General features: G+C 66.2%; 106 protein-coding genes and 2 riboswitches (1 of these 108 running past the window's edge). Of the genes, 61 read left to right on the plus strand and 45 right to left on the minus strand.

Annotation, left to right across the window (positions count from 1 at the left end; genetic code table 11):
• On the plus strand, window positions 1-1,487 hold a 1,487-nt coding region (locus tag ABW18_RS13375), incomplete at its 5' end, for an HNH endonuclease signature motif containing protein (protein WP_049699497.1).
• Between the two features lie 160 nt (window positions 1,488-1,647).
• Here ABW18_RS13375 and ABW18_RS13380 read toward each other — a convergent pair.
• Window positions 1,648-2,673 (minus strand): glycine betaine ABC transporter substrate-binding protein, encoded by a 1,026-nt coding sequence (locus ABW18_RS13380; protein WP_049699498.1) that lies wholly within the window; start codon window positions 2,671-2,673, stop codon window positions 1,648-1,650.
• Between the two features lie 13 nt (window positions 2,674-2,686).
• On the opposite strand from ABW18_RS13380, the gene ABW18_RS13385 reads away from it, so the two are divergent.
• A complete protein-coding gene (locus ABW18_RS13385; RefSeq protein WP_049699499.1) occupies window positions 2,687-3,757 on the plus strand; it encodes a magnesium and cobalt transport protein CorA in 1,071 nt (356 codons plus the stop codon).
• A gap of 48 nt (window positions 3,758-3,805) precedes the next feature.
• Here the strand turns inward: ABW18_RS13385 and ABW18_RS13390 are convergent, their stop codons facing one another.
• Together ABW18_RS13390 and ABW18_RS13395 are read right to left on the minus strand one after the other, a co-directional pair.
• Window positions 3,806-4,381, minus strand: a complete 576-nt coding sequence (locus ABW18_RS13390; protein ID WP_200903264.1) for a suppressor of fused domain protein — start codon at window positions 4,379-4,381, stop codon at window positions 3,806-3,808.
• Between the two features lie 24 nt (window positions 4,382-4,405).
• The gene (locus tag ABW18_RS13395; RefSeq protein WP_049699501.1) at window positions 4,406-4,693 is read right to left on the minus strand and encodes an FmdB family zinc ribbon protein; all 288 of its coding nucleotides are present in this window, start codon (window positions 4,691-4,693) and stop codon (window positions 4,406-4,408) included.
• 75 nt (window positions 4,694-4,768) lie between these two features.
• Between ABW18_RS13395 and fmdA the strand changes: the two genes are divergently transcribed.
• Genes fmdA through ABW18_RS13410 form a run of 3 tightly spaced genes read left to right on the plus strand, consistent with a single transcriptional unit; the run spans window position 4,769 to window position 7,600 of the window.
• Complete coding sequence (gene fmdA / locus ABW18_RS13400) at window positions 4,769-6,022, plus strand: formamidase (RefSeq protein ID WP_049699502.1); 1,254 nt, start codon at window positions 4,769-4,771, stop codon at window positions 6,020-6,022.
• Between the two features lie 44 nt (window positions 6,023-6,066).
• On the plus strand, window positions 6,067-6,753 hold the full coding sequence (locus tag ABW18_RS13405) for a metallophosphoesterase family protein (RefSeq protein ID WP_049699503.1): 687 nt from the start codon (window positions 6,067-6,069) through the stop codon (window positions 6,751-6,753).
• A complete protein-coding gene (locus ABW18_RS13410) occupies window positions 6,743-7,600 on the plus strand; it encodes a ParB N-terminal domain-containing protein (RefSeq protein ID WP_049699504.1) in 858 nt (285 codons plus the stop codon). Before ABW18_RS13405 ends, ABW18_RS13410 begins: the two co-directional genes overlap by 11 nt.
• 31 nt (window positions 7,601-7,631) lie before the next feature.
• Here the strand turns inward: ABW18_RS13410 and ABW18_RS13415 are convergent, their stop codons facing one another.
• The 5 genes from ABW18_RS13415 to ABW18_RS13435 form a co-directional block, all read right to left on the minus strand.
• Window positions 7,632-8,807, minus strand: a complete 1,176-nt coding sequence (locus tag ABW18_RS13415; protein ID WP_049699505.1) for an ABC transporter ATP-binding protein — start codon at window positions 8,805-8,807, stop codon at window positions 7,632-7,634.
• A gap of 5 nt (window positions 8,808-8,812) precedes the next feature.
• A complete protein-coding gene (locus ABW18_RS13420) occupies window positions 8,813-9,643 on the minus strand; it encodes a carbohydrate ABC transporter permease (RefSeq protein ID WP_049699506.1) in 831 nt (276 codons plus the stop codon).
• 6 nt (window positions 9,644-9,649) lie between these two features.
• Window positions 9,650-10,960, minus strand: a complete 1,311-nt coding sequence (locus ABW18_RS13425) for a carbohydrate ABC transporter permease (protein ID WP_083444402.1) — start codon at window positions 10,958-10,960, stop codon at window positions 9,650-9,652.
• The gene (locus ABW18_RS13430) at window positions 10,957-12,375 is read right to left on the minus strand and encodes an extracellular solute-binding protein (protein WP_049699507.1); all 1,419 of its coding nucleotides are present in this window, start codon (window positions 12,373-12,375) and stop codon (window positions 10,957-10,959) included. The genes ABW18_RS13425 and ABW18_RS13430 overlap by 4 nt, the downstream gene beginning before the upstream one ends.
• Window positions 12,376-12,742: 367 nt before the next feature.
• Entirely contained in the window at window positions 12,743-13,231 is a 489-nt protein-coding gene (locus ABW18_RS13435) for a YflT domain-containing protein (RefSeq protein ID WP_049699508.1), read from the minus strand.
• Between the two features lie 35 nt (window positions 13,232-13,266).
• Between ABW18_RS13435 and ABW18_RS13440 the strand changes: the two genes are divergently transcribed.
• From ABW18_RS13440 to ABW18_RS13455, 4 genes are all read left to right on the plus strand, one after another.
• Window positions 13,267-14,598, plus strand: coding sequence for a magnesium transporter MgtE N-terminal domain-containing protein (locus ABW18_RS13440; RefSeq protein WP_049699509.1), 1,332 nt, complete (start codon window positions 13,267-13,269; stop codon window positions 14,596-14,598).
• Window positions 14,595-15,137, plus strand: coding sequence for a DUF1003 domain-containing protein (locus ABW18_RS13445; RefSeq protein WP_049699510.1), 543 nt, complete (start codon window positions 14,595-14,597; stop codon window positions 15,135-15,137). The genes ABW18_RS13440 and ABW18_RS13445 overlap by 4 nt, the downstream gene beginning before the upstream one ends.
• A 335-nt stretch (window positions 15,138-15,472) precedes the next feature.
• Window positions 15,473-16,585, plus strand: a complete 1,113-nt coding sequence (locus tag ABW18_RS13450; protein ID WP_200903265.1) for a lytic transglycosylase domain-containing protein — start codon at window positions 15,473-15,475, stop codon at window positions 16,583-16,585.
• A 105-nt stretch (window positions 16,586-16,690) separates the two neighbouring features.
• Entirely contained in the window at window positions 16,691-17,836 is a 1,146-nt protein-coding gene (locus tag ABW18_RS13455; protein WP_049699512.1) for an Mrp/NBP35 family ATP-binding protein, read from the plus strand.
• Window positions 17,837-17,878: 42 nt separating this feature from the next.
• On the opposite strand, the gene tatB is transcribed toward ABW18_RS13455, so the two are convergent.
• From tatB to sigE, 4 genes are all read right to left on the minus strand, one after another.
• Window positions 17,879-18,364 carry a Sec-independent protein translocase protein TatB gene (tatB, locus tag ABW18_RS13460; RefSeq protein WP_049699513.1) on the minus strand — a complete coding sequence of 162 codons (486 nt, stop codon included), beginning with the start codon at window positions 18,362-18,364 and terminating at the stop codon, window positions 17,879-17,881.
• An 84-nt stretch (window positions 18,365-18,448) separates the two neighbouring features.
• Entirely contained in the window at window positions 18,449-20,032 is a 1,584-nt protein-coding gene (locus tag ABW18_RS13465) for a trypsin-like peptidase domain-containing protein (RefSeq protein ID WP_049699514.1), read from the minus strand.
• A 17-nt stretch (window positions 20,033-20,049) separates the two neighbouring features.
• Window positions 20,050-20,844 carry a hypothetical protein gene (locus ABW18_RS23500; protein WP_414652022.1) on the minus strand — a complete coding sequence of 265 codons (795 nt, stop codon included), beginning with the start codon at window positions 20,842-20,844 and terminating at the stop codon, window positions 20,050-20,052.
• Window positions 20,845-20,996: 152 nt separating this feature from the next.
• Entirely contained in the window at window positions 20,997-21,635 is a 639-nt protein-coding gene (gene sigE / locus ABW18_RS13475; protein WP_049699515.1) for an RNA polymerase sigma factor SigE, read from the minus strand.
• Between the two features lie 357 nt (window positions 21,636-21,992).
• On the opposite strand from sigE, the gene ABW18_RS13480 reads away from it, so the two are divergent.
• Window positions 21,993-22,649, plus strand: coding sequence for an O-methyltransferase (locus ABW18_RS13480; protein WP_049699516.1), 657 nt, complete (start codon window positions 21,993-21,995; stop codon window positions 22,647-22,649).
• 6 nt (window positions 22,650-22,655) lie between these two features.
• Here the strand turns inward: ABW18_RS13480 and manB are convergent, their stop codons facing one another.
• The 3 genes from manB to rfbD form a co-directional block, all read right to left on the minus strand.
• Window positions 22,656-23,726 carry a mannose-1-phosphate guanylyltransferase gene (gene manB, locus ABW18_RS13485; protein ID WP_231894289.1) on the minus strand — a complete coding sequence of 357 codons (1,071 nt, stop codon included), beginning with the start codon at window positions 23,724-23,726 and terminating at the stop codon, window positions 22,656-22,658.
• Between the two features lie 59 nt (window positions 23,727-23,785).
• Window positions 23,786-24,691, minus strand: coding sequence for a glycosyltransferase family 2 protein (locus tag ABW18_RS13490; protein ID WP_200903266.1), 906 nt, complete (start codon window positions 24,689-24,691; stop codon window positions 23,786-23,788).
• Window positions 24,692-24,772: 81 nt separating this feature from the next.
• Window positions 24,773-25,762 carry a dTDP-4-dehydrorhamnose reductase gene (rfbD, locus tag ABW18_RS13495; RefSeq protein ID WP_083444403.1) on the minus strand — a complete coding sequence of 330 codons (990 nt, stop codon included), beginning with the start codon at window positions 25,760-25,762 and terminating at the stop codon, window positions 24,773-24,775.
• A 193-nt stretch (window positions 25,763-25,955) separates the two neighbouring features.
• On the opposite strand from rfbD, the gene ABW18_RS22465 reads away from it, so the two are divergent.
• The 5 genes from ABW18_RS22465 (at window position 25,956) to ABW18_RS13515 (ending at window position 30,095) form a co-directional block, all read left to right on the plus strand.
• Window positions 25,956-26,303 (plus strand): hypothetical protein, encoded by a 348-nt coding sequence (locus ABW18_RS22465; protein ID WP_083444404.1) that lies wholly within the window; start codon window positions 25,956-25,958, stop codon window positions 26,301-26,303.
• Window positions 26,300-28,036 (plus strand): LCP family protein, encoded by a 1,737-nt coding sequence (locus ABW18_RS13500; RefSeq protein WP_235434382.1) that lies wholly within the window; start codon window positions 26,300-26,302, stop codon window positions 28,034-28,036. The genes ABW18_RS22465 and ABW18_RS13500 overlap by 4 nt, the downstream gene beginning before the upstream one ends.
• Window positions 28,036-28,746: a TIGR03089 family protein gene (locus tag ABW18_RS13505; RefSeq protein WP_049699520.1), complete on the plus strand. Its 711-nt coding sequence runs from the start codon at window positions 28,036-28,038 to the stop codon at window positions 28,744-28,746. The genes ABW18_RS13500 and ABW18_RS13505 overlap by 1 nt, the downstream gene beginning before the upstream one ends.
• Window positions 28,747-28,821: 75 nt before the next feature.
• The gene (locus tag ABW18_RS13510) at window positions 28,822-29,244 is read left to right on the plus strand and encodes a PNPOx family protein (RefSeq protein WP_049699521.1); all 423 of its coding nucleotides are present in this window, start codon (window positions 28,822-28,824) and stop codon (window positions 29,242-29,244) included.
• A complete protein-coding gene (locus ABW18_RS13515) occupies window positions 29,241-30,095 on the plus strand; it encodes a dienelactone hydrolase family protein (RefSeq protein WP_049699522.1) in 855 nt (284 codons plus the stop codon). The genes ABW18_RS13510 and ABW18_RS13515 overlap by 4 nt, the downstream gene beginning before the upstream one ends.
• 45 nt (window positions 30,096-30,140) lie before the next feature.
• On the opposite strand, the gene purE is transcribed toward ABW18_RS13515, so the two are convergent.
• The 5 genes from purE to ABW18_RS13540 all read right to left on the minus strand — a co-directional run bounded on the left by purE (window position 30,141) and on the right by ABW18_RS13540 (window position 34,852).
• Complete coding sequence (gene purE / locus ABW18_RS13520) at window positions 30,141-30,665, minus strand: 5-(carboxyamino)imidazole ribonucleotide mutase (protein WP_268760676.1); 525 nt, start codon at window positions 30,663-30,665, stop codon at window positions 30,141-30,143.
• A gap of 203 nt (window positions 30,666-30,868) precedes the next feature.
• Window positions 30,869-32,050 (minus strand): 5-(carboxyamino)imidazole ribonucleotide synthase, encoded by a 1,182-nt coding sequence (locus ABW18_RS13525; protein WP_049699783.1) that lies wholly within the window; start codon window positions 32,048-32,050, stop codon window positions 30,869-30,871.
• 179 nt (window positions 32,051-32,229) lie between these two features.
• Window positions 32,230-33,567, minus strand: coding sequence for a sensor histidine kinase (locus ABW18_RS13530; protein ID WP_049699523.1), 1,338 nt, complete (start codon window positions 33,565-33,567; stop codon window positions 32,230-32,232).
• Window positions 33,568-33,581: 14 nt separating this feature from the next.
• The gene (locus ABW18_RS13535; protein ID WP_049699524.1) at window positions 33,582-34,256 is read right to left on the minus strand and encodes a response regulator transcription factor; all 675 of its coding nucleotides are present in this window, start codon (window positions 34,254-34,256) and stop codon (window positions 33,582-33,584) included.
• Entirely contained in the window at window positions 34,253-34,852 is a 600-nt protein-coding gene (locus ABW18_RS13540; protein WP_049699784.1) for a PH domain-containing protein, read from the minus strand. The genes ABW18_RS13535 and ABW18_RS13540 overlap by 4 nt, the downstream gene beginning before the upstream one ends.
• 108 nt (window positions 34,853-34,960) lie before the next feature.
• Between ABW18_RS13540 and ABW18_RS13545 the strand changes: the two genes are divergently transcribed.
• Window positions 34,961-35,641 (plus strand): DUF6069 family protein, encoded by a 681-nt coding sequence (locus ABW18_RS13545; protein WP_049699525.1) that lies wholly within the window; start codon window positions 34,961-34,963, stop codon window positions 35,639-35,641.
• A gap of 29 nt (window positions 35,642-35,670) precedes the next feature.
• Here the strand turns inward: ABW18_RS13545 and ABW18_RS13550 are convergent, their stop codons facing one another.
• Window positions 35,671-36,516 (minus strand): biotin--[acetyl-CoA-carboxylase] ligase, encoded by an 846-nt coding sequence (locus ABW18_RS13550; protein WP_414652023.1) that lies wholly within the window; start codon window positions 36,514-36,516, stop codon window positions 35,671-35,673.
• A gap of 130 nt (window positions 36,517-36,646) precedes the next feature.
• Here ABW18_RS13550 and ABW18_RS13555 point away from each other — a divergent pair, with 130 nt between their 5' ends.
• From ABW18_RS13555 to ABW18_RS13595, 9 genes are all read left to right on the plus strand, one after another.
• On the plus strand, window positions 36,647-38,275 hold the full coding sequence (locus ABW18_RS13555) for an acyl-CoA carboxylase subunit beta (RefSeq protein ID WP_049699526.1): 1,629 nt from the start codon (window positions 36,647-36,649) through the stop codon (window positions 38,273-38,275).
• The gene (locus tag ABW18_RS13560) at window positions 38,272-38,517 is read left to right on the plus strand and encodes an acyl-CoA carboxylase subunit epsilon (protein WP_049699527.1); all 246 of its coding nucleotides are present in this window, start codon (window positions 38,272-38,274) and stop codon (window positions 38,515-38,517) included. Before ABW18_RS13555 ends, ABW18_RS13560 begins: the two co-directional genes overlap by 4 nt.
• Window positions 38,518-38,530: 13 nt before the next feature.
• Entirely contained in the window at window positions 38,531-39,241 is a 711-nt protein-coding gene (locus tag ABW18_RS13565; protein WP_083444405.1) for a Maf family protein, read from the plus strand.
• Window positions 39,242-39,415: 174 nt separating this feature from the next.
• The gene (locus tag ABW18_RS13570) at window positions 39,416-40,306 is read left to right on the plus strand and encodes a sulfurtransferase (protein WP_049699787.1); all 891 of its coding nucleotides are present in this window, start codon (window positions 39,416-39,418) and stop codon (window positions 40,304-40,306) included.
• A 9-nt stretch (window positions 40,307-40,315) separates the two neighbouring features.
• The gene (locus tag ABW18_RS13575; protein WP_049699528.1) at window positions 40,316-40,747 is read left to right on the plus strand and encodes a SufE family protein; all 432 of its coding nucleotides are present in this window, start codon (window positions 40,316-40,318) and stop codon (window positions 40,745-40,747) included.
• Window positions 40,744-42,240 carry a condensation domain-containing protein gene (locus ABW18_RS13580; protein ID WP_049699529.1) on the plus strand — a complete coding sequence of 499 codons (1,497 nt, stop codon included), beginning with the start codon at window positions 40,744-40,746 and terminating at the stop codon, window positions 42,238-42,240. Before ABW18_RS13575 ends, ABW18_RS13580 begins: the two co-directional genes overlap by 4 nt.
• 262 nt (window positions 42,241-42,502) lie before the next feature.
• Window positions 42,503-44,332: an acetyl/propionyl/methylcrotonyl-CoA carboxylase subunit alpha gene (locus ABW18_RS13585; RefSeq protein ID WP_200903267.1), complete on the plus strand. Its 1,830-nt coding sequence runs from the start codon at window positions 42,503-42,505 to the stop codon at window positions 44,330-44,332.
• Between the two features lie 49 nt (window positions 44,333-44,381).
• Window positions 44,382-44,732 (plus strand): GNAT family N-acetyltransferase, encoded by a 351-nt coding sequence (locus ABW18_RS13590; protein ID WP_049699530.1) that lies wholly within the window; start codon window positions 44,382-44,384, stop codon window positions 44,730-44,732.
• A gap of 79 nt (window positions 44,733-44,811) precedes the next feature.
• The gene (locus ABW18_RS13595; protein ID WP_049699531.1) at window positions 44,812-45,681 is read left to right on the plus strand and encodes a 3-hydroxyacyl-CoA dehydrogenase; all 870 of its coding nucleotides are present in this window, start codon (window positions 44,812-44,814) and stop codon (window positions 45,679-45,681) included.
• Between the two features lie 19 nt (window positions 45,682-45,700).
• On the opposite strand, the gene ABW18_RS13600 is transcribed toward ABW18_RS13595, so the two are convergent.
• Entirely contained in the window at window positions 45,701-46,288 is a 588-nt protein-coding gene (locus ABW18_RS13600) for a nucleotidyltransferase family protein (RefSeq protein ID WP_235434383.1), read from the minus strand.
• 174 nt (window positions 46,289-46,462) lie between these two features.
• On the opposite strand from ABW18_RS13600, the gene ABW18_RS13605 reads away from it, so the two are divergent.
• From ABW18_RS13605 to uraH, 3 genes are read left to right on the plus strand one after another with little or no spacing between them, the layout of a single operon-like run.
• Window positions 46,463-48,448, plus strand: coding sequence for a solute carrier family 23 protein (locus tag ABW18_RS13605; RefSeq protein ID WP_049699790.1), 1,986 nt, complete (start codon window positions 46,463-46,465; stop codon window positions 48,446-48,448).
• Window positions 48,449-48,457: 9 nt separating this feature from the next.
• On the plus strand, window positions 48,458-48,979 hold the full coding sequence (gene uraD / locus ABW18_RS13610) for a 2-oxo-4-hydroxy-4-carboxy-5-ureidoimidazoline decarboxylase (RefSeq protein WP_049699532.1): 522 nt from the start codon (window positions 48,458-48,460) through the stop codon (window positions 48,977-48,979).
• Between the two features lie 10 nt (window positions 48,980-48,989).
• Complete coding sequence (gene uraH / locus ABW18_RS13615) at window positions 48,990-49,316, plus strand: hydroxyisourate hydrolase (protein ID WP_049699533.1); 327 nt, start codon at window positions 48,990-48,992, stop codon at window positions 49,314-49,316.
• Between the two features lie 3 nt (window positions 49,317-49,319).
• On the opposite strand, the gene ABW18_RS13620 is transcribed toward uraH, so the two are convergent.
• On the minus strand, window positions 49,320-50,183 hold the full coding sequence (locus ABW18_RS13620) for an SDR family oxidoreductase (RefSeq protein ID WP_049699534.1): 864 nt from the start codon (window positions 50,181-50,183) through the stop codon (window positions 49,320-49,322).
• 165 nt (window positions 50,184-50,348) lie between these two features.
• Window positions 50,349-50,539: riboswitch (cobalamin riboswitch) on the plus strand.
• Window positions 50,540-50,681: 142 nt separating this feature from the next.
• On the opposite strand from ABW18_RS13620, the gene metE reads away from it, so the two are divergent.
• Together metE and ABW18_RS13630 are read left to right on the plus strand one after the other, a co-directional pair.
• Complete coding sequence (gene metE, locus ABW18_RS13625) at window positions 50,682-53,006, plus strand: 5-methyltetrahydropteroyltriglutamate--homocysteine S-methyltransferase (protein ID WP_049699535.1); 2,325 nt, start codon at window positions 50,682-50,684, stop codon at window positions 53,004-53,006.
• A gap of 71 nt (window positions 53,007-53,077) precedes the next feature.
• Window positions 53,078-53,710, plus strand: a complete 633-nt coding sequence (locus ABW18_RS13630) for a nucleoside/nucleotide kinase family protein (RefSeq protein ID WP_049699536.1) — start codon at window positions 53,078-53,080, stop codon at window positions 53,708-53,710.
• A gap of 54 nt (window positions 53,711-53,764) precedes the next feature.
• Here ABW18_RS13630 and ABW18_RS13635 read toward each other — a convergent pair whose 3' ends face one another.
• The 4 genes from ABW18_RS13635 to prpD all read right to left on the minus strand — a co-directional run bounded on the left by ABW18_RS13635 (window position 53,765) and on the right by prpD (window position 60,856).
• The gene (locus ABW18_RS13635; RefSeq protein ID WP_049699537.1) at window positions 53,765-57,154 is read right to left on the minus strand and encodes a pyruvate carboxylase; all 3,390 of its coding nucleotides are present in this window, start codon (window positions 57,152-57,154) and stop codon (window positions 53,765-53,767) included.
• A gap of 116 nt (window positions 57,155-57,270) precedes the next feature.
• Window positions 57,271-58,401, minus strand: coding sequence for a bifunctional 2-methylcitrate synthase/citrate synthase (locus tag ABW18_RS13640; protein WP_049699538.1), 1,131 nt, complete (start codon window positions 58,399-58,401; stop codon window positions 57,271-57,273).
• Window positions 58,398-59,345, minus strand: coding sequence for a methylisocitrate lyase (gene prpB, locus ABW18_RS13645; RefSeq protein WP_049699539.1), 948 nt, complete (start codon window positions 59,343-59,345; stop codon window positions 58,398-58,400). Before prpB ends, ABW18_RS13640 begins: the two co-directional genes overlap by 4 nt.
• The gene (gene prpD / locus ABW18_RS13650) at window positions 59,345-60,856 is read right to left on the minus strand and encodes a 2-methylcitrate dehydratase PrpD (RefSeq protein WP_049699540.1); all 1,512 of its coding nucleotides are present in this window, start codon (window positions 60,854-60,856) and stop codon (window positions 59,345-59,347) included. The genes prpB and prpD overlap by 1 nt, the downstream gene beginning before the upstream one ends.
• Before the next feature lie 118 nt (window positions 60,857-60,974).
• Here prpD and ABW18_RS13655 point away from each other — a divergent pair, with 118 nt between their 5' ends.
• A complete protein-coding gene (locus tag ABW18_RS13655) occupies window positions 60,975-62,426 on the plus strand; it encodes a short-chain fatty acyl-CoA regulator family protein (RefSeq protein WP_049699541.1) in 1,452 nt (483 codons plus the stop codon).
• Window positions 62,427-62,511: 85 nt separating this feature from the next.
• The gene (locus ABW18_RS13660) at window positions 62,512-63,117 is read left to right on the plus strand and encodes a L,D-transpeptidase (RefSeq protein ID WP_049699542.1); all 606 of its coding nucleotides are present in this window, start codon (window positions 62,512-62,514) and stop codon (window positions 63,115-63,117) included.
• A gap of 39 nt (window positions 63,118-63,156) precedes the next feature.
• Here ABW18_RS13660 and ABW18_RS13665 read toward each other — a convergent pair whose 3' ends face one another.
• Together ABW18_RS13665 and ABW18_RS23180 are read right to left on the minus strand one after the other, a co-directional pair.
• Window positions 63,157-64,410: a nucleobase:cation symporter-2 family protein gene (locus tag ABW18_RS13665; protein WP_235434398.1), complete on the minus strand. Its 1,254-nt coding sequence runs from the start codon at window positions 64,408-64,410 to the stop codon at window positions 63,157-63,159.
• 12 nt (window positions 64,411-64,422) lie between these two features.
• The gene (locus ABW18_RS23180; RefSeq protein ID WP_235434384.1) at window positions 64,423-64,635 is read right to left on the minus strand and encodes a hypothetical protein; all 213 of its coding nucleotides are present in this window, start codon (window positions 64,633-64,635) and stop codon (window positions 64,423-64,425) included.
• A 349-nt stretch (window positions 64,636-64,984) separates the two neighbouring features.
• Between ABW18_RS23180 and ABW18_RS13670 the strand changes: the two genes are divergently transcribed.
• From ABW18_RS13670 to madC, 8 genes are all read left to right on the plus strand, one after another.
• Complete coding sequence (locus ABW18_RS13670; RefSeq protein ID WP_049699543.1) at window positions 64,985-66,364, plus strand: 8-oxoguanine deaminase; 1,380 nt, start codon at window positions 64,985-64,987, stop codon at window positions 66,362-66,364.
• 28 nt (window positions 66,365-66,392) lie between these two features.
• Window positions 66,393-67,223, plus strand: coding sequence for an FAD binding domain-containing protein (locus ABW18_RS13675; RefSeq protein ID WP_049699544.1), 831 nt, complete (start codon window positions 66,393-66,395; stop codon window positions 67,221-67,223).
• Window positions 67,220-70,093, plus strand: coding sequence for a molybdopterin-dependent oxidoreductase (locus ABW18_RS13680; protein WP_049699545.1), 2,874 nt, complete (start codon window positions 67,220-67,222; stop codon window positions 70,091-70,093). Before ABW18_RS13675 ends, ABW18_RS13680 begins: the two co-directional genes overlap by 4 nt.
• Window positions 70,094-70,260: 167 nt before the next feature.
• Complete coding sequence (locus tag ABW18_RS13685; protein ID WP_049699546.1) at window positions 70,261-71,538, plus strand: Nramp family divalent metal transporter; 1,278 nt, start codon at window positions 70,261-70,263, stop codon at window positions 71,536-71,538.
• Window positions 71,539-71,860: 322 nt separating this feature from the next.
• Complete coding sequence (locus tag ABW18_RS13690) at window positions 71,861-72,571, plus strand: MgtC/SapB family protein (protein WP_197494465.1); 711 nt, start codon at window positions 71,861-71,863, stop codon at window positions 72,569-72,571.
• A gap of 154 nt (window positions 72,572-72,725) precedes the next feature.
• Window positions 72,726-73,997, plus strand: a complete 1,272-nt coding sequence (mdo, locus tag ABW18_RS13695) for an NDMA-dependent methanol dehydrogenase (RefSeq protein WP_049699548.1) — start codon at window positions 72,726-72,728, stop codon at window positions 73,995-73,997.
• 143 nt (window positions 73,998-74,140) lie between these two features.
• Window positions 74,141-75,238, plus strand: a complete 1,098-nt coding sequence (locus ABW18_RS13700; protein ID WP_049699549.1) for a MadB family AAA-type ATPase — start codon at window positions 74,141-74,143, stop codon at window positions 75,236-75,238.
• Window positions 75,239-75,251: 13 nt separating this feature from the next.
• On the plus strand, window positions 75,252-76,784 hold the full coding sequence (madC, locus tag ABW18_RS13705) for a MadC family VWA domain-containing protein (protein ID WP_049699791.1): 1,533 nt from the start codon (window positions 75,252-75,254) through the stop codon (window positions 76,782-76,784).
• A gap of 44 nt (window positions 76,785-76,828) precedes the next feature.
• Here the strand turns inward: madC and ABW18_RS13710 are convergent, their stop codons facing one another.
• Complete coding sequence (locus tag ABW18_RS13710; RefSeq protein WP_049699550.1) at window positions 76,829-78,052, minus strand: acyl-CoA dehydrogenase family protein; 1,224 nt, start codon at window positions 78,050-78,052, stop codon at window positions 76,829-76,831.
• 130 nt (window positions 78,053-78,182) lie between these two features.
• Here ABW18_RS13710 and ABW18_RS13715 point away from each other — a divergent pair, with 130 nt between their 5' ends.
• Window positions 78,183-78,857, plus strand: a complete 675-nt coding sequence (locus tag ABW18_RS13715) for a (2Fe-2S)-binding protein (protein WP_049699551.1) — start codon at window positions 78,183-78,185, stop codon at window positions 78,855-78,857.
• A gap of 87 nt (window positions 78,858-78,944) precedes the next feature.
• Here ABW18_RS13715 and ABW18_RS13720 read toward each other — a convergent pair whose 3' ends face one another.
• Together ABW18_RS13720 and ABW18_RS13725 are read right to left on the minus strand one after the other, a co-directional pair.
• Window positions 78,945-79,760, minus strand: a complete 816-nt coding sequence (locus ABW18_RS13720) for a CbtA family protein (protein ID WP_049699552.1) — start codon at window positions 79,758-79,760, stop codon at window positions 78,945-78,947.
• A gap of 24 nt (window positions 79,761-79,784) precedes the next feature.
• Window positions 79,785-80,012, minus strand: a complete 228-nt coding sequence (locus ABW18_RS13725; RefSeq protein ID WP_005207836.1) for a CbtB domain-containing protein — start codon at window positions 80,010-80,012, stop codon at window positions 79,785-79,787.
• Between the two features lie 23 nt (window positions 80,013-80,035).
• Window positions 80,036-80,190, minus strand: a riboswitch (cobalamin riboswitch).
• A 53-nt stretch (window positions 80,191-80,243) separates the two neighbouring features.
• Between ABW18_RS13725 and ABW18_RS13730 the strand changes: the two genes are divergently transcribed.
• Together ABW18_RS13730 and ABW18_RS13735 are read left to right on the plus strand one after the other, a co-directional pair.
• Window positions 80,244-84,911, plus strand: a complete 4,668-nt coding sequence (locus tag ABW18_RS13730) for an ATP-dependent helicase (RefSeq protein ID WP_049699553.1) — start codon at window positions 80,244-80,246, stop codon at window positions 84,909-84,911.
• On the plus strand, window positions 84,904-85,716 hold the full coding sequence (locus ABW18_RS13735; RefSeq protein WP_049699554.1) for a DNA-formamidopyrimidine glycosylase family protein: 813 nt from the start codon (window positions 84,904-84,906) through the stop codon (window positions 85,714-85,716). The genes ABW18_RS13730 and ABW18_RS13735 overlap by 8 nt, the downstream gene beginning before the upstream one ends.
• A 47-nt stretch (window positions 85,717-85,763) precedes the next feature.
• On the opposite strand, the gene ABW18_RS13740 is transcribed toward ABW18_RS13735, so the two are convergent.
• The 5 genes from ABW18_RS13740 to ABW18_RS13760 form a co-directional block, all read right to left on the minus strand.
• Complete coding sequence (locus ABW18_RS13740; RefSeq protein ID WP_049699555.1) at window positions 85,764-86,186, minus strand: pyridoxamine 5'-phosphate oxidase family protein; 423 nt, start codon at window positions 86,184-86,186, stop codon at window positions 85,764-85,766.
• A gap of 85 nt (window positions 86,187-86,271) precedes the next feature.
• Window positions 86,272-88,014 carry a glycerol-3-phosphate dehydrogenase/oxidase gene (locus tag ABW18_RS13745; protein WP_049699556.1) on the minus strand — a complete coding sequence of 581 codons (1,743 nt, stop codon included), beginning with the start codon at window positions 88,012-88,014 and terminating at the stop codon, window positions 86,272-86,274.
• 63 nt (window positions 88,015-88,077) lie between these two features.
• Window positions 88,078-88,524 (minus strand): hypothetical protein, encoded by a 447-nt coding sequence (locus ABW18_RS13750; RefSeq protein ID WP_049699557.1) that lies wholly within the window; start codon window positions 88,522-88,524, stop codon window positions 88,078-88,080.
• On the minus strand, window positions 88,521-89,915 hold the full coding sequence (locus ABW18_RS13755; protein ID WP_049699558.1) for a hypothetical protein: 1,395 nt from the start codon (window positions 89,913-89,915) through the stop codon (window positions 88,521-88,523). Before ABW18_RS13755 ends, ABW18_RS13750 begins: the two co-directional genes overlap by 4 nt.
• Window positions 89,916-90,034: 119 nt before the next feature.
• Complete coding sequence (locus ABW18_RS13760; protein ID WP_049699559.1) at window positions 90,035-91,438, minus strand: NAD(P)H-quinone dehydrogenase; 1,404 nt, start codon at window positions 91,436-91,438, stop codon at window positions 90,035-90,037.
• Window positions 91,439-91,604: 166 nt separating this feature from the next.
• Here ABW18_RS13760 and ABW18_RS13765 point away from each other — a divergent pair, with 166 nt between their 5' ends.
• The gene (locus tag ABW18_RS13765) at window positions 91,605-92,087 is read left to right on the plus strand and encodes a gamma-glutamylcyclotransferase family protein (protein WP_049699792.1); all 483 of its coding nucleotides are present in this window, start codon (window positions 91,605-91,607) and stop codon (window positions 92,085-92,087) included.
• Window positions 92,088-92,124: 37 nt separating this feature from the next.
• Here ABW18_RS13765 and ABW18_RS13770 read toward each other — a convergent pair whose 3' ends face one another.
• Together ABW18_RS13770 and ABW18_RS13775 are read right to left on the minus strand one after the other, a co-directional pair.
• A complete protein-coding gene (locus ABW18_RS13770) occupies window positions 92,125-93,291 on the minus strand; it encodes an amidohydrolase (protein WP_049699560.1) in 1,167 nt (388 codons plus the stop codon).
• Window positions 93,288-94,001: an enoyl-CoA hydratase/isomerase family protein gene (locus ABW18_RS13775; RefSeq protein WP_049699561.1), complete on the minus strand. Its 714-nt coding sequence runs from the start codon at window positions 93,999-94,001 to the stop codon at window positions 93,288-93,290. Before ABW18_RS13775 ends, ABW18_RS13770 begins: the two co-directional genes overlap by 4 nt.
• Window positions 94,002-94,059: 58 nt before the next feature.
• Here ABW18_RS13775 and ABW18_RS13780 point away from each other — a divergent pair, with 58 nt between their 5' ends.
• Genes ABW18_RS13780 through ABW18_RS13795 form a run of 4 tightly spaced genes read left to right on the plus strand, consistent with a single transcriptional unit; the run spans window position 94,060 to window position 98,138 of the window.
• Window positions 94,060-94,872: a purine-nucleoside phosphorylase gene (locus ABW18_RS13780; RefSeq protein ID WP_049699562.1), complete on the plus strand. Its 813-nt coding sequence runs from the start codon at window positions 94,060-94,062 to the stop codon at window positions 94,870-94,872.
• Complete coding sequence (locus ABW18_RS13785; protein WP_152930093.1) at window positions 94,869-96,581, plus strand: phospho-sugar mutase; 1,713 nt, start codon at window positions 94,869-94,871, stop codon at window positions 96,579-96,581. The genes ABW18_RS13780 and ABW18_RS13785 overlap by 4 nt, the downstream gene beginning before the upstream one ends.
• A gap of 48 nt (window positions 96,582-96,629) precedes the next feature.
• Complete coding sequence (locus ABW18_RS13790) at window positions 96,630-97,283, plus strand: hypothetical protein (RefSeq protein ID WP_049699794.1); 654 nt, start codon at window positions 96,630-96,632, stop codon at window positions 97,281-97,283.
• A 60-nt stretch (window positions 97,284-97,343) separates the two neighbouring features.
• Window positions 97,344-98,138 carry an ABC transporter ATP-binding protein gene (locus tag ABW18_RS13795; protein WP_049699563.1) on the plus strand — a complete coding sequence of 265 codons (795 nt, stop codon included), beginning with the start codon at window positions 97,344-97,346 and terminating at the stop codon, window positions 98,136-98,138.
• 51 nt (window positions 98,139-98,189) lie between these two features.
• On the opposite strand, the gene upp is transcribed toward ABW18_RS13795, so the two are convergent.
• Window positions 98,190-98,813, minus strand: coding sequence for a uracil phosphoribosyltransferase (upp, locus tag ABW18_RS13800; protein WP_049699795.1), 624 nt, complete (start codon window positions 98,811-98,813; stop codon window positions 98,190-98,192).
• Window positions 98,814-98,918: 105 nt separating this feature from the next.
• On the opposite strand from upp, the gene ABW18_RS13805 reads away from it, so the two are divergent.
• From ABW18_RS13805 to ABW18_RS13815, 3 genes are read left to right on the plus strand one after another with little or no spacing between them, the layout of a single operon-like run.
• Window positions 98,919-99,257, plus strand: coding sequence for a type VII secretion target (locus tag ABW18_RS13805; RefSeq protein WP_049699564.1), 339 nt, complete (start codon window positions 98,919-98,921; stop codon window positions 99,255-99,257).
• Complete coding sequence (locus tag ABW18_RS13810) at window positions 99,254-100,204, plus strand: C40 family peptidase (protein WP_049699565.1); 951 nt, start codon at window positions 99,254-99,256, stop codon at window positions 100,202-100,204. The genes ABW18_RS13805 and ABW18_RS13810 overlap by 4 nt, the downstream gene beginning before the upstream one ends.
• Before the next feature lie 57 nt (window positions 100,205-100,261).
• Entirely contained in the window at window positions 100,262-101,563 is a 1,302-nt protein-coding gene (locus ABW18_RS13815) for a hypothetical protein (protein ID WP_049699566.1), read from the plus strand.
• A gap of 68 nt (window positions 101,564-101,631) precedes the next feature.
• Here the strand turns inward: ABW18_RS13815 and ABW18_RS13820 are convergent, their stop codons facing one another.
• Genes ABW18_RS13820 through ABW18_RS13830 form a run of 3 tightly spaced genes read right to left on the minus strand, consistent with a single transcriptional unit; the run spans window position 101,632 to window position 104,556 of the window.
• Window positions 101,632-102,846, minus strand: coding sequence for an adenosine deaminase (locus ABW18_RS13820; RefSeq protein WP_414652054.1), 1,215 nt, complete (start codon window positions 102,844-102,846; stop codon window positions 101,632-101,634).
• Entirely contained in the window at window positions 102,846-104,153 is a 1,308-nt protein-coding gene (locus tag ABW18_RS13825) for a thymidine phosphorylase (RefSeq protein WP_049699567.1), read from the minus strand. The genes ABW18_RS13820 and ABW18_RS13825 overlap by 1 nt, the downstream gene beginning before the upstream one ends.
• A gap of 1 nt (window position 104,154) precedes the next feature.
• A complete protein-coding gene (locus tag ABW18_RS13830; RefSeq protein WP_083444406.1) occupies window positions 104,155-104,556 on the minus strand; it encodes a cytidine deaminase in 402 nt (133 codons plus the stop codon).
• A gap of 220 nt (window positions 104,557-104,776) precedes the next feature.
• Here ABW18_RS13830 and sdhC point away from each other — a divergent pair, with 220 nt between their 5' ends.
• From sdhC to ABW18_RS13870, 8 genes are all read left to right on the plus strand, one after another.
• Window positions 104,777-105,184 (plus strand): succinate dehydrogenase, cytochrome b556 subunit, encoded by a 408-nt coding sequence (gene sdhC / locus ABW18_RS13835; RefSeq protein WP_082937859.1) that lies wholly within the window; start codon window positions 104,777-104,779, stop codon window positions 105,182-105,184.
• Window positions 105,185-105,196: 12 nt separating this feature from the next.
• Window positions 105,197-105,655, plus strand: coding sequence for a succinate dehydrogenase hydrophobic membrane anchor subunit (locus tag ABW18_RS13840; protein ID WP_049699570.1), 459 nt, complete (start codon window positions 105,197-105,199; stop codon window positions 105,653-105,655).
• A gap of 14 nt (window positions 105,656-105,669) precedes the next feature.
• Window positions 105,670-107,430 carry a succinate dehydrogenase flavoprotein subunit gene (gene sdhA, locus ABW18_RS13845; RefSeq protein WP_049699571.1) on the plus strand — a complete coding sequence of 587 codons (1,761 nt, stop codon included), beginning with the start codon at window positions 105,670-105,672 and terminating at the stop codon, window positions 107,428-107,430.
• The gene (locus ABW18_RS13850; protein WP_049699572.1) at window positions 107,430-108,212 is read left to right on the plus strand and encodes a succinate dehydrogenase iron-sulfur subunit; all 783 of its coding nucleotides are present in this window, start codon (window positions 107,430-107,432) and stop codon (window positions 108,210-108,212) included. The genes sdhA and ABW18_RS13850 overlap by 1 nt, the downstream gene beginning before the upstream one ends.
• 186 nt (window positions 108,213-108,398) lie before the next feature.
• Window positions 108,399-108,818 (plus strand): hypothetical protein, encoded by a 420-nt coding sequence (locus ABW18_RS13855; RefSeq protein ID WP_049699573.1) that lies wholly within the window; start codon window positions 108,399-108,401, stop codon window positions 108,816-108,818.
• 728 nt (window positions 108,819-109,546) lie between these two features.
• Window positions 109,547-111,052, plus strand: coding sequence for an APC family permease (locus ABW18_RS13860; RefSeq protein WP_200903268.1), 1,506 nt, complete (start codon window positions 109,547-109,549; stop codon window positions 111,050-111,052).
• On the plus strand, window positions 111,042-111,989 hold the full coding sequence (locus tag ABW18_RS13865) for a universal stress protein (RefSeq protein WP_049699575.1): 948 nt from the start codon (window positions 111,042-111,044) through the stop codon (window positions 111,987-111,989). Before ABW18_RS13860 ends, ABW18_RS13865 begins: the two co-directional genes overlap by 11 nt.
• Window positions 111,986-112,714 carry a type 1 glutamine amidotransferase gene (locus tag ABW18_RS13870; protein WP_049699576.1) on the plus strand — a complete coding sequence of 243 codons (729 nt, stop codon included), beginning with the start codon at window positions 111,986-111,988 and terminating at the stop codon, window positions 112,712-112,714. The genes ABW18_RS13865 and ABW18_RS13870 overlap by 4 nt, the downstream gene beginning before the upstream one ends.
• A 5-nt stretch (window positions 112,715-112,719) precedes the next feature.
• Here ABW18_RS13870 and ABW18_RS13875 read toward each other — a convergent pair whose 3' ends face one another.
• Window positions 112,720-113,337: a TetR/AcrR family transcriptional regulator gene (locus tag ABW18_RS13875; protein ID WP_049699577.1), complete on the minus strand. Its 618-nt coding sequence runs from the start codon at window positions 113,335-113,337 to the stop codon at window positions 112,720-112,722.
• Window positions 113,338-113,390: 53 nt separating this feature from the next.
• Here ABW18_RS13875 and ABW18_RS13880 point away from each other — a divergent pair, with 53 nt between their 5' ends.
• Window positions 113,391-113,837 (plus strand): PaaI family thioesterase, encoded by a 447-nt coding sequence (locus ABW18_RS13880; RefSeq protein ID WP_049699578.1) that lies wholly within the window; start codon window positions 113,391-113,393, stop codon window positions 113,835-113,837.
• A gap of 70 nt (window positions 113,838-113,907) precedes the next feature.
• A complete protein-coding gene (locus ABW18_RS13885) occupies window positions 113,908-114,828 on the plus strand; it encodes an NAD-dependent epimerase/dehydratase family protein (protein ID WP_049699579.1) in 921 nt (306 codons plus the stop codon).
• Between the two features lie 18 nt (window positions 114,829-114,846).
• Here the strand turns inward: ABW18_RS13885 and ABW18_RS13890 are convergent, their stop codons facing one another.
• A protein-coding gene (locus ABW18_RS13890; protein WP_049699580.1) for an NAD(P)/FAD-dependent oxidoreductase crosses the window boundary here: on the minus strand, window positions 114,847-115,343 show its 3' portion. The gene runs 925 nt beyond the window's last position; only the last 497 of its 1,422 coding nucleotides appear in the window; the start codon falls outside the window, past its right edge; the stop codon is at window positions 114,847-114,849.

Consider the following 115,343-nt stretch of genomic DNA (forward strand, 5'->3'; position numbering starts at 1 on the left):
CTCGGGTGATCGCCGCGACCGGCTCGTTCACCACGATCTGCGGTGACCGACTACCACCTGCATGCCCCACGTTGGCCGGCTACGTGGCCGAGGGTCGCGTCGCCGGCACACACGTCCGTGCGGTGCTCGAGGTGCTCGAAGCGATCCCCGGTGAAGTGTCGGCCGAGACAAAAGCCGCCGCCGAAGCACAGATGGCCGGCTACGCGGTCCAATTCACCCCCGCCGAGATCACCAACCTCGGGTCACGGCTACTCGCCCATCTGGATCCTGACGGGACACTCACCAACCCGAAGGACCGCAAACGCCGACGCCGCCTGTGGGTGAACCGGCAGAACGCACAGTTGATGTCGCGGTTGACCGCCGATCTCGATCCGATCGCCCGCGCACGGCTCGACACGGTGTTGGATGCGTGGGCCAAACCCGGCATGAACAACCCGGACGACCCGGAGTCGCCTGTCGGTCCGATCACCACCGCGAACGCCGAACAGGTCGCGGCGGCTGCGCTGCGTGATGAACGCTCACCCGCGCAACGCAACCACGACGCCTTCTCCGCCCTACTCGGCCAGGTGTTGGAATCCGGCATGCTCGGCAACACCCATCGTGGATTGCCGATCCAGGTCATCGTCACCACCAGCCTGCGAGAACTCGAAGAGCAGGCAGGGATCGCACAGACCACGTCCGGAACACTCCTGCCGATCGGTGATGTGATCGAGATGGCCGCCTCGACCGGAGCGAGCCAGTATTTGGCGGTGTTCGGTGACCACACCAGCATCCCGCTCTACCTGGGGCGGTCGAAGCGGATCGCGTCACTCGGACAACGACTCGCCTCATTCGCCTCACCCGGCGGGAAAATGTGTTCCGCCCCCGGCTGCAACCAACCTGCGAGCAGGGTGCAGATGCATCACGCCGCGAAAGACTGGGCAGACGGCGGCTTGACTGATATCGACCAGTTGGTGCCCGCCTGTGATGTGCACAACCGGCGGGTCGGCACGAAGCCCGGCCAGTTCACCACCCGGATGATCACCGAAGGCCCCGATACCGGGCGGGTCGCGTGGCGATTGAACGCCAAGCCAGGTATGCCGGAGAATCCCGAACGCATCAACCGGATCGCCGACGTCAAAGCCGACTTCCGCGACTACCTCGCCGCAGAACACACCAACAACGAGGCCGCCGCCGCGGCACGCACGACCGGTACCGGAATCGCCACAGACACAGCCGTCACCGCGATTGTGCCTCCGCCCTTAGTGTCCAACCCGCCCGCCGGGCGGGTCGAGCTCACTCTGGTGGGTGCGATGCCCTCCGGCGATACTCTGCGCCTCAGCTCGCGGGTCGACATCGGGTGGAACCTACCGCCACTCGAACTTGACCCCGAGCCACCCAACGACCCAGACGCGCCAACAGGTCCCGCCCCACCAGGCGGCCCCAACCGCATCGGCGGCGTCGACCCACCCGGAGGCGTCGACCCACCGTTGTCCGACGCCGCCTGACCAACGGTCACCTGACCGACGCGCCAACCCCTAGCCTTGGTGAACCGTCGAATCAGGTTGTGCTGCAACCCGTCTACACCCCGGTGGCGGGGCAGACGTGGTTGGGCAACGTGGTTGGGGCGACGTGGTTGGGGCGACGAAGCCTCCTGCCCCGCTCCAACTAGAGGCCGTGCTCGCCGAGCCACCCGATCGCGAGGTCGCGTGGTTCGGCGCCCGCGTCTGCGCGTCGTGCCAGTTCGGCCAGGTCGGCGGTGGTGATCTCCCCCGCGACACGATTGATCTGCTTGACCTCGCTGCGGGTCAGCGCGGCGGTCCGGTACACCGGAACGAGATTCTGCGCGCGCGGACCGCTCTGCGGAGACGGGGACTGAGACTGAGACTGAGGTGAAGTCGCCGGGTTGGAGGGGGTCGACGGCTGTCCCGCGTCGTCCTGCGTCGGCGCGGGGACTCTGAGCGCCTGGATCTGTGGCGCCGCGGGGTCGAGAGCGACCGCGGCGTCGAGTGCCGTCACCACGCCGACAGCCTGCGCCGTCCCCACTCGTGCGATCACCTCGCGGGCCGATCCGACCGACTCCACCGCACCGAAGCGGCAACCCTGCGCTGCGAACGCAGCCATATCCGCGGGTTCCGGACGTCCGACGACAACGACGGGTAGCCCCTCGGGCAGTCGCCCACACTCCGATAGATCGGTGACATTGCTCGACTGCGCCAGCGACGTCGCGACAAAGACCTGCGGCGTCGCACTCACGGGTGTCGCATCACCCACCGAAACACCTTGGGGCAGAGAGCGATTGAGCTCGTCGTAGACGTCGTCCGACGACGTGACGGTCGCCTTCGGCGCCAGCGAGGTGAGTAGTTCGCCACTGAACGCGGGAAACAGGTCGACCCGCGCGCGATCCATCTCGTCGAGCAATGCGGTGTCGTCGCCGCGGATCAAGTCATCTGCAACAGGTGCGCCGACGTCGCGCAATGCTCCCGCGTAGATCTCGGCCATCACCCGCAGCGCGGGGTCGTCGGCCGAGCCGAGATGCAACAGCCGACTCGACGACGCGGAGTCACGCGACGAATCCGAACATCCCGCGAGCACCCCGGTGACAACCATCGCGACCGCAATGACGACAGCGGTGGCCCACACACGATTCCGCACGGCTCTCACGGTATAACGATGCCCCTGCACGAGTAGCATCCACCTCGTGCCAATGCCCAACCTCCGCCCAGGTGCACGGAACGCGCGTGGGGCGCGTCCGCTCCCCCGGATTCCGGTCCCCGTCGCACGGGCGGTCGTCGACTGCGCGGTCTATGTCGACGGAATCAGACAGCCGGGGCGCATCACCTACGCTGACGCATTCGCGCAGGTACGCGAGACCGGCAAGGGGTTCGTGTGGCTCGGACTCGCCGCGCCCGACGACGAACAGATGACCGGCGTCGGCGAGGTGTTCGGCCTGCACGAGCTGGTCGTCGAGGACGCGGTGCACGCCCACCAACGTCCCAAGCTCGAGGTCTACGACGACACGCAGTTCCTCGTGCTCCGCACGGTCAAGTACGTCGAGCACGAGTCGATGGAGAAGGCCAGCGAGGTCGTCGAAACCGGCGAGATCATGGTCTTCGCCGGCCGCGACTTCGTCATCACCGTTCGCCACGGCGACCACACCCATCTACACAATCTGCGTCGACGACTCGAAGCCCGACCAGAACGCCTCGTGCTCGGACCGACCGCCGTGCTGCACGCCATCGCCGACAAGGTCGTCGACTCCTACCTCGCCGTCTCCGAGCGGATGGAAGACGACGTGGTGTCGATCGAGAGCACGGTCTTCTCCCGACAGCAGCGCTGGCTCAACATCGAACCGGTATATCTGCTCCGTCGCGAGGTTCTCGAACTGCGCCGAGCGGTCACACCGCTGGCAGGCCCGCTGTCACGGCTGGCGTCGGACAACACGTTGGTGCCCAAAGAGATTCGACGCCAGTTCCGCGATGTGTCCGACCACCTCAGCACCGTGATCGAGCATGTCGTCGAATACGACGAGGTCCTCAGTTCGCTACTCGACGCCGCCGCGACGAAGGTGAGCATCCAGCAGAACAGCGACATGCGCAAGATCTCGGCATGGGTGGCGATCGCCGCGGTACCGACGATGGTCGCTGGACTGTACGGAATGAACTTCGACATCCTGCCCGGCATGCACGACCGGCAGGGCTTCGGCATTCTCTGCCTGACGATGTTCCTCATCTGCGGCGCCCTGTGGGCGACGTTCCGGCGAAGTCACTGGCTGTAAGCGCCGCCCCCGGCTGCCTAGACGGAAGGGCCGCCTCGATTCACCGGGTCACATGCTGGCAGGCGAACGCCTCGCGTCGGCGATGTCGATGCTCGCCTCTGCCCACGCCTCGCGAAGGGCGTCGGCTCCCTTGAGGCGCACCCACGCGGCTTCGTTCGCCGTGATCGGGATAGCGCGCAGGAACCGCACCGGTTCCATCGGGTCGGGAAGCACCACCTCGCCGAGTTCGTCGGCAGCGGTCAATAGTGCGGTGAACGGCGCACCATCCCAGAGGGGCTCGCCGAGATCGACGAGTGCGTCCGGTGCGAGGATGAGCCCCTCGACCGCCGGCGCTGCGGCGACGGTTGCCAATCGTCGGTGCAGCCCCGGCATCGCAACCCCCGTGTGCATCCGCACCACGAGCTCGACGCGCGGACCGCGCAGCGGGTCGGCATGAATGTCACTGGGGTCGGTCATCGGATGACGAGCGCACCCGACGGTCACGAACACCACGTCGTCGTCGAGTGCGAATCGTTCGACGTCGATGGGCTCGACACCCAGGAAGGTCACAGACGCCCGCTGCGGCTCGACGCCGAGTTCGGAGACGACGTATTCGTGCACGGTGTCGGTGACGGAAGGACTCACGACACTCAACGGTAGCCGGGCGGTTCAGGGACGCGGTAGCCGCCGGTGCAGCGGGTTGGTGGTCACCGGCGTCGACCGTCGAGGCGAACCGGGCACCGATGACACCACCGTCGGCGCGTCGGCGGTCGCGCGCGTCGCGTCGTGTGCCCGCATGGCAGCACTGTCGCCGACGCCGAGCCTCGCTGCGGTGACGATTCGTCGAGCGCGCTCCGAACAGACCGGACACTCCACGTCGTCGGGGACAGTGAGCATCGAGTGCACCTGTTCGACGTCATCGCATGCCTGCCGGCACCGGAAGACGTAGGTTGGCATGTGCAGACCATAGCGCGACCTGTGCGTCGCGGAATCTCGAAAGGCACTGCACCGTCGCGCCACCAGGAGGCTGTCATGCCGGAGTTGCTCTTCTCGTTGGACTCATCGAAGCCGTTCACCGCGCAGCAGATCGTCGGCCACAACCGGTGGCATCCCGACATTCCGCCTGCGGTGACGGTGAAACCGGGCGACACCTTTCGGGCGCACTGCCGCGAGTGGTTCGACGGCGCGATCCACAACGACGATTCGGCCAACGACATCCTCAACGCGCCGCTGAACAACGTGCACACACTCTCCGGACCGTTCGCGATTGAGGGCGCACAACCCGGCGACCTGCTGATCGTCGACATTCTCGACGTCGGTCCCATCCCCCAGGAGGATTCGGGTCCGCTCGCAGGCCAGGGCTGGGGCTACACCGGCATCTTCGCCAAGCTCAACGGCGGAGGGTTTCTCACCGAGCAGTTCCCCGACGCATACAAAGCGATCTGGGATTTCGCCGGGCAGAGTGCGACGAGTCGCCATGTGCCGCATGTGAAGTACACCGGAATCGTGCACCCGGGATTGATGGGCACGGCCCCGAGCCCGCAGTTGTTGGCAACCTGGAACGCGCGAGAGGGCGCGCTGATCGCCACCGACCCCGAACGTGTTCCGCCACTGGCACTTCCACCCGAACCAAGCGGCGCCATCCTCGGATCACTGAGCGGCGCGGAGTTCGATCGAGTCGCCGCAGAGGCTGCACGGACGGCACCGCCCCGCGAGAACGGCGGCAATCAGGACATCAAGAATCTCACCAAGGGCAGTCGCGTCTTCTATCCCGTCTTCGTGCCGGGCGCCAACCTGTCGTTCGGCGATCTCCACTTCTCGCAGGGCGACGGCGAGATCACCTTCTGCGGGGCCATCGAAATGGGCGGCTTCATCGATCTGCACGTCGACCTGATCAAGGGCGGCATGGAGACCTACGGCGTCACCGAGAACGCAATCTTCATGCCCGGCAACACCGATCCGCAGTACTCGGAGTGGATCGCCTTCTCGGGTACGTCGGTGACGCTCGACGGCGAGCAGCGCTACCTCGACTCCGACCTCGCCTACCAACGGGCATGTCTGCACGCGATCGAGTACCTGACGAAGTTCGGATACAGCCCCGAGCAGGCGTATCTACTTCTCGGTTCCGCGCCGATCGAGGGGCGACTGTCCGGGGTCGTCGACATTCCCAATTCCTGTGCGACCGTGTACATTCCGACTGCGATTTTCGACTTTCCGGTCGCGCCTTCCAAAGACGGGCCGGTCCGGATCGACCCGGGGATCGGCGCCCCGCACGCCAGCTTCTAGGAGCTCGGCACCGTGCGCCGCGCTCCGGGCTTACGCTGACTCACATGGTGAGTGTTCTTGCTGTCGCCGACGAAGTGGTCGACTCTCTCGTTCTCGGCATCGGCGTTCAGGGTCGTCCCGACCTGATCGTCGCAGCGGGCGACCTCCCGTTCGAGTATGTCGACGGACTCATGGCGACCTATGACGTTCCCGCCGTATATGTGCCGGGAAATCACGACCCGGACCTGCGCGGCTATCGGCAATCGCGCACCGGATGGCTGCGCGCCGGACTGCCCGCAGCAGACCCCGGACCGCTCGGCGCCCTCAACGCCGACGGACGGACCGTCGAGGCTGCCGGGCTGCGCATCAGCGGCCTCGGCGGCTCAATTCGCTACAACGACGGCCCCAACCAGTACACCGAGCCTCAACAGCGGTGGCGCAGCTGGAGAGTTCGCGTCGGTGCACACCTGACGCGGCGTCGGCCCGACATCTTCTTGACGCATAGCCCGGCGCAGGGCGTCGGCGACGGAGACGATCCGGCGCACAGGGGTTTCGCCTGCTTTCACCCGCTCGTCGACGATCTCGAGCCGACGCTACTGGTTCACGGACACGTACATCCCTACGGCGGACACCCGACAGACAAGGCGATCGGCACGCACACCACATCGGTCAACGTCGTCGGATACTGCCAGTTCGACATCGATCCCGGGCACCGCGACTTCACGATCGTGAGGCGACGATATGGCGCGTGACACCGGATTTCCCGACGCCGACGCCGAGAACGACTTCGCGCGCATGCGGCGCCAGGCCGAACTAGCCCGTCTCACGCACTGGTTCACCCGCCAACCCGCCGACGTCAACACGATCCTGCCGTTCGACGAAGTGGTGCGCGCACTGGGCAGAACCGGCGAGACCAACCTGGGCCTGCAGCAGGTCAACGTGCGCGACATCGTCGGAAGTGTCGACCGCACAAAGGATTTCGACAAGTACTTTCGCCCGACGTCATCACGCATCCGGCAACGTTGGCAACGTCTTGCCGCCGCGCAACGTCGGGGCGAGTCGGTGCCACCGGTCTTGCTGTACAAGATCGGATCGATGTACTTCGTGATCGACGGCCATCATCGTGTCTCGATCGCGATCGCCCGCCATCTCGAGACGATCGACGCCTACGTCACCGAGATCCACACGCGCATCACACCAGACGGAATCAACGCGCCGTCCGACCTCGTGCTCAAAGACCACCGTCGACTCTTTCTCGCACGCGTTCCCCTCGCGGGCGCGCAGGCGGATGCCGTGCGCCTGTCCGACCCGTTCTCTTACGCAGAACTGGCAGAAGCCGTCGAGGCGTGGGGTTTTCGGCTCAGCCAGGAAGTCGGAGAGTTCCTGAGCAGGCCCGAGGTCGCGCGCCGGTGGTTCGGCGAAGAGTTTCTACCGGTGGTCCGCATGGCACGCCGCGCCGAGGTTCGGCCCGACATCACCGACGACGCCGAGCTCTACATGTGGGTCGCGGGCGAACGCTATCGCCTTGTGCGCAGGCACATCTGGGACGACGAGATCATCGAGGAGCTCCGCGAGCAGTCGCAGCGCCGCCGGCGGTAGTGGTCTCGACAGGCTCGACCAGCGGGGGCGATCACCTGCGGCGCAGGCTCACTCCCGACTGCTGGTCGAACACGGCGATCTTGTCGGTGTCGAACACCAACTCGGCGCGCGAGTTCTTGGTCACCGCAGACTCCGGCGAGAGCCTGGCGACCATCTCACCGGTGCCGAGGTCTGAGCCCGAATCCGCTGCCAGTTCGGCCAGGGCGTCGTTGGCCGCGCGGCCGGAATCGATGGTGAAGTAGGCGTACTTGTCCGAACCCATCGATTCGAGAACATCGATGTCGGCGGTGAACGTCGTGCCACGCGCCTTCACGGCCGGGTCGATGAGCGAAGCGTCTTCGATCTGCTCGGGCCGGATACCGATCAGCACCTCGCCGTTGCTGCCTTCCTTCTTCGCCTCGGCCGCAATCGCATCGTGGTCGTCGAGAACCAATCGTCCCAGCGGAGTATCGATCGCGTCGGCACTCAGGGTGCCCGGCAAGAAGTTCATCGACGGCGACCCGATGAATCCTGCGACGAACACGTTGACCGGGTTGTTGTAGAGCTCGTTGGGGGCTCCGACCTGCTGGACGTATCCGTTGCGCATCACCACCACGCGATCACCGAGGGTCATCGCCTCGGTCTGATCGTGCGTGACGTAGACGGTCGTCGTACTCAGCCGCGTCTGCAGGCGTGAGATCTCGGTGCGCATCTGAACGCGAAGTTTGGCGTCGAGATTCGACAGCGGCTCGTCCATGAGAAATGCCTTGGGCGACCGCACGATCGCGCGCCCCATGGCGACGCGTTGGCGCTGGCCGCCGGACAGATTCGACGGCTTGCGGTCGAGGTACTGAGTCAGATCGAGGATCTTGGCGGCCTCGTCGACCTTCTTGTTGACCTCGTCCTTGGGCAGCTTCGCCAGGGTGAGCGGGAATGCGATGTTCTGTCGGACCGTCATGTGCGGGTAGAGCGCGTAGCTCTGAAAGACCATGGCGATGTCGCGGTCCTTGGGCGACTTGTCGTTGACCCGCTCTCCACCGATGTACAGGTCGCCGCTGCTGATGTCCTCGAGACCCGCGATCATGTTGAGGGTCGTCGACTTTCCGCAGCCCGACGGCCCCACGAGGATGATGAACTCGCCGTCGGCGATCGTGAGAGTGAAGTCGTGAACGGCGACAGTGCCGTCCGCGTATTTCTTGCTGACGTTGTCGAGCACGATCTCTGCCATGGGGACTATCCCTTCACCGCGCCGGAGGTCAAGCCGGCGACGATTCGACGTTGGAAGAAGAGCACAAAGATGATGATGGGGATGGTGATGACGACCGCCGCAGCTGCGATGGAGCCGGTCGGCTCCTCGAATTGCGAACTGCCCGTGAAGTTCGCGATCGCGACGGGAGCGGTGATCGCCCGCTCGGTCGAGGTCAACGACAGTGCGAGGAGCAGGTCGTTCCAGGCGAAGATGAACACCAGGATCGCCGCGGTCACAACACCGGGCGCAGCGAGCGGCGCGATGACCTTACGGAACGCCTGAAATGGCGTGGCGCCGTCCATCTTTGCCGCTTTCTCCAACTCCCACGGGATCTCCCGGAAGAAGGCCGACAGCGTGTAGATGGCCAGCGGCAGAGCAAACGTGATGTACGGAAGGATCAGGCCGAGCCAGGTGTCGAAGAGTCCGATGCTGCGCTCGATGTTGAACAGCGGTGTGACCAGCGAGATCTGGGGGAACATCGCAATCAACAGCGCAGCGCCGACGAGTAGCTTCTTGCCGGGAAAGTCCAGGCGCGCAACCGCATAGGCGGCCATCGTGCCGATCGCGACGGCGATCAGAGTGGTGATGAGACCGATACCGAGCGAGTTACGCAGCGCAGAGGTGAACGCACTCGTCTGGAAGATCCCCGAGTAGTTCTCCAGGGTCCACTGCGTCGGGATGAATTTGCCGTCGGTCACGCTGCTCGCCGGCTTGAACGACAGGCTGATGATCCACAGCAGCGGAATGATCGCGTAGAGCACGACCAGGATGTCGGCGATCAGCCAGCCGACCCGAGATTTGGCGGTGCGATTCATGGCGTCCTACCTCCCCTCGTTGTCGGAACCGGGCGCGGCTGTGCCGAAACCCTTGATGAAGATGAAGGCGATGATCGCGACACAGATGAAGATGAGTATCGAAATCGCTGATCCCACACCCAGATTGAACGCCTTGAACAGGTTGTCGTAGCCGAGCATCGAGACCGAGTACGTGTTGTTGTTGCCTGCCGTCAACACATAGATGTTGTCGAAGATGCGGAACGCATCGAGCGTACGGAACAGCAGCGCGACCAGGATCGCGGGCTTCATCATCGGAATGATGATGCGCCGCAGGCGGGTCCATGCGCCCGCGCCGTCGACCTCAGCGGCCTTGAGTAGTTCGTCGGGCACCAACGCGAGACCGGCGAGCAGCAGCAGCGCCATGAACGGAGTGGTCTTCCAGACCTCGGCGAGCACGATGATTGCCAGTGACGGCCACTGCTGCGTCAGCGGCGCACTACCGTCTGGCAGGAGGTTGGCGAGGTAACCGGTTCCGGGTGTCCACGCGTAGTACCACGAGAACGCGGCCGCAACCGTCACGATGCCGTACGGGATCAGCACGACGGTTCGGATCACACCGCGCCCGAAGATGGTGCGGTGCATCACGATCGCGATCGCCATGCCGAGCACCAACTCGATGACGACCGAGACCACCGTGATGCCGAGCGTGACGAAGAAGGCCGTCCACCAGTAGTTGGAACTGAGCACCGTGCCGTAGTTGCTGAACCACGTGAACTCGCGCTCGCCCGGCGCAGACAGGCTGGACTTGTTGAGCGACAACCAGAATGCGTAGACGATCGGATACGCCGTGACCACCAGCATGAGGATCACGGCCGGAGCGATCAACCAATACGCCAGCCGACGTTCCTGCTTCTTGCCCTCGCTCACCTCGCCGGATCGCTTCGTGCGCTTCGACGACGTCGCCGGCCGCTCCAGAGTCGCCGTTGACGTCCCGCCTCCCGACCGTGTGGCATCCGAGCGCGCGGCCGCCCCGACCACGGTCGCTTGCGCGGCGGTGGGCGTCAGCGGCGCCGACTTCTCCAAGGACGGGGTCTCGGAAGACGGAGTCTCGGAGGACGGGGTGCTCGACGTCGGCGCGGCGTGCTCGGGTGCGCTTCCGGTGGGTTGACCGAGACGTTCCGGCGGCGTCCACGCGTCCGAATGCACTGTGCGACCGTACGATCCGGGCCCGTGCCCCGATCCGGACCCCTGCGCCGCCGACGATCCCCCGGTGTCGTCGCCGTCGCCGGGCATCGCGTGCCTGCCCCTGCGCTCCTCGGCCGGGTCGTTGCCCGTGCCGTCGTTACCGGATGTCATGGGATGAGTCCCTCCCCGTCGATCGCCTTTTGTACCTGCTCGGCAAGCTGGTCGACCAGAGTCTCGGGGTCCCACGAGCCAACCGGAGAGAGCTTGGCCTGCAGCAGCGTCGAGATCGCTTGGTAGTCAGGTGATTTCGGACGTAGTGCCGCATGCTCGGGTTCGAGCTGGAGTTTGATGTCGTCAGCCATCGGATACGCCGCACGGAAATCGGGATCGCTGTAGAGCGACGAGATGACCGGCGGGGTGCCCGCGTCGATCGAATAGAACTTCTGCGCCCGCGCGTTCGTCAGACACATCGCCGCCTCGAACGCCAGGTCCTTCTGCTGCGAGGTGTTCGCCACCGCGATATTCAACCCGCCGACCGTGCTCTTGGCCGGAATTCCCTCCGTCACACCGGGATAGGGAGCGAAATCGAACTTCTGCCGTACCGCGCGAGTCACCGGCGCCAGTTGTTCGTCTGTCGGGGTGTTGTCCTTGTCGGCGAACAGACCGGCATACTGCTGCATGTCGGTCAGGAACGGCACGCTGCCCGAGGCGGCGTTCTCTCGCATCGAGGAGAGCACGAACGGCCAGTTGACCTGGTAGATCGCCTTTCCCGTCTCCATGCCCAGACGCGAACTGGTCTCGTCGCCGTTGGTCAACGAGGGATCGTGTCCCGGCGCGGTCGCGACGGCCTTGAGCACGCTGAGCGCCTTCACCGTGGCGGCGCGGTGTTCCGGGGTGTCGTTGAGCGTCACCTTGTTCGGATCGTTGGGGTCGACCACCTCGCCGCCTGCGCTCGCGAGGACCGAGTTGAACCACACCATCAGGCCCTCGTACTGCTTGCCCTGCACCATGATGTAGCTCGGCCCGCCCTTGGCGAGGCTGCGGGTCGCGTCGGCCACCATGCCGTCCCACGTCTTGGCAGGCTGCCCCTTGTCGAGGGTGTCGCGCAGAACATCCTTGCGGTACCAGAGCAATTGGGTGTTGGTCCAGATCGGGATCGCGTAAAGCCGTTCCGCGTCATCGCTCTTCGTCTTCCACTTGGCGGTCTCGAGCGGACCACCCAGTGTTCGACCCTCCACCTCACCCGCGATGCTCTCGGGCACCGGTGTGAGCCATCCGGCGTCGGCGAACTCCGCGGTCCACACGACGTCCATACCCATCAGGTCGAGACTCTTGTCGTTGCCCGAAAGTCGTCGCGCCAACTGCAGACGCTGGTCGTCGGCCGCCTTGGGCAAGGCCGTCGTCACGATCCGGTATTTGCCACCGGATTCCTGAGAACACTTGTCGCCCATGGATTTGATCGAACCGGCGCCGTCGGCGGGCGGATACAGATTCAGGACTCCCGGCTCATGCCCGGAACCGCATGCCGACACGATCGGGAGCACCGTGATCAGTGCCGCCGCTGCGACGGCCGCCTTCACCGACATTCGTCGTGATCGACCCCGCCCCGATGCCCTGCCGGCCACGTCTGCGGCCCTGCGACGCCGGACTACAACGCCTGTATCCCTGTTGCTCGAATCCGTAGTGCTCGAATCCGTAGTGCTCGAATCCGTGTTGCCCGAATCGGTGTTGCCCGAATCCCTGTCGCGATCGCCGCTACCGGCTTGGTCACCGTCGCTCCGCACGCAGCCTCCTCGATGTCGCACGCAGCACAACGCGCGTCACCGCGCGCCATGGCGTTGGTGGCTACGCTAGTCCGGCGCGGTAGTGACAAGCAACACATTCGGCGCGACCGTGCCAATGTTCTTCGCGCGCGCCGGTTCTACGCACGCGCCAATGGCATCGGTGTACGGCTCAGGGATTGAGGCGGGCGAGCATGTCGCGGGCCTTCTCGGCGCTCTTGGGGTCGCAGAGCACGTCGTAGCGTCCCGCGACGAGTTGCATCGTCGACGCGAAGTCACGCTGACCGCGAGTGGCCGCGTACGGGATCGTCGTCGAGATGACGCCGAAGACAATGCCGCCGACGAGACCGAACAGAATGGGCACCAATGCGTTGCCGCTGACGACGAGCGAGACCAGCAGTCCGAAGAAGAGTCCGAGCCACGCTCCCGAGACCACACCGCCGCCGATCACCTTGCCCCAGGTGAGTCGGCCGATGACACGCTCGACCTGCATGAGGTCGACGCCGACGATCGTCACGTCCTGAACGGTGAAGTTCTCGTCGGAGAGATAGTCGACAGCACGTTGTGCCTCAGCGTAAGTCGAGTACGAGCCGATCGGCCATCCTTTGGGCGGCGTCGGGAGACCCGGCGTCTGCCGACCGGAACTCATCGGGTTGGTCATGTCATGTCCTCCACTCGGCCACTACCCTTACCCACATGGCGTCGGTGAGCAAGGTCTTCGTGGCCAGATTAGTCGGATTGGCGGTCCTTGGTCCCGACGGTGAATCGATCGGCCGTGTCCGCGACGCCGTGATCGCCGTTCGACTCCCAGGACAGCAGCCTCGCGTGCTCGGCCTCGCCGTCGAATTGGCCACGCGCCGACGGATCTTCGTTCCCATGCTGCGGGTCACGTCCATCGATCCCACCGCGGTGACCCTCAACACCGGAACCGTGAGCCTGCGACGACTGCACCTGCGTCCGGGCGAAGCCCTCGCGATCGGACAGATCCTGGACTCACGGGTGCGGATCGACGATCCCGATCACGAGGACCTCAAGGGCATCGACATGATCGTCGTCGACCTCGGGATCGAGCGGACACGTACTCGCGACTGGGTGGTCTCCCGTGTCGCGGCACGTCCGGCACGGCGCGGACTTCGGCGCGGCGAAACCATTGTCGTGGAGTGGAATCGGGTCCAGGGGCTCACCGCAAGCGCACTAGAACTACCCGGACAGGGTGTGGCACAGGCACTTTCCCAGTTCGAGGGGATGCGAGCCGCCGACGTCGCGAATGCTCTGCGCGAGCTGCCGCCGAAACGTCGAGACGAGATCGCCGAGGCCCTCGACGACGAGCGGCTCGCCGACGTGCTGCAGGAACTACCGCCGGACGATCAAACCGAAGTGCTCACACACCTCGGCGTCGAACGTGCCGCCGATGTGCTCGAGGCCATGGACCCCGACGACGCGGCCGACCTCCTCGGCGAACTGTCGGACACCGAGGCGGAGTCACTGCTCGAACGAATGGACCCCGAGGAATCGGCGCCTGTGCGACGACTGCTGACCCACTCCCCGGACACCGCGGGCGGTCTCATGACCTCGGAGCCGCTGATCGTCACCGCCTCGACGACTATCGCCGAGGCGCTCGCACGCGTGCGCGACCCCGATGTCACCCCAGCAGCCGCCAGCATGATCTTCGTCGTGCGTCCGCCGACTGCGACGCCAACCGGACGCTATCTCGGATGTGTCCACCTGCAGGCGCTGCTGCGCGAGCCACCTGCGAACATCGTCGGTGGCATCCTCGACACGGATCTGCAATCGTTGCATCCCGACGATTCACTCGAGACGGTCACGCGCTACTTCGCGACCTACAACCTCGTGTGTGGCCCGGTGGTCGACGACGAGAACCACCTCCTCGGTGCGGTCAGCGTCGACGACCTCCTCGACGAGATGCTCCCGCGTGACTGGCGTGAGAATGAACCCGAGGACAACGAACCAGAGTCGGAGACGGCAGGTGCCGCAAGCGGCAACGGCACAGCAGGAGCGAGTGAATGACGAGCGAGCAGAGCACGCGCCGCCTCGACACCCCGCGCGTGAACCGACGGCCGTCGTTCCACGTCGACAGCGACCTGATCGGCATATACGCCGAGCGGATCGCGCGGTTCCTCGGTACCGGCCGCTACCTGGCGATTCAGACGGTGATCGTCATCGTGTGGATCATCATCAATCTGAGCTGGGTCGCGCTGCGCTTCGACCCGTACCCGTTCATCCTGCTCAACCTGGCGTTCTCGACGCAGGCCGCCTACGCCGCTCCCCTGATCCTCCTGGCCCAGAACCGGCAGGAGAACCGCGACCGCGTCGCGCTCGATGAGGATCGTGCCCGTGCCGCGCAGACCAAGGCCGACACGGAGTTCCTCGCGCGAGAGCTCGCCGCGGTCCGCCTCGCCGTCGGCGATACCGTCACCCGCGACTACCTGCGAAAAGAACTCGACGACATGCTCGACGACCTCACCGACCGACTCGTCGCCCGGCTCGAGGGACTCGACGGTTCGGCAGACACCGAGAAGTCGCGGCGCCACCACCCCGAGCGTTAGCACCGCGACGCACGTGACTTCGGCGCACACAACTTCGGCGCACATAACGTCAACGCACGTAACTTCACGGACAGATCACGCGATGACTTTCACATGGTGAACTTTTGTGAAGGTTCCGCACTCGGACACTCGACCCATATGTATGGTGGGTCACAGCCGGAGTGCCGTCGGACATCAACCGATGGTGACGCCCGGCGTTTGTTTCCGGGGTGGACCCTCCTGCATGTGCACCGGCACGGTGAGACGGGCGCCAACGGACTGTGTGGAGGCAATGGAGTGTCGATGACGGGTCAGACTCGACTGTTGGGTGTGAGCGATCTCGGGAAGGTCCGAGATTGAGAGCGCCACACCCTTTTCGACGTCGTCGCGGGCCCAAGCGCACCCGACTCCCGGGGAGAGCTCTCGCCGTCGGCGCGGGCGGTGTCCTCGTCGGTGTGATGGTGCTCGGAGCCGCCACGTCGAGTGCCCAGGGCGGGGTTCGGGTCGCGGTGCGCGCCGAGCCCGCGAAGCCGACGGTCCTCGCGGCGGTCGCACCCGCCGAACCGGTTGCGCTGCTGGGATTCGCACCCCCGCCGACCGTCTCGGCCAGCGCAGCAGCCGCTGCGGCGACCGCAACCGCCCCGCAGTATCGTCTCGCCGCTGATCTGCCATCGGGCCCGCTGGGAATTCCCGGCGTCGTCCTGCAGGCGTACAAACTGGCCGCGAACCGCATCGGTACCGAGGAACCACAGTGCAAGCTCCCGTGGTTCCTGCTTGCCGGCATCGGCAGGATCGAGTCGAATCACGCGAGCAACGGGTCCGTCGACCAGTACGGAAACACCATCAATCCCATCGAGGGGCCTGTGCTCGACGGCTCCCTCGCCGGTAACGAGGTGATTCGCCACCAGGGCGGTTATGCACGCGCGATGGGACCAATGCAGTTCATTCCCGGCACGTGGGCCGCGTGGGGAGCCGACGGTAACGGCGACGGCAAGGCCGACCCGAACAACATCTTCGACTCCACCTACTCTGCCGGCCGCTACCTGTGCTCGGGATTCACCGACATCATGACCGACAAGAACAAGGTCGCAGCGGTGTACCGGTACAACCACTCGATGGATTACGTGACCAACGTCCTCGCCTGGGCCGGGGCGTATGCGACCGGCGTGATGCCGACCAACCCCATTCCCGAACCGAAGCGGCCGTCTTCGTCGTCTTCGTCGTCGAGTTCCAAGCCGTCGAAGCCACCCAAGCCCGGCGCGCCGAGTGCGCCCGGCTCATCGTCGGATTCGTCGACGCCATCGACACCGACGACCCCCACGCAGCAGTGCCTGGGTGCGATCTGCCTGCCCCCGGGCATCACGATCCCCGGCCAGCCCGCACCCAAGCCCGCACCGAAGCAGAACGCGCCGCGCAATCCCGGACCAGCGACGACGAGCACGCCGGCGCTCAAGGTCGTGCCGCAATAGGCTCGCGGTCGCAGTCGCGTCGTCGGAGAGACCGTGTGATCGTCATGCCGTGGGGCACCCCACCCGTTCTCTACCTGCGCTGATCGCGGCGCTAAGCTAGCGGAGATGACTACCGGAGTCCAGCCAACCGAATCCGCGATCCGCTCCGCGCTGAGCAAGGTCAACGATCCCGAGATCGGCAAGCCGATCACCGACCTGGGAATGCTCAAGTCGGTGCAGATCAACGACGACTCGAGCGTCGATGTCACCATCTACCTCACGACGTCGGGTTGTCCGATGCGCACCGAGATCTCGGGCCGGGTGGAGAAGGCCGTAGCCGACGTCCCCGGCGTCGGCACGATCCGCGTCGATCTCGACGTGATGGACGACGAACAGCGCACCGAGCTACGCAAGAAGCTCCGCGGCGACAAGGCAGAGCCGGTCATTCCGTTCGCGCAACCCGGTTCGCTGACCAGGGTGTATGCCGTCGCGTCCGGCAAGGGCGGCGTCGGAAAGTCGTCGGTGACGGTGAATCTGGCGACGGCCCTCGCGCAACGCGGACTGTCCGTTGGCGTACTCGACGCAGACATCTACGGCCATTCTGTGCCGCGCATGCTCGGCAGCGACGCCAAGCCGACGCAGGTCGAGAAGATGATCATGCCGCCGATCAGCCACGACGTGAGGTTCATCTCGATCGGGCAATTCACCGACGGCAATACCCCGGTCACCTGGCGCGGACCGATGCTGCACCGCGCGCTTCAGCAGTTCCTCGCCGACGTCTACTGGGGAGATCTCGACGTGCTCCTCCTCGACCTGCCACCGGGGACCGGCGACGTCGCCATCTCGATCGCACAGCTCATCCCGGGCGCGGAGATCCTCGTGGTGACCACCCCGCAGCAGGCCGCTGCCGAGGTCGCCGAACGCGCGGGTGCGATCGCGCTGCAGACAAGGCAGAAGATCCTCGGCGTCGTCGAGAACATGTCGTGGCTCGAACTGCCCGACGGTACGCGCATGGAGCCGTTCGGCTCCGGAGGCGGCGAGAAGGTCGCCGAGCGGTTGACCCGGGCCGTCGGGTCGAGCGTCGACTTGCTCGGCCAGGTGCCGCTGGAGACCGCGCTGCGCGAGGGCGGCGATTCCGGTGAGCCCGTTGTGCTCTCGGCTCCCGACTCAGCATCTGGGCGTGCGCTACGCGCGATCGCCGACAAGCTCGCGGTTCGTCGACGTGGCCTCGCGGGCATGAGCCTCGGCATCGACACAACGCGTCACGGCTGACACGTCTGTCCTCCAGGCCCGACGGTCAGCCGGGGTGGACAGTCAGGTGGCGTCCCAGTCGGCCACATCGTGCCGACGCGAACTCTGCTCTGATGTCCTCTGCTCTGATGTCCTCTGCTCTGATGTCGACGCACTCGTATTCGAACTCGCGCGCTGACCCTCCTTGGTCATCGGCACGGGCGCGGAGACCGGCTTGATCGGCGGGGTCTGTGAGTCACGCTCGACGGTGTTCGACGACGGTCCGCTGGTGAAGATCGACGAGTCGCCGTCGAAGAGATGCTTGGTGATCATCGACTGTGGGGTGAGTCCGCGTAGCTCGTTCAGTTGCGAGAGCGGCTTACGCAGCTCGTCGAATTCGGGGCCGAAGTCGTTTTTCAACTGATCGGTGGCACCCGTCGCGTACTCGCGCGCCTTGCGCAGCGACTGCATGCTCCACGACACGGCCCCGGGGAGCCGCTCCGGGCCGAGAATGACCAGCGCAGCGACGAGCAGCACGAGGATCTCACCCCAACCGATGCTGCTGAACATGACACTTCCCTACTCTGAAACCGATCTACGACGCTAATCGCTGGCCAACCGATCTACGCCAGTCGCTGGGTGGCCGAACCCGCGCTAGTCGCTGGCTGTGGTGATCGAACCGTTGAATGTTCGACCGTCCCGCCAGTAGGTGAACGGCACCCGCTCACCGATCTTCGTCGTGCGCACCGCAACCGTCAATTCGTCGGCGCTTTCGATGCTGCGGCCGTTGAAGGAGGTGATGACGTCGTTCTCCCTGACGCCCGCCTGTGCCGCCGGCCCGTCGGCGACGACGTTGCGCACGCCCGCGCCGAGTACTCGGTCATTGCGGACAGAGCTTGCGCTCACGCCGATCTGCGGATGGTTGACTTTGCCGTCGCGGATCAGTGACTGGGCGATGGGGATGGCCTGGCTGATGGGAATGGCGAAGCCGAGACCTATCGAGCCGCCGGCACCGGAGGCGATTGCCGTGTTGATCCCGACCACCGCCGCCGACTCGTCGACGAGCGGACCACCCGAGTTGCCGGGGTTGATCGCCGCATCGGTCTGGATCGCGTCGATCACGGCATCGGTGTCCGACTCGGCGTCGGGTGGCAGCGGGACCGCGCGGTGCGTCGCGCTGACGATCCCGCTGGTGACAGTGCGGTCGAGGCCCAGCGGCGAACCGAATGCGATGACCTCTTCACCGATCTGCAGATCGTCGGAGTTGCCGATCTTCGCAACCGTCAGGTTCGCCACGTTGTCGACCTTGAGCACAGCGAGGTCGGTGTGGATGTCGCGGCCGACGATGCGGGCGGGCACTCGGTTGCGATCGGAGAAGACGACCTCGAGCTTGGCGCTGCGGTCGTTCGCCGCCATCGAGATCACGTGGTTGTTGGTGAGGATGTAACCGTCTGCGTCGATCACGAAACCCGAACCGGTGCCGTAGGCGCTCGCTGTCCGCACATCGACCGACACCACCGATTTCTCGACGGCCTTGGCGACGCGCGCGACGGCCGATTTCGGTTCTCCCCCGCCATCTCCGCCGTCGCCCGTCGAGAGTTTCACCGTGTTGCTGTTCAGCGGTGACGCGACCTCTGCGGTGTAGCGGCCGATCAATCCGCCGACCAACCCGATCAGCAATGCCAGGACGGCGAGGGTGGCCAGGGCATACCACGTCACCCTCTTACCGAAGAGCAGATCCTTGACGCCCAGCTTCGGACCGGCGACCGTCGGGTCTATCGCAGACTCGTCGACGAGCGCAGGCGCGTCGAGGGAGGCGATGCTCTCCGGGTCGCGCCACGGGTCCGGGGGCGCGGGCTCGTCGGTCGGGACGCCGTACGCGGCGAGTGGATCGCGCTGGAGTGTCTCGTCGGAACCCTCCGGCCTGCCGAATGCCTCGGCGAGCACCGCGTCGGGTGGCGCGATCTGCGGAGCGGGCCTCGACGACGACGGAGTGCTCGCGAACGAACCACGCACGCCTGCGGGGCGGCCGAACACCTGAGCGGTAGCCGGCGACACCGGGACGTGTCGCTGCTGGCCGCGGGAAGCGCCGTCGCCGGGTGGCGTCTCGGCAGGAGGTGTCGCACCTCCCGTTGCAGCGGCGTTCTCACGGCTGAAGGGTGAATCGTCCGGCTGCGAACGGCACTGACCGCCGTCAGATCCGCCGGCGTCGGTCTCGTCGATGTCGTCTGCTCCCACGCGTTCGTTTCCGGTGCTCAGCGTCCGCGCCAGCGGTTGCGGCGCCCACGGTCGGGCTCACCGCGGACCGCGTCGGTTGGCGCAGTGGCGGGACGCGATGCCTCGTGCCCGAAGTCGGTGTGCCCGTAGTCGGTCTGTGTGTTCACCGGCGGCAAGCCCGACGCAGCGAGCGGTCCGGGCGTGGCAAAAGGTCCGTGGAACCGTCCGTCCGGAAACGGACTGGAGTGAAAGGCGTCGCGACGAGAGGGATTCGGACCAACCGGGCCGTCAGAACGACCCTGTTCGCGACGGTCGCGCACACCGGTCATGTCGATCTCGCGCGTGGGAATCTGGCTCAACTGACCGAGCAGGTCAGCGGGCATCGCCACCGTCCCGGAGTCGCGCAGCCGCGTGCGGGCGTCGAGTTGAGCGTCGACGGCATCCATACATTCACGGCACAGCGCGAGGTGGTGCGTGGCCCGCACATGTGCGGTCATGCCGAGCTCACCGTCGACGAATGCTGCGACGGCCTCGGACGCGAGATGCTCGGTCGAAGCGAATCGACGCGGGCGGGGACGTCGGAAAGCGGGGTTGGGCGCGAACGAGGACGTCGCGGGTGACCACGTGGCGGGGTTCCACGGAGAACGCCTACGGCCCCGTAGATCGGGCGATGCAGCCACACCATCGGCGTGCCCTGCGGTGTCGACATGCGATGCTCCCTCAGCGGGCGGACCGTCGGCGAGCGCGCCACTACCGGGCGGGCTGTTGTCGACGTGAGCTCGTTTGTCGGCGTCCGCTGCGGAATCTCGTCGATCCCGTCGGCCGTCCATCATGTGTGGTTCACCCCTCTTCACAGGTCGGTCTCCGCGAGCGAACCGGTCGGGTCCGTGACGCGGAGGGCGCTGCGTGCCCGTGCCGGCAACACAGCCTATCCGAATCCCAAACGGCACGACGGTGCCCGGGGTTCCCGAATCGGGTGAAAACGTCAGTTTCCGACGGCTACCGAACGCCGATTGTCGTGGCCGCGAGCTGCGAGGTAATCCCGGATCGTCTGCCGTCCGCGGTGGATACGACTACGCACCGTGCCGAGCTTGACGCCCAGCGTCGCGGCGATCTCCTCGTAGGAAAGTCCCTCGATGTCGCAGAGGACGACTGCGGCGCGGAAATCGGGGGTCAGCGAGTCGAGCGCAGCCTGGAGGTCGGGGTCGAGATTGGCGTCGGCGTAGATCTGCTGAGGATCGGGAGTGTCGCCGGGAACACGGTCGTACTCCTCTGGCAGGGCCTCCATGCGGATCTTGTTGCGACGACGGACCATGTCGAGGAACAGATTGGTGGTGATGCGGTGCAGCCACCCCTCGAACGTTCCCGGCCGATAATTCGACAGCGAGCGGAACACCCTGATGAAGGTCTCCTGCGTCAGATCCTCGGCGTCGTGCTGATTGCCGGAGAGACGGTAGGCGAGCCGGTAGACGCGGTCAGCGTGCTCACGGACCAGCTCGTCCCACGTCGGCATCAAGAACTCATCGCCGGTTGCGTCGAAGCCCGCCGTCCCCGAGGGGATGACGTCGATCGTCTCGACCGCCGTGTTCAACTCTGCGGTGGTGGATGCCTGGGGATCAGTCATCGCGGGTGGCCGGTTCCCTTCTTTTGCTGTCGAGCGGCTCGAGTCCGATTCGACACGAATTCGCTATCTTGAACACCTGCGCATCGACGGCTATTCCGACCACCGCGCCCGTGCTGTTGTCTCACCCTCTCCCATCGCGGTGTGGTCGCAGTGTGAGGCGGCTGAGGTTTCACTGAGTAAGTCTTCGCTGAGGACGCTTTGCCGAGCATGTCTGCACTGCAGAGCACGTCTTCACTGAAGTACGTCGGAGCCCGCGACGATTCGGATGGGTCGGGTTTACGACTCGTCGACCTCCGTCAACACCCGAATCGGGCGTGCCACTGACATGGCGGGCCGTGTCCGGCCTAATCTCATGGAATGACCGATGCACCCACCGGTACCGATGCCGCGGCCGCGGCCCTGATCGACTACGCCGAATCGGCGATCGTCGAAGACGATGCGCTGGCCGCCGCGAGGGCACGCGCAGACGAATTGGGGACCGAACCAGTCAGCCCGGCAGTGGGTGCACTGCTGGCGTTGCTCGCCCGCTCGTGCGACGCACACGCCATTGCCGAGATCGGCACCGGCACCGGGGTGAGTGGCCTCTGGCTTCTCAACGGAATGTCGGGCGACGGGGTCCTCACCACCATCGACCCCGAACCCGAACACCACCGCGCCGCACGCGCGTCGTTCGCAGGCGCCGACATCCCGCCCGGCAGGACCCGGCTGATCAACGGCACGCCGCGAGAGGTATTGCCGCGACTGTCCGACGGCTCCTACGACCTCGTGTTCATCGACGGTCCGCTGATAGACCTCCCGACGTTCGTCGACGAGGCCGTCCGGATGCTGCGCCCGGGCGGCGTGGTCGTGGTGCACAACGCCACAGCGTCGGGGGCGGTCGGCGACCCGACACGCACGGACCCGGTGACGAGCGCGGCACGGTCCGCCGCGCTGCGCATCGCCGACGACGATCAGTTGCTGCCCGTGGTGGTTCCCCTCGGGGGTGGAGTACTCGCAGCGGCGAAAGCCCGCTGAGCGCGCTCAGACGTCGGTGGAGAAGCGCACGCCGCCGTCGGGTAGTTGAACACCCGGCCATACGCGCGCGCCGCGCAGCAGTTCACACCGTGCGCCGACCTCTGCGCCGTCGCCGATGACGGTGTCGCGGATGAGCGCACGCGGGCCGATACGCGCACCCTTTCCGACGATGCTGCGCTCCACGACGGCACCCGCTTCGACGACCGAGCCGTCGAACAACACCGCGCCGTCGAGTCGAGCACGTGGGCCGACCTCACAGCCGCGACCCACGACGGTTCCGCCGACGAGGACGGCACCGGGAGCAACGCCCGCACCCTCGTGGACCAGCGATTCGCCGTGACGGTCACCGAGGGCAGGCGAGGGCGCGATACCGCGCACGAGGTCGGCCGAGCCACGCACGAAATCCTCCGGCGTGCCCATGTCACGCCAGTAGGTGTTGTCGACGTAGGCCTGGACGCGCTTGCCGTCGGCGAGCAGGCTCGGGAACACCTCGCGCTCCACCGACACCTCACGGCCCGCCGGGATCTGCTCGATGACCCCGCGACGGAACACGTAGGTGCCCGCGTTGATCTGATCGGTTGGCGGGTCCTGGGTCTTCTCCAGGAACGCCGTGACCCTGCCGTTGTCATCGGTGGGCACGGAGCCGTACGCACGCGGATCACCGACGCGCACGAGATGCAGCGTGACGTCGGCCTCGGTGCGCTGATGTGTCGCGACGACCTGGCTGATGTCGGTTCCGCTGAGCACATCGCCGTTGAACACCACGATGTCCTCGGCGGTGAGCAGATCGAGCACGTTGCGGATACCGCCGCCGGTGCCCAGCGGCTCGTCCTCGGTCACGTAGCGAAGGTTCAGATCGAGCTTCGAGCCATCGCCGTAGTACTCCGAGAACACACTCGCCTTGAAGGACGTGCTGAGCACGACGTCGGTGATCCCTGCTGCGCGGATTCGCGACAACATATGTGTGAGGAAGGGCAACCCGGCAACGGGCAGCATCGGCTTGGGCGCCGACAACGTCAGCGGGCGCAACCGTGTGCCCTTACCACCGACGAGGATCACCGCCTGGGTCTTCGACATGTCGACGTCAGCGCTGGGCGCCGACGTCGAGGTGGCCGTGCTCGGAACGGTAAATCCGGTCACTGGTCGTGTCCTCTCGAGTGGGTCGAACCATCATCATCAACGATCATGTCGCGCCCCGCAGCGCGGACCGCCAGGCGCGAACGAAGCGCGAGGCCGAGCCTCAGCGCGAGGCGCAGCGGTGCGCGCAGCAGTCCCGGATTGCGGTCAGCCTGGAACATGTACGCGCTGCGGTGGTGCGCCGGCAGCATCGCGCCGGGGTCACGACCTGCGCTGTGGCCCTTCGTGTGAGTGACCTCGGCGCCCGGCACGTAGAGGTTGAGCCATCCGGCTTTGCCGAGTCGGTCTCCGAGGTCGACGTCCTCCATGTACATGAAGTACCGCTCGTCGAAGCCGCCGATCGCCTCGAAGGCCTCGCGGCGCACCAGCAGGCATGATCCCGACAGCCAGCCGACGGGTCGCTCGCTGGGGGCGACGTCGTCGGCGCGGTAGGCCGCAGTCCACGGGTTCGACTTCCACACGGTCCCCAGCAGTGCGTGCCCCGTTCCCGACACCAGGCTCGGGACACTGCGTGCCGACGGGTAGACCGAACCGTCCGGTTCGTAGATCAGGGGCCCCAAAGCCCCTGCCCGCGGCCAGCGCGCGGCGGCCGCGACCAATTCGTCGATCGCACCGGGCGACCACTCGACGTCCGGGTTGGCGATCACGATGAAATCGACGTCGGTGCCGAGCTCGGCGACCGCCCTGTTGATGCCTCCGCCGTAGCCGATGTTGCCGCCGGTGTGCACCAGCGTGACGTTGTCGTGGTCGCGTGCCGCGGCCTCGGGTGCGCCGTCGCCGGAGCCGTTGTCGGCAATGATGACGCGCGGTACAGCTGAGGTCGCGTGGTCGAGACTCTTCAAGAAGGTCTCCACGTGGCCGCCGGACCAATAGGTCACCGTCACGACACCGATGGCAGAAGTCACCCGGTCAGGGTAACCAACCACCGACCGGATCCCCGACGTCCCTCCCGCGTATGTCACGCGTCCGTGGGGATCGGCGATACCTCATTCGTTCCGAACGTCGGGTTCCGCGATCGCCGCACCCAGCGCATCCCGCCAGCCCCGCAGCGGGGTCAGCCCTGCGTCGGCCCACGCCGACGCGTCGAGGACCGAATAGGCGGGCCGCGGCGCGGGTCGGGGGAACTCGTCCGTCGTCACGGGCGATACCCGGGACGGATCGGCACCCACCCCCTCGAAGACGGCCTGCGCGACGTCGAACCACGTCGCTGCGCCCGAGTTGGTGGCGTGCAGGACGGCCCCGGTCACGGCGTCGTCGCCGACACGTGATGCCAACTCCCACACTCCGTCGGCCAGGTCTCGCGCATAGGTCGGTGAGCCGGTCTGGTCGTCGACGACGGTGATCGTGTCGCGGGACGCCTCGAGGCGGCGCATCGTGCCGACGAAGTCGGGGCTTTCGCGACCTCCCGTGTACACCCAGGCGGTTCGGACGATGGTGGCGGTCGGATCGGCGGCCCGCGCGGCACGCTCGCCCTCGAGTTTCGTTGCGCCGTAGACGGTTTCGGGAGCGAGGTCGTCCTCGACCATCGTCGCTTCATATGGCGTGGTCCGCGGCGCGGGCCGGGCCTCACCTTCGCGTGGGCTGCCCGCGGCAGCTCCGCCGAAGACGTAGTCGGTGGAGATGTGGATCAACCACGCGCCGCCTCGGGCTGTCTGCGTCGCCAGATTCGCCGGCCCGCTCGCATTGACCGCCGCGGCCCGCTCGCGATCGGACTCCGCGGCGTCGACGTTGGTGTAGGCCGCGCAGTTGACCACGACGTCTCCCGCTGCGAGGTCGGCGAATGCCCGGGCGACCGACTCGGCGTCGGAGATGTCGACGTCGCGCGAAGTCAGGGCGCGAACGTGGCTGGGCTTGTGCTCGGAATCGAGCAGCGCTGTGCCGAGCTGGCCGCCTGCCCCCACGATCCACACCGTGCATTCCTTCGCTGCGATATCGCTGTTCGATGGTTCCGTATCGACGTCGTCGCCCCTGTGCATGGCCTCATCGTGCCGCACGAATCGTGGTCACGCGCACGTGACCCGACACACGAGGTGTTGATCGTCACGTCGGCAGGGTGACGGGCGACGAGATCGCGTCGGCGTTGCAACCGCGATATTGCGCGCCACTTCAGTAGCCTGACGTCAGTACAACAACTTCAGCAACGTCAACCTCTTGAATAACGGCATTCACATGCGTCCCGCGGGGAACGGGACGCGATCCCCCGAGGAGCCGAACGCCGGATTCGACGATCGCAAAGGACCTGACCACTCGTGGAGTCACGACCCGAAGGCGCGCGTCGGCGGCCAAGCGGCCCTCGACGCCCAACCTCGGACGCGCACGACGAGTCCCGGGCGGCCCATCCCCGACGCCCAGCCCAGGACGCGCACGACGAGCAACGCGCCCCCCGGCCCACACGGCCCCGCCCCGAAGGGGCGACACCGGACCGGCGAGAGGGCACCGGAAATCCGCGACGACGACACCCAGGCAAGCAGGGACGCACCGGCCAGCAAGAACGTCAGCGAACAGAGCGGCGGGTGAACCCCGACGCGCCTCGCCGCCCGGGTCCCGACGGTCAACGCCCACGCACACCGCAACCGCCTCGACGAAATCGGCCCGACGCCCGCCAACGCCCGGCCTCCCAGTCGCCCGACGACACCGGCGCGCCCGCGAAGCCCGGCGTCACTCGTCGTCCGCGCCAGCGTCGCTCCGGAGAGATCCACACCAAGGGTGCTGCGGCCACCACGAGCGCGAGCACACGGGAGCAGAAGCCGCAGGGCCACGACGACCAGGGCCAGAATCCACCCCCGCCTGCCCGCGGCGCGCTCGCGGCGGTCGGCGGATTCGGACGCAAAGCCTGGGGCCGCGGACTGATCGCGCTGGTCTCGGTCGCTGTGCTCGTCTGCACCGGATACGCGTGGAGCAGCGTCAACGGACTGACGTCGAAGATCACTCAGCTCGGCGGCCTCGACCTCGGCGGGGGCGACGACGGCGCCACCGACATCCTGCTGGTCGGCACTGATTCGCGCACCGACGCCAAGGGCAACCCGCTCTCGTCCGAGGAGCTCAAGTGGCTTCGCGCAGGTGACGACATCTCCACCAACACCGACACCATCCTGCTCATTCGCATTCCCAACGACGGATCGTCGGCCACGGCTATCTCGATTCCACGCGACTCGTACGTGTCGGTTCCCGGTATCGGGTTGTCGAAGATCAACGCCGCGTACGGCACCACCCGCGAAGGCGCGCGCAAGCGCGCGGTCGAAGCGGGCAAGCCGGAAGAGGATGCCGAGCGCGAGGGCACACTCGCCGGCCGCAAGGCACTCATCGACACGGTTGCCGACCTCACCGGCGTCAAGGTCGACCACTACGCCGAGGTCGGCCTGCTCGGGTTCGCCCTGTTGACCAAGGCGGTCGGCGGCGTCGAGGTATGCCTCAAAGACGCTGTGAACGAACCACTTTCGGGAGCACGATTCAAAGCCGGACGCCAAACCCTCAACGGCCCACAGGCATTGAGCTTCGTCCGGCAACGCCACGAGCTGCCCCGCGGCGATCTCGACCGCATCACGCGCCAGCAGGTCTACATGGCGTCGCTGACGCAGAAGATCCTGTCGGCGCACACCCTCACCGATCCGTCGAAGCTGAACGAACTCGAGGACGCCGTATCGCGTTCGGTAGTGATCGACGACGACTGGAACGTCGTGCAATTCGCCGAGCAACTCAAGGATCTCAGCGGCGGGCGCGTCAAGTTCGCGACGATTCCCGTGCTCGACGAACAGGGGTGGAGCGAAGACGGACAGCAGAGCGTCGTGACGGTCGACCCCAACGCCGTGCACACCTTCACCAGTAATCTGCTCAACGACGGCGCGTCCAAGTCGCAGTCACGACGCGGCGACTACACCGTCGACGTCGACAACGCGGGCACCATCGACGGACTGGCGAGCAATGTCTCGAACATCCTGACCAACAAGGGATTCCAGGCAGGCAAGACCAGCAGCACCCCAGCCGACATCAAGGACTCGGTGATCTACGCACACAGCGCCGACAACCCGGGGGCGCAGTTGCTCGCGAAGGATTTGCGTGCGGTACGTGTCGAGGCGCAGCCGGACCTCGACGAGCATCACCTGAAGTTGGTGCTCACCAACACCTTTGCCGGTCCGGGATCGATCAACGACGTCGGAGCACAGACCGACAACACGCCTGCCAGCCAACGGGTGGGCAACAATGCCCCACCGATCACGGCGGGCACCGACGGACCGGTGTGTGTGAACTGATGGCCGACGACACGCTGACCACCTCCCTGCTCGCACGCATCGACGACTGGGCTCGACCTCTGCTCACCTACTACGACGATCACACCGGCGAACGCACCGAGCTGTCGGGGGCGACGCTGGGCAACTGGGCGGCGAAGACTGCCAACTATCTCGTCGTCGAACTCGGTCTCGCACCCGGCGACGACGTCGTCGTCGACCTGCCCGAACACTGGCAGAGCGCCGCGATCCTGTTGGGCGCGTGGTGGGCCGGGGCGCATGTGCATGTCACCACCGAGGTCGACGCCCCGCGGGTCGCGTTCACCAGCGCTGGAGGAATCGACGAGCACCCCGACGCCGAAGAACTCGTCGTCGCCTCGCTCGATCCGTTCGCACTCGGCGTCGCCGACCTTCCACCGGGGGTCACCGACTATGCGTCGGCGGTCCGCGTGCACGGCGATCAGTACTCGCCGCCTCGATATTCGGGTCCTGCGCTCGACGGCACCCCCGCGAGCGACGTCCTCGACACCGCATCGACTCAAGCGTCCGCCGAGGGGGTCTCCGCACCCAGCCGGGTGCTGTCGACACGTGAATGGCGCACGGGTGCAGGCATTCTGAGTAGTCTCATCGCGCCGTTGAGCGTCGGCGCCAGTCTCGTGTGGGTCTCCCCGACCCCCGATACCGACCTCGCGGCGCGTGCGGCGTCCGAGCGCGCCGACGTCGTTCTCGACTGACGACGCCACCCGTCGAGGTGAACACTTGTTCCGGAGTGGTTCACGGCGGGCGCCTCATACGGCAGAGTGGGCCGTATGCAGTTACCCGCCTGGTTGGCCCGCGCCAACAAGAAGATCACCAATCCGCTGCAACGACGCTGGGCGCCCTATCTGGCGCCGTGGGCGATGGTCCATCACGTCGGACGCAAGAGTGGGCGGATCTACTCGATCCCGGTGCTCGCGTGGGTCAACGAGACGGGTGACGAGAAGAAGATCTACATCATCCTGACCTACGGGCGCGACACCGACTGGGTACGCAACACACTCGCCGCGGGCTCGGCCGGAATCACTCGAAAAGGCAAGCAGTACAAGCTGATCCGGCCCACCATCATTCCCGCCGACTCACCCGACCTTCCGCTCGTCGCCGGTCTCGCAGGCCGCGCGTTCGAGTGGGCACTCCAGGGCACCCTCGTCGCTCCTGATGGCCGCGAGGCGAAACCGTCAGGCACGTCGCGGTGACCCGACACGCCGCCGACGACCCGCTCTCCGACTTCGACGTACGGATCGCAACCCACCACGGCACCCCTCGCCGCGTCTACAGCATCGGCGAGGGGCCCGCCGTGATCGTCATCGCCGAGATGCCAGGCATCAGTCCCGCCGTCGCCGACTTCGCCAGACGCGTCGCGGCTATCGGAGCAACCGCGGTCATGCCGTCGATCTACGGCGTCGACGGCCAGGACCCGTCGCCGTCGAGTCTCGGGGTTGTCGGGGCCGCGACGAACATGCTCGGCACGATGGGGCGCGCCTGTATCAGCAGGGATTTCACGATTTTGGCGACGGGCAGGACCTCACCTGCCGTCGAATGGATGCGGGCACTGGCCGCCGAGGAACACCAGCGCTGCGGCGGTCCGGGTGTCGGCGCGATCGGCATGTGCTTCACCGGTGGCTTCGCCCTGGCGATGGCCACCGACGATCGCATCCTCGCACCGGTCCTGGCTCAACCGTCGCTGCCGTTCGCGGTCAGCCCTCGTCGTGCACGATCCCTCGACATCTCCGACGACGACCTCGCAACGGTCGTCGGGCGGTGCGCGCGCGGACTCGACGTCATGGGCGTGCGATTCGAGGGTGATCGGATGTCGCCACCGTCGCGCTTCCAGTTCTTGCGCGAAGTCCTCGGCGACGCGTTCCTCGCGATCGAGCTGCCCGATTCGGCGGCCAATCCCGAATCACCGTTGCCGACACCGCATTCCGCGCTCACCAACGATCTCATCGTCGTGCCGGGCGAACCGACACACGACGCCCTGGTAGCCGTGCTCGACTTCTTCGCCCAGCGACTCGGGATCACCAAGCCGGTCACGGGCGATCAGTAGCGGACGATCAGTGGCCGCTGATCAGTAGTTCGTCAGCCCAGCTGCTCAGTCGCCGCCGAGCAACCGCTGACGCAGGGCTGCGTCCTTGTCGAGCACGAGTTGTTCGAGTCCGCGCTGGAAGGACTCCATCCGGGCCCGCAACACCGGGTCGGATGAACCGAGGATGCGTACGGCGAGCAGCCCTGCGTTGCGCGCGCCACCCACCGACACGGTTGCCACCGGCACTCCGGCGGGCATCTGCACGATGGACAGCAGGGAGTCCATGCCGTCGAGGTAGCGCAGCGGTACCGGCACACCGATAACCGGCAGCGGGGTGGCGGCGGCGACCATGCCCGGGAGATGTGCCGCGCCTCCCGCGCCCGCGATGATGACCTCGATGCCCTCGCCCGCAGCCGACTTCGCGTAGTCGAGCATGCGCTGCGGGGTGCGATGCGCCGACACGACACCGACCTCGAACGGGACGTCGAACTCCGCGAGCGCTTCGGCCGCGGCCTCCATCGTCGGCCAGTCGGAGTCGCTGCCCATGATCAGTCCGACGCGGGCCCGGCTACGGATCGGCGGCGACGCCACCTCGGGTTCAAAAGCGGTGCCGGCTTCACTACCGGTGCCGGCTTCAAAAGCGGTGCCGGCTTCAAAAGCGGTGCCCGCCTCGGTAGTCCCGACCTCCGTCGTATCGGTCTCGGTTGTCCCGGGCTCGGTTGTCCCGGCCTCGGTTGTTGCAGCCTCGGTCGTGTCTGTCTCGTCGTCCACCAGGTCGCCTGTCGTCTCGTCGTTCATGAATGCGGGTCCCAACCGTCCGTCCACTCGGCGTCGGACATCCAGTGCGCCGCGCGTTCTGCACGCTCGCGGACGGCTGCGACGTCTTCTCCCGGCTTCCCCACGATGTTGACATGCCCGATCTTCCGATCGGGGCGTTCTCCCTTTCCGTACAGATGAATTCGCGCGTCGGGCATGCGCGCCATCAAATGGTGCGTGCGCTCGTCCATCGACATCTCCGGCGCCTGCGCAGCACCGAGGATGTTGGCCATCACGGTCACCTCGGCGCGCGGGGCGGTGTCGCCGAGCGGGTAGTCGAGAACAGCCCGGAGGTGCTGTTCGAACTGCGAGGTCACCGCACCGTCCATCGTCCAGTGACCGCTGTTGTGCGGTCTCATCGCGAGCTCGTTGACCAGTAGCTCGCCGTCGGTGGTCTCGAACAGTTCCATCGCCATCACGCCGACGACGCCGAGCTCCGACGCCAGCCGCAGAGACATCTCCTGTGCACGTTCGGCGGTCTCGGCACTCAGTTCCGGTGCGGGCGCGATGACCACAGCGCACTGTCCCCGACGCTGCACGGTCTCGACCACCGGCCACGCGCCCCCCTGGCCGAACGGCGAACGAGCGATCATCGCCGACAGTTCGCGGCGCATCTGCACCTTTTCCTCGGCGATGAGGTCGACGCCGGCATTGAACTGCTCATCGAACACCGCGAGAGCGTCGGGTCCGTTGTCGACGATCCACACGCCACGTCCGTCGTACCCGCCGCGAACCGCCTTCAACACGATGTTCCATCCGTGCCGTTCACCGAATTCGACGAGCCGACCGCGAGCCAGCCCGAGGTCGCCCGCGAGATCGGCGAAATCCGGTACCGGCAGGCCGAGTTCGCTCAGCTTCACCCGCATTGCTCGCTTGTCCTGCGCGAACACCAGCGCGGCCGACGGTGGCCGCACGGCGACGCCCTCGGCCTCCAGTGCACGCAGGTGCTCGAGGGGCACACCCTCGTGATCGAACGTGAGCGCCACCGCACCGGCGGCGGCGCGTCGTAGGTCGTCGAGGTCATCGTGCGAACCGATCACGACGTCGGCGCTGACCTGGGCAGCGGGATCAGTCGCACTCGCGGCGAGCACGCGTAGACACTCGCCGAGGGCGATCGAGGCCTGGTGGGTCATCCTGGCGAGCTGACCACCACCGATCATCGTCACGGTCGGCAAGACGTCGCGTTCGGGAATCGCGCGGGCGGCCGCGTCAGGCGGCGCCGCGGCGTTTGCGCCGGTATCTGAATCTCGGGCAGTCACGCGATACATCGTGGCACGGTCGGCGTTGCCGCCGCTTAGTGGCATGGTCGTCGATGCGTGGTCAGCGAAACCTGCCCACGTCACCGATGAGGAACACGGTCACGTCGCGATCCCACCCGCGTCGCCGCATTCGCGTCCTTCGGAGCGTCGTCGTCACGGTCGGTCGCCGCGGGCACGACAATCGCGAACACCGGCGGCCTCCGCGACGTGAGTTCGAGGCGTCCGCCGTCGGCCTCGACGAGTGCACGGGCGAGGGAGAGCCCGACACCGTTGCCCGCGCCACCAGAGAATCCCCGACGGAAGATGTCGGTGGCCACGTCGTCGGCGACGCCGGTTCCCTCGTCGGCCACGGTGATACGCAGCATGTCGCCCTTGAGGTCGCTGACGGAGATCCGACACTCGCCGCTGCCGTGCTGCAGCGCGTTGTCGACGAGCACGCTGACCGCCTCACGCAGCCGACCCGGACCGGCGCTACGCGCGACAGCGTCACCGGAGAACGACACACTCAAGGTGCGCCCTTCAGCGGTGAAGGCCGAGTCGAAGTCACTGACAAGCGTCATGATCAGCGACGACACGTCGACACTGCCCGGCTGCGCGGGCTCGTCCCGTGATGCCGCTACGAGTTCGTCGAGTTCCGCGGCGAGCCGATCGACCTGTCCGAGTGCGGCTTCGGCCTCACTCACGACCGCCGGATCGTCGTGGAGCGAGAGTTCGTCGAGTCGCAGTTGGATGGCGGTGAGGCGCGATCGAATCTGATGCGAGACGTCGCCGACGATCTCGCCCTCACGCTCGAGCCGCAACGCGATCTCGGCGTTCGCGTCGCCCAGCGCACGCGAGACGCGGTCGAGTTCGTCGATGCCATAGGTCTTCCATCGCGACCGGAAGTCGCCGCGAGCCATCGCCTCCGAACGGTCGGCGAGATCGATGAGAGGGTCGGCGATGCGCCCGGCCGTCACCGCGGCTGTGACGGTGCCCGCAGCCATCGATCCCGCGACCACGAGGCAGACGATGCCGACGGCGGCGAGTTGGTCGTTACGGACGGTGTCCATCGGGATCTCGAGGATCAACGTGCCCGCGGCACCAAGGCCGATCGAATCAGACATCGTCGCATCGGTGATGTCGGCACCGATCGACGTGGAGGCCGGTTTGCCGTTGACGTCCTGATAGCGCAGGGTGAGCCTGCCGTCCTCGGGAAGCATGAGTCGGATCGACTCGGAATCGATGACCGCATTGTTGAGATGCTCGCCCATCTCCGCCTGACGGATGATCTGATCGGAGATCGTCTTCAGCCGCGAATCCATCAACTGGTGCGCACTGTCGGCGACCCACCACCATGCGATGACGCTGAGTGGGATTCCCAATAGTCCGCCGACCGCCATGAGCATGGCGATCATCGTGTAGAGAATTCGACGGCGCACTGGAAAGTCTCTCCCTAGGCGTCGAACCGAAAGCCGACGCCGCGCACCGTGACGATGTGCCGCGGTCGATCGTGGCGGTCGTCGCCGATCTTTCGACGCAACCACGAGATGTGCATGTCGAGTGTCTTCGACGAGCGCAGGTCCGCAGACCCCCACACCTCGGTCAGGATCTCGTCGCGCGACACCACCTCGCCGGCCCGCTCCATGAGGAAGCGCAGCAGGTCGAACTCGCGGTTCGCCAGCACGAGATCGTCGCCGTTGACGAGGACCCGCCGCCCCCGCGCGTCGAGTTGGATGTCGCCGCCGGTGAGGACGACGTCGACCGTCTGCCGTCGCCTCAGTAGTGCGCGCACCCGCGCGAGCAGTTCGGCCAACCGGAAGGGTTTGCCCACGTAGTCGTCGGCGCCGGCGTCGAGTCCGACGACGAAGTCGACCTCGTCGGTGCGCGCGGTCAGCATCAGCACCGCGAGTTCCGGACGTTCGACGCGCACGCGCCGACACACCTCCAGTCCGTCGATCTCGGGAAGCCCGAGGTCGAGGATGAGCAACTCGTAGCGTTGATCGCGAGCCTGCTCGAGTGCTGCCGATCCCGTCCCGACGACGTCGCATCCGTAGCCCTCACGGGCGAGCGCACGCGCCAGGGGTTCGGCAATCGCCGCGTCGTCTTCTGCCAGCAATACGTCTGTCATCGCCTGTCGACCTCCACGCGGCGAGAGTACGCGGAGTCGCCGTCGTGTCCCCGGCCCTCGTCTCGGTCGGCCGAGTCATAGCGGTCGTCGAAGCCGTCGTCGCGTTCGTCGAGCACCTCGTGGTAGAGCAGCGAATGCACCCGCTCGACCTGCGGCACGTCGTCGAACAGCAGCGGTTCGTCGGACGCGGACTCGATGATCAGGGTGCCGGTACGCATCATGCGGTCGAGGAGGCCGTGGCGGAATTCGACGGTGTTGATTCGTCGGATCGGAATGTCGATGCCCGAACGGGTGAGCACTCCCCTGCGGAAGATCACGCGACGGTCGGTGAGCACGAAGTGAGTCGATTTCCATGCGATGAGCGGACGGACGAAGAACCAGGCGGCCGCAGCGCCCCAGCCCACGGCGACAACGATGTTGAGAATCAGCGCGAGCGTCGAATTGATGGTCGACGCCGCGATCGCGCCCGCCGCGAGGCCTGCGAGCCCGGTGCACACGACGAAGACCGAAAACGGGCCGATCAGGCACTTCCAATGCGGGTGGTGATGCACCACGACGCGCTCACCACTCGCGAGGTTGTCCCTGGGAAACGACATGAATCTCAGCATATCCGCAGATGAACGGGCGGTCGGTCAACCCGACCCGGCGCCTGTCCCCCGCTCGGTAGACTGCGTGCACACGACGCGCAACAGGTCAGGAGAATCATGAGCTACCGCGACCCCCGCGACCCCAGGGATCAAGACCCGAGGGACCAGGGAACGGCGCGCTACGAGGCCGGCTACTCGCCGCAGTCGCGTGCCTACAGCCAGCCGACCGATCGATACCAGCAGCAGTACGGCGACGGACAGTACGGGGACCAGCAGTATCGGGACCCCCGCGACAACCCCGCCCAGTACAACGCAGCCCAGTCCGACCCGAGATACGCCGGCTCGGCGTCGTACGGCAAGCAGCGCAAGCAGCGTCAACGGCCGAGCATCAACGCGGGTCTCTACGCAGGCGGCGTCGTGATGACGGGCGTCGTGACGGGTCTCGCCGCCTGGCTGGTGGCGTGGATCATCCGGGCCATCGCCCAACGCGTCAACGAGGCAGGCAACCTGGGCGTCTGGAATCCACTCGCCCAGGACGAATACTGGTTCGCGATCACCGGATTCTTGTGCGCACTCGCGGGTGGCGCCCTCTGGTACGTCCTCTACCTGACGACACCTTCGCCCAACCAGTTCTACCGCTGGATCGTCGGCCTGCTGATTGCCGCCGCGGTGATCATCCCGCTTGTGCTGTCAGCGCAGATATCCACCGGGATCGGTACGGCGGTGGTCCATCTCGTCATCGGCCTGCCGGTTCTGTCGCTGATCCCCGCCATGGGCGAGAAGAGCATTCAACGCTGAACCCCGGACAGGCGCCAAGCGCGTCGAGGTCAGTCCTGCGCGGGACGCAGGTGCAGCACGTCTCCCGCCGCGGCGGTGAAACTCTGGCCGTCGTCCGTGCGCACCACGATCCGGCCCTGCTCGTCGACATCGTCGGCGACCCCTTCGACGGTGCGCTCCCCCGGCAACGAGAGCCGGACGCGACGCCCGAGTGTGTCGCAGCGATCCCGATAGCGTCGCGCCACCTCGGCGACGTCGTCGGGCCACGGCGCGTCGGCCAGTGCCCGCAAGTACTCCGCGACCAGTGCGGCGACGTCGACCGGGGCTCCGCTTTCCACCTGCAAGCTGGTGGCCGTCGGCACCGGAAGCTCGTCGGCGGTCATACCGGTGTTGATGCCGATCCCGACGATCACCACGCCGCCCGTCGGCGCGGGGATGTACTCGGCGAGGATGCCCGCCACCTTCTTTCCGTCGACGAGGACGTCGTTCGGCCATTTGAGTGTGGGACGTACGCCGGTCGCCGCCTCGATGGCCGACGCCGCGGCCACCCCGGTCGCCAACGACAACCAGCCCAGTTGCTCGGTCTGATCGCCCGCGTCGAGCGCCACCGAGATGGCCACCTGTCCTCCCGCGGGAGCCGACCACACCCGTGCGTGCCTGCCGCGTCCCGATGTCTGGTCGGTGGTGATGCGCACCGTTCCGACGATCCCCGGCTCTACCGCACGCGCAGCGAGGTCTGCGTTGGTCGACCCGGTCGACTCGACGACCTCGATCGTCGATCCCACACCGCTGCCGGGCGAACCGAAGCGCTCGACGATGGCCGCTCGCAGCGCGTCGGCGTCGAGAGGTGATCGGGGATTCGGTGATGTCTGCTCGTCGCTCACGACTACCGACATTAGTCACCCGGCCTGCGTCGTCGTGGCTCACTCGGCCACCTCGACGTGTCACCGATCACGAGAAAGGTGAGGCGTTCTCATATTGGGGTGGTTGACGCGGGCTACCGAGCGCTCGATAGCATCGGCTGTTATGACCTCTGCGCCGCAGCAGCCCGACGCTGCTCCAGACATCCACACCACCGCGGGCAAACTCGCCGACCTGCGCGAGCGCCTCGACGAAACGTTGCATCCCGTCGGCGAGGCCGCGATCGAGAAGATCCACGCCAAGGGCAGACTCACGGCTCGCGAGCGCATCACCCACCTCCTCGACGAGGGGTCGTTCGTCGAACTCGACGCACTCGCACGTCACCGCAGCACCAATTTCGGCCTCGCAGAGCGTCGACCTGTCGGCGACGGTGTCGTGACCGGCTACGGCACGGTCGACGGCCGCGAGGTCTGTGTGTTCAGCCAGGACGTGACCGTCTTCGGCGGCAGCCTCGGCGAGGTCTACGGCGAGAAGATCGTCAAGGTCATGGACCTCGCGATCAAGACCGGCCGCCCACTCATCGGCATCAACGAGGGCGCGGGCGCCCGAATCCAGGAGGGCGTGGTCTCCCTCGGTCTCTACGCCGACATCTTCTACCGCAATGTGCGCGCTTCCGGCGTGATCCCCCAGATCTCGCTGATCATGGGCCCTGCCGCGGGTGGCCATGTCTACTCCCCGGCCCTCACCGACTTCGTCGTGATGGTCGACCAGCAGAGCCAGATGTTCATCACCGGTCCCGACGTCATCAAGACCGTCACCGGCGAGGACGTGACGATGGAGGCGCTCGGCGGCGCCAACACCCACATGACCAAGTCGGGTGTCGCCCACTACGTGGGCTCCGACGAGGAGGACGCACTCGACTACGTCCGCGACCTGCTCGCGTACCTGCCGAGCAATAACCGTGCCGATCCGCCGCGGCTGCCCGTCGACGAGCCCGCCGCCGGTTCGATCGAGGACACCCTCACCGACGAGGACCTCGAGCTCGACACGCTCATCCCCGACTCACCGAACCAGCCCTACGACATGCACGAGGTCATCCGACGCATCCTCGACGACGACGAGTTCCTCGAGGTTCAGGCCGATTACGCGACCAACATCCTCGTCGGATTCGGCCGGGTCGACGGACGCAGCGTCGGCATCGTCGCCAACCAGCCGACCCAGTTCGCCGGCTGCCTCGACATCAACGCATCGGAGAAGGCAGCGCGTTTCGTGCGCACCTGCGACGCGTTCAACGTCCCGATCGTGACCCTCGTCGACGTTCCGGGATTCCTGCCCGGCACCGACCAGGAATACAACGGCATCATCCGCCGCGGGGCCAAGCTGCTGTACGCCTACGGCGAGGCGACCGTCGGCAAGATCACCGTCATCACCCGCAAGGCCTATGGCGGCGCGTATGACGTCATGGGTTCCAAGCACATGGGCGCCGACGTCAACCTCGCGTGGCCGACCGCCCAGATCGCCGTGATGGGCGCGTCCGGAGCCGTCGGATTCGTTTATCGCGCGCGACTCAAGGAGGCCGCGGCCAACGGCGAGGATGTCGACGCACTGCGCCTCCAACTGCAGGAAGAGTACGAGGACACGCTGGTCAACCCCTACGTCGCCGCAGAGCGCGGCTACGTCGACGCGGTCATCCCGCCGAGCCACACGCGCGGCCAGATCGCGACCGCGCTCAAGCTCCTCGAGCGCAAGGTCGTCAACGTACCGCCCAAGAAGCATGGGAACATTCCGCTGTGAGCTCACCTGACGACAACACGCCCGCCGACGCGGACGCCGGACAGCAGTCGGCCCGCCCCGTGTTGCGTGTGGTGAAGGGCAATCCGACCGACGAGGACGTCGCGGTTCTGGTGGCATTGCTCGCCACCGGTGGCGGTGGCGCTCCGGAACCGGAAAGCACGGAGCCGCGCAACGACTGGGGCCGCCCGATCGACCGCCTCCGTCCCGTGTGGGGTTCGGCGTCGTCGTTCCTGCGTTTCTGACGGGTAGGCCGACGTGTCCAGCGGGGAGTCCGACGTGACAGGGGCCGATCGACGCTACGAGGTGATCCTCGGCTCGGCGTCGCCCGCGCGCCTGACGGTGCTGCGTAATGCGGGTCTCGACCCGAGAGTCGTCGTAGCCGACGTCGACGAGGACCACCTCCTCGGAACCATGGCGGCCGAGAATCCGGGCGACGCCGTGACGCGCCTCGCGCAGGCGAAGGCCGACTCGGTGATCGCAACCCTGTTGAACGAACGCGTCGACCACGCCGCATCCTCCGACGCGCAGACCCTCCCCGACCTCGTCGTGCTCACCTGCGATTCGATGCTCCTGTATCGAGGCACGCTGACGGGTAAACCACACTCGGCGCAGGTGGCGATCGAGCAGTGGAAGCGAGTGCGCGGCGACGAAGCCCAGCTCCTGACGGGCCACTGCGTGGCACACATCCGCGGACTCGACGTGGTGGGGCGTTCGGCGGAGTCCGCGTCGACGGTGGTCCGGTTCGCCTCCGTCGACGACGACGAGATCGAGGCTTATGTGTCGACGGGCGAACCGCTCGAGGTCGCTGGTGCGTTCACGCTCGACGGTCGTGGTGGGTGGTTCATCGCGGGCATCGAGGGCGATCCGTCGTCGGTGATCGGCATCGGACTCCCGACCGTTCGACACCTCTTGCGCCGCTTGGACATCCCCGTCACGTCCCTGTGGTCCCCCACCTCGACTGCGTAAGACCCGCGGCAAAGGTAATACCCGACACGACCACCCCGACGTGTCTAGGTGGTCACAGAACAACCGGTGAACCGCGCCCGCCCAACCGTGCGGGCGCATCGATGTCGACTAGGCTGAATTTCGCCGTCCTGCGCCGCCTGCGCCGTGGCCCGATCCGAGCTGGAGAATCTCACCGTGACTGTGGAAACCGATCCGAACCCGGCATTCGCCGGTTACGCGCACCCAGAGCGTCTGGTCACCACGCAGTGGCTATCCGCGCACCTGGGGGCCAAGGGTCTCAAGATCATCGAGTCCGACGAAGACGTCCTGCTCTACGACATCGGTCACATCCCGACCGCACAGAAGGTCGACTGGCACCTGCACCTGAACGATCACGTGGTGCGCGACTACATCGACGGCGAGCAGTTCGCAGAGTTGATGCGCAGCAAGGGAATCGAGCGCGACGACACCATCGTCATCTACGGCGACAAGAGCAACTGGTGGGCCGCATACGCACTGTGGGTCTTCACGTTGTTCGGGCACGAGGACGTTCGCCTGCTCGACGGCGGCCGCGACGCATGGATGTCGGAGGATCGCGACACCTCCTTCGACGTACCCGAGTACCCGCGCTCCGACTACCCCGTCGTCGAGCGCGACGATTCGTTGATCCGCGCCTTCGAGTCGGACGTACGCGCCTCGCTCGGTACCGAGCCGCTGGTCGACGTGCGTTCGCCGCAGGAGTACACCGGTGAGCGCACCCACATGCCCGACTACCCCGAAGAGGGCGCGCTGCGCGGTGGCCACATCCCGACGGCGATCTCGATCCCGTGGGCAAAGGCGGCACGCGCCGACAGTCGCTTCCGCTCACGCGCCGAACTCGACGAGATCTATGGCGACCTCGACCCCGAAACCCCGACCATCGCGTACTGCCGCATCGGCGAACGGTCGAGCCACACCTGGTTCGTGCTGACCCATCTACTCGGGTTCACACACGTGCGCAACTATGACGGGTCGTGGACCGAGTGGGGCAACGCTGTGCGCGTCCCCATCGCGGTCGGCGAAGAGCCCGGCGACGCACCCGCATAGGACACCCCGATGGGCACACTCCCCGCATCCCTCGCCGAGATCGTCGACGACTTTGCCGCGCTTGGCGATTCGGACAAGGTGACACTCCTCCTCGAGTTCGCGGGCGAACTCCCCGCGCTCCCCGACGACCTCGCGACCGAGGCGATGGAACCGGTACCGGAGTGCCAATCTCCGGTGTTCCTGTCGGTCGACGCGGCCGACGCCGACGCCGTGAGGCTCTATTTCAGCGCCCCACCCGAGGCCCCGACGACGCGCGGTTTCGCGTCGATCCTCGCCCAGGGCCTCGACGGCGAATCCGCCGACGCGATCCTCGCAGTGCCTGCCGACTTCTACCACGACCTCGGACTCGACGCCGCGGTCAGTCCGCTGCGCCTTCGCGGTATGGCCGGGATGCTCGGCCGGGTGAAGAACCAGGTGCGCAGTCAGACCGGTCGTCAGTGAAGTTCATCCAGATCCTCGAGGAGCCGATCGAACCGGGTGGCCTCGTCGAGTGGGTTCCGTCGGTTCCCGGCGGCCTCGGGGGTTGGCTCGACGACACACGGCTGACCTCCCACAACCACGAGCAGCATCTGCGCGACGCATTCGACTATCGCGTGCGCACCCGCAAGGAGGGCGGTCGCGAGTCGTGGCTCGGCCTGTCGATCAACTTCGACGAGCCGCTGTCGATTCCGGCAATCCGTGCAGCGTTGTCGCAGTGGATCGATCGCCACGAGGTGCTGCGCAGCCACGTCATCATCAAGGCCGACGGTCTACACCGGTTGAGCACGCCGGAGGGAACCGTTCAGCTGAAGATGGGCCGGATCGGCTGGTACACCGAGTCCGGTCCGCTACTCGAACAGATCGCGGGCGCCTTCGACCGCGCGACCGCACCGATGCAGTGGCCCGCCTACATGTTCGCGACGGTTGGCCGCGAATCGTCGTTCACGCTGCTGTTCGCCGCCGACCACTCGTTGGTCGACGGCTACTCGCTGATCATGGCCCAGCACGAGCTGATCACCCTCTACCGAGCCGCGCGCGACCGCACCGACGCGGCGCTGCCGGAGGTCGGCAGCTACGTCGACTTCAGCGCTCAGGAGCGACGACTCGCCGACCAGGCCGGAGCCGATCACCCCAGCGTGTCCACCTGGACGTCGTTTCTGAAGGCGGGCGCGGGCGACATGCCGCCGTTCCAGGTCCCGGGAGCGAACACCGCCGTCGCCGAGCCGCCCGATCCCGCTGTCGATGTCCCGCAGGAGTCGCTGTCGGGTGTCATCGTCGACGACGAGGCCGCCAACCGCTTCACCGCGGTGTGTTCCGAGGCGGGCGGCACTCTCACCGCAGGGATCCTCGCCGCGTTCGCGATCGTCCATCACCGCCGCACCGACGATCGAGAGTTCCGCTGCGTCCTGCCGCGGCACACACGAAACGAGCAGCGATGGCTCACCGCACTCGGGTGGTTCGTCGCCGTCGCCCCGTTCTGCCTCGACATGTCGGATTCGCCCACCTTCGACCAAGCGGTGGCCCGCGCAACCGACGAACTCAAACGCGCACGTCAGGGAGCATCGCTACCCTTCCTGCGCGTCGCCGACCTCATCGGCTACCGAGGTGAACCGCAGTTCGTCATCTCGTTCATCGACACTCGCTACGCTCCGGGGGCCGCCGAGGCGGACAGCGGTCGCGCCACGGTGATCAGAAGCCACAGTTACGCCCGCAACGAGGTCTTCATCTGGATCAACCGCACACCGTCGGGCATGCGTTTCTCGGCACGATTTCCCCAGGAGAGCCCTGCCGGCGACGTCGTCGGCCCCACTCTGGTCGCCGACCCAGAAGCACGCGCCGGAACGCCACCCGGTGAGATCATCCCCAACGAGGGACCGGTGCACGCCTACCTGCACGATTTCGCCGCATTCGTCCGGTCCGTCGGTGACGCAAGCACATTCAGTCCCACAGTGTGACCCCGAGCGCAACCGAACGATTGCTCGGTGGGCTAGGGTAAACCGCGGAACCCACCCGATAGACTCGAGTGGTTGACGTCGCCCAGGTGACACCCTCCAGGTGAGTGCACAGTCCACGTGACAACACCGCACAGGCGTGACACCGGTACGACGAAGCCGCACGAACAACAAACGAGTGGCGAGACGAGGGGGACGTCGCATACCGGCGGCAGTACCCCGTGAAGACAGCTCAGCACAGAGCCAGGCCCAGGAGATCAAGCAAGTGCCCAGTGAACAAGCGCCCAACTCCACGATCAGCTCCAGCTCGACGATCAACAAGGTCCTGATCGCCAATCGAGGAGAGATCGCGGTCCGCGTCATCCGCGCCGCGCGCGACGCCGGAATCCCCAGCGTCGCGGTCTACGCGGAACCTGATGCCAACGCCAAGTTCGTGAAGCTCGCCGACGAGGCCTTCGCCCTCGGCGGCCAGACCTCCGCAGAGTCGTACCTGGTCTTCGACAAGATCCTCGACGCCGCGGCGAAGTCGGGCGCCAACGCCATCCACCCCGGCTACGGATTCCTGTCCGAGAACGCCGACTTCGCCCAGGCAGTTCTCGACGCCGGCCTCATCTGGATCGGACCGTCGCCGCAGTCGATCCGCGACCTCGGCGACAAGGTCACCGCACGCCACATCGCGCTGAAGGCCGACGCCCCGATGGCTCCGGGCACCAAGGACCCGGTCAAGAACGCCGACGAGGTCGTCGAGTTCGCCAAGGAGTACGGCGTACCGGTCGCGATCAAGGCGGCGTTCGGCGGTGGCGGCCGCGGCATGAAGGTGGCCTACACCATCGAGGAGATCCCCGAGCTGTTCGAGTCGGCCACCCGTGAGGCCATCTCCGCATTCGGCCGCGGTGAGTGCTTCGTCGAGCGCTACCTCGACAAGGCGCGCCACGTCGAGGCGCAGGTCATCGCCGATCAGCACGGCAACGTGATCGTCGCCGGCACCCGCGACTGCTCGCTGCAGCGTCGCTTCCAGAAGCTTGTCGAGGAAGCACCCGCGCCGTTCCTCACCGACGAACAGCGCAATCGCATCCACTCGTCGGCGAAGGCCATCTGCCGCGAGGCGGGTTACTACGGTGCGGGCACCGTCGAGTTCCTCGTCGGCAACGACGGCCTGGTCTCGTTCCTCGAGGTCAACACCCGCCTACAGGTCGAGCACCCGGTCACCGAGGAGACGTCGGGTATCGACCTCGTCCGCCAGCAGTTCCGCATCGCCAACGGCGAGAAGCTCGAGTTCTCCGAAGATCCCGCACCGCGCGGACACTCCATCGAGTTCCGGATCAACGGCGAGGATCCGGGGCGCAACTTCCTCCCCGCTCCCGGACCGATCACCGTCTACAAGGAGCCGTCCGGCCCGGGTGTGCGCGTCGACTCGGGCGTCGAGCAGGGCGACGTCATCGGCGGACAGTTCGATTCGATGCTCGCCAAGCTCATCGTCACCGGCGAGAACCGCGAGCAGGCACTCGAGCGCGCCCGCCGCGCCCTCGACGAGTTCGAGGTCGAGGGACTCGCAACGGTCCTCCCCTTCGACCGTCACATCGTCACCAACCCCGCGTTCGTCGGCCATACCGATGAGAACGGCGTCGAGACATTCGACGTCTACACCAAGTGGATCGAGACCGACTGGGACAACCCGATCGAGCCCTACACCGGTGGCGCAGCCATCGAAGAGGACGATTCGGCGCCGCGTCAGAACGTGGTCGTCGAGGTCGGTGGCCGTCGCGTCGAGGTCTCGCTGCCCGGCGATCTCGCGCTCGGCGGAGGGTCGTCGAGCAACGGCGTCGTCCGCAAGAAGCCCAAGCCGCGCACACGCACCAAGGGTGCCGGTGCAGCCGCTTCGGGCGACTCGGTTGCCGCGCCCATGCAGGGCACCGTCGTCAAGATCGCCGTCGAGGAAGGCCAGGAGGTCTCCGCAGGTGACCTCGTCGTGGTGCTCGAGGCGATGAAGATGGAGAACCCGGTGACCGCGCACAAGGACGGTGTCGTGACCGGCCTCGCCATCGAGGCGGGCGCGGCCGTCACCCAGGGCACCGTGCTGCTCGAGATCAAGTAGCCGCCCACACCTACCCGATCGGGCCCGACTCATTTTCCGAGGAATTCCGATGGAACCGATCGAGATCAACGCGGGCGCCTGGTACCTACGCGGAGTCCGCGACGACGAGCGGATCTCCGACGCGGCAGCTTTACGCGACCTGGGCGTCGACGATCCCGAAGCCTATGTGCGGCAAGTAGATTCGGAGTGGTCCGACGAGTCGTCGTTCACCTGGGCGGTCTGCGAGCCGACGACGGGCGAGCTCGTGGCGACCGTGTCGGTCATTCTCGACGACGATCGCGCGAGGCTCGTCGGAGATACCCGCGACGGCTACGACGACGCGCTCGCTTCCGCGTATCCGGTCGTGGCCCGCTTCGCCACGGGAGCACTCGGCGTCAAGGTGTCCGACCCGCAGACGTGACGAGCATCAACTCCTCGTCGATGCACGCGCGAGTACGTTGAGTTGTAGGGAAGTAACGACCTACAGGAGATGGTTCACGATGGCAGAGTTCTCCACAGTTGCAGTGCTCGGTGCGGGCGTCCTCGGTTCCCAGATCGCATTCCAGACCGCGTACAAGGGATTCGACGTCACGTCCTACGACATCAATCAGCAGGCGCTCGACGCCGCGTCGAAGCGATACGACGAACTCGTCGAGACCTACAAGCGTGAGGTTCCCGGCGCCGCCGACGGCGCGGCGGAGGAAGCGCGCAAGCGCATCACCCTTACCGACGACCTCGCGAAAGCCGCTCAGGCCCAACTGATCATCGAAGCGGTGCCCGAAGTCCTCGAGCTCAAGCAGGACACCTACCGCAAGCTCAACGAACTGGCGCCGAAGGACACGATCTTCGCGACCAACTCGTCGTCGCTGCTACCGAGCGATCTCGAGTCGTCGACGGGTCGGCCCGACAAGTTCCTCGCGCTGCACTTCGCCAACCGGGTCTGGCAGTTCAACACCGCCGAGATCATGGGCACCAAGGACACCGACCCGGCGGTCTACGCCAAGGTGGTGAAGTTCGCCGACGAGATCGGCATGGTGCCCATTCAGATCCACAAGGAGAAGGCCGGGTACGTTCTCAATTCGCTGCTGATCCCGTTCCTCAACGCGGCACTCGAACTCGCCGCGGGCGGCTACGCCGATCCCAAGGATGTCGACAACACCTGGCGCATCGCCACCGGATCGCCGCTGGGACCGTTCCAGATCTACGACGTCGTCGGACTGATGACGCCGTACAACATCTTGATGAATGGCGATCAGGGCAACCGACACCTCGGCGCGTGGCTCAAACAGAACTACATCGACAAGGGCAAGCTCGGGATGGCCAGCGGCGAGGGGTTCTACACCTATCCCAAGCAGGAGCAACCCGCCTGAGATCGATGACGGCCCGGCGCTACGGCTCGTCGATGTCACGACCCGACGCCAGGTCCGCACAATCGACGGTTTCGACGTGCGCGCGCAGATATGCCGCGGCGCCGACATCGCCGTTCATCGAATCCATGACGGCCACAAGGTGGTCGGCTCCGAGATAGACCGGATGCCCCGGGGCGCCCCGATACGTCGCGCGCACCACGGCATCGCGTCGACGCCCCGACTGCCCGATGACGCGCGCAACCACCTCGCCGCCGACATCCGGCGTGTCAACAACATGTAAAACCACGCCGGCGACATTGTTCTTCTCAGTCGCCCACGTGAGTGCTGCGCGCACACTCGCCGACAGCCCATCGGCCCAGTCGCCGACGCGGATCGTCGCGGCACCGTCGGGGGCCTCCACGACCGCTGCGCCCATCGTCACGGCCACGTCGTCGCACCCGCCAACGGTCAGCGCCGATACCGCGTTCGCCAGCCACTCCCCTTGCGCTGCAAGTATTTTCGGTTTGCCGTAACGACGCCCCGCGCCCGCGGCGAGCACAACACCGACCACCGGATCGCCGCCGAAAAACTCGGGACGGTCCGCCGCGTCGGGACGTGCGATGTTCACGGGAGCCGATCGTAGTCGCGTGTCGGAGATCTCCGTTTTAACGTCGCGGAAACGTGCGCTTTCCGATGCGCGAGAAGTCGCGCGCGGGTCCACTATCTATCTGCTGACGCGCATCCCTTCGCCGTCGGCGCCACATTCGTGTGCGCGGAACACCACCATCCGTTGGAGGCGATCATGACAACCGAGGCGACGCCCGCGTCCCCGCCGGCGAAGAAGCGCAAGCGCGTGCACCCCGTCGATCAGGTGCCGCCACCCGGCAAACTCGTCGCGCTCGGTGCACAGCATGTCGTCGCGTTCTATGCGGGCGCGGTGCTCGTGCCGCTGCTGATCGCCCGCGCGATCAAACTCGACTCCGACGCACTGACGATGCTCATCACGGCCGACCTCTTCACCTGCGGAATCGCATCGCTGCTGCAGTCAGTCGGTATCTGGAAGATCGGCGTGCGTCTGCCGCTACTTCAGGGCATCACGTTCGCAACCCTCGCCCCGGTCATCCAGATCGCCAATCAACACGGCGGCGGTCGTGTCGGACTACAGACCGTCTACGGCGCGGTGATCGCCGCCGGTGTGTTCACCTTCCTCATCGCACCGTTCTTCGCGAAACTGATCCGCTTCCTGCCACCGGTGGTGACCGGCACACTGATCACGATCATCGGCGTGTGCCTGATCCCGGTCGGTGCGGGTGACGCCGTGACCAACCCGGCGGAGCATCTGCACGACAACGCCAACTGGAAGTGGGTCTGCTACACGCTCGGCACCATTCTGCTGATCGTGCTGATGCAGCGCTTCTTCCGCGGTTTCATGGCCACGATCGCTGTGCTCCTCGGTTTGGTCGTCGGCACCTTCGTCGCCTGGCTGTGCGGCGACGCCACGTTCAGTTCGGTCGGCGAGGCAGCATGGCTCGGCTTCACACCGCCGTTCGCCTTCGGCGCACCGAGGTGGGATCTCGTCGCCATCGTGTCGATGATCGTCGTCCTGCTGGTGGTCGCCGTGGAATCGACCGGATCGATCTTCGCCACGGGCGAGATCGTCGGCAAGCGCATCAAGAAGGAGGACGTCGCGGCGGGCGTGCGCGCCGACGGCGTCGCCACCATCTTCGGCGGCATCTTCAACTCGTTCCCGTACACGGCATTCTCCGAGAATGTCGGTCTGGTGCGCCTGACCGGAGTCAAGAGCCGCTGGGTTGTCGCATGTGCAGGCGTCATCATGATCATCCTGGGCTGCCTACCCAAGCTCGCGAAGATCGTCGAGTCGATTCCCGCCCCGGTGCTCGGTGGCGCCGCGCTCATCATGTTCGCGACGGTGGCCATCGTGGGTATTCAGACGCTCACCTCGGTCGACTTCACCGATCACCGCAACCTCATCATCGCGGCGACCTCGTTGGCAGTTGCGCTCTACGTGCAGTTCTCGCAGTCGTCGAGCCCGACCACCGTGATCGAGAAGGGCGGCGCTCACGTCGATGTACCCGCCCTCCCCGGCGTCGACCAATCGATGCCCAACATGATCCTGCAGATACCGTTCTCGACGGGTATCACCATGGGCGCTATCACCGCAATCCTGTTGAACCTCTTGTTCTTCCACATCGGACGACGCGGCCCGGCGGTCGCAGGCCGCGGTGCGATCACGCTCGACGCGGTCAACAAGATGAGCTTCGTCGAGTTCAACGAGACGTTCGGCGGCCTCGTGCAGAACGTCGACTGGGTGGTCGAACGCGCTTACGAGCAGCGTCCGTTCGAGGACGTGCACGATCTGCGCAGCGCCTTCCAAGAAGCCATGTTGACCGGTAGCGACGAGGAACAACTCCAGCTCATTCAGGCCTTCCCCGACCTCGGAGCCGAAGACGAAACCGGAGAGTTGACCGCGGTCGATCACAAGGGGTTGTCACACCTGGAGGAGACCGAGCACGAGAACGTCGTCGACCTCGCGAAAGCCTACAAGGAACACTTCGGGTTCCCGCTCGTCATCGACGCGCAGGAGGCCGAGCGTTACGACCGCGTGCTGCGCAACGGCTGGGCACGCATGGACAACTCCGAGACGTCGGAGAAGTCGTTCGCGCTCATCGAGATCGCGAAGATCGCCAACCACCGCTTCGACGATCTGGTGGCCGACGCCAACCCGCTGACGTCGGCTCGGTTCAGCCGTCAACCGGAACTCTCGTAGGCTGACCGCGTGCGACGAGTCGATTGGCGTGGCCTCCCGAGCTTCAACGAGCTGTCCGAACTGCGTGCGATCAGCACACTGTACGAATGCTGTAGCTCGTCGATCTGGGCGTTACGTGTGGCCAAGGCGCGGCCCTTCGTCGACGACGAAGCGCTCCTCGAGTACGCCGATCTGATTCTCGCCGAACTGACCGAGTCCGACCTCGACGAGGCGCTGTCCGGGCATCCCCGCATCGGAGACCGCCCCGACAACGCCTCGTCGAGCAGAGAGCAGTCCGGGGTCACCGGCGCCGACCCCGAGGTACTCGCAGAGCTCAAACAGCTCAACAAGGAGTACGACGAGAAGTTCGGACACGTCTACCTCGTGTTCGCCAACGGACGTCCCGCAGAAGAACTGCTCGCGATCCTCAAGGAGCGCATCCGCAACGACGCGCCGACCGAACGACGTGTCATGCGCATGGAGCTCGCGAAGATCAATCGCAGTCGGCTGCAACGGATGTTGACTCCCGCCATCGAGTTCGTCGACGACTAGGCTGACCCCTATGACCGGTCTGTCCACCCACGTACTCGACGCCACCAGTGGTGCGCCCGCCGTCGGAATGTCGATCACACTGCGAGATGTCGACGGCGAGCGCCTCGCGTCGGGAACCACCGACAGCGACGGCCGCATCTCACAGGTCAACGTCGACCCGCTCGCCCCGGGCACCTACCACCTCGTGTTCGCGACGGCGGATTGGTTCGGCGCCAACGGAATTGTCGGCTTCTACCCGCAGATCGACATCTGCTTCACCGTCGACGACCCCAACCGGCACTATCACGTACCGGTGCTGCTGAGTCCCTACTCGTATTCGACGTACCGCGGGAGCTGACGCTCACGCGTCCCGGGTGACCGGAGTGTAGGGCGAGATGTCGTATGCGGTCTGAACCAGCTCGGCACGCTTGCCGTCGTTGAGCGTCCGGTCCCACTGCGCCGAGACCTGTGACTTGATGTCGTCAACGGTGTGGGCGGGCAGCACGTGTCGGTAGTCGGTGTCGGCACCGGTGAGCACGTCGAGGGTGACCTCGATGACTTCCTCCGGGTCGAACTGCTCATGCGGGAACGAGAGCTTCTCGTAATCGAAGAGCCGGGTTGACGGATCGTCTTCCCACGACTTCCACGCCTCGAACATCGTGTCGTTGAAGCCGGTCAGGAATGGGCCGGGGTTGATCGTCGCCACCGTGATCCCGTACTCGCTGAGCTCTTGATCGAGCGCGTCGGCAAACGCTTCGACCGCGTGCTTCGACCCGGCGTAGGCACCGGTGAACGGGTCGACGGTGAGGCCGGCCACCGACGACATGAACACGATCTTGCCCCCGCCCTTGGCGACCATGGCCTTCGCGATCGGCTGGGTCAGCAGAATCGGTCCGAAGACGTTGACCTCGAACTGCCTCCGGATATTCGCGGCGGGAATGTCCACCGACGACCCGCCCTCGGAGATTCCCGCGTTGTTCAGCAGTACGTCGACGTCCCACTGGGCCGCTTTGTCGCGATCTCCTTCGTCGGTGACATCGAGCTTCTCCACGCGCAGGTCGACGCCGCGTTCCTTCGCCTCGGCGCGCAGGACATTGACCTGCGCGATGATCTCGACGCCTGCGATGACGTCGTGGCCCTGCTCCGCGAGGCGCAGTGCGACCTCCTTGCCGAAGCCGCTGCCTGCACCGGTGATGAGATACGTGGTGTTCGTTTGATCAGTCACCTATCTGGTTCGGAACCGTTGGGTTCGCGGATTCATGGCGATGGTCGTCTACTAGGTCACAACGGTGAGGCTGACGACAAAAAGGCTGCGCTATGCTGCAACGGCAGCTGGTTCGCCCGCCGGGAATTGTGATGGAGCCCCTCCGTCCCGCGCGCGGCGTCGAATCCGGCCACCGTAATCGGCGGTCGGGTGAGAGGGAATCCGGTGAGAATCCGGAACTGTCCCGCAGCGGTATGTCGGAACGACCGCCGTCACCAAGCACTGGGCACGAGCCCGGGAAGCGACGGCCACTAGGAATCTCACCTCGTGTGAGCCCGCCGACGAGTCCGAAGACCTGCCTCCTGTACCGGTCGCGCCGCGACCGGTGGCTCGCCGCCTCGTGGACCGGGCGCAGGTCGATCAGCGTGTCGTGGTGTCTTCTGCACACCACCCGGGGCTTGTCGACTCTCCCTGCATGGCGGTGAACCGTCCACGTCGAATGCAGGAGTTCACGAACTCATGTCCATCAATTCAGCAGACACCACTGTCTCCACGACGGCGTCCGATCAGGTTGGCAGGCCGTTCACCGCCACCGTGCCCGGCACTCCGCGGATCGGCCCGCGCCGCGAACTCAAGCGGGCCATCGAAGGCTACTGGGCGGGCCGCGTCAGCGCCGCCGAGCTCGAGCAGACCGCAGCCGGACTGCGCCGCGACACCGTAGAACAGTTGGCCGCAGCCGGTTTCGACTCGATCCCGGTCAACACCTTCTCGTACTACGACCAGGTACTCGACACCGCGGTCCTCCTCGGTGCACTCCCCCGCCGGTTCGACGGCATCGCCGATCCACTCGACCGATACTTCGCCGCGGCACGTGGCACCGCGGACATCGCTCCACTGGAGATGACCAAGTGGTTCGACACCAACTACCACTATCTGGTCCCCGAAATCGGCGGCGACACCACGTTCGGACTGCACCCCGACAAGGTTCTCGGCGAGATCGCCGAAGCCCGGGCGCGCGGCGTCGACGCCCGACCCGTCATCATCGGGCCGATCACCTTCCTGGCACTCGCCAAGGCCGTCGACGGCGCGCCCGCGCCACTGACGAGGATTGACGATCTGCTCGGTGTGTATGAGCAGCTATTCGCACAGCTCGCGCAGGCCGGAGTCGCGTGGGTCCAGATCGACGAGCCGGTTCTCGTCACCGACTATGCCGAAGACCTTCCCGCACTGGCCAATTCGGTGTACTTGAGGCTCGGTGCCGTCACCGAGCGTCCTGCGCTCTTCGTCAACACCTACTTCGGTGACCCCGGTGCGTCTCTCGCCGCCCTGGCGCGTACACCGGTCGAAGCCATCGGCGTCGACCTTGTCGAGGGCTCGGTCGACTCGGTCGTCGTGGTCCCAGAACTCGCCGACAAGCTGCTGGTCGCAGGCGTCGTCGACGGTCGCAACATCTGGCGCACCGACCTCGACAAGGCGCTCGCCACCCTCGGCACCTTGTTGGGATCGGCACGCGCGCTTGCTGTTTCGACGTCATGCTCGACGCTGCACGTGCCCTACACGCTCGACGCCGAGGACGAACTCGACGACAACCTGCGAGGCTGGCTGGCATTCGCCGCGCAGAAGTATGACGAGGTCGGGGTTCTCGCCCGCGCACTGCGCAACGGTCGGGAGTCGGAGCGGGAGGCCTTCGAGGCGTCCGCCGCGGCGCTGGCCACCCGCACAAGCGATCCGCGGCCGCATGTCCCGGCGGTGCGTGCTCGCCTGGCGGCCGTCACAGACACCGACATCACGCGGATGCCTGCTGCAGAGCGCATCGCGGCACAGAATTCACAGCTCGGACTTCCTCCGCTGCCGACCACCACGATCGGCTCCTACCCGCAGACCTCGGCGATCCGACTTGCTCGTGCCGCGCTGCGTTCGGGCGAGATCGACGAGTCGGAGTACGAGCGACGGATGCGCGCCGAGATCGCCGATGTGGTTGCGCTGCAGGAGAAACTCGGACTCGACGTACTGGTTCACGGCGAGCCCGAGCGCAACGACATGGTCCAGTACTTCGCCGAACAACTCGACGGCTTCTTCGCCACCGCCAACGGGTGGGTCCAGTCGTACGGAACCCGGTGCGTCCGGCCGCCGATCCTCTACGGCGACGTCGTCCGCACGCAGCCGATGACCGTCGACTGGATCACCTTCGCGCAGTCGCTGACCAACAAGCCGGTCAAGGGAATGCTGACCGGTCCGGTCACGATCCTCGCCTGGTCGTTCGTCCGTGACGACCAGCCGCTCTCGGAGTCGGCCGATCAGATCGCGTTGGCTATCCGCGACGAGACCGTCGACCTCGAGAAGGCCGGAATCACCATCATCCAGGTCGACGAGCCCGCACTGCGTGAGCTCCTTCCGTTGCGAGATGCGGACAAGCAGCGCTACCTCGACTGGGCGGTGCGCGCGTTCCGCTTATCCACCTCGGGTGTCGCCGACTCGTCGCAGATCCACACCCACCTCTGCTACTCGGAGTTCGGTGAGGTCATCGGCGCGATCGCCGACCTCGACGCCGACGTCACGTCGATCGAGGCGGCCCGCTCTGCGATGGAGATCCTCGACGATCTCAACGCCGTCGGATTCTCGAACGGCGTCGGCCCCGGCGTCTACGACATCCACTCGCCACGGGTACCGGGCACGGCGGAGATCGAACGGTCACTGCGCGCAGCGTTGAAGGCGGTTGGCCCGCAACGACTCTGGGTCAACCCCGACTGCGGACTCAAGACCCGCACACCCGGCGAGGTGATCGCGTCGCTGACCAACCTGGTCACCGCCGCGACGACTGTGCGGGCTGACGTCGAGGTCTGATACTGGCCGGGAGTCGACGGGATGAGTCCATCTCGTCGATTCCCTGTCGATCGTCTCGTATCGTTTCAGTCATGATCATCGACGCGCTGGTCGGAGAGATCATCGACCTCGCGAACACCCGCTCCCGCGTGGTCGTCGGATTCACCGGCCCACCGGGAGCGGGTAAGACGACGGTCGCGCGTCGGGCGACACTCGAACTCGCCGACCGCCTCGGCGACGCTCACATCGGGTACCTCCCCATGGATGGCTTCCATCTCGCGACGCCGATGTTGCACCTACTCCACCGAACCGAACGGCGCGGGGCCCAGGACACCTTCGACGTCGACGGATTCGTTTCGACACTCCGCAGGGCCGCCACGCCGGACACCGAGGTCTACGCACCAGATTTCGACCACAACCTCGGCGAACCGATCGCAGCAGCCGCCCTGATCCCCGCACCGGCGAGAATCGTTGTGGTCGAGGGCAACTACCTCGGATTCGACGGCGCGTGGGCCCCTGTCCGTCGACTCATCGACCGCATGTGGTTCGTCGACCTACCCGACGCCATCCGACATGAACGCCTCCTGGCCCGGCACGTGGCCACCGGGCGGACCGTCGACGATGCTCTCGAGTGGATCAGGCGCGTCGACGACCCGAACGCCGCGCAGATCAGGGCGACCCGGGCACACTCCGACGCCGAGCTCGACGCCACCACGATCGACTGACCGCCGGGGCTCGAGCTGCACGGCCGCGTGGGGCGCTGCCGAACCCGCGCGGCCTCAGCCGATTTCGATCAGCAGGTCGCCGGGCGCGACTTGCTGCACGGACGTCACCGCGACCCGGGCGACCTTGCCGCCGACCGGCGCGGTGATGGTCGCCTCCATCTTCATGGCCTCGATCGTGCCGATCGCCGCGCCCGCTGCGATCTCGTCGCCGACGTTCACCGACAGCGACACGACGCCCGCGAACGGTGCGCCCACGTGGTTCGGGTTCGCCCGATCGGCACGCTCGGCGGCGGCGACCTTGGAGTCGACGGACCTATCTCGCACTGCTACCGGCCGCAACTGTCCGTTGAGCACACACATCACCGTGCGCATGCCCTTCTCGTCGGGTTCGCTGATCGCCTCGAGGCCGATCAGCAATTCGACGCCCGGCTCGAGTTCCACTCGGTGCTCGTCGCCGTAGCGCAGTCCGTAGAAGAACTGATTGGCCGACAGCCTCGACGTATCCCCGTAGGTTTCCTGATGCTCCTCGAATTCCCTTGTCGGACCGGGGAACAACAGCCTGTTGAGGGTTTCCTGCCGCGGTCTGCCCGCTGTGTCGAGTGCGGTGTCGTCGGCCGCACTGAGTTCTTCGACGGGGCGCGGCGCCGTACGACCGGCGAGTGCACGGGTACGCAACGGTTCCGGCCACCCACCCGCGGGCTCGCCCAGTTCGCCACGGAGAAAACCTATGACGGAGTCGGGGATGTCGTAGGAACCGGGGTTGGCGGCAAAGTCAGCGGGCGCGATGCCCTGCCCGACGAGGGCGAGAGCAAGGTCGCCGACGACCTTCGACGACGGCGTCACCTTGATCAGACGCCCCAGCATCGCATCGGCGGCAGCGTAGGCCTCTTCGACGGCCTCGAAGCGGTTACCGAGCCCCAACGCGATGGCCTGCTGACGCAGATTCGACAACTGGCCGCCCGGGATCTCGTGCGAGTAGACGCGCCCGGTCGGTGCGGGAACACCGGACTCGAAGGGGGCGTAGACCTTTCGCACCGCTTCCCAGTACGGTTCCAGGTCGCAGACCGCCTTGAGGTCCAGCCCGGTGTCGCGTTCGGTGTGCGCAAACGCCGCGACGATCGCCGACAGTGGCGGCTGACTCGTCGTGCCGGCCAAGGGTGCCGACGCGCCGTCGACTGCGTCTGCCCCCGCGTTGACGGCCGCGAGGTACGTCGCCAACTGCCCACCAGGGGTGTCGTGGGTGTGGACGTGGATCGGCAGATCGAACTCGCTTCGCAACGCACGGACCAGCTTGTCGGCCGCAGGTGCACGCAGCAGACCCGCCATGTCCTTGATGGCCAGCACATGCGCGCCTGCGTCGACGATCTCCTCCGCCAGGCGCAGGTAGTAGTCGAGCGTGTAGAGCTTCTCGTCGGGGTTCGCGAGGTCGCCCGTGTAGCTCATCGCGACCTCGGCGACCGCGCGATCGGTCTCCAGTACCGCGTCGATGGCAGGTCGCATCTGTTCGATGTTGTTGAGCGCGTCGAAGATTCGGAAGATGTCGATGCCCACGTCCGTCGCCTCGGCGACGAATGCCGTCGTCACCTTCTGCGGGTACGGCGTGTAGCCGACGGTGTTGGCACCGCGAAGCAGCATCTGCAGGCAGATGTTGGGTATCTCTTCACGCAACTGCGCCAACCGATCCCACGGATCTTCCTTCAGGAACCGCAGCGCGACGTCGTAGGTGGCACCGCCCCAACACTCGACGGACAGCAACTGCGGGGTCGTCGCCGCGACATACGGTGCGACGGCGAGCATTCCGCTCGTCCGTACGCGCGTCGCGAGCAGCGACTGATGGGCGTCGCGGAACGTCGTGTCGGTGACACCGACCGCCGCGCGCTCACGAAGGTCACGCGCAAAACCGCTGGGCCCCAAGGTCAACAGTCGCTGCCGCGAGCCGTCGGGTGGTGCGAGTAGTTGCGCACGGTCGAGGGCAGGAAGCTTGTCGCGCGGGTACACCGTGCTCGGACGTTCCCCATGCGGCTTGTTGACCGTCACGTCCGCGAGATACGAGAGGATGCGCGTGCCGCGGTCTGCCGATCCACGCGAATTCAACAACCACGGGCGGTCTTCGATGAACGACGTCGTCACGTGTCCCGCAGCGAAGTCGGCGTCGTCGAGCACCGCCTGCAGGAACGGAATATTGGTGGCCACACCGCGAATGCGGAACTCCGCCAAGGCACGTCGTGCGCGCCGCACCGCGGTGTCGAAGTCGCGACCCCGGCAGGTCAGCTTGACCAGCATCGAGTCGAAATGGCCGCTGATCTCTCCGCCGAGGACCGCACCGCCGTCGAGTCGGATGCCGGCACCCCCCGGCGTGCGGTAGGCGGTGATACGCCCGACGTCCGGACGGAAACCATCCGACGGATCCTCGGTGGTGATACGGCACTGTAGTGCTGCTCCACGGATGGCGATCGAGTCCTGACTCAACCCCAGGTCGTCGAGCGACTGCCCCGACGCCACCCGCAACTGCGCACCGACAAGGTCGACGTCGGTGATCTCCTCGGTCACCGTGTGCTCCACCTGAATGCGCGGATTCATTTCGATGAAGACGTGCCGTCCCTGTTCGTCGACCAGGAATTCAACGGTCCCGGCGCACGAGTAGCCGATCTGCTTGGCGAACGCGACGGCGTCGGCGCAAATCCGCTCACGCAGTTGCGGATCGAGATTCGGCGCCGGTGCCAATTCGACGACCTTCTGGTGCCGACGCTGCACGCTGCAGTCACGCTCGAAGAGGTGAATGACGTTGCCCTGCGTGTCGGCCAGGATCTGCACCTCGATGTGGCGCGGATTGATCACGGCCTGCTCGAGAAACACCGTCGGGTCGCCGAACGCGGTATCGGCCTCGCGCGACGCCGCCGAAATGGCTTCGGCGAGATCCTCGCGCTTTGCGACGCGACGCATACCGCGGCCACCGCCACCGGCGACCGCCTTGACGAACAATGGGAACTGCATGTCGGCGGATGCCGCGACCAACTCGTCGACGTCGGCCGACGGCTCCGAGGACGCCAGGACCGGCAGACCGGCAGCCTTCGCCGCAGCGACAGCCTCAGCCTTGTTGCCGGTCAACTCGAGTACGTGCGCGGGCGGTCCGACGAACGTGATGCCGTGCTCGGCACACGCCGCCGCCAAGCCCGCGTTCTCCGACAGGAAGCCGTAGCCGGGATACACCGCATCTGCACCCGAATGCAGTGCGGCGCCAATGATCTCGTCGACGGACAGATACGCACGGACCGGATGTCCCGGTACGCCGATCTGGTACGACTCGTCGGCCTTCAGTCGGTGCAGCGAATTGCGGTCCTCGTACGGGAACACCGCGACGGTTCCTGCCCCGAGCTCGTATGCCGCACGAAAGGCACGGATCGCGATCTCTCCACGATTTGCGACCAGGACTTTCTCAAACATCTCGGGACACAACTTTCGTTCGTCGAATACACGTTGCCCGGGCAGGCACCCACAGGACAGGCACCGCCGTCGTCGTCGACCTTATCTGCAAGTGAGGGTGATACCTCACTTTTGTCTCAAAGTGTGAGAGAGCGCTGCGAGGGCCCCGTGTAGCTGCTCAACGGACGGATCAGCGAGTTCGACGCTGCCTGTTCCATGATGTGCGCAGTCCACCCCGTGATGCGGCTCATCACGAAAATCGGCGTGAACGATCCGATGTCGAAGCCCATCAGGTGATACGCGGGTCCGGTCGGGAAGTCGAGATTCGGTTTGATGCCCGTGCGCTCGTCCATCAGCCGCTCGAGTTCGGTGTAGATGCGCAGCCACCGGTCCTCGCCGAGCTGCTCGGAGACCTCGACGAGAGCCGCACGCATCGTCGGCACCCGCGAATCACCGTTCTTGTAGACGCGATGGCCGAACCCCATCACCTTGTCCTTGTTCTCGAGCTTGTGCTCGAGCCAGGCGACCGCCCGTTCTGGGCGGTCGATTTCGATCATGTCGTACATGACCGCCTCGTTGGCGCCGCCGTGCAGCGATCCCTTCAGCGCTCCGATCGCCGCCGTCACCGCGCTGTAGATGTCCGACTGAGTCGACGTCACCACCCGGGCCGCGAAGGTCGATGCGTTGAAACTGTGCTCGGCGTAGAGCACCATCGACTTCTCGAACGCCGAGACGACCACCGGATCGGGAACCTCGCCGAAACACATGGCCAGAAAGTTCTCCGCGTAGCCGAGTCCATGGTGCGGGGCGATCGGGTCGAGTCCGCGTCGTCGACGCATGTCCGCCGCGACGATGGTCGGCAGGATCGAGAACATCCGCAGCGCCTTGTCGTAGTTCGCGGTGGGCGCCGCATTGTCCTCGTCCGGGTCCTCGGTGCCGAGGTAGCTGATGACCGTGCGAACGACATCCATCGGGTGGCAGTTCTCCGGAATACGGGCGAGGACGGCCTGCGTCGACCGGTCGAGTCGACGACTCGCCCGCTCCCGCTGCGTAAACGCGGCGAGTTGGGCGTCGGTGGGCAACTCGCCGTGCCACAGCAGGTACGCGACCTGTTCGAAGCTGCAGCGCGCGGCGAGATCCTGTACGGGATAGCCCCGGTAGGTCAACGAATTCGTCTCGGGCACAACCTTCGAGATCGCAGTGGTGTCGACGACGACCCCTGCAAGACCCTTGTGAATAGCAGGTTGGCCAACTGGCGGCGCGCTCATGGATGTACCTCCGGCGTGGAATTCAGGGTGAAGTTGAACAGTTCGGAATCGAAGTCGTTGTAGTCCGCGTAGCGCAGCAACTCGTAGAGCCTGCTCCGGTGCTGCATGCCGTCGAGGAGCCCCGATTGTGTTCCGGTAGAGGCGATCTCCCGAAGTCCGGACTCGACGGCACCCATCGCGATGCGTAGCGTCGTCACCGGATAGATGACCGCGTTGTAGCCGACGTCCCCCAGCTGTTTCGCAGTGAGCAGGTCGGATTTGCCGAACTCCGTCATATTGGCCAGGAGCGGAACGTCAACGGCCGCACGGAATCTCTCGAACTCCGAGGCGTCACGCAATGCCTCCGTGAAGATGAGGTCGGCGCCGGCATCGGCATACGCCTTGGCGCGGTCGATCGCGGCGTCGAGACCCTCGACGGCACGCGCGTCCGTCCGCGCGCAGATCACGAAGTTGTCGTCGCGTCGTGCCGTGACCGCTGCCGCAAGCCTTGCGAGCATCTCACCGACGGGAACGACGTCCTTGCCGTCGAGATGACCGCACCGCTTGGGATTGACCTGATCCTCGAAATGACAGCCGGACAACCCCGCGTCTTCGAGGGTGGCAACGGTCCGCGCCGCACTCATGGGTTCACCGAATCCGGTGTCGGCGTCGACAAGTGACGGCAGGTTGGTTGCGTGGGCGATCTGCCCGCCGCGAGCGGCGACCTCACTCAGCGTCGTGAGCCCGATGTCGGGGAGCCCGATATCGGCCGAGAGCACAGCGCCGGATACGTACACGCCCTCGAACCCGACGTCGGCTATGAGCTTGGCCACCAGCGGCGAGAATGCGCCGGGCCAACGCTGCAGACTTCCCGACGCCAGGCCCGCCCGCAGCGCGATCCGCTTGTCGGCGGCAGGTACGGATGACGAGAACAGCCCCGCCACAGCGCTTTCCGATGAGGTCATCAGAAGATCCCCGTCCCGATGGTCGGCGCCTTGTCGAGCACGACGGACAGCACCGTCGGATTGAGAGCACCGAGGCTTCCCTCCTCGAGCGACGCGAGACCGGCTGCCGCATCAAGGAATCGACGCTGTTCGGCCGCATCGATCACGCCGTCTGCCATGGTGGAGAACTTGGCCTCGTATTGCTCCCGAGCGAATGGGCGGGCACCGAGCGGATGTGCGTCCGCAACAGCCAGTTCGTCTGTGATGACCTCACCGTTGCGCAGCGTCACAACCGCTTTCGCGCCGAACGCCTTCTCCCCCGGATCGGTGGAGTGGTAGCGGCGGGTCCACTCGGGATCCTCGACCGTCGAGATCTTGCGCCACAGCTCGACGGTGTCGGGACGATTCGCACGTTCGGGCGCATACGACGCCTCGTGGTGCCAGAAACCGTCCTGCAGTGCGACGGCGAAGATGTAGGGCACCGAGTGGTCGAGCGTCTCGCGACTGGCCGACGGATCGAACTTCTGGGGATCACCGGAGCCCGTGCCGATCACGACGTGGGTGTGGTGGCTGGTGTGCAGCACGATCGATTCGATCTCGGCGAGATCGGTGATCCGCTCACGCATCCGACGCGCGAGGTCGATCGGCGCCTGACTCTGATACTCGGCCGAGTGCTCCTTGGTGTAGCTGTCGAGGATCGCCCGCTTGGCCTCGCCCGGACCGGGAAGCGGTATCTCGTAGACCTTCTCGGGGCCTCCGAGTAGCCACGCGATCACGCCGTCCTCGCCCTCCCAGATCGGAGCGGGCGCCCCCTCACCTCGCATCGCACGGTCGACCGCTTCGATCGCGATCTTGCCCGCGTGAGCCGGCGCGTATGCCTTCCAACTGGAGATGAGCCCCTTCCGCGACTGCCGCGTCGCGGTTGTCAGGTGCAGGGCTTGGCCGACGGCCTGGTAGATCGTCTCGACGTCGAGGCGCAACATGGTTCCCAGCCCCGCGGCGACGGAGGGACCGAGGTGCGCAACGTGGTCGATCTTGTGCTCGTGCAAACACATTCCGCGCGTCAGATCGATCTGGATCTCGTAGGCGGTGGCGATGCCTCGGATCAGATCTGCACCCCCGGCGCCGACGTGCTGCGCCACCGCGACCAGTGGCGGGATGTTGTCTCCCGGGTGCGAGTACTCGGCAGCGAGGAAGGTGTCGTGGAAGTCGAGTTCACGCACGGCAACCCCGTTGGCCCACGCCGCCCACTCCGGGGAGTACGCGCCGGCGACACCGAACACCGCTGCGCCGCGACCGCCCTGCCCGCGCGGGTGCGCGAGCGCCTGTGATCGCGCAGTCGTCACCGGCCGACGAATCACCGATGCGGCGCTGACCGCCGCGTTGTCGATGATCCGATTGATCACCATCTCGGCTGTCTCGATCGGCACCTCGACAGGGTCGACGGCGACCTCGGCGATCTTCTGAGCGAGATGCTCCGACTGCTCGAAGTCGGAGGCACTGCGGTGGGTCCGCACGTTGTGAATGATCATGTTCGCACCGTACGCATCTCGTTCCGCTCCACATAAGTCCTGGCGAATGCGTATTTTTGTGGATGACTACCCGCAAATTTGCGAATGTTGTGAACACATGACGAGCTAGGCTCTGCACATGGCACACCCCTCTGCCGCGACGCCCGGGAGACTTCTCGTTGGAGCTCGCCTACGCAGGCTCCGCGACGAGCAGGGACTCTCCCAGGCCGCACTCGCACGTCGAATCGACAAATCGACCAGCTACGTCAATCAGCTCGAGAACGACCAGCGCCCGATCACCGTCGGCGTACTTCTCGCACTCACCCGCGAGTTCGACCTCAACGCCGACTACTTCGCGGCCGACACCGACGCGCGCCTGGTCGCCGACCTGGCCGACGCACTTGCCACCGCACCCGACGGCGGCGATGTCACGCGCGCGCAGATCACCGAGCTCGTCTCCCGAATGCCCGACGTCGGCCGCACGATCGCCGCTCTCCACAGGCGTCTCGTAGCCGCCGAATCCGAGCTCGACACATACCGGGGCCAGGCAGCCAACGGCGGAGCGTCGTCGACTCCGATGCCGTTCGAGGAGGTCCGCGACTTCTTCTACGACCGCAAGAACTACATCGACGTCCTCGACCGGGCAGCCGAGGACATGTTCGATCAGCATGGCCTGCGCGTCGGAGGACTCGACCTGCAATTGGCGACGCTGCTGTCACGCGAACACGGCGTCTCCGTGTCGATCAGCCGTGACACCGACCCCGTCGCCGCCGCGCGCCGCCCCAAACGCGTCTTCGATCCCACTCGGCGCGTCGTCCAGCTCGCGGGTCGACTCACCTCCGGGCAGCGCGCGTTCCAACTGGCCACCCAGTTGGCGTTGATCACGCAGAGCGATGTGATCGACGCGGTGATCGCCGACGCCGTCGAACTGAGCGATGAGTCCAGGTCTGTAGCCCGAATCGGACTCGCGAACTACTTCGCGGGAGCATTGTTGTTGCCGTACAAACACTTTCGCGATGCTGCGGAGGAAGCACGCTACGACATCGAACTGCTCTGCGTCGGCTTCGACGTCGGCTTCGAGACCGTGTGTCATCGGCTGTCGACGCTCCAGCGCCCCGGACATCGCGGTGTCCCGTTCATCTTCGTCCGGACCGATCGCGCGGGAAACATCTCCAAGCGACAATCCGCCACCGCATTTCACTTTTCGCGGGCGGGAGGGAGTTGCCCGCTCTGGGTCGTACACGACGCATTCGCCTCGCCGGGGCGAGTTGTCACCCAAGTCTCGCAGATGCCCGACGGCCGGTCGTATTTCTGGCTCGCTCGGAGCACCGACGAGGGGTTGGGCTACCTCACACAGCACAAATCCTTCGCCATCGGATTGGGTTGCGATCTCGCACACGCCGACCGTCTCGTCTACTCCACCGGCATCGACCTCGCCGACGACCGTCGTACCGTACCGATCGGCGCCGGATGCAAGGTGTGCCCGCGACCTGCCTGCCCGCAGCGGGCGTTCCCGCAGGTCGGCAGGCCCATCGACGTCGACGTCACTGTCAGTGACTCCGTCCCGTATCGCCCGGCCCGCACAGGGTAGGTGAGCTCGTGAGCGACAGGGCGTCGTCGTTCTGTCCGTCACGCATGCGTCGGCGCGTATCCGGTCTGCGGTAACGTCGGGCGAAATGATATCGGTTACCAAGAAGCGCAGCCGTGCTCTCACGGCTCGGTCACTCGTACTCGGGTACGCGTGGCCGGCTCTTGCTGCCCTCGCCGTCTTGGCTGTCACCATAGCGGTGGTCGTAGGTCTCACACTGCAGTCGTCCCCGGCCGCCGACTCCGCGGCCGCGACGACTGCCGCACGTCCGGTCGCTGCCCCGATCATCCCCAAGCCCTCCTGCCCCGAGAAGTCCGAAGGAAAGGCCATCGTCGTCGGACTCGCGTCGCAACACATGGTCCTATGCCTTGACGGGCAACCGGTTTCCGACATCGCGGTGACCACCGGCAGCGTCGACCGCGGTGTAGGCACACCGCTGGGAACCTGGCGTATCGAAAGCCATGACGTCGATCGCACGCTGAGCGGTCCCGGGTACACGGTGTTCGTGCACTACTGGTTGCACCTGTTCGGCGACATCGGATTCCACGACTCACCCTGGCAGAAGTTTCCCTACGGCGACACGACGGCCTACAAGACCCGGGGCTCCGAAGGCTGTATTCACGTGCCCGGCAACGAGATCAAGCACCTCTACGACTGGGCGGGCGACGGCACGCCTGTCACGATCACCGCCTGAGTCTCATACCGACTCAGGCAGTGATCGTGACCCGGCCGCTCAGGCGACGTCGTCGCTGTTGACCTTCTCTGCGCCGTCGTGACGCCGCATCGTGAACAGCAGATTCAACGCGATGGCCACGAAGATGCCCACCGCAGCGCCACTGGAAAGCAGTTGTTTGGCCGCCGTCGGGAATTGACTGTAGAAGCCGTTGATCGTGATCGGCAGCAGGGCCACGCCGATCGCCGCAGCCGTGATGATCACGTTGGAGTTCTGGCTGTAGTCGACACGCCCGAGGATGCGGATACCGACCACCGCGATGGTTCCGAACATCACCACTGCTGCGGCCCCGAGGACGGGCCGCGGGATCGCCGCCACGACCTCACCGACGACGGGAAAGAACGCGAGGCACATCAGCATCGCGCCGGTCAGCGCTGTCACGTAGCGGCTGAACATCCTCGTGATGGTCAGAATGCCGACATTCTGCGCGAAGGTGACGTACATGAACGACTGGAACACGCCACCGCCCAGCGCGGTGACCACGCCGTCGGCACGCACGGCCGCTGCCAGGCGATCGCGCGAGACCTTCTGTCCCACCACTTCCCCGACGGCATTGACCTGTCCGGCAAGTTCGACGATGAGCACGATCTGAATCAGGGCCAGCGAGCAGATCGCCAGCAGGTCGAAACGCGGCACACCGAAATGCAAGAGGTCGGGGAACGAGAACGCGGCACCCTCACCGATGCCCGAACCGTCGAACATCCCCGTGAGCGCGGCGACAACGACGCCGACGATCATGCCGATCAACACCGAGATCGGTCGAAGCGCGCGCGGCAACAGGCAGTAGCAGAGCACGATGGCCAGCGCTGTTGCAGCGGCCACGCCGATCTTGGCCGGAGAAGCGAACCCGGGTTCGTCGGGATCGGAACCGACGATCATCTTTCCGCCCGCTGGTATCAACTGGATACCGATAAGCAGGATGGTCGTCCCGATGACGACCGGCGGAAAGAACCGCATGAGCTTGCTGACCAGCGGCGCAATGGCGATCGTCGCAAGGCCGACGACGAGCACCGAACCGTACATCGTCTGCAGTCCCTCACCCTGGCCGATGATCAGCATCGGCGCGATGCCGGTATACGACGCACCGATCACCATCGGCAGCTTCACGCCGACCTTCCAGATGCCCAGCGACTGCAGTAGCGTGCCGAAACCGCACAACAGCAGGTCTGCGGTGACGAGGTAGACGAGATCTGCCCGCGAGAGATCGAGCGCTGCCGACACCACGACGGGCACCGTCACCGTGCTCGCATACATCACGAGCAGATGCTAGAGCGCGAACACGACGAGCGGACCAGGTGAGGGAACCTTGTTCACCGGGTCGGTAGCGTTGTCCGACGCAGCGTCGGGGTGGGTCGAGTCGTGCGGCTCGACACGCTGTGCGGACTGGTCGACGATGATCTGATCGGTCGTCGCGGTGGGGTCGAAGTTCTTGCGGACGATCCTCTCGCGGACGCGGGAGACTGCGGTGGGGTTGCTCATGGCCTGTTCCTGTTTCAACCGGCGCCGAGTGTTCGGCTCTTACACGGCTCCGGTCGCGACCGATTCATCGGAGGAACTGCGCTGTACCCGATCGATCACGGTGGAAATCCGTGAGATCGCACGCGCTTTTCGAAAGCGAAGGAACCGGACTCCGGTTCCCGCGACGCAGTACAGGTCGGGACCCCTACTACGTGCAATCCATCTTGCGAGTACAAGTAAAACGGGATCGTGTTACGGCCGATTCACGTCGCGTAACAACAGCGTTAACGTGCCGGGTGGGCGGGTATACCCGCAACGATTGCGCACACCCCGACATGCCGCACCGGCTTGATCGTCGTAGCGTGTCGCTGTGCCCTCAGCAACCCTCATCGAGAATGCCTCCGTGGTGACAGTCGACCCGGATCGTCGGGAATTGACGCGCGCATCGGTACTCATCGAGGGCACCACGATCACAGCGATCATCGAGACGGACGCCCCGGCGGTGCCGTTGCCTGACGACGTTCTCCGCATCGACGGCACCGGCTGCGTGCTCACGCCCGGGCTCGTGAACACCCATCACCACCTCTATCAGTGGATCACCCGTGGCCTCGCCGCCGATCACACGCTCTTCCAATGGCTGACGACGCTGTACCCGATCTGGGCGGGTATCGACGAGCAGGCGGTGCACACGGCGGCGCTCGGCGGCCTGTCGACACTCGCGTTGTCCGGCTGCACGACGACGACCGACCACCACTACGTCTTCCCGCGTGAGGGCGGCGACCTGCTCGGCGCCGAAATCGGTGCAGCCCAGGCCGTCGGCGTGCGCTTCCACCCGACGCGCGGTTCGATGGACCTGTCCGAGAAGGACGGCGGCCTGCCGCCGGACACCGTGGTGCAGAGCATCGACGAAATCCTCACCGCCAGCTCCGATGCCGTTGCGCGCTGGCATGATCCGGCACCCGCCTCGATGCTGCGCATCGCGCTCGCACCGTGCTCACCGTTCTCGGTGACCACCGACCTGCTCCGCGAATCCGCCGTGCTGGCACGAGAACTCGGCGTCCGACTGCATACCCACCTCGCCGAATCGGTCGACGAGAACACCTACTGCGACGAGCATTTCGGTTGCACACCACTGGAATACATGGAATCCGTCGGTTGGACCGGCGACGACGTGTGGTTCGCCCACGGCATCGAGTTCGCCGACGACGAGATCGCCCGGCTCGCGGCGACGTCGACCGGCGTCGCCCACTGCCCCACCTCCAACGCCCGCCTCGGCAACCACATCTGCCGCACTCGCGACCTCGTCGACGCCGGGGTTCCCGTGGGATTGGGCGTCGACGGCGCGGCGTCGAACGAATCGGCGCGCCTCCTTGAAGAGGCACACCAGGCCGTGCTGATGGCCCGCACACGGGGAGGCCCCACCGCACTCACCACACGGACGGCGATCGAGCTCGCGACCATCGGTGGTGCTCAAGTATTGGGCCGTGCCAACGAGATCGGCTCCATCGAGGTCGGGAAGCTCGCCGATCTCGTCCTCTGGGACCTCACCACGCTCGCGCACGCCGACATCGACGACCCGGTGGCAGCACTGGTTCTCGGTGCCATCCCGCCGATCAAGGCATCGTGGGTCAACGGCACACAGATCGTCGCCGACGCCGAGCTGCTCACCGTCGACACGACGACCGTCGCGGCCGACTGCGCACACGAGCATCGCCGACTGCTGGACAAAGCACGCGGGGCCCTCACATGACACCCGCTATGGCACGCAGGGGACTGTGATGGATCTGCACACGATCTCGACCTACCGCTACGCCTACAGCCGCGACGACCTCACCCTGGCGGAAGGCGAACGCATCGTCGCGGGCGGCACGTGGTTCTTCTCCGAACCGCAGGTGACCTCGAGCGGGGTGGTCGACATCAGCCGCATCGACTGGGAGCCCTTCGAGGAACTACCCGACGGTGGCCTGCGGATCGCGGCGACAGCCACCATCGCGCAACTCGCCGAACTGCCCGCCAAGCCGGGTTGGCGGGCACACCCGCTGCTCTTCCAGTGCGCGACAGCACTTCTGGCCTCCTTCAAGATCTGGAACGTCGCCACCGTCGGCGGCAACATCTGCCGTTCGTTCGCGGCCGCATCGATGGTGTCACTGGCAGCGGGACTCGACGGTCGCGTATTGATCTGGCGCCCCGATGGCACCGATTACAGCGTCGACGTCGCCGATTTCGTCACCGGCAACGGAACCAACACCCTGGGCGAGGGAGAAGTGTTGCGCGCCATCGACATCCCCGGATACGCACTGCGCGGCCGAACCGGTTTCAGAAAGATCGCCCTGGCAGAGCTCGGGCGCTCCGGGGTGGTGGTGACCGGACGCCGCGACGAGGACGACACCGTCGTCGTCGGGATCACCGCGGCGACGCTGTGGCCTACCGTGCTGCGCTACAACGGATTACCCGACGCCGAGCGTCTGCGCGCCGATATCTGGTCGGCAGACGGCTACTACACCGACCCGCTCGGTGCCGCCGATTGGCGGCGCGGAGTCAGCGCGGTCCTGGCCGAACAGATCCGTGGCGAACTAGAACGGGACGCCGAAGGAGTTGGTGCACCGTGAAGTTCGAGATCAACGGCGAATCGGTCGACGCGACTCCCGCCGCCGGCCAGTGCCTGCGCACGTTCCTGCGCGACCAAGCCCACTTCGAAGTCAAGAAGGGCTGCGATGCGGGCGACTGCGGCGCGTGCTCGGTGTTGGTCGACGACACGCCGGTGCACTCGTGCATCTTTCCGGCCCAGCGCATCGAAGGGCGTTCGGTCACAACGGTCTCGGGCCTCGGTACCCCCGACGACCTCCACCCCATGCAGCAGGCCTTCGTCGACAACTTCGGCTTCCAGTGCGGTTTCTGCACCGCCGGAATGATCGTCACGGCGTCAACGCTCGACGCCGACACCGTCCACGACACCGACGAGCTACAGCGCAAGATGAAGGGAAACCTCTGCCGCTGCACGGGATATCGCGCGATCCGCCAGGCGATCCGTCGAGGCGTCGACACCGCGTCGCCGGCCGAGCAACCCGCTGGACGAGCAGACTCCTCCGCCGGTCGAGCAGACGCGAGAACCGCGTCCCCCGCTGGTCGAGCAGACGCGAGAACCGCGTCCCCCGCTGGTCGAGCAGACGCGAGGAACGAGCGTCGTGTCGAGACCACCTCCCCCGCGATCGGCACGTCGCTCACGCCGCCCGCCGGCCGCCGGGTTGTCACCGGAACCGAGCCGTACACCTTCGACGTCACAGTGCCCGGGACCCGCTATCTCCGGGTCCTCACTTCGCCACACCCGCACGCCCGGATCGTCTCGATCGACACGTCCGCGGCGCAGTCACTGCCCGGCGTCGCGCTCGTCCTCACCCACGAGAACGTCAGTACGCGAAGGTTTTCCACCGCGAGGCACGAGTCGCGCGCCGACGATCCCGACGACACGCTCGTCCTCGACTCCGTGGTGCGGTTCGTCGGGCAGCGGGTGGCGGCGGTGGTCGCCGACACCGCCGGAATCGCCGAGGAAGCGTGCCGACTGATCGTTGTCGAATACGAGCCCCTCCCGGGCGTCTTCGATCCCGAGGAAGCACGACGCCCCGGAGCTCCGCTGGTTCATCCCGAACGCACTCCCGAGGACCGCGTGTTCGAGGCCGAGCGCAACGTCATCTCCTCGTTCCACGAGGGATTCGGTGGCGACGTCGACGCGACGCTCGCAGCGTCGACCATCACCGTCGGCGGAACCTGGCATACCGCACGAATTTCCCACGCGCAGTTGGAGACCCACGGCTCCATCGGCTGGCTCGACGACGACGGTCGACTGGTGATCCGCACCAGCACGCAGGTGCCCTTCCTGGTCCGTGACGAGCTCGCTCTGTTGCTCGACCTCCCCGCAGATCGCATCCGCGTGTTCAGCGCCCGCGTCGGCGGTGGATTCGGCGGCAAGCAGGAACTGCTCACCGAGGATCTGGTGGCAATCGCGGTGTTACGCACCGGAATGCCCGTTGCCTACGAGATGTCGCGGACCGACGAGATGACCCGCACCACCTATCGCCATCCCTTCCGTGTCGCAGTCGATCTCGGCGCCGACGCCGACGGTCGCCTGCGTGCGATGAAGGTCGACGTCCTCTCCGACACCGGCGCATACGGCAATCACTCCATGGGCGTCATGTTCCACGCGTGCGCCGAATCGGTCTCGGTGTACAACTGCCCGGTCAAACGGATCGACGCCGAGGTGGTCTACACCAACAACCCGCCGTCGGGTGCATTCCGTGGCTACGGTTTGGGGCAGGTGATCCTGGCCGTCGAATCCGCCATGGATGAACTCGCGATTGCGCTCGACATCGATCCGTTCGAGCTACGTCGACTCAACGCGGTCCGCGACGGCGATCCGCTTCTCATCGCACACCCCGAACCCGAGGACGACCTGATCTACGGGAGCTACGGGCTCGACCAGTGCCTCGACCTCGCCCAGACGGCGCTACGCCGCGGCAACGATGTCGCTGCGCCAGAAGGTGATTCGTGGCGCGTCGGCGAAGGCATGGCCATTGCCGCCATCGCCACAATGGCGCCCCGTGGCCACTTCTCTACCGTGACCGTCGGTGTCGACACCGACGGTCGCTACCACGTCGGTGTGGGCACGGCAGAGTTCGGCAACGGCACGACGACGGTGCTCACCCAGATCGTCACCGAGGCGATGGGCACCGTTCCGTCACGAATCGTGTTGGCGCACGGCGACACCGACGCAGCGGTCTACGACACCGGCGCCTTCGCGTCGGCAGGCATCACGGTCGCGGGAAAGGCGACCTACGGCGCAGCACTCGCGCTGCGTACGGTGCTGCTCGACGCGGCGTCGTCGATCACCGCAACGGCACCCGATGCCATCCGGTTGGTCCCCGACGGCGCACTCGTCGGTGAACGACTGGTGAGCTTCGCCGAGCTCATCGACACCGTCGACCCTGCGCACCGCGTGGGCGACCGCGTGGTCGCCACCGGTTCCGAGAGTGGCGCGCTGCGCTCGATTGCGTTCAACGTGCACGCTTTTCGTGTCGCCGTCGACACCGTGACCGGCAGCGTGCGCATCCTGCAGTCCGTCCAGTCGGCCGACGCCGGCACGGTGATGAACCCGCAGCAGTGTCGCGGTCAGGTGGAAGGCGGTGTGGCGCAGGCGATCGGATCGTCGCTGTACGAGGAGATCATGCTCGACGGGAAGGGGGTAGCGCTGACCCCCGTGTTCCGTACCTACCGGGTGCCCCAGATGGCGGATGTCCCCGAGACCGAGGTCTACTTCGCCGACACCGCCGACGAACTCGGCCCGTATGGCGCGAAGTCTATGAGCGAGTCGCCCTACAACCCGGTGGCCCCCGCTCTTGCCAACGCCATCAGGCGGGCGATCGGCCAGCGGCCCTACGAGCTGCCGATGTCGCGTGATCGGGTCTGGCGCCTCCTCCAGGGGTGATCGGCATCCCAGACGCGGCCCGAGCGTGTGGACGCGGCTGGTGCACCAGCCGCGTCTGCCGATTCGAGCCGCGTCTGGGACAACTCGGGCGACGCACGGTTTCGGTGACCCGAACTTTTTGATTCGCCCAGGTTGAACTCGACGTCGAGCTGTGCGAGATTGGTCAGGTGAGCACGGTCGAAGAGCGCGAGCAGCCGGACCCGACCGCGGTCCGCCGTCGCATACGTCGGCCACGTGCACTACTGCGGAACGTCGCACTGCTCGGCCCCGCGTTCGTCGCGGCCATCGCCTACGTCGACCCCGGCAACGTCGCAGCCAACATCACCGCGGGCTCCCGGTACGGGTTCCTGCTGGTCTGGGTGCTGGTGCTGGCCAACGTCATCGCCATGCTGATCCAGTACCAGTCGGCGAAGCTCGGAATCGTCACCGGCAAGGGACTGCCCGCTTTGATCGGCGCGCGGATGGGTCGTCGTTCTCGGCTCGCGTTCTGGGTTCAGGCCGAAGCTGTCGCAGTGGCCACCGACCTCGCGGAGGTGCTCGGCGGTGCCATCGCGCTGAACCTGCTGTTCGGACTGCCACTCGTTCTTGGCGGCGTGATCGTCGGCGTGGTGTCACTCCTGATGCTGCTGCTGCAGAATCCGCGCCAACAACACGTTTTCGAACGGGTCATCTTCGGCATGCTCGCGATCATCGTCGTGGGATTCCTCGCCGGCCTCGTCGTCGAACCACCGCCCGCGGGAGAGGTCCTCGGCGGGCTCGTGCCCCGACTACAGGGTCCCGAGACGGTGCTGCTCGCCGCGTCCATGCTCGGCGCGACCGTGATGCCGCACGCGATCTACGTCCACTCCTCGCTGGTCGTCGACCGACACGGCATCAGCTCGACGCGGTCGCGGAAGCGACGCCTGATCAGGGTGACGCGCTGGGACGTCGTGATCGCTCTGATCGTGGCCGGTGCGGTGAACATCGCACTGCTGTTGCTCGCGGCCACCAATCTCCGCGGCAAGGAGGGCACCGACACCATCGAGGGAGCGTACGACGCCGTCCGCGACTCGCTCGGCCCCTCGGTGGCGACCATCTTCGCGATCGGTCTGCTGGCCAGCGGTCTGGCAGCGACCTCGGTCGGTTCGTCGGCGGGTTCGGCGATCATGGATGGACTACTGCACGTTCGGGTGCCTCTCGTCCTGCGCAGACTCATCACACTGATTCCCGCGCTCATCGTGCTCGCTGTCGGCGTGGACCCGACCTGGGCTCTGGTGATCAGTCAGGTGGTACTCAGCTTCGGAATCCCCTTCGCGATCATCCCGCTCGGCCGACTCACCGCCGACCGCGGACTCATGGGCGAGTATGCCGACGGGTGGCCGCTGCGCATCGGAGCCGCGGTGTCGTCGGTGCTCATCGTCGTGCTGAATCTTGCCCTCATCGTGCTGCTGATCATCGGCGCGTGAGCATCAGCAGCTTCGCGTGTTGTCATCTGCGCCACTTGGGACTTCTCTATTCCGACATCTCGGCCCCACATGCCTTCCTTCACTTTGACATCACCGGCCAGCACGGCTATCACTGATATGGCGCTCGACCGACCGGGCGCGAATGCGCTTGCAGGGAGGTGAGATCCGAATGCCATCTGGTGACAGTTCTTCTGACAGACCATCGTTCGAATCGTGTCCTCCCCTCGCCCGTCACAGGTGAGCCGACGCCGCGCGTATCACGTGCGGCACCGCGGCCGCGTGCGGGTTGGGGAACCCTGACCCCAAGGCGGTCCCCATGTCCATCACCGCACTCGACATCTTTGCCCGCATCTCCGTAGCACTCCTGTGCGGAGCCGCGATCGGCTTCGAACGCCAGTGGCGCTCTCGCACAGCGGGTCTGCGAACGAACGCACTCGTCGCACTCGGCGCGGCCCTGTTCGTCGTGATGGGAGCGTTCAGCTTCCACGGCCCAGACGCCGACCCGACTCGTGTTGCCGCCCAGATCGTTTCCGGTATCGGCTTTCTCGGTGCGGGCGTGATCATGAAGCAGGGCGCGTCGATCTCCGGTCTCAACACCGCGGCGACACTGTGGGCCTCGGCTGCTGTCGGCGCTCTCGCCGGCGGCGGACTGCTCCTCGTCGCGATCGCGGGAACCGCAACCGTGATGCTCGCGAATACGCTGCTCCGACCGCTCGGCAGGCTCATCGACCGCCACCCCGGCGACACCGGCCGTGAATCACCCTCCGCGAATTACATTTTCGAGGTCACCTGTCCACAGTCAGCCGAAACCACCGTGCGCGCAATGGTGTTCGACGCCGTCCACCGCCCGGAGCTGACCGTACGCTCCATCGCCGCGACCGACGACGAAAACGGCATCGTGACGATCACCGCACATGTGTTCAGCGCCGAGCGCAATGACCGCGACATCGAAGACGCCCTCGCAACAGTCGTGCGCGCCGAACCGGTGACCTCGGTGCGGTGGTCGGCGACCGCCGAGCCGAGCGCCGACTGACGAGGACGCCTGGACTCCCTGTCCGATTGGCCAGGATCGTCTCTGCCCTTCTGGTCTGATCACCTTTTCATCTGAGCAGGTGGACTTGTTTGGACGTGATGTGGCGCACAGAGTGGATCGTGAATCACCGGTTACGTCACAAGGAGATCGCCACATGGCCATCGAGCTCAATCAGATCTGGGACTTCCCGATCAAGGACTTCCACCCGTTCCCCAACGGCAAACTCGGCGTCGGCGCCCATGACATGCTCGGGGTCGAGGCCAAGAACCTGGGGATGACGCGTGTACTGCTCATGACCACGGGTTTGCGCGGTTCGGGCATCATCGAAGAACTCGTCGGCAAGATCGAATACCAGGGTGTCGACGTAGTGCTGTACGACAAGGTCGAGTCCAATCCCAAGGACTACAACTGCATGGACGCGGCCGCCCTCTACCAGTCGGAGAAATGCGACGGCATCATCTCCGTCGGCGGCGGATCGAGCCACGACGCCGCGAAGGGCGCCCGCATGGTGATCGCGCATGATGGCCGCAACATCAACGAGTTCGAGGGCTTCTCCAAGGCCACCAACAAGGAGAACCCGAAGCACATCGCGGTGTCGACCACGGCGGGCACCGGGTCGGAGACCTCGTGGGCGTACGTCATCACCGACACCTCGGATATGAACAAACCGCACAAGTGGGTCGCTTTCGACGACAGCTGTCTCGTCGACCTCGCGATGGACGATCCGCTGCTGTACTACAGCTGCCCCGAACACTTCACGGCGTTCTGCGGCTTCGACGTTCTTGCCCACGCTTCGGAGCCCTACGTCTCTCGGCTCGACTTCGCACCGTCACTGGGCAATGCGAAGTACTCCATCGAACTCATCCGCGATCACCTGCGCACCGCCGTGTACGAGCCTCGCAATCTCGAGGCCCGCACCGGAATGATGCACGCGCAATACATTGCCGCACAGGCATTCAACTCTGGCGGGCTCGGTCTCATCCACTCGCTCTCACACGCCGTCAGCGCGTTCTACGACAGCCACCACGGCCTCAACAACGCGATCGCACTGCCTCGCGTGTGGGAGTACAACCTGCCCAGCCGCTACGAGCGCTACGCCGACATCGCGGCGCTCCTGGGTGTCGACACCTCCAAGATGACGACCGTTCAGGCCGCCGACGCCGCGGTCGAGGAAGCGATTCGACTGTCCAAGGACCTCGGCATTCCCGACAACTTCGGCCAGATCAGTGTGGACAGCTACGAGAAGAATCGAATGAACACCGGCAAGTACGAGGGTCGCGGCGAGACGATGGACACCTCGGACAAGCAGGTCCGCGCCATTGCCGAGCACATGATGGACGACTGGTGCACGCCTGCCAACCCGCGTGAATGCAGCGTCGATTCCCTCATCCCGATGGTCACACATGCGATGACCGGAAGCTACTGATCGGCGTAGCGCCAATCGAGACCCTCGGGAGACTGAGCACCTCCCGAGTCACGGATCGACCCGGGTGAGGTCACGACCTGACCCTTCACCCGGGCCGATCCGTTCCCGCTTCCCACTCATCACGACGATTGCCGCGAGGAGCCATGTCGCAAGCCTCTGACCTGACCGCAGCCCAGTTATCCACAGAATCAACGAGTTTCGACACCGTCGACGATCTGATCGAAGGCCTCGACGGCCAAGGCTATTTGGTCGACGACGACCTTGCGGTGGTCGTACACCTCGCGACGCTGCTCGACCGGCCTCTGCTCTTGGAGGGACCGGCAGGTGTCGGAAAGACAGAGCTGGCCAAGTCGCTCGCCGCGGCGGCAGGTCGCGAACTCATTCGCCTGCAATGCTATGAGGGGCTCGACGAATCCAGGGCGCTTTATGAGTGGGACTATGCCAGGCAATTGCTGCACGTCCAGATGCTCAGGGACAGAATCGGATCCGAACTCGCCGAAGCGCCGACGCTGGCGGAGGCATCCGCGGCGCTGGCCCGCGCGGACGTTGGCGTCTACACCGAGAGCTTTCTCGTGGCGCGTCCACTCCTCGCGGCGATCACAACGTCTACCCCGGCTGTACTGCTCGTCGACGAGATCGATCGCGCCGACGAGGCCATGGAGGCGGTCATGCTCGAGGTGTTGGCCGAACGTCAGGTGACCGTGCCAGAACTCGGCACATTCACTGCGCGTTCGGCGCCCTGGGTGATCTTGACGTCCAATGACACTCGGGAACTATCCCCCGCACTCAAACGTCGCTGCCTGCACTTCCAGGTCGACTACCCCGACACCGATCGAGAGCGTCGAATCGTTTCCGTTCGAGCGCCTGAGGTCGAGTCCGGCGTCATCGCCGATGTCGTCGATCTCGCACGCCGACTGCGCGAGCTGCCGCTGCGCAAGAGTCCGTCGATCGCCGAAGTCATCGACGCGGCAAGGGCCGCCTCGTATCTGGGCGCGAGCCAACGTGTATCCGCTCGCGACCACGACAGCCCCGCCGTGGACCACACGTTGCTGTCGCTGCTGGTGAAGTTCGGCACCGACCTCGATACCGCGCGAACAATGCTGAACTCCGACAGACGATCTGAGGACTCCGACAGATCCGGTAGCGGCACACCGATATCCGCCGACGGCTCGAGTCCGCGCGGATCGGTCACGGCGACAGCGTTCGGCTCGGGTCGTGCCCGCACCGCGGCCCGGCGCTGAATTCGCCACGACCATGGATCCCACCTACCTCGATCCCACCGGCCACACACGCGACCGCATACTTGACGCCGTCTCCGTACTGTTCGCACATGTGTTGCGGCGCAACGGTGTCGCCGTATCACCGGCCGAGACCATCGAGATTCGACGTGTCATCGCGCTCGTGGGAGCACACGATCTCGACCGACTGCGTTCTGCGCTACGGGCGGTCAGCGCGAAATACGCGTACGAAGCCGCCGGGTTCGACGCCGGCTTCGACATGGTCTTCTGCGGCGGGGCGCCACAGGACGACTCCGCCAACCTCCCACGGCCTCGTGGGACTGCCGCGCAACTGCCGGACGACGTGGCAGCAGACGACGACTTCGAAGGTGCAGCTCGCCGAATCGGCGCCGACGAACACACCGACGAAATCGGCGACCTCACGGCCGACGATCCCGGAGCACGCGAACGACACGGCGAGAGCGCACACCGCGAAGAGAACGACTTCTCGGTGTCGTCGGGGACGGAGCAACTCACCGTCGACTCCGAAAGCAACTCCGTCGCAGGCGGAATCACCTACACAGTCGAGCTCGACGCAGCCGCGGCCGCCGACGTCGGCGAGTTGATCGGGTCGACGACTCGCGTCCACGGCACGTCGTTGACGCTCGCCGACGCCTCCGCGATCCTGCGTGCGCTCGACTCCGTTGACGCCCGGCACACCTACGGCGAGGATGGCGCTGACGACCTCACAAGCCACCAGCGTTCCGAACTCGAACGCGCCCTCCTGACATTCATCACCGCGCTGTCGGAACGCTTGGCGAGTGACCCCGCAGACGTCGACACCGCCCCCTGTCGAATCGGCAGCGATCAACCTCAGATCGACCAAGCGTGCCACAGACTCATTGCGCGCATACGTGGCGCTCCCCGAGCCGTGACCAGCCGGGCCGACCGCGGCGTCCTGGACATGCGGCGCACCATGCGTTCGGCAACGAGTACCGACGGTGTCCCCCTCGCACTCTGGCGCAGGAATCACCGATCAGCCCCGGTGCGGCTACTCGTGGTGGTCGACGTCTCGTTGTCGGTACGACCGGTCGTCGGATTCATTCTGCGCCTTGCCCAGACGCTGCATCGGTTCGGCGACCGCTGTGACGTGGTCGCATTCGTCGACCGACCGGTAGTGGTCACCACCGCGCTACGTACCGCTGTCGCCGACGGGGCACTCGCATCCGTCCTGGCGACCGATGGACTCGATCTCTCGGCAACCAGCGACTACGGCAGGATGTTCGCCGAACTACTCGACGGCCATGGCGATCTCGTTACCCGACGCACGTCGATCCTTATGGTTGGGGATGCGCGCAGCAACGGCTTCGACCCCCGCACCGATCTCGTCGCCGAACTGTCCCGTCGCGCGCATCGCCTCGCCTGGGTGACGCCGGAGCCGTCCCGCTACTGGCACCAAACAGGTTGTGCGCTCGATGATTACGCGGACCATTGCTCCGGTGTCGTGAGTGCGCGCGACGGAGCGGAGCTCATCGACAAGGTCGACGAACTCGGCTCCGCCCTGGCCTAGCAAGTCCGCCCTGGCCTTGCAAGTCGCCCTGGCCTAGCAAGCGGCTACTGCGCCAATAGGCCCTTGGCCACGTGGGTCACCTGGATCTCGTTGCTGCCGGCGTAGATCATCAACGACTTCGCGTCGCGCGCAAGCTGTTCCACGCGATACTCGGTCATGTAGCCGTTGCCGCCGAACAATTGCACTGCTTCCATCGCGACCTCGGTCGCGGCGCGTGACGAGTAGAGCTTCATCGCCGACGCCTCGGCCAGCGAGAGCGGCTTACCCGCCTTCGCACGTTCGAGCGCGTTGAACAGCATGTTCTGCACGTTGATTCGTGCGATCTCCATTTCGGCGAGCTTGAGCTGGATGAGCTGGAACTTCCCGATCTCCTGCCCCCAGAGCGTGCGCGACTTCGCATACTCGATCGACAGGCGTTGCGCCTCATTGATGATGCCCATCGACAGTGCTGCGATGCCGATCCTCTCAGCGGTGAAGCCCGCCTTGACTCCGTCGTCACCTCGACTACCCGACCCCGCGTCCTCGGTCTCTCCGAGCAACCTGTCGCGACCGAGGTGAACGTTGTCGAAGAACAGCTCACCTGTTGGCGAACTCATGATGCCCATCTTCTTGAACGGCTTGCCCTGGGTCAGGCCCTCCATGCCCTTGTCGAGCACGAAGGTCAGCACCTTGCGTTCGCGGATCGGGGTGCCGTCGCCCTCGTCGAGCTTCGCGAACACGACGATCGTGTCGGCGTACGGGCCGTTGGTGATGAAGGTCTTCTGCCCGTTGAGGATGTAGCCGTCGCCGTCACGGCGGACCGTCGTCTTCATCCCGCCGAGAGCATCCGAGCCAGAGTCCGGTTCGGTGATCGCCCACGCGCCGACCTTCTCGAGCGTGACCAGTTCGGGCAGCCACCGCTTCTTCTGTGCGAGTGTGCCTTTCGACCGGATCGTCGACACCGTCAACCCGACGCTGACGCCCATCGACACCACCATGCCGAGGCTCGCGGCCGCGAGTTCCATGTTGAGGATCAGCGCCATCGAGTTCATCATGCCGCCGCCGGAACCCTTGGGCTTCGACTCGCCCGCGGCCTCGGCGTCGAGCTCCTTCTCCAGGCCCTCGCGTGCCATCGCGTCGACGCCGAACGATGTCATCAGCTTCCGCAGGATGTCGTACGGCGGCATCTGACCGCTTTCGAGTTCGTCGGAATGCGGGCGGATCTCCTTGTCGACGAATGACCGCACCGCGTCGCGAACCATGAGGTCTTCCTCGGACCACTCGAACATTGCCACCCACCGTTCAACGCCGGAACTAGAACACGTTCCACTACTGTGTCAGCCGCGATCCCGGCTTGTCCAGCCGCGGCCGTCGTGGGCTCGCTGGACGCGCGAGCGGTCGATGAGATAGGCAGAGAGCGTGAACGATCACGTGTTCGCCGAGTTCGGGCCATTCTTTGCGAGCGAGACCCATGCGGCCGGTGCACCAGTCGACGGCCCATGGTCGACTCTGGATGCGGCACTGGCGAATCCACAACGAATCAAGGGCCGAGTCGAACGGGTCCAGACGGCACTGGGCGCAGGCGCGGCGTCGAACGTCTCCTTGCGCGTCGCGGCGTCGGTGACCCATCTGGGTCTCGTCGCCAGGCTGCTGGCGCCGGCGCTTGCCGCAGCGGTGACCAACACCCACCTGTCCCCCGACCCCGCTGACATCTGGTGGCAGGACCACCTCGGCGGGCCCTTCCCGCTGTCCGTCGCGACGGTGGAGCCCGAGCCCGCCGACGACGGCGAACTCCCAAGTGCTGTCGACGCACTCACCGCACTCTTCGACACGTCGTACTCGGTCGGGCCGCGCGTCCTCGGCGGCAACGTCGCGTCGGCGATCAACTCCGCGGCACGGATGATCGGTACCGCCCGGCCAGAACTCGCCGACTCGGCCCGACGCCACGCCGACCTCTTCCTCGCCCACCCCTACGTCGAGGGTGGACACCTGCGGGCGGGACCGAATTTTCGACGACGCAGCTGCTGCCTGATCTACCAGGTCTCCGGCGACCGGACAGCCGTGTGTGGCGACTGCGTACTGACCTCCGGATAAGCCAAACGCGGCCCGAACTGGTGAACGCGGCTGGTGTGCCAGCCGCGTCTGCCAACTCGAGCCGCGTGTGGAACGTCGGGGGTGGGGTCAGGCGACGGTCTGCGTCGCGGAGTCGTCGACCTGCTTCGACGACCGCGAGCGCGACATCCATCCCAGGACGAGCGCGAACACCGTGGTGAGCACGGTCCACAGGATGACCTGGTTGGCGATCGAGTAGACGCGGAAGTCGCCGATGACGTCGCCCGGGAAGCCCGGGAACACGATCTGGCCTCCATCGTTGGTGACCGGCGTCGGCACCTCGTCGAAGCTCGGCAGCATCGCGATGGCGATGGTGACCACAACCAGGTAGCCGACGCCGCCTGCGATCGCACCGAGCAGGCCGCCGATGCGCGGACGCAGCCACAGCGCGAAGACGACGGCAGCGATGACCGCGATCACCGACACCACGGTGATGGTGAGGTAGGCACTCGACCTGTCGGCGATGGTCTCGTCGTTGCCGACTGCCGGCGGGTTGGCGGGATACGCGAAGTACGGGACGCCGAAGAACGCCACGAATCCGAGCGCACCGAGTGCGGCAGCCGCCCAGCGCGGATCGGTGGCGGGGTATCGCCGTCCGAGGTAGGTCCACAAGACAGTGAACCCGACCGCGAAGAAGGCACCCATCGCGAGTGCGAAGACGATCGTGCCGACCCCGGCACCGATGTTTTCCTGCACCGACCTGGTGAACACCTCGTGCTCGTGGCCGTGCTCGCCGGTCAGCATCTCCTCGGCGTGGCTACGGCCGTCTTCGTAATCGATGGCCTTCGCGACCACCGGCTCGATGAAGATGCGAGCGAACACATACGCAAAAATTCCGGCAATCAGGCCTGATAGCAGGCCCGCGCCGATGAACTTCTTCTCCATTGTTCTGTTGTCTCCCGGGTCAGATCAGTGGCAGGGGAAGCCGAGGAAGTGGCGGGAGTCGTGCACGAACTCGTGGATGTGGGTGTCGCTGCCGAACACCGACCAGGCGCCCTGGTCGTAGCCGATGAAGTAGTAGGCCAGCGCGGCGATGAGCACGGTGGCGGTGAGCCAGAGCGCAGCCGAGGCGACCGAGAGGTTCGGCACGGCGAGCGCGGCGGGCCGACGTTCGGCCTGTGATGAGGTGGCAACCATTGAGGTGGGTTCCTTCCGGGATGACGCGTCCCTGACGTGGAGCAATGTGGCCTGGTTGCCACGTCCTGACTCGTCGCGACAGGTCGCTTCCCGTCGGACTTACAGTGGCGCGACCGTCCCGGATTCTCACCGGGTTCCTGGCAACCAGCGTGGATCGACTCTATACCAGGTTCTCGCCGCCCGACCAGCACGTTGTGCCGTCCTGTCAGACCCGTGCGGAACAATGGATGTGTGCCCGGCCCGTCCTCCATCCTGAACCGCTTCACCGACCCCACGCGTCGGTGGTTCAGCGGCGCTTTTCCCGCGCCGACCCCCGCTCAGCAGGGCGCGTGGAAGGCCATCGCCGACGGCGAGAACACGCTGGTCATCGCGCCCACCGGCTCGGGCAAGACCCTCTCGGCGTTCCTCTGGGCACTCGATTCGCTCGCCGCCCGCCCCGAGCGGTCCAAGGGCACGCGCGTCCTCTACATCTCGCCACTCAAAGCGCTGGCGGTCGACGTCGAGCGCAACCTGCGCGCGCCGCTGGCGGGCATCACGCGCGCCTCGCAGGAACTCGGGGTCACCGAACCGTCGATCACCGTCGGCGTGCGTTCGGGCGACACCCCCGCCGCCCAGCGTCGACTCCTCGCCAAGACCCCACCCGACATCCTCATCACGACGCCCGAATCGCTCTACCTGATGCTGACCTCGTCGGCACGGGAAGCGCTCACCACGGTCGAGACCGTGATCGTCGACGAGGTACACGCCGTCGCCGGCACCAAACGTGGCACTCACCTGGCGCTGTCGCTCGAGCGCCTCGACGAACTCCTCGACTCCCCGGCGCAGCGCATCGGACTCTCGGCGACGGTGCGCCCGCCCGAGCTGGTCGCCGAGTTCCTTTCCGGCGCCCGCCCGTGCACCGTCGTGCGCCCGAAGGCGTCGAAGACCTTCGACCTCCGCGTCGACGTCCCGGTACCCGACATGGCGAACATCCCACCGCCACCCGACGCACCGGACTCGGACGAGCTCGACGACGCGTTCTCCCCGACGGCGGGTTCGCTCTGGCCCTACGTCGAGGCGTCGATCGTCGACCTCATCGAGACCAACCGCACGACCATCGTGTTCGCCAATTCCCGACGTCTCGCCGAGCGCCTCACCGCACGGCTCAACGAGATCCACGAGCAACGCACCGAGCCCGGCCGCGAACCGCCACGCAACGACCGCGTCGGCGGCGGCGCGCCGGCAATGGTCATGGCGTCGGGAGCCACCACCGGCGCCGCGACCGTCCTGGCCCGCGCGCACCACGGCTCTGTTTCCAAGGAGCAGCGCGCCGAGATCGAAGACGACCTCAAGAGCGGCCGCCTACGCTGTGTGGTCGCGACGAGTTCACTCGAGCTCGGCATCGACATGGGTGCCGTCGATCTGGTGATCCAGGTCGAGACACCGCCGTCGGTGGCCAGCGGTCTGCAGCGGATCGGTCGCGCGGGCCACCAGGTCGGCGAGATCAGTCAGGGTGTTCTGTATCCCAAGCATCGCACCGATCTGATCGGCTGCACGGTCGCCGTCTCGCGGATGCGTGCGGGCGCGATCGAAGAGCTGCAGGTGCCGCGGAATCCACTGGATGTGCTTGCGCAACAGACGATCGCCGCGGCCGCTCTCGATGTGCTCGACGTCGACGAGTGGTACGGCGTCGTCCGCCGCGCAGCGCCGTACCGTGAGTTGAGCCGGTCGATCTACGAGGCGACGCTCGACCTCATCTCGGGTCGCTTCCCCTCCGACGAGTTCGCCGAGCTGCGTCCTCGTGTCACGTGGGACCGTGACGCGGGCACGCTGACCGGCCGCCGTGGTGCGCAACGACTGGCGGTCACCTCCGGCGGCACCATCCCCGACCGTGGACTCTTCGGCGTGTTCATGGTCGGCGAAAAGTCCAGTCGCGTGGGCGAACTCGACGAGGAGATGGTCTACGAGTCGCGCGTCGGCGACGTCTTCGCGCTCGGCGCGACGAGTTGGCGGATCGAGGACATCACCCACGACCGCGTGCTGGTCTCACCCGCGTTCGGTCAGCCCGGGCGCCTCCCATTCTGGATCGGCGACGCACAGGGCCGCCCGGCCGAACTGGGCGCGGCCATCGGGAAATTCGTCGGCTCCGTCGCCGACGAGTCCGAACTCGACCGCCAGGCAACCGAACTCGGACTCAGTGAATACGCACGCGACAACCTAGCGTCGATCATCTCCGAGCAGCGCGACGCGACAGGACAACTACCGACCGACCGCACCCTGATCATCGAACGGTTCCGCGACGAGCTCGGCGACTGGCGCCTGATCCTGCACTCCCCCTATGGTTTACGCGTCCACGCGCCGTGGGCATCTGCGATCTCCGCCCGCCTACAGGCCACCCTCGGACTCGACGGCGCCGTCACCGCATCCGACGACGGCATCATCGTGCGCCTCCCCGACACCGACGACGAACCGCCGGGCTCCGCGGTCTTCGTCATCGATCCCGACGAGATCGAACAGATGGTCACCGACGCACTCGCCGACTCGGCGATGTTCGCCTCCCGCTTCCGGGAGTGCGCGGCCAGAGCACTGCTGCTCCCCCGCCGCGACCCCGGCCGGCGGGCCCCGCTGTGGCAGCAGCGTCAGCGCAGCGCCCAATTGCTTTCCGTCGCATCGCAATTCCCCGACTTCCCGATCATCCTCGAGACGGTTCGCGAGTGCCTGCAGGACGTGTACGACCTTCCGTCGCTCACCGACCTCCTCACCCGCATCCGCTCGCGACGTATCCGGCTGATCGAGGTCGAGACGCCCGAACCGTCGCCGTTCGCGGCATCGCTGCTGTTCGGCTATGTCGGAGCGTTCATGTACAACGACGACGCCCCGCTTGCCGAGCGTCGTGCCGCGGCACTCTCCCTCGACACCGCGCTCCTCGCGCAACTACTCGGGCGCGTCGATCTGCGCGAACTGCTCGATCCCGCGGTCATCGCCGCCGTGGTCGCACGGCTGCAACGCCTCGATGAGCACCGCAAGGCACGCGACGCCGAGGATATCGCCGACCTACTGCGGTGGCTCGGTCCTCTGACCACCGAAGAGGTGGCCTTGCGGTATCGACGCGACGACGACAGCCCCGCGGCGCTCGACGTGCTGACCGAGTTGCATCGACGCGGCGCGATCGTCTCGGTGAGCATCCGCGGCGTGCCGTTGTGGGCGGCGGTCGAAGACACCGCACGCCTGCGCGACGCTTTGGGAGTTCCTGCGCCACTGGGCGTTCCGGCAGCGTTCACCGAATCGGTCCCCGATCCCGTCGGCGATCTCGTCCATCGGTACGCACGAACCCATGGCCCATTCACCGTCGACGAGGCCGCCGAGTCGATCGGAATGGCACCGGCGGTGGTGCGCGACACGCTGATTCGGCTGGCAGCCGAACGCAAGGTCGTCGAAGGCGACTTCCTACCCGCCACCGACGACAATCCCGACGGCAGCCCCGCATGGACCACGCAATGGTGTCATAGCGACGTCCTCGGGCAGATCCGACGTGGCTCGCTCGCGGCAAGCCGCGCCGAGGTCGCGCCTGTCGACGGACCGACCTTCGCCCGATTCCTCGGAGCCTGGCAGCACGTCGCCGACGACGAAAGACTCACCGGCGTCGACGGACTCGCGGCAGTTCTCGACCAACTGGCGGGCCATCAGCTTCCGGCGTCGGCGTGGGAGTCGCTGATCTTGCCGAGCAGGATCAGCGACTACCGGCCCGCCATGCTCGATGAGCTCCTCTCCAGCGGCGACTTCATGTGGGCGGGGCACGGCCGGATCGGCTCGACCGACGGCTGGATCAGCTTCTTCCCCGCCGACCTCGCGCCGCTGTTCGTACCGACCGAGGTCGAGATCGACACCACCGAGATCCACGCCCGCCTCCTCGAGACCTTCGGCACCGGCGGCGGATTGCGTTTTGCCCAGCTACTCGACGACGCGTCGACTCAGAGCGCATCATCGCCGGGCGCCACCACGACGCGCCAGCAGGTCGAGGACGCCCTGTGGGACCTCGTCTGGGCCGGCCACGTCAGCAACGACACGTTTGCACCGGTCCGTGCGTTGCAGACTCCTCGTCGTACCTCGTCGTCGAGTCGGGCAATGCCGTCACACCGATCGCGCGGCCAGGCCCCGCGCCTGCGGCCCGGACGGCTGAGCACGCGGCATCTCCTCTCCCAGACAGGCGGCGCCGCGACGCCCTCAACGGCAACCGGCCGCTGGTTCGCAACGCCGGGTGCGCTGCTCGAGACAACAGTCGCGACGCAAGCCCTGTGCGACCAGCTTCTCGCCCGCTACGGGGTTGTCACCAAGGGCAGCGTGACGGCGGAGGACGTCGTCGGAGGTTTCGCACGAATCTACAAGGCACTCAACATCTTCGAAGACAGCGGCCAGGTGCGACGGGGCTACTATGTCGACGGCCTCGGCGGCGCACAGTTCGCGGGCACCTCCACCGTCGACCAATTACGCCGCCACGCACTGACCGACAGCGCACCGGGCAGTCATCGAGCTCCGAACACCGCGACGGTCCTCGCCGCCACCGACCCGGCCAATCCCTATGGGGCAGCACTCCCCTGGCCCGAGACGGCGCCAGGCGCAGGCGGGCACCGACCGGGACGCAAACCGGGCGCCCTCGTATGTCTGGTGGAGGGCGAACTCGTGGCGTTCGTCGAGCGCGGCGGGAAGACCGTGTTGACCTTCAGCGACGACGTCCCCGCGCTGGAGACCATGGCGACGGCGCTCGCCGACGTCGTGAGGGCCGGTCGCGTGGCACGCCTGACCATCGACTCGATCGACGGCGTCACCGCGCTGCGCTCCGAACTGCAGCAGGTCTTCGTCGGCGCAGGTTTCGCGACCACGCCCCGTGGCCTCCGAATGCGATACGGACAACATGCCTGAGGGCGATACCGTCTACCAGGCAGCCGACCGTCTCCGTCGTGCATTCGACCAGACCACGTTGGAGCGCACCGACTTTCGCATCCCGTCGCTGGCCACCACCGACCTGCGGGGCGGACACGTCGCCGCGGTGCGCTCCCGAGGCAAACACCTTCTCATCGACGTGGTGCCGGCACTGGGGACCGCGACGTCGGCGCCCGATGGCGTCAGCATCCACAGCCATCTGAAGATGGAGGGCGTGTGGCACGTCCATCGCGTCGGCACCAGATGGCGCAAACCTGCCTTCCAGGCGCGAATCGTATTGCAGGCCAACGGCTACGAGGCCGTCGGATTCGAACTCGGGATTCTCGAGCTGCTCCCCCGTGCGGCCGCCGACCTCGACTACCTCGGACCCGACCTTCTCTCCGACGACTTCGACGCCGCGCGCGCCGTCGCCAACATCGGGGCACATCCGGACGCGAAGATCGGCGAGGCGCTCCTCGACCAACGACTCATGGCAGGCGTCGGCAACGTGTACCGGTGTGAGGCATGCTTTCTTCGGGGCATCCGACCCGACCGACTCGTCGCCGACGTCGACGTGCCGCCGCTCGTCGACCTGTGTCGAAGAATGTTGTGGGCCAACAGGCTTCGCACGGCGCGCACCACAACCGGCCGCACCGGACACAATGCGCGCACCTGGGTGTACGGACGAATCGGCCAACCGTGCCGACGATGCGGAACGCTCATCGCCCGCGAGTTCTGGCGTGATCGGCCGGACTCGACCAGGGAGGATCGGGTCGTGTACTACTGCCCTCGCTGCCAGACCTGAGCGTCGGACAGGCGACTACGACGTCCGAGCCGATGTGGCGACGACGCTCAGACCGGATACCGCTCCGGCTCCGGGCCGAACTCGAAGCGGCGGGCGCTGACCTCGTCCGGGACGATCTCGATGTAGTTGTACTTCAGCGTCGGGATCAATGGCCGCAGCGGGGCCTCGTCGGCCTTGGCGATCTCGGCGAGGGTGGTCAGGATCCGCGCCGACCCCTTGACCACGACGCTCCACCCACCGTCGTCGTTGTAGGCATCGGCCTCGAAGGCCACCTTGCCGTTGACGGCGAGTTCGGCGAGCTTGGTGCCCTCCGCTGTTCGCATCAACACGCGGCCGTCTCCGGCGAAGTAGTTGATGGGAAAGATGTCGGGCTGTCCCCCGACGCTCAACGCGATCCTTCCGACGTCGGAGCTGGCGAGCAGCGCCCATGCCTCGTCGACGGGAAGCTCGTGAATGGGATTGTGCACCATGGCGTCTCCTCTGCTCATATTTTCATTGTCACGCCGCCGAGGTTACCGAGCGAAGGGCATTTGGTCCTGAAAGGAAAATGCGCGGTCAGTCCGGAACCGGCACGGGTTCGAGGATGTCCACCCGCGACTCCGGTGCGGCGGCGCGTAGTGCGTCGGCCGACTCGTCGTCGGGTTGCTGTTGTGAGGCGATCTCCGCGGCGACCCGCGCCTGGTAGGTCTCGACCTCGAAAGCGACCTTCTCGGGACTCCAGCCGAGAACCGGCGCGACGAGCTCGGCGACCTCCTGGGCGCAGTCCACACCGCGATGTGCGTACTCGATGGAGATCCTGGTTCTGCGCGCCAGGATGTCCTCGAGGTGCAACGCCGCCTCGTCGACGGCCGCGTACACGATCTCGACGCGCAGATACTGCGGCGCGGCCTCGAGTGGACGCAACAGCGACGGATCATCCGCCGCGTAGAACAGCACGTCGTCGATCAGCGATCCGTACCGGTTGAGCAGTCGGCGGACGCGGTAGGGATGCAGCCCGTACTTCTCGCCGAGCGACTCGCACTGGTTGATCAGCGCGAAGTAGCCGTCCGCACCGATGAGCGGGACACGCTCGGTGATCGACGGCGCAACGCGTGTCGGGATGAAGTCGACGCAGGCATCGACGGCGTCGGCGGCCATCACGCGATACGTCGTGTACTTGCCCCCGGCGATCGAGATGAGTCCCGGTGCGACCTCGGCCACCGCGTGCTCGCGGGAGAGCTTCGACGTCGCCTCGTCCTCGCCCGCGAGAAGTGGACGCAGGCCGGCGTAGACGCCTTCGATGTCGTCGTGACGCAGTGGCGTCACCAGCACCTCGTTGACGCGTTCGAGCAGGTAGTCGATATCGGCGCGGGTCGCAGCGGGGTGTGCGAGGTCGAGGTGCCAGTCGGTGTCGGTCGTCCCGATGATCCAGTGCGTCTCCCACGGGATCACAAACAGCACCGACGACGCGGTGCGCAGGATGATCGCCGTCTCGCTCACGATCCGATCGCGCGGCACCACGATGTGTACGCCCTTGGACGCCCGCACCTTGAACCGCCCACGTTGCTTGGACAGTGCGCGCACCTCGTCGGTCCACACGCCTGCCGCGTTGATCACGCAGTGCGCTTTGACCTCTGCTGTCTCACCGTTCTCGGTATCGCGGACGCGCACGCCCATGATGCGGTCGGCGTCGCGCAGAAATCCGACCACCTGAGTCGAGGTGCGGATCACCGCACCGTAGTTGGCGGCCGTGCGCGCGACGGTGAGACTGTGCCGGGCGTCGTCGACGACGGTGTCGTAGTAGCGAATGCCGCCGATCAACGAATCGCGCTTCAACGCGGGAGCCACGCGGAGCGCGCCCGACCGGGTGACGTGCTTTTGGCCCGGTACCGATTTGGCACCGCCCATCGTGTCGTAGAGGAAGATTCCCGCGGCGACGTACGGGCGTTCCCAGACGCGATGCGTGAGCGGGTAGAGGAACGGCAACGGCTTGACCAGGTGTGGGGCCAAGAGGCTGAGTGAGAGTTCACGCTCGTGGAGCGCCTCGCGCACCAATCCGAACTCGAGTTGTTCGAGATAGCGCAGTCCGCCGTGAAACATCTTCGACGACCGACTCGACGTACCCGAGGCAATGTCACGCGCCTCGACGAGCGCGACCCGCAGGCCCCGCGTCGCGGCGTCGAGAGCGGCTCCGACTCCGACGACACCACCGCCGATGACGACGATGTCGAACTGTTCGGTACCCAACCGACGCCACGCCTGCTCGCGGTAGAGCGGCCCGAGGTCGGCAGGTCGGTCCGGATTGAACTCCGTCTCCATGAGCCGAGACTAATCGACACCCCGAGGGTTCACCCGTCATTGATCCGGCGCGTGGGCACCCGATCAGGTGAACTCGACCAGCACGCCGACGACACCCGCGCTGCCGCCCAGTGCCACCGACGCCTCGTACACCGCTTCACGTATTCGACGTCGAGCGGCAATGTCCGGGTCGAAAACTATTGCCAGACAGGTCAATCCGCGGGCGGCACGAAAATGAACACGTTGCGTGAACACGTCACCGACACGGTGTGCGGCGAGACCGTCGATATCGCGCTGCATCAACGCGGCGTCGAGTCGCTTGCGGGTGTCCATCGACACCCGACGAGTGGCCTGCCACTGGGTCATCGCGTCGAGTACCGATTCGACCCCACCGATGTCGGTGACATCGACAACGACGACAGCCAGCCGGGCAAGGGCATCGTCGACGACGTCGTCGGCAATGCGGTCGGCGAGACCTCGGACGTCCGCCGACAGCCTGTCGATCCGACCGGGCGCGGAGTTCGGGGTCATCGGCCCCCGCCCCGCTCACGAGAGGACTCGGCGCCCGAGCGCGCGTCGGATCGCTGTGCATCGACCTTCGGTTCGGCAGCAGTGGTATCGGCAGCGGGATCGAGCGGCGGCATCGACTGTGGCGTCCAGTCGCCGATCACCGCAGGACCGACGAGCGGGAGGTCTCCGACGATCTCCTCGCCGTGCTCACGCGTGTTGAGGTAGCGGGCCGACTGGTGTTTGTTGTCGCCGCGGTCACGCGCACCGCCGGCCGACCCCGGCGGCATCGCGGAGGTGGGACCGGTCCGCATCGCGGGTCCCGCGCTCGGAGTCGCCGAAGTTGCGGGCGTCGACGGCGCGGCGCCCAACCCCGGCGGTCGCGACGCGCCGAGGGAGGGTGCAAGCGCACTTCCCGAACCGGCGCCAATGCCCTGACCCGCGCCGAGACCCGACGATCCGCCACGACCTGCGCCGAGGGAGTCCGATCGTCCGGAGTCTGCCGCACCGCGTGCGCCGACCCCGTTCGCCGGTGAGGACGCCGTGGTGTTCGCCGAGGAGTCGGCGTTGCCGAGGCCGCCCCGAGTCAGCCGGTCGGCATCGGCGTCGCCCGCGCCTGCGGCCGACGTGCCCGCGGCGCTCGAGGGTCCGCCGGCGCCGGCACGACCAGCACCGGGTGACGCAGTCGACGGTGTCGGTGACGAGGTCGTCGCGCCGCCACCCGCCCCCGGTCCGGCAGAGCCATTCAGGTCGGAATCAGCGATGTTGCCCGACTGCCCGCGCCCCGAATCCACGCCCGTACCCGCGGCCACACCCTGACCCGAGTCGCTGCCGGTGATCTGATCCGACGATGCGGCGGGAAGTTCCGGGAGCCACGTCTGGACGCTGATCATCGGGTTTGTGTACACGCTCTCCATCAGCGATACGACCTGCGCGCGCAACGTCGACGCGTCCTCGGGATGCGCGCGGATCTGCGCGGCCGCATGCCTGACGGCACCGGCCTGCTGCGAGGTGTTGGCGAGAACGCTGCGGGCTTGCGCGAGCGCGTCGATCGCCGGCCGCACGGACTCGGCTGCCGTGGTGATGACGTTGCCGACGCCCGCACCCGCCGCGCTACTGCCCTCGGCGGCACGCCCGAGCATCGTGTCGTCTCCGAAGGCGCTCGTCAGACTCTCCACAACCTTGCTCACGGCGTCGAGCGCGGCTTGAATCGCTTTCGCATCACCACTGGCTGAGCTGTCGGTGATGCTCTCGATCTTCGCGAGGATCTCGGAAACACTCATCGACGCCCACGGGGTACGCCCGTCGCTCGTCGCGTGAGAACCCCCGGGCGTGAGCAGGTACGCGTTCCGAGAGCCGGTGGCACTGACCTCCGCCGACGCATCAGGGGAATGCGAGAAAGACTGACCCGGCACGCGGACCTCCCCCGTCAGTAGTCGCTCGATCTCGCCGAAGTCGAAGAGTACCGCGACATCGACGCGTCCGACCGGGGATCCTCGCGCCTGTGCACTAACTCCGGACCGCGGCGAGCGACTCAGTCGAGGTCGTCGTGCCGCACGAGCTGCCGAGCGGCCTCGGTGATCGAACCCGACAGCGAGGGATAGACCGACAGGGTCTGGGCGAGATCGCCGACGGTCAGCTTGTTCTGCACGGCCAACGCGATGGGAAGGATCAACTCCGACGCCGTCGGTGCGACCACCACACCGCCGATCACGACACCGGTCGCGGGGCGGCAGAAGATCTTGACGAAACCTCTCCGCAGACCACTCATCTTGGCGCGCGGGTTGGTGGAGAGCGGCAGCATCACGGTGCGCGCGGGGTACTCGCCGACGTCGATCGCCTGCTGCGAGACGCCGACGGTGGCGATCTCCGGACGCGTGAAGATCGCGGAGGCAACGGTTTTCAGCTTGATCGGGCTCACGCCCTCGCCGAGCGAGTGGTACATCGCGATGCGCCCCTGCATGGCGGCGACGGAGGCGAGCGGGAACAATCCGGTGCAGTCGCCCGCCGCGTAGATACCCGGCACAGAGGTGCGCGACACCCGGTCGACGGTGATGTAGCCGCCCTTGTCGGTCGCGACTCCCGCCCGATCGAGGCCGATGTCCTTCGTGTTGGGGACCGAACCGACGGTCATCAGCACGTGCGAGCCGGTCACCGTGCGGCCGTCGGCGAGGTACACGGTCACGGAATCGCCGGTGCGTTCCACCTTGTCGGCACGCGCATGTTTGACCAATTCGACGCCGCGCTCGGCCAGCGCATCCTCGAGGACCAGCGCTGCGTCTTCGTCCTCGCCCGGCAGCACGCGATCGCGGCTGGAGACGAGCGTCACCTTCACGCCGAGTTCGGTGTAGGCGTGCACGAACTCGGCACCGGTCACACCCGAGCCGACGACGACGAGATGCTCCGGCAGCTTCTCGAGGTCGTAGAGCTGGCGCCACGTCAGGATGCGGTCGCCATCCGGTTTGGCGTCGGGAAGTACCCGCGGCGACGCGCCCGTCGCGATCAGCACGACGTCACCGTCGTAGTGCTCCGTGGTGCCATCCTGCAGCGTCGCGACGACACGATGCGACGCGATCCCCGGGTGCGTCTCCTCCAGTGAGGCGTAGCCGGACACGAGCGTCACGCCCTCGCTGAGCAGCCGGTCGCGGATATCGGCTGACTGCGCGAACGCGAGGTCGCGGACGCGCTGGTGAATCTGCGGCAAGGTGACCAGCGCGTCGTCGGTACGCAGGTTGATGCCCAGGTCGATGGCCCGTCGAACCTCGGTTCGGATGCCGGTCGAGGCAATGAAGGTCTTCGACGGCACGCAGTCCCACAGCACACACGCGCCGCCGATGCCGTCGGAGTCGATCACGGTCACGTCGGCGCCGTACGCTGCCGCGACCAGCGCGGCCTCGTATCCGGCGGGGCCACCGCCGATGATCACGATCCTGGTCACAGAGCACACTCCTGTTCGGCGAGAGGGGCCATCGGGCACGGCACATACAGGCGCCGCTCAACACCTCCAACCTAGTCCCACCCGGGCGTCCACGCCGTCACGGGGCGAGTCGCGTCGCTCACCGTCCGCTTTCGTGACGGGCCGCGACCATCTAGAGTTTCCCGACGTGCCGATATATGCCGCGTACGGGTCCAACATGAGTCCGGACCAGATGACCGAGCGCGCACCGCACTCCCCGATGTCGGGGACCGGCTGGCTGCGCGGTTGGCGACTCACCTTTGCCGGCGCCGACATCGGCTGGGAGGGTTCGCTCGCGACAGTCACCGAGGACCGCGACGACCCCGAGGCCCAGGTCTTCGTCGTCCTCTACGACGTCCCCGACGAGGACGAGGCAACCCTCGACCGTTGGGAGGGCTCAGAACTCGGCATCCACCGCAAGATCCGCGCCCGTGTCGACACCGCCGACGGACCCGTGCTCGCGTGGCTCTACGTGATGGACGCCTTCGAAGGCGGACTCCCGTCGGCACGCTACCTCGGCGTGATGGCCGACGCGGCCGAAAGCGCAGGGGCCCCAGCCGATTACGTACAGGACATCAGGTTGCGCGAGGCGCGCAACGTCGGACCGGGACCCGGCCCGATCGATTCCTGAGAGGCCCCGGCGGGGCATCACTTCGGTAGGCGTCGACTCAGGCGATGTCGAGCACGACGCCCGCGAGGGTGCGCACGCCGACCTCGAGCGCGCGCTCGTCGAGGTCGAAGTTGGGTTGGTGCAGGTCCATCTGCGGCCCCATCCCATCCCACACGCCGAGCCTGCCCATCGCGCCCGGCACGTGCTCGAGATACCACGAAAAGTCTTCTCCGCCAGGCGATTGCGGGGTATCCGCGATGGCCTGGGGCCCGAGTGCCGATACCGAGGTCGCCAACATCGCGATCGCGGTCTCGTCGTTGACAACCGGCGGCACTCCGCGAAAGTAGGACAGGTCGTACGACACTCCGAGCGGGCCGAGTAGTTGCCCGACGACGCTGCGCACCAACGGTTCCAACTCACCCCACGTGCCGTGGTCTCCGGTGCGGACGGTGCCTCGAAGCATGCCCTCCTGCGGAATCGCGTTGGGCGCGTTGCCCGCATGCGCCGCACCCCACGCCATCACCGTGCCCGAGCGTGGGTCGACCCTGCGCGACAGCACACCGGGAAGTCCGGTGATCACCGTGCCCATCGCGTACACGATGTCGCCGGTGAGGTGCGGGCGCGACGTGTGCCCACCGGGCGAATGTATCTGCAGCTCAATGTGATCCGCTGCAGATGTCAGTGCGCCTGCACGGAGGCCGACGGAGCCGACGGGAAGTCGGGGATCGCAGTGCAGCGCGAAGATCCGACTCACGCCCTCGGTCACTCCGGCGGCGACGGCGTCGAGCGCACCGCCGGGCATGACCTCCTCGGCGGGCTGGAAGATCAGTCGCACACCGACCGGTAGCGACGGGACGGCCGCGAGCAGCCGGGCCACCCCGATCAGGATCGCGGTGTGCGCATCGTGGCCGCACGAGTGCGAGACACCCTCAACTGTGGAGGAGAACGGCAATCCGGTGTGCTCGGTGATGGGCAGCGCGTCCATGTCGGCACGGAGCGCGATGCGCTGACCCGTCGTGGGGCCGAGATCGCAGACCACCCCGGTTCCCAGCGGAAGACGCGTGGGGTTCAGGCCCACTTCTCCGAGAAGGGCCATGACCATCTCGGTGGTCTTGACCTCTTGCCGCGACAACTCGGGCTGCTGGTGGATGGCACGCCGCCAACCGACGACGTCGGCGCGGTGAGCCGCCCACCAGTCGTCGATGATCGACGCGCCGTCGCTCATAGCAGCGCGGCAGGCGTCGGGGCGACGAGATCGGCGAGAAGGTGCTGCCGCAGTGCTCGCTTGACGTTGGCAAGATTGGGCCCGGCGACCGCCGTGCGCTCAGCGGCCACCTCACCTGCCCGCGTCAGCAGGTCGTCCGCCGACACGGCGTCGTCGACGATGCCCGCTGCCACGGCGTCGGCCGCACCGTAGCGGCGGCTGGTCAGCATGGCCTCTGTGGCAGTGCGATCGGGCAGTCGTGTGGTGAGCAGGCCGGCCATCCCGCGCGGGAACGGCATGTTCAGTGCGGCCTCGGGGAGCGACCAGAAGCCACGTTCGGTCCGCATGACCGCGTAGTCGGCGCATAGCGCGAGCATCGCGCCGGCGCCGAAGGCGTGACCGTTGATCGCTGCGACCGTCGACTGCGGAAGCGTCAGAACCTTCGCGTAGAGCGCATGCACCCGGTCGAGGTAGGCGGGCAGCTCCGACGCGTTGGCGAAGACGAAGTCGGTGTCGAGTCCGTTGGTGAAGAACTTGCCTGTTGACGTGATCACCAGTGCCTTGGCCGGACCCGCCGCGATCTCGTCGAGCAGACCTTCGATCGCGTCGAGCCACGCAGGGCTGAACCGGTTCTCGGGATTGTTCTCGTCGAGTTCGACACCCGGCGACCCGAGGTACAGGTAGGCGATATCGGGATTCTCGGACTGCGCTGCGTCAGACAGATACGGCATGGGTTGACCTTATCGCCTGGTCACACGCGGCACGCAGGATGCCCCTAGTGTGATGCCCATGGATCCCACCGTCGACGCCGACGCCGCGGCCATCTCCGCGGCCGCGACCATCGCAGCCGAAACCGATGCCTCAACGCACGACGTCGCGGTCGTCCTCGGCTCCGGCTGGGCTCCGGCGGCGGAGGCATTCGGCGCACCGATCGCGTCGGTGCCGATGGCGCACATTCCCGGCTTCCTGCCGCCGACGGCAGCGGGACACGGCGGCGTCATTCATTCGGTGCGGATCGGGAACTGTCGAGTCTTGTTGATGCTGGGCAGGATTCACGCCTACGAGGGTCACGACCTCGCCCGCGTCGTACACCCGGTGCGCACCGCAGCGGCGGCCGGTGCGCGCACGATCGTGCTGACCAACGCGGCGGGCGGCCTGCGCGACGACATGTCCGTCGGCCAACCGGTCCTCATCAGCGACCACCTCAACCTCACCGCGCGCTCGCCGCTTGTCGGTGCGCAGTTCGTCGATCTGGTCGACGCCTACTCGCCGCGGCTGCGCGGCGTCGCCCGCGGTATCGAGCCGTCGCTTGCCGAGGGCGTGTACGCCGGTCTACCCGGGCCCCACTACGAGACCCCGGCGGAGATCCGCATGCTTCGCACCATCGGCGCCGACCTGGTCGGTATGTCGACGGTCCACGAGACGATCGCCGCACGGGCCGCGGCGATGGAGGTTCTCGGGATCTCGCTGGTCACCAATCTCGCGGCCGGGATCACCGGAGAACCGCTCAGCCACACCGAGGTACTCGAGGTGGGGCGGGCGTCTGCGGCACGAATGGGCACGCTGCTCGCCGCGATCATCGAAGAACTCGGCACAACGTGAGTGGCGGACCCGAGGAAGTGAGCGACGGCGTCGCGGACGAGCGGGTCGCCGCATGGATCGCCGCCGATCCGGATCCCGCAACCCGGGCCGAACTGACCGCCGTCGCCGGCACCGATCTCGCCGAGCGTTTCGCCGCACCCTTGCGGTTCGGTACCGCGGGACTGCGCGGCCCGGTGCGCGCGGGCCCCAACGGCATGAACGTCGCGGTCGTCACCCGAGCGACGGCGGGCCTTGCCGCGTGGCTGATCGAGCACGGGCACAGTGGCGGTTCAGTCGTGGTCGGTCGTGACGCCCGCCATGGTTCCGAGCCGTTCGCCGCGGCGTCGGCACAGGTCCTCGCGGCGGCAGGCTTCCGCGTCGTCGTCGTTCCGGCGCCGGGCCCGACGCCGCTGGTGGCGTTCGCGTGCCGCCATCTCGACGCCGTCGCGGGGGTCCAGATCACGGCATCCCACAATCCACCCGGCGACAACGGCTACAAGGTCTACCTCGCCGGGGGCGCACAAATCGTTCCGCCCGCCGACGGTGAGATCGAGGAGCTCATCGCGGCATCACCCGACGCCGTCGACATTCCCCGCCAACCCGTCGTGCACGACCCGCGTGCCGACGAGATCGTCGGCCGCTACCTCGAGCGCATCGGCAAACGTTTCCCGACCGTCGCCGACACCTCGTTGCGGATCGCACTGACTCCGATGCACGGCGTCGGCGGTGCGATCGCCGTCGACGCCCTCGCGCGTGCAGGATTCACCGACGTCCACGTCGTCGACGAACAGTTCCAACCCGACCCCGACTTCCCCACCGTCGACTTCCCCAACCCCGAGGAGGCAGGCGCGAGTGACCTGCTGCTCGCGCTCGCCGAAGAGGTCGACGCCGACATTGCGATCGCGCTCGATCCCGACGCCGACCGGTGCGCCGTGGGCACGCGCGTCGAGGGCACCTGGCGGATGCTCACCGGCGACGAGACCGGCGCGCTGCTCGGCTCGTTCATCCTCTCCGACGGTGCGGCAGGCCACGACGGAGAACCCCCGGTCGTTGCGAGCACGCTGGTGTCGAGCAGTCTGCTGGAGAAGATCGCCACGCGGGCGGGCGCCCACCATGTGACGACGCTGACCGGCTTCAAATGGCTTGTGCGCGCCGGAGAACCACTGCGATACGCCTATGAGGAGGCGATAGGGCACTGTGTCGACCCCGACGCGGTGCGCGACAAAGACGGCATCAGCGCGGCGGTGGCATTGGCCGTATTGGCCGACCGCTGTCGCCGCGACGGCCGCGGTGTGGCGCACCTGCTCCTCGAGCTGTACGAGACACACGGCGTGCATGTGACGCGCCAACACTCGGTGCGCGTCGACGACACCACGGTGATCGCTTCACTGATGGAGCGGCTACGCACCGCGCCGCCGAGCACACTGGCCGACATCGCGGTGACGGCGGAAGACTACGCCCGACGCAGCGACAGTCTGCGCACGAATCTGATCGCGTTGCGCGGCGTTGCGGGCGACGGAATGTCGGTACGGGTGATGGCACGCCCGTCCGGCACCGAGCCGAAACTCAAGTACTACATCGAAATGACGACACCTCCCGATTTCGTGGTGTCGGCAACACAATCGGCGGCGCCGACGACATACGGTGCAGATACCCGCGCACTTGTTCATCTGCTCGACGACCTGACGCTGCGTGTCGCGGCCGAACTCGCCGAGTACGGCCGCACCTGATCGACACCAGAGGTCCGTGACGGGTCACCGACGGAAGGAATGCTCCGCATGACCTACCCCCAGCAGCCCCCGCAGCGGTCGCCGTGGTCGTCTCCGGCGGTGATCATCGCGATCGCGACGGGAATCCTTCTCGTCGTCGGAGTTGTTCTGGCCGCGTTGATCCTGCTCCCCCGTCTCGAAGGCGACGACTCGAACTCGGCGGCGGCGTCGAGTTCACCTGCACCGACGTCCGGGGCACCGGGCAACGTCGGACCCGCGACCACCACGGCAGGCTCAGGTGGCGCCCAGAACGGCACTCGCCCTCCCGAAATCCAGAACAAGAATCCCCAGAACAACGGCACTCAGGACACAGACAGCCCTACGACCCCGCATGCCACCCCCGACATCTCTGGAACCGACTGGCAGGGATTCACCGCGGGTCCACGGTGCAACGCGGCCGACGACCCGGCGATGGTGATCGCTGCGACCAATCGCTCGCAGATCGTGATCTGCCAGGTGGGTTCGCAGGCCGGACGCTGGTACTACAAGGGATACGCCGAGGGGAACTCCGTCGAAGTCGGCTACCCGACTCGCAGCGGCGACACCTACCGAGCCACCAACGGCAACGTGACCTACGTCGTGGGGCCGAGCCAACTCGATATCGAGAAGAACGGCGAGACCATCGCCACCGAGCCGATGAATGCGTACTGGACCGCATCCTGAACTGCGCTCTCGCCCGTACCCCGTGACGGGGCGTCGGCGTCGCTGGATTACAACTGACGGGTGAGCTCATCCACCGACGCGCCAGTCCTGAACGCCTCATCGGTCGACGTCGTCCGCGGCGGACGAAAGCTACTGCATGACGTGAGCCTGTCGGTCTCGCCGGGCGAGCACTGGGCGCTGTTGGGCCCGAACGGGGCGGGCAAGTCGACGCTGATGGCAATCCTGGGCGCGCGCAGCCACCCCACCACCGGAACTGTCGATGTGCTCGGTCGTCGCCTCGGCCGGGTCGACATGCGCGAACTGCGAACTCACATCGGTCACGTCGATCCGCGCTGGCGCATCGACGTGCCGATCACCGCGCACGACGTCGTGCTGACCGGTCTGACCAACACCCCGGAACTCGACCGCCGCCACGCCTACACCGACGACGAGCATCGCCACGCCGACGATCTGCTCGACATGCTCGGCATGAGTGCCCGACGCGACTCCGAATGGCCGGTGATGAGCCAGGGCGAGCGCGGTCGCACGCTCATCGCGCGTGCCCTCATGCCGCGTCCCGCCCTGTTGCTGCTCGACGAGCCCGCAACCGGCCTCGACCTCGCCGCCCGCGAGCGTCTGTTGTCGGCGATCGACCGCCTGCGCTCAGACGTCGACCGCCTTGCGAGCGTGCTGGTCACCCATCACCTCGAGGATCTGCCGAGTTCGACGACGCACGCGATGCTGCTCCGCGACGGCGAGGTGACGGCGTCGGGACCGGTTGCCCAGACACTGACCTCGGAGCAGATCAGCGCCTGCTTCGACCATCCGGTCTCGGTCCGACGCCACGACGGCCGCTGGTCGGCGACCGCCGCGTAGCGCGGCTTGGCGTGAACTCGGCTTCGAATCTCCCGACTCCGAACCCTGCCCTCAGCGCGGCCCGAACTGGCGGTCACCCGCATCGCCGAGACCGGGCACGATGTAGGCGGCCTCGTTGAGTCCGTCGTCGACCGATGCAACCACAAGACGCACCGGATGTCCTGAATCAGCCAGTGCAGCAACACCTTCCGGTGCCGCGACGACGCAGACCGCGGTGATGTCGGTCGCGTTGCGTGCGACGAGGAGTTCGATCGTGTGCAGCATTGATCCGCCGGTGGCCAGCATGGGATCGAGGACGAACACCGGGAATCCGGACAGATCGTCGGGCAGCGATTCGAGGTACGGCACCGGCTGAGCGGTCTCCTCGTCGCGAGCGATGCCCACGAATCCGACGTGCGCCTCGGGCACCATCGCGAGGGCCTGATCGACCATGCCGACTCCCGCACGCAGGACGGGTACGAGCAGCGGCGCACATTCCAGCCTCGAACCGGTGTAGGGCTGCAACGGCGTCTCTATCTCGACGACCGCAGATTTCGCAGAGCTCAACGCCTCGTATACCAGCATCTGCGTCAGACTCGACAGTGCCGCACGGAATCCCGCGTTACCGGTCGTCTTGTCGCGCAACGTGGTGAGCCGGGCCGCGGCGAGCGGATGTTCGACGATCTGTACCTGCATGCGGATCACTCTAGGGCGCGTCCACCGTCGGTGCGCACTTGTCCGGCAGCCACGAGAACGCAAATTCGATGGAACCGATCGTGGCTTCTCGCCGTCTCAATTCGCATGACGGACCTCACCTCCTATCGCACCTCCCTCGACACCGCAGCACTCGAGACCGCCGCACTCGATGCCTACGCGGGCACCCAGCGCACCGCGGGGAACCGTGTCGCCGCACACGCGACCGCCGGCCGGGCCGACCTCACGGCGCTGACACCGACGTTCGGGGTGATCGGAGCCGACTTCCTCGCGGCACTATCAGCGACGATGCGGGCCCGCGCCGAGCGACTCGACGCCATCGCCGTCGCCCACGATCGGATCGGCACCAACACGACGACCGCCGCCGTCGCCTACTCCGACGCCGACACCGCGAGCGCCTCCGACATGGGGCTGCGCCTGCCATGATCACCGTCGACATCCTCATCGCACCCCTGCGAATCCTGGTCACCGCACTCGGCACCGGTGTGCTGCCCGCCGAGAATCCCGCCACGATGATCCGATCGGCGAGCACCGACCTCGACGAGGTGCGTCGAACATCGGCGGCGGCAACGTCTGCCGTGCAGAACGAGTGGCGCGGAATCGGGTCAGGTGGCGCGGCAGCGGCAGCCGACCGAACTGCACGCACCTCGACCACCGTCGACGACGACGGACAACAGATCGCCACACTGGTGGAAACCGCAAGTGCTCGAATCGAACTCGCCGCCCGACAACTCCGCGAGCTGGTCGATTCGTTCGAGCGCGCGGCCACCGCGATGGGTCCCGCGCTGTCGACGCCGGCGGGCCTGGCGGCCATCGTGCCGGTCGCCGTCGACCATGTGCAGCGCGGGCTGTCGATCGTGTCGCGTGCGCAGACCGACCTCGCCGACGACACCAGGACGATGTCCGAACTCGGCCGTCACGAAGCACCGGCGGAGGCCGGCTCGCAACCCGTGGCGAACACAGCGTCGTCGCCAACGGGCAAGGGCGTCGCGGTCACGCTCCCCGACGGCTCGGTCGCGTACGCACCGAACGAACGCGCGGCCGCCGCGGTCCGTGCAGCGCTGAGCCAGCAGGGTGTGCCGTACGTCTGGGGTGGCACCACACCCGACGGCTTCGATTGCAGCGGATTCACCCAGTGGGCATACCGACAGGCGGGCGTCGAACTTCCTCGACTGGCGCAGGAGCAAGACACCGCAGGTATGGCGGTCACGCAGGATCAGTTGATGCCCGGCGACCTCGCCGTGTGGGACGGGCATGTCGCGATGTACATCGGCAACGACCAGCTCGTGGAGGCCGGCGATCCGGTGGGCGTTTCCCCGTTGCGGACCACCAACGCGGGGCAGGGATTCCAGGGCTTCTTCCGGCCGAAGTGATCGAGGCGGACGGGGCAGGTATCGAGTTCACAGTGATCATCGCTACGCTGTTGCCTCATGGCCGGAGACATCGTTCCCATCGAACTCGGACTCACCAACGGAAACGGTTTCACCCTGTGGGCGCCACGCTGGCGTGAGGGCGACGACGAGTGGGAGGCATTCCTCGGACTCGACGATGACCTGTACGTATTCCCCGGCGTCGCCGAACTCGTCGGCTTCGTCCGCACCGACACGGACAACGATCTCATCGAGCACCCGGCGTGGGACACCGTCAAGCAGCTCTCGGCCGACGAACTGATCCCCGACGACCGCCACACCTATGATCTCGTCGGTGTGCCGGAGCTCGCGGCAGAAGACCCGACACCCGAGGTGATCGCCGAACTCGAGGACGCACTCGAGATCGTGCGCATCCTCGGCGAGGTCTGCGAACTGATCACCGTCACCAAGTTCTTCAACGGCAACCCGATCCTCGGAGCGGTGACGACCGGTACCCGCAACTTCGAGGGCCGCGACGGCGTCGACCTGTGGGTCCGCATCGGACGTCTCATCGCCAAGCACTGGGACGACGTCCTCGACGCCATCGATGACGTCATCAAGACCCCCGACGTCGACGCCGCGGCCGTCACGGTCGCCGCCGATGAACTCGAAGCCGCGGCGTCGGCCGAGGACGAGGACGAGCCCGACGACGACATCGACCTGCTCGACGACGACTCCGAAGACGCCGAGGCTGCTGCGGTTGTCACGGCCGCGACGGGCGCCGACGATTCCGCGGACGACGACGAAGACGACCTCGATGACATCGACGACGACGATTTCTGGGCGGGCGTCGGCATCGACCCGATCAAGATCGTCACCGGGACCGGCGAATACCTCTCGCTGCGCTGCTACCTCGGAGACGACCCCGTGTTCCTCGGTGCACGGGGAAGAATCTTCGTGTTCACCTCGCCGCGCACGTTGTCGAAATTCCTCGCCGAGAACAACGACCACGATCTCACCGACGTCTCCACGTTCACCGACGTCCGCACCGAGGCAACCGATGGGGCGCTCGAGTTCGACGTCATCGACGACAACGTCTACGTGCTGCCCGGCCTCGCAGAGGACATCCTCGACGGACCGCGCCGCATCGACCGCAACCAGCTCGACCTCGCCGTCGAATTGTTCTCCGACGCAGCCGATTACGCCGACGACGACGCAGTCTCGGAGGCATTGGCGAGCACGACCCCACTCGGCTGGTTCGTCGACTACGCGATCAATCCGGACCCGAAGCGGTTGGCACCCTCGGCACCGTTCGACAACGAGGCCGAGGCGTGGCGCGCACTCGAGCACGATTTCGAGGACCGCCTGGAGATCAAGCGCTGACGAGTCCATCCCGGATGCGGCCCGACGTCTGAGTCAAGCTCGACGTCGTGCCGCACGAGTGAGCCGAGTCAGCCAATCAGGACCGCATAGCCGGGCTTGATCACCTCGTCGATGAACGCGAGGCGTTCGTCGAAGTGGATGAACGCCGACTTCATCGCATTCACGGTGAAACGTTCGAAATCGGCCCAGCCGTAACCGAATTGCTGCGCGAGCCGGTAGAACTCCTTGCTCATCGTGGTGTCGCTCATCAGCCGGTTGTCGGTGTTGACGGTGACCCGGAATCGCAGCCGCGCGAGCGCATTGAACGGGTGATCGGCCATCGAGGCGACCGCGCCGGTCTGCACGTTCGAGCTCGGGCAGAGTTCGAGCGGAATCCGCTTGTCACGCACCACATTAGCGATCTCTCCGAGTTCTGCACCGGCGAACGACGACGCTGCGAGGTCGACGCCGTCGGGCAGGGTGATGTCGTCGATCACCCGCACCCCGTGGCCCAGTCTGTCCGTGCCGCAGAACGCGATCGCCTCGTGGATGGACGGCAGTCCGAATGCCTCGCCGGCGTGGATGGTGAAGGGTGCACTGTTGGCGCGCATGTACTCGAAGGCGTCGAGATGGCGAGTCGGCGGATTGCCCGCCTCCGCACCTGCGATGTCGAATCCGACGACGCCCTCGTCGCGATAGCGCACCGCGAGTTCGGCGATCTCGCGTGCACGCGCGGCGTGACGCATCGCGGTCACCAGGCAGCGAACCGTGATCGGTCGTCCGCCCGCAGCGGCGACCGCCTCACCCTCGGCGAAGCCGCGCAACACCGCCTCGACGACCTCGTCGAGCGTCAGCCCTCGCTCGAGGTGCTGCTCGGGGGCATAACGGATCTCGGCATATACGACACCGTCGGCCGCAAGGTCTTCGACGCATTCCCGGGCCACGCGCTCGAGCGCAGATGCCGTCTGCATCACGGCAACGGTGTGCGCGAAGGTCTCCAGGTATCGCTCCAGTGACCCGCTGTCCGCGGCCTCCCGGAACCAGTGCGCAAGCGAGTCGGCGTCGGTGGAGGGGAGGTCGTCGTAGCCGACCTCGGTGGCGAGTTCGAGCACGGTCGACGGCCGGAGCCCACCGTCGAGATGATCATGGAGCAAGACTTTCGGCGCGAGCGCGAGGGTGCTCAGGTCGAGCGGCTGCCCACCGGCGGCAGTCAGACCCGTTTCCGATGTCGCGCCGTCCGCTGCTGTCGTCACACTGTCGGTCACTGCACTGTCGGTCACTGCACTCTCCGTCGCTGGCGTCATCAGTCGAACCTAACGCGATCGAGCACGATTGGTCGGGGATGCGGCGGTGGATCCGGTGAGATCACGGTCGCGTCGGTGAGCCTCGCCCGCGCGGCGTCGAATCGTTCGGGCGTCTCCGTGTGGAGCGTGAACAGCGGTGAGCCTGCGCTGATGCGGTCGCCTGGCTTCGCGCGCAACACGACTCCGGCGCTCGCCTGGACGGCTTCGCCGGGTCGCGACCGTCCGGCGCCGAGCAGCCACGCGGCGTCGCCGACCGCCCGCGCGTCGATCCGGTGGACGTATCCGGACACCGGTGCGGGCACGTCGTCGGTGTGCGGCGCACGCGGTAGTGGGGCATCCGGATCGCCGCCCTGCGCGGCGATCATGGCGCGCCAAGTGTCCATCGCGCTGCCGTCGGCCAGTGCGGCTGCCGGGTCGGCGTCGGAAACGCCTGCGGCGTCGAGCATTTCACGCGCGAGCGCAATCGTCAGTTCGACGACGTCCGACGGTCCTCCCCCGGCGAGCACCTCGAGCGACTCGGCGACCTCGACCGCATTGCCCGCGGTCAACCCGAGCGGGGCGTCCATGTCGGTGAGTAACGCCGTGGTCCGCACGCCGGCGTCGACGCCGAGCGACACCATCGTCTCGGCGAGTTGCCGCGCGAGGGCCTCGTCGGGCAGAAATGCCCCCGACCCCACCTTCACGTCGAGGACGAGTGCTCCGGTGCCCTCGGCAATCTTCTTGCTCATGATCGAGCTGGCGATCAATGGGACGGATTCGACAGTCCCCGTCACATCGCGCAGCGCGTAGAGCTTGCGGTCGGCGGGCGCGAGGTCGGCGCCCGCGGCGCAGATGACCGCTCCGACGCTTTCGAGCTGCGCGTGCATCTCGGCGGTCGTGAGGTCGGCCCGCCAGCCCGGGATCGATTCGAGCTTGTCGAGCGTGCCTCCGGTGTGGCCGAGGCCGCGCCCCGACAGTTGGGGCACCGCGACACCGAAGGAGGCGACCACCGGAGCCAACGGCAGGGTGATCTTGTCGCCGACGCCGCCGGTCGAGTGCTTGTCGACGGTCGGCAGCACCGCGCCGCCACGACGGAGTCCGGAGAAGTCCATTCGGGTGCCGCTGTCGATCATGGCGCCGGTCCAGTCGTCGATCTCGCGACGCGTCATACCCCGCAGCACGATCGCCATGAGCAGCGACGACATCTGCTCAGGCGCGACGTCGCCGCGCGTGTAGGCGTCGACCACCCAGTCGATCTGCGGCGTGGTGAGCTCTGCGCCGTCGCGTTTGGTTGCGATGACCGACGTCGCGTGAATGTGGTCGCTCATCTCACCGCACCGCGTCAAGGTCGTCGGGTCCGAATGCGTCGGGCAACAGTCGCGCCAGCGTCGTCGGTCCATCGCGATGATCGACGAGCAGATCGCCGCCACCGTGTTCGTAGAGGACCTGTCGGCAACGCCCACACGGCATCAGAATCGACCCGGTGGCGTCGCACACACTGACCGAAACGAGTCGCCCGCCGCCCGACGCGATCAACGATGCGACGAGTCCGACCTCGGCGCAGATACCGAGCCCGTATGAGACATTCTCCACATTGCAACCAACCACGATTCGGCCGTCGTCTGTGAGTCCCGACGCCCCGACCGGAAACGAGGAATACGGGGCATAAGCACGCTCGATCATGCCAGTTGCGTTGTCCCGCAATAGATTCCAATCAATATCGGGAGTCAAGACAGCCTCCTGCCAGTCGGTCGGTATCGGAGTCGATGCGATGGGAGATACCCAATCAAGCTTGGTAAGGCAAACCTAATTCGTAATGCCTTGTCCCGCAGATCGGTTCGGGCAATTTAACGACTCACTCAGCATAGGTTTAAAGTCTCTTGCATGGGTCCAAGGTGACACCCAGCCGGTGCCACCGCGTCCATCGACGATGTTGGAGGCCAATTCCCCGATGAGTTCCGAGACAGAGGTCGCACCGGAGCCGGTGCGCAAACGTTCGCTGTACCGCGGCGATCCAGGCATGTGGTCCTGGGTGCTACACCGCATCACAGGCGTGACGATCTTCTTCTTCCTGTTCGTGCATGTGCTCGATACGGCGGTGATCCGTATCGACCCGAACAAGTACTCGGAGATCATCAACACCTATAAGACCCCGATCATCGGTCTCATGGAGATCGCGCTCGTGGCGTGCGTGCTCTATCACGCGCTCAACGGCCTGCGCATCATCCTGATCGACTTCTGGTCGAAGGGCCCCAAGTACCAGCGTCAGATGCTGTGGGTGATTCTCGGACTGTTCGTGGTGGTCTTCGGCGCCGCGGCTATCCGACTCCTGCAGATCCTCATCGAGCACGCGTTCTAAGGAGATACGACAATGACCACATCTCCTACCTCACAGAACGTCGCCAAGTCGCTGGGCACCCAGTACGACCGGCCCGCCAGCCTCGACAATCCGCGCTCGCCGCGTAAGCCCCGAGGCGGCAACTTCGAGAAGTGGGCATGGCTGTTCATGCGCTTCTCCGGTCTGGCGCTGATCATCCTGACCATCGGCCACATGTTCATCATGCTGGCGTGGGACAACGGCGTGCACCGCATCGACGCATCGTTCGTCGCGGCCCGCTGGCGTGAGCCCTTCTGGCAGATCTGGGACCTCACCATGCTGTGGCTGGCCCAGTTGCACGGCGGCAACGGTGTGCGCACGGTGATCGCCGACTACTCGCGCAAGGACTCGACCCGCTTCTGGCTGAACGTGCTGCTCGGGGTCTCGATGATCCTCGTGCTGGTGTTGGGCACCTACGCGCTGCTCACCTTCGACGTGAACAGCGCAAACTAAGGAGACCACTGAAGATGCAGGAACACCGTTACGACGTCATCATCGTCGGTGCAGGCGGCGCCGGTATGCGCGCAGCGATCGAAGCAGCGCCCCGCGCCCGCACCGCAGTGTTGACCAAGCTCTACCCCACGCGTAGCCACACCGGCGCGGCGCAGGGCGGCATGTGCGCCGCACTGGCCAACGTCGAAGAGGACAACTGGGAGTGGCACACCTTCGACACGGTCAAGGGCGGCGACTACCTCGCCGACCAGGACGCGGTGGAGATCATGGCCAAGGAGGCCATCGACGCCGTGCTCGACCTCGAGAAGATGGGCCTGCCGTTCAACCGCACGCCCGAGGGCAAGATCGACCAGCGTCGTTTCGGTGGTCACACGCGTGACCACGGCAAGTCGCCGGTGCGTCGTGCCTGCTACGCGGCCGACCGTACGGGCCACATGATCCTGCAGACGCTGTACCAGAACTGCGTCAAGCACGACGTCGAGTTCTTCAACGAGTTCTACGCGCTCGACCTGTGCCTGAGCGAGAACGAGAAGGGCGAGCCTGTCGCAACCGGCATCGTGGCCTACGAGCTCGCGACCGGCGAACTGCACGTCTTCCACGCGAAGTCGATCATCTTCGCGACCGGTGGTTCGGGCCGCATGTACAAGACGACGTCGAATGCGCACACGCTGACCGGCGACGGCGTCGGCATCGTGTTCCGCAAGGGCCTGCCCGTCGAGGACATGGAGTTCCACCAGTTCCATCCGACAGGCCTCGCGGGTCTCGGCATCCTGATCTCCGAAGCCGTTCGCGGTGAGGGCGGCATCCTGCGCAACGCCGACGGCGAGCGCTTCATGGAGCGCTACGCCCCCACCATCAAAGACCTCGCACCCCGCGACATCGTCGCGCGCTCGATGGTGCTCGAGGTTCTCGAGGGACGCGGCGCCGGACCGAACAAGGACTACGTCTACATCGACGTGACCCACCTCGGCGAGGACGTCCTGAACGAGAAGCTCCCCGACATCACCGAGTTCGCCCGCACCTACCTCGGCGTCGACCCGGTGAAGGAGTGGGTGCCGGTCTACCCGACCTGCCACTACCTGATGGGCGGCATCCCGACCAACATCGAGGGTCAGGTGCTGCGCAGCAACAACAACGACGACGTCGTCCACGGCCTGTACGCCGCAGGCGAGTGCGCGTGCGTGTCGGTGCACGGTGCAAACCGTCTCGGAACCAACTCGCTGCTCGACATCAACGTCTTCGGTCGTCGCGCCGGCATCGCAGCCGCCGACTACGCCAACAGCCACGGGTTCACCGACCTTCCGGAGAAGCCGACCGACATGGTCACCGGCTGGCTCGAGACCATCCTGTCCGAGCACGGACACGAGCGCGTCGCCGACATCCGCACCGCGCTGCAGCAGACGATGGACGACAACGCGTCGGTGTTCCGCACCGAGGAGACGCTCAAGCAGGCGTTGACCGACGTCCACGCTCTCAAGGAGCGCTACGACCACATCCGCGTGCACGACAAGGGCAAGCGCTTCAACTCCGATCTGCTCGAGGCAATCGAGCTGGGCTTCTTGCTCGAACTCGCCGAGGTCACCGTTGTCGGCGCGCTCAACCGCAAGGAATCGCGCGGCGGGCACGCCCGCGAGGATTACCCGAATCGCGATGACGTGAACTTCATGCGCCACACGATCGCCTACAAGAAGGGTGACAAGCTCCTTTCCGACATCGAGCTCGACTGGAAGCCTGTCATCCAGACCCGTTACGAGCCGATGGAGCGTAAGTACTGATGACCGCCACCATTGAGGCGCCGCACACCGACGAGCCGCCGTTGCCAGAAGTTCCGGACGAAGCGACCATGGTCACGCTGAAGATCATGCGTTTCAATCCGGAGGAGCCCGACGCCCAGGGCTGGGAGAGCTTCCGTGTTCCCGCGCTGCCGACCGACCGTCTGCTCAACCTCCTGCTCTATGTGAAGGGCTACCTCGACGGCACGCTGACGTTCCGACGCAGCTGCGCCCACGGCGTGTGCGGCTCCGACGCGATGCGCGTCAACGGCGTCAACCGCCTGGCCTGCAAGATGCTGATGAAGGACTTCCTGCCCAAGGACAAGTCCAAGGACATCACCATCACCATCGAGCCCATCAAGGGTCTTCCGGTGGAGAAGGACCTCGTGGTCAACATGGAGCCCTTCTTCGACGCGTACCGCGCGATCAAGCCGTTCCTCATCACCACCGGCAACGAGCCGACCCGTGAGCGCATCCAGAGCCAGAAGGATCGCGCACGTTTCGACGACACCACCAAGTGCATCCTCTGTGCGTGCTGCACCACGAGCTGCCCGGTGTTCTGGAACGAGGGCAGCTACTTCGGCCCCGCCGCGATCGTCAACGCGCACCGCTTCATCTTCGACAGCCGCGACGAGGGCGCCGTCGAGCGCATGGACATCCTCAACGATTCCGACGGTGTGTGGCGCTGCCGCACCACGTTCAACTGCACCGACGCATGCCCGCGTGGCATCCAGGTGACCCAGGCGATCCAGGAGGTCAAGCGCGCGCTCATGTTCTCGCGCTGATCTCGGAATCACCGACGCAGACCCTCTCTGCAGCCCCGGCGAACCCACCATCCTCCACGGATGGTGGGTTCGCTGTTTTTCTCGGTTCGTTGTTTTTTCGCGCCCGATGAAACCGATCGGTGCTCGCGTGCGTCCAAGTCTTTCGAGGCCACAGCCGTGGACTCGACACGACGAACGGAGCTACCCGTGAACACCCGATCAATCCTCGCCAGCCTGCTGATCCTCGTGTGCGGTGCACTACTGAGCACCACAACGCCCGCCGCGGCGTCGACCCGATTCCCGAGCAGCGGCGACGTGGTGACCATCTCGGTCAGCTCGGACCGCGAGTGGAACGAGCAGATCGTGTGGTTCGACGCCCACAACACACTCCGCCGCCAATCCGACGTGCGGCTTCCGACGCACGACGACGCCAGCGGCCTCTGGTCGGGGTCGCTCACGATTGTCAGCCGGTCCCGCAATCAGAACGTCGACGTCTCGTTCGGCTCGACGGGCCGCTTCGCGCGCTGCGAGATCTGGGTCGGCAAGGTCAAGGTGCGCGACCACACCGCCCGCGGCGCCCACGCCCTCGCGACCTGCGACCGCCCGACGCCGCGTCGAAGGGGCTGAGGCGCCGCGCGGTTGTCGGCCGGGGCGGGGTCGGGGGTCGGGCTCTGGCTCCCGACCGGGGCAGAAAGTAGGGGAAGGGTTCTTTCCCCGGGGTGTCGACGTTTCCCCGCGAAGCTACCCACGGAACGGCTCAAAACCCGAGGAAGGATCGTTTCCCCTAGTTTCTGCGCAGGTAGCGCGCCGATCAGTCCGCCGGCGGCCGTGGGACCGTCCCAACAACGGCCGCGGCCGACCTTCCCCTAGTTCCCGACGCCCCCCGCGCACCCCGCCCCGACGTCCCGACACCGCTGCGCACCCTTCCCCCGACTCCCCGACGCCCCCGCACGCCCTTCCCCTAGTTCCCGACGCCGCGCGACGCCGGTTCACGCGCGCGCCGCGGACAGCTCCCAAAACACACGGAAAAATGTCGCGGAAAGAACTCTTCCCCCACTCCTCGACGTTTCCCCGCGAAGCTACTCACGAAAGCGCACACAACCCGAGGAAAGAACCCTCCCCCACTTTCTGCGCCGGCCGAAACCGGTCCGGACGCGCGCGCCCGAGCCGCCCAGCGCACACCCCAACCCCTGAGCGCGCCTAAACTCTTTAGCCTCGTCAAATCGGACACAAATAGCGCATTCCGAATCAATTCCGCCGATTCGACGTCGATTTGCTCAGTCACCGCGCGCACACTCTGCGGGAACCATAGTCTTGACGAACTACTGAGCGACGTCATAGGGGGTGATCGCGGCATGGCGGAGAAGCTTCACGCCGAGATCCAATCGGGCGACAAAGGGCTGCGGGCCGGGTCGATCGGACTGCTGGGCAACGTGATCATCGGTCTCTCGGCCGTGGCACCCGCCTACAGTCTCGCCGCGACGCTCGGCTACGTGGTCGCTGCGGTGCACAGCAAAGCGCCGGCGATGTTCGTGATCGCGTTCATTCCGATGCTGCTGGTGGCATTCGCCTACCGAGAACTCTCGCGCGACACCCCCGACTGCGGCACCACCTTCACCTGGGGCACCAAGGCGTTCGGGCCGTGGATCGGGTGGATCGGTGGATGGGGTCTCGCGGTGTCGGCGATCATCGTGCTCGCCAACGTCGCCGAGATCGCGGCCGTGTACCTGCTTCGCTTTCTGCACCTCGATTCACTCGCCGACAGCCTGTGGGCCAAGGTCGCACTCGGGTGCTTCTTCATCATCGTGATGACGTGGATCAGCATCCGCGGCATCGTCATCAGTGAACGCATCCAGTCGGTGCTCATGTTCATCCAGTTCGGCATCCTGATCCTGGCGAGCGTCATCGCGCTCGTGAAGGTCGCGACCGACCACGCCGGTCCCCAGGCCGTCACACCCCAGTGGAGTTGGTTGTCGCCGACGGGTCTCGACCAGTCGTCGATCGCTGCGGCGGTCATCTTGTGCATCTTCATCTACTGGGGATGGGATGCGTGTCTGGCCGTCGGTGAGGAAACCAAGGATCCCGAGAAGACACCCGGCCGGGCGGCGGTGATCTGCTGCCTGATCCTCGTTGCCACCTACGTCCTGGTCGCCTACGCCGTCGAGTCGTTCGCAGGTTTCGGCACCACCGGCATCGGCTTGAACAACCCCGACAACACCGACGACGTGCTCACCATCCTCGGCGAACCGGTCGCGGGCGCGGTGATGGCGTCGGCGTTGCTGCTCGTCGTCAGCATCTCGGCACTGTCGTCGACGCAGTCGACCATCCTGCCGACGGCACGCGGCACGCTGTCGATGGCCGTGTACAAGGCTCTCCCCCAACGGTTCGCCTACATCCACCCGCGCTACATGACGCCTGCGTTCGGCACGGCCGTGATGGGCGCGTCGGCGTTGGTCTTCTACCTCGTTCTGTCGTTCGCGAGTCAGAACACGCTTGCCGACTCGATCGCGTCACTCGGTCTCGCCGTCGCGTTCTACTACGGCATCACCGCGTTCTCGTGTGTCTGGTACTTCCGTCGGACGCTGTTCGACTCCGCTCGCAATTTCTTCATGCGCGGACTCTTCCCGCTTCTCGGCGGCATCGCGATGGCCTGGGCATTCATCAAGAGCGCCATCGACATGATCAACCCCGACTACGGTTCGACGTCGGTCGGCGGAATCGGTGGCGTGTTCATCCTCGGCGTCGGCATGCTGGTCCTCGGCGTGCCGTTGATGCTCGCGTGCTGCGCCGCCGACAGCGACTTCTTCAAGGGCAAGACCCTCAACGCGAATACCGAAGTGAAGGTCCCCGATGTCTACTGACAACACCTCCGCTGCGAACCCGAAACGTGTCGCAGTCGGCTACCTCGCCACACAGTCGGGTGACGACGGCGTGGCCCTCGGCGCGGCCATCGCCACCAAGACGGGCGCTGCCATCGACCTGATCTGCGTGGTCCATCCTGTGCCCTACGACGGTCAACCGGGCATCGACCAGTACATGGAACGCCTCGAGAACCAGGCGGCGGAATGGCTTGCCGACGGCGCATCACGCATCCCGGAGGGCATCGAGGTGCGCACCGTCGTCACGGTGCACGAGTCGTTCACCGAGGGCCTCATCGACGTCGCCGAGCAATCCGGAGCGGCGATGATCGTCGTCGGAGGCACGGGCGACGGCATCATCTCGCGCCACGCCCTCGGCACGGTGAGTACCGAGTTGCTGCATTCCTCACCGCTGCCCGTTGCGCTGGCGCCGCGTGGATATGCGCGTCGCTCCGACGTCGTGATCGACATGATCACCATCGCCGTGCCGGTCAAGAAGTCGGCCAGCGATCCCCTCTCGTTCGGCATCCGCTTTGCCGAAGCCGCGTCGATCGACGTGCGTCTGCTCTCGCTGGTGTCGCTGGAGAATCCGGCGGCCGACGACACCAGCCTCGCGGTACGCAAACAACAGGTCGACGTGGCGCGAGAGCTTCTCGAGCACACCCGTGACCAACTCGACGTCGACCTCGAGGTCGACGTTCTCGTCGCCGACGGCGACACCCTCGACGAAGCGCTCGACAATCTGCCGTGGGACGCGAATGACATCGTCGCTGTCGGCTCGGGGCATCTCGGCGCCGACAACCGCGTCTTCCTCGGCTCGACCGCCGCGCGCATTCTGCGTTGGACCACTGCCCCGGTGATCGTCGTACCCAAGGAATCAACACCTGACACGGAAACGACAGACACGGAATCGACGACAACCAAGGCACAGGGCGAGTGACGACGCTGCGACTGCTCGAGATCAGGCACGCCGAGTGCGAATCACTCGGCACGTACGCGGGCGGTCTTCCACACGACGCCGAGGTCACCACGTTGCGAGCCGAGCGCGACACGTTTCCCGACGACCCTGCGTCGTTCGACGCCATCGCGGTGATGGGCGGCGGAATGGGAGCCAACGACGGCCCGACCTATCCGTGGATCGACGACGAGATCGACTTCCTGCGACGAGCGCTGTCCAAGGACGTACCGATCTGGGGCGTCTGCCTCGGATCGCAGTTGCTGGCGAGCGCGGCCGATGCGAAGGTCAGCACGGGACCTGCCCCCGAGATCGGGATCTCGAAGGTCACCTGGACCTCGGACGGCGTCGTCGACCCTGTGTGGAAAGGTCTGTCGGACAAGACATTCGACAGCATGCAGTGGCATTACGACACGTTCGATCTACCCGCCGGTGCGACGCTGCTGGCGTCGTCGGAGTCGTACGCCAACCAGGCGTTCCGTCTCGGCGCGAGTTACGGCCTGCAGTTTCATCTCGAAGTCGACTCCCCGCTGTTCGCTACCTGGCTCGACGACCCCGCTTACCGCACCGAACTCGTCGAAGCGCTGGGTCCGGGCGGTCCCGACCAGGTCAGCGCCGACCTCACCGACGTAGAGTCGACGACCCGCGCGATGGCCGCGGCAGCGATGTCGCGGTGGCTCGACATCGTCGTCGCGCGGCAAGAACGCTAGCCCGTTCACACCTCACACACCTGCGCCACGCGGGCTACGTGTAGTTCCACGGCGTCGCCGAGCAGGCTGTCGCTGGTGGCGGCGTCGATGTGCCCACGTTGTTCGAGCGCGAGAACGCCGTTGATGGCCGCCCACGCGAGCAGTACCGACGATCGTGCGGCGGGGTCGGCGGAGTCGATCGCATCGATCACGTCGTCGGCTACGCCCGCGAGTACCCGCCCGATCTCCGACCGCGCCTGGTCGACGACGTCCCCGTGCACCTCGGACACGTCGGCGAGACCCAGCATCCGGAACGCGAGCGGTTCGTCCCGATGAAAGCGCACGTACTCCTCGAACGCCGCTCGAGCCGTCGGTGCACCGCCACCGGTTCGCTCGACGCTGCGTCCCATCCGTTCGGCGTGCTCGCGCGCCAGTCGACATGCGACCACTGCGTAGACCTCCGCCTTGCCGTCGGGGAAATTCCCATACAGCGACGTCAGCGCGACGTCGGCGTGCGAGGCGATCGCATCGACCGACGTGGCGCGAAATCCGTTGCGTGAGAACAACTCAGCAGCGGCATCGAGGACTGCGGCACGCGTACGCCGCCGTCGTCGATCGCGGGGCTCGTCAAGCAGTGAGGACATGTGCTAATTGTAGTCTGACTACGTTTTCATAGTCCAACTACAGAAGGATCGACATGTCTCCCACTGTGACCACCTCCGACCTGCCAACACCCGCCGACGGCTCCGAGGCGATCTCACTGCTCATCCCCCGCTCGCCCTTCGTGGCAGAACTCGGGCTTCGACTCACCGATATCTCCGACGGCCACGCCGAACTGGTCATGCCCTACCGGCCAGAGCTGACGACCGTCGGCGAAATGGTCCACGGCGGCGCGATCAGCGCATGCGCAGACATCGGAATCATGGCGGCCGCCTGGGCAGGCCGACCGATCCCTGATCGGCTCCGCGGGGTCACCACCTCGATGTCGGTGAGCTTCATCAACCCACTGATCGCCGACGATCTACGCATCGTCGCTGATCGTCTCCACAACGGAAAACGACTGTGCCACTGCACCGTTGACCTGACCTCAGCAAGCGCCGGCCAACTTGTCGCCCGCGCGACGGGCACCTATCAAATCGGCTGACCGATGGCCGCGCTCCCGCCGGGCACCAGCCCTTGTTGACACTGCTTACATTGGCGCCTAGCGTCGAACCATGCAGACGATCCTGGGCGCGAACGGGCAGATAGGCACAGAGCTCGCTCGTGATCTCCACCGCAACCACACCCGCGACATCCGACTCGTCAGCAGACAACCCCGGCGGGTCAACGAGACCGACGAACTCGTCGCCGCCGACCTCATGGATGCCGCACAAACCGACGCGGCTGTAGCGGGAAGCGACATCGCATACCTGACCGTCGGACTGCCCGCCGATTCTCAGATGTGGGCGCAGCGTTTTCCGGTGATGATGCGCAACGCGATCGACGCATGCGCTCACCACGGCACGAAGCTCGTGTTCTTCGACAACACCTACATGTATCCGATGACGAGTGAGCCACAAACCGAGGACACCCCGTTCCGCCCCGCAGGCAGCAAGGGCCGCACACGCGCACAGACCGCAACCATGTTGCTCGACGCGATGACCGCGGGAACGGTCGACGCCGTGATCTGTCGTGCCCCAGAGTTCTACGGTCCGAACCAGACCCAAAGCTTCACCAACGCAATGGTTTTCGACCGAATCGCGCAACACAAAAGAGCGTTCGTCCCGATCCGTGACGACACCCTGCGCTCACTGATCTGGACTCCCGACGCCAGCCGCGCGATGGCGCTGATCGGCAACACCGAGTCGGCGTACGGCCAGACCTGGCACCTGCCGATCGACAGCAACCGACGCACCTATGCACAGCTGATGGAGCTGACCTCCCAGGCGAGTGGGCACCAGAACAAGTACACGGTGCTCGGCACACCCGTCTTCGCCCTCGGACGTCTGTTCAGCAAGAACGTCCGCGAACTGTGGGAGTTGTTGCCCCGCTACGGCGTCGACACCGTCTTCGTCTCCGACAAGTTCACCCGAGCCTTCCCCGACTTCGCCGTCACCACCTACGACGCCGGCGTCGCCCAGCTCGTCACCCACTAGTCGACGCGCGCGGCCGCATCAGCTGTCGAAGCCCAGCCCCACCTTGTCCATCACGGTCAACCACAGGCCGCGCTTGCCCTGGCGGCGCTCGCTGCGAGCCAGTTCGCGTCGGGTCATGTTGATGCCGAACGCACGCAAGGGTTCTGGCGGAAACGGAATCGGCTTGGAGCGCACCATGTTCAGACGCGTGCGCTCGGTGTCGGCACCGTCGACGAGGTCGAGTGCGGTTGCGGCAGCAAAATGCGACGCACCGACACCGAGACCGGTGAATCCCACCGCGGTGACGACGCGTCCACCATACGAGCGGTCCCAGAACGCGCAGAACCGCGAGCACGTGTCGATGGCCCCACCCCACGCATGACTGGCGCGGATGCCCTCGAGTTGCGGGAACATCTGGAGCAGGTGCTCGCCCAGTAGTGCGAACTCACGCGGCTCCTGCTGGTGGCGCGGCGAATCGTCGGATCGGTAGTGGTACAACGCATCCCAGCCGCCGAATAGAATCCGGTTGTCGGCCG

The sequence above is a fragment of the Gordonia jacobaea genome (assembly GCF_001186365.1).
Taxonomy (GTDB): Bacteria; Actinomycetota; Actinomycetes; order Mycobacteriales; family Mycobacteriaceae; genus Gordonia; species Gordonia jacobaea.

Bases quoted from the DNA above. Each gene is read 5' to 3' on its own strand.
- ABW18_RS13820 (WP_414652054.1), bottom strand. From the start codon at position 102,846: ATGACGCCAGCGACGGAGAGTGCAGTGACCGACAGTGCAGTGACCGAC.
- sigE (WP_049699515.1), bottom strand. From the start codon at position 21,635: ATGACTGATCCCCAGGCATCCACCACCGCAGAGTTGAACACGGCGGTC.
- rfbD (WP_083444403.1), bottom strand. From the start codon at position 25,762: ATGCACAGGGGCGACGACGTCGATACGGAACCATCGAACAGCGATATC.
- ABW18_RS13815 (WP_049699566.1), top strand. From the start codon at position 100,262: ATGGCCGGAGACATCGTTCCCATCGAACTCGGACTCACCAACGGAAAC.
- ABW18_RS13710 (WP_049699550.1), bottom strand. From the start codon at position 78,052: ATGTTCGAGTGGTCCGAGGAAGACCTCATGGTTCGCGACGCGGTGCGG.
- ABW18_RS13655 (WP_049699541.1), top strand. From the start codon at position 60,975: ATGGCACACCCCTCTGCCGCGACGCCCGGGAGACTTCTCGTTGGAGCT.
- ABW18_RS13770 (WP_049699560.1), bottom strand. From the start codon at position 93,291: ATGAGCGACGGCGCGTCGATCATCGACGACTGGTGGGCGGCTCACCGC.
- ABW18_RS13780 (WP_049699562.1), top strand. From the start codon at position 94,060: ATGGATCCCACCGTCGACGCCGACGCCGCGGCCATCTCCGCGGCCGCG.
- ABW18_RS13880 (WP_049699578.1), top strand. From the start codon at position 113,391: ATGTCTCCCACTGTGACCACCTCCGACCTGCCAACACCCGCCGACGGC.
- ABW18_RS23180 (WP_235434384.1), bottom strand. From the start codon at position 64,635: ATGAGCAACCCCACCGCAGTCTCCCGCGTCCGCGAGAGGATCGTCCGC.
- metE (WP_049699535.1), top strand. From the start codon at position 50,682: ATGTCCATCAATTCAGCAGACACCACTGTCTCCACGACGGCGTCCGAT.
- sdhA (WP_049699571.1), top strand. From the start codon at position 105,670: ATGCAGGAACACCGTTACGACGTCATCATCGTCGGTGCAGGCGGCGCC.
- ABW18_RS13575 (WP_049699528.1), top strand. From the start codon at position 40,316: ATGGGCACACTCCCCGCATCCCTCGCCGAGATCGTCGACGACTTTGCC.
- ABW18_RS13720 (WP_049699552.1), bottom strand. From the start codon at position 79,760: ATGGAGAAGAAGTTCATCGGCGCGGGCCTGCTATCAGGCCTGATTGCC.
- ABW18_RS13480 (WP_049699516.1), top strand. From the start codon at position 21,993: ATGACCGATGCACCCACCGGTACCGATGCCGCGGCCGCGGCCCTGATC.
- ABW18_RS13555 (WP_049699526.1), top strand. From the start codon at position 36,647: ATGACCTCTGCGCCGCAGCAGCCCGACGCTGCTCCAGACATCCACACC.
- ABW18_RS13420 (WP_049699506.1), bottom strand. From the start codon at position 9,643: ATGAATCGCACCGCCAAATCTCGGGTCGGCTGGCTGATCGCCGACATC.
- ABW18_RS13525 (WP_049699783.1), bottom strand. From the start codon at position 32,050: ATGATCGGTGGTGGTCAGCTCGCCAGGATGACCCACCAGGCCTCGATC.
- ABW18_RS13425 (WP_083444402.1), bottom strand. From the start codon at position 10,960: ATGACATCCGGTAACGACGGCACGGGCAACGACCCGGCCGAGGAGCGC.
- uraH (WP_049699533.1), top strand. From the start codon at position 48,990: ATGACCGGTCTGTCCACCCACGTACTCGACGCCACCAGTGGTGCGCCC.
- ABW18_RS13885 (WP_049699579.1), top strand. From the start codon at position 113,908: ATGCAGACGATCCTGGGCGCGAACGGGCAGATAGGCACAGAGCTCGCT.
- mdo (WP_049699548.1), top strand. From the start codon at position 72,726: ATGGCCATCGAGCTCAATCAGATCTGGGACTTCCCGATCAAGGACTTC.
- ABW18_RS13860 (WP_200903268.1), top strand. From the start codon at position 109,547: ATGGCGGAGAAGCTTCACGCCGAGATCCAATCGGGCGACAAAGGGCTG.
- sdhC (WP_082937859.1), top strand. From the start codon at position 104,777: ATGAGTTCCGAGACAGAGGTCGCACCGGAGCCGGTGCGCAAACGTTCG.
- ABW18_RS13740 (WP_049699555.1), bottom strand. From the start codon at position 86,186: ATGGTGCACAATCCCATTCACGAGCTTCCCGTCGACGAGGCATGGGCG.
- ABW18_RS13840 (WP_049699570.1), top strand. From the start codon at position 105,197: ATGACCACATCTCCTACCTCACAGAACGTCGCCAAGTCGCTGGGCACC.
- ABW18_RS13805 (WP_049699564.1), top strand. From the start codon at position 98,919: ATGACGGACCTCACCTCCTATCGCACCTCCCTCGACACCGCAGCACTC.
- ABW18_RS13640 (WP_049699538.1), bottom strand. From the start codon at position 58,401: ATGAGCGCGCCGCCAGTTGGCCAACCTGCTATTCACAAGGGTCTTGCA.
- ABW18_RS13750 (WP_049699557.1), bottom strand. From the start codon at position 88,524: ATGACCCCGAACTCCGCGCCCGGTCGGATCGACAGGCTGTCGGCGGAC.
- ABW18_RS13550 (WP_414652023.1), bottom strand. From the start codon at position 36,516: ATGTCGGTAGTCGTGAGCGACGAGCAGACATCACCGAATCCCCGATCA.
- manB (WP_231894289.1), bottom strand. From the start codon at position 23,726: ATGTCGAAGACCCAGGCGGTGATCCTCGTCGGTGGTAAGGGCACACGG.
- ABW18_RS13540 (WP_049699784.1), bottom strand. From the start codon at position 34,852: ATGTCGTTTCCCAGGGACAACCTCGCGAGTGGTGAGCGCGTCGTGGTG.
- ABW18_RS13385 (WP_049699499.1), top strand. From the start codon at position 2,687: ATGCCCAACCTCCGCCCAGGTGCACGGAACGCGCGTGGGGCGCGTCCG.
- ABW18_RS13410 (WP_049699504.1), top strand. From the start codon at position 6,743: ATGGCGCGTGACACCGGATTTCCCGACGCCGACGCCGAGAACGACTTC.
- ABW18_RS13405 (WP_049699503.1), top strand. From the start codon at position 6,067: ATGGTGAGTGTTCTTGCTGTCGCCGACGAAGTGGTCGACTCTCTCGTT.
- ABW18_RS13505 (WP_049699520.1), top strand. From the start codon at position 28,036: ATGGCCGACGACACGCTGACCACCTCCCTGCTCGCACGCATCGACGAC.
- fmdA (WP_049699502.1), top strand. From the start codon at position 4,769: ATGCCGGAGTTGCTCTTCTCGTTGGACTCATCGAAGCCGTTCACCGCG.
- ABW18_RS13865 (WP_049699575.1), top strand. From the start codon at position 111,042: ATGTCTACTGACAACACCTCCGCTGCGAACCCGAAACGTGTCGCAGTC.
- ABW18_RS13775 (WP_049699561.1), bottom strand. From the start codon at position 94,001: ATGCCGTATCTGTCTGACGCAGCGCAGTCCGAGAATCCCGATATCGCC.
- ABW18_RS13510 (WP_049699521.1), top strand. From the start codon at position 28,822: ATGCAGTTACCCGCCTGGTTGGCCCGCGCCAACAAGAAGATCACCAAT.
- tatB (WP_049699513.1), bottom strand. From the start codon at position 18,364: ATGTTCAGCAGCATCGGTTGGGGTGAGATCCTCGTGCTGCTCGTCGCT.
- ABW18_RS13545 (WP_049699525.1), top strand. From the start codon at position 34,961: ATGAGCTACCGCGACCCCCGCGACCCCAGGGATCAAGACCCGAGGGAC.
- prpD (WP_049699540.1), bottom strand. From the start codon at position 60,856: ATGATCATTCACAACGTGCGGACCCACCGCAGTGCCTCCGACTTCGAG.
- ABW18_RS13735 (WP_049699554.1), top strand. From the start codon at position 84,904: ATGCCTGAGGGCGATACCGTCTACCAGGCAGCCGACCGTCTCCGTCGT.
- ABW18_RS13875 (WP_049699577.1), bottom strand. From the start codon at position 113,337: ATGTCCTCACTGCTTGACGAGCCCCGCGATCGACGACGGCGGCGTACG.
- ABW18_RS13590 (WP_049699530.1), top strand. From the start codon at position 44,382: ATGGAACCGATCGAGATCAACGCGGGCGCCTGGTACCTACGCGGAGTC.
- ABW18_RS13810 (WP_049699565.1), top strand. From the start codon at position 99,254: ATGATCACCGTCGACATCCTCATCGCACCCCTGCGAATCCTGGTCACC.
- ABW18_RS13850 (WP_049699572.1), top strand. From the start codon at position 107,430: ATGACCGCCACCATTGAGGCGCCGCACACCGACGAGCCGCCGTTGCCA.
- ABW18_RS13430 (WP_049699507.1), bottom strand. From the start codon at position 12,375: ATGTCGGTGAAGGCGGCCGTCGCAGCGGCGGCACTGATCACGGTGCTC.
- ABW18_RS13725 (WP_005207836.1), bottom strand. From the start codon at position 80,012: ATGGTTGCCACCTCATCACAGGCCGAACGTCGGCCCGCCGCGCTCGCC.
- ABW18_RS13660 (WP_049699542.1), top strand. From the start codon at position 62,512: ATGATATCGGTTACCAAGAAGCGCAGCCGTGCTCTCACGGCTCGGTCA.
- ABW18_RS13445 (WP_049699510.1), top strand. From the start codon at position 14,595: ATGACGAGCGAGCAGAGCACGCGCCGCCTCGACACCCCGCGCGTGAAC.
- ABW18_RS13535 (WP_049699524.1), bottom strand. From the start codon at position 34,256: ATGACAGACGTATTGCTGGCAGAAGACGACGCGGCGATTGCCGAACCC.
- ABW18_RS13790 (WP_049699794.1), top strand. From the start codon at position 96,630: ATGACCTACCCCCAGCAGCCCCCGCAGCGGTCGCCGTGGTCGTCTCCG.
- ABW18_RS13395 (WP_049699501.1), bottom strand. From the start codon at position 4,693: ATGCCAACCTACGTCTTCCGGTGCCGGCAGGCATGCGATGACGTCGAA.
- ABW18_RS13435 (WP_049699508.1), bottom strand. From the start codon at position 13,231: ATGACCAACCCGATGAGTTCCGGTCGGCAGACGCCGGGTCTCCCGACG.
- ABW18_RS13700 (WP_049699549.1), top strand. From the start codon at position 74,141: ATGTCGCAAGCCTCTGACCTGACCGCAGCCCAGTTATCCACAGAATCA.
- ABW18_RS13440 (WP_049699509.1), top strand. From the start codon at position 13,267: ATGGCGTCGGTGAGCAAGGTCTTCGTGGCCAGATTAGTCGGATTGGCG.
- ABW18_RS13825 (WP_049699567.1), bottom strand. From the start codon at position 104,153: ATGAGCGACCACATTCACGCGACGTCGGTCATCGCAACCAAACGCGAC.
- prpB (WP_049699539.1), bottom strand. From the start codon at position 59,345: ATGACCTCATCGGAAAGCGCTGTGGCGGGGCTGTTCTCGTCATCCGTA.
- upp (WP_049699795.1), bottom strand. From the start codon at position 98,813: ATGCAGGTACAGATCGTCGAACATCCGCTCGCCGCGGCCCGGCTCACC.
- ABW18_RS13665 (WP_235434398.1), bottom strand. From the start codon at position 64,410: ATGTATGCGAGCACGGTGACGGTGCCCGTCGTGGTGTCGGCAGCGCTC.
- ABW18_RS13455 (WP_049699512.1), top strand. From the start codon at position 16,691: ATGACTACCGGAGTCCAGCCAACCGAATCCGCGATCCGCTCCGCGCTG.
- ABW18_RS13675 (WP_049699544.1), top strand. From the start codon at position 66,393: ATGGATCTGCACACGATCTCGACCTACCGCTACGCCTACAGCCGCGAC.
- ABW18_RS13745 (WP_049699556.1), bottom strand. From the start codon at position 88,014: ATGGAGACGGAGTTCAATCCGGACCGACCTGCCGACCTCGGGCCGCTC.
- ABW18_RS13595 (WP_049699531.1), top strand. From the start codon at position 44,812: ATGGCAGAGTTCTCCACAGTTGCAGTGCTCGGTGCGGGCGTCCTCGGT.
- ABW18_RS13605 (WP_049699790.1), top strand. From the start codon at position 46,463: ATGACAACCGAGGCGACGCCCGCGTCCCCGCCGGCGAAGAAGCGCAAG.
- madC (WP_049699791.1), top strand. From the start codon at position 75,252: ATGGATCCCACCTACCTCGATCCCACCGGCCACACACGCGACCGCATA.
- ABW18_RS22465 (WP_083444404.1), top strand. From the start codon at position 25,956: ATGCGTCCCGCGGGGAACGGGACGCGATCCCCCGAGGAGCCGAACGCC.
- ABW18_RS13380 (WP_049699498.1), bottom strand. From the start codon at position 2,673: ATGCTACTCGTGCAGGGGCATCGTTATACCGTGAGAGCCGTGCGGAAT.
- ABW18_RS13635 (WP_049699537.1), bottom strand. From the start codon at position 57,154: ATGTTTGAGAAAGTCCTGGTCGCAAATCGTGGAGAGATCGCGATCCGT.
- ABW18_RS13630 (WP_049699536.1), top strand. From the start codon at position 53,078: ATGATCATCGACGCGCTGGTCGGAGAGATCATCGACCTCGCGAACACC.
- ABW18_RS13415 (WP_049699505.1), bottom strand. From the start codon at position 8,807: ATGGCAGAGATCGTGCTCGACAACGTCAGCAAGAAATACGCGGACGGC.
- ABW18_RS23500 (WP_414652022.1), bottom strand. From the start codon at position 20,844: ATGATGGACGGCCGACGGGATCGACGAGATTCCGCAGCGGACGCCGAC.